The sequence below is a fragment of the uncultured Oceanisphaera sp. genome (genome assembly GCF_947495715.1).
Classification (GTDB): domain Bacteria; phylum Pseudomonadota; class Gammaproteobacteria; order Enterobacterales; family Aeromonadaceae; genus Oceanimonas; species Oceanimonas sediminis.
Map to the genome: position 1 here is coordinate 1 of NZ_CANLZU010000008.1, position 115,343 is coordinate 115,343.

Annotated in this window: 98 protein-coding genes and 1 tRNA gene (1 of these 99 running past the window's edge); 70 read left to right on the forward strand and 29 right to left on the reverse strand. The window is 59.3% G+C overall.

Translation table 11 applies throughout. The annotated features are described in order from the left end of the window. Positions 1-63 precede the first annotated feature (63 nt). The 6 genes from Q0753_RS06305 to Q0753_RS06330 all read left to right on the forward strand — a co-directional run bounded on the left by Q0753_RS06305 (position 64) and on the right by Q0753_RS06330 (position 6,390). Positions 64-555: a hypothetical protein gene (locus Q0753_RS06305; protein ID WP_298718633.1), complete on the forward strand. Its 492-nt coding sequence runs from the start codon at positions 64-66 to the stop codon at positions 553-555. 513 nt (positions 556-1,068) lie between these two features. After that, entirely contained in the window at positions 1,069-1,608 is a 540-nt protein-coding gene (locus Q0753_RS06310; protein ID WP_298718635.1) for a hypothetical protein, read from the forward strand. A gap of 85 nt (positions 1,609-1,693) precedes the next feature. After that, positions 1,694-2,323 (forward strand): type B chloramphenicol O-acetyltransferase, encoded by a 630-nt coding sequence (catB, locus tag Q0753_RS06315; protein WP_298718637.1) that lies wholly within the window; start codon positions 1,694-1,696, stop codon positions 2,321-2,323. Between the two features lie 152 nt (positions 2,324-2,475). After that, the gene (locus Q0753_RS06320; RefSeq protein ID WP_298718638.1) at positions 2,476-5,193 is read left to right on the forward strand and encodes a cation-transporting P-type ATPase; all 2,718 of its coding nucleotides are present in this window, start codon (positions 2,476-2,478) and stop codon (positions 5,191-5,193) included. A gap of 338 nt (positions 5,194-5,531) precedes the next feature. After that, the gene (locus tag Q0753_RS06325) at positions 5,532-5,780 is read left to right on the forward strand and encodes a DUF3297 family protein (protein WP_298718640.1); all 249 of its coding nucleotides are present in this window, start codon (positions 5,532-5,534) and stop codon (positions 5,778-5,780) included. Between the two features lie 265 nt (positions 5,781-6,045). Next, positions 6,046-6,390 (forward strand): DUF4377 domain-containing protein, encoded by a 345-nt coding sequence (locus Q0753_RS06330; protein WP_298718642.1) that lies wholly within the window; start codon positions 6,046-6,048, stop codon positions 6,388-6,390. Between the two features lie 103 nt (positions 6,391-6,493). Here Q0753_RS06330 and Q0753_RS06335 read toward each other — a convergent pair whose 3' ends face one another. Beyond that, a complete protein-coding gene (locus Q0753_RS06335) occupies positions 6,494-7,171 on the reverse strand; it encodes a heavy metal response regulator transcription factor (RefSeq protein WP_298718644.1) in 678 nt (225 codons plus the stop codon). 232 nt (positions 7,172-7,403) lie between these two features. Here Q0753_RS06335 and Q0753_RS06340 point away from each other — a divergent pair, with 232 nt between their 5' ends. Then, positions 7,404-7,898 carry a cupredoxin family protein gene (locus Q0753_RS06340; protein ID WP_298718646.1) on the forward strand — a complete coding sequence of 165 codons (495 nt, stop codon included), beginning with the start codon at positions 7,404-7,406 and terminating at the stop codon, positions 7,896-7,898. A 66-nt stretch (positions 7,899-7,964) separates the two neighbouring features. Next, positions 7,965-8,360, forward strand: coding sequence for a cytochrome c (locus tag Q0753_RS06345; protein ID WP_298718648.1), 396 nt, complete (start codon positions 7,965-7,967; stop codon positions 8,358-8,360). A gap of 51 nt (positions 8,361-8,411) precedes the next feature. On the opposite strand, the gene Q0753_RS06350 is transcribed toward Q0753_RS06345, so the two are convergent. After that, positions 8,412-9,857: a heavy metal sensor histidine kinase gene (locus tag Q0753_RS06350; protein ID WP_298718650.1), complete on the reverse strand. Its 1,446-nt coding sequence runs from the start codon at positions 9,855-9,857 to the stop codon at positions 8,412-8,414. Between the two features lie 184 nt (positions 9,858-10,041). On the opposite strand from Q0753_RS06350, the gene Q0753_RS06355 reads away from it, so the two are divergent. The 3 genes from Q0753_RS06355 to Q0753_RS06365 all read left to right on the forward strand — a co-directional run bounded on the left by Q0753_RS06355 (position 10,042) and on the right by Q0753_RS06365 (position 11,764). After that, positions 10,042-10,380: a zinc ribbon domain-containing protein YjdM gene (locus tag Q0753_RS06355; protein WP_298718652.1), complete on the forward strand. Its 339-nt coding sequence runs from the start codon at positions 10,042-10,044 to the stop codon at positions 10,378-10,380. Between the two features lie 67 nt (positions 10,381-10,447). Next, complete coding sequence (locus Q0753_RS06360) at positions 10,448-11,095, forward strand: LysE family transporter (RefSeq protein WP_298718854.1); 648 nt, start codon at positions 10,448-10,450, stop codon at positions 11,093-11,095. Between the two features lie 132 nt (positions 11,096-11,227). Next, positions 11,228-11,764: a sugar O-acetyltransferase gene (locus tag Q0753_RS06365; RefSeq protein WP_298718654.1), complete on the forward strand. Its 537-nt coding sequence runs from the start codon at positions 11,228-11,230 to the stop codon at positions 11,762-11,764. Between the two features lie 5 nt (positions 11,765-11,769). Here the strand turns inward: Q0753_RS06365 and Q0753_RS06370 are convergent, their stop codons facing one another. Further along, on the reverse strand, positions 11,770-12,612 hold the full coding sequence (locus Q0753_RS06370) for a LysR substrate-binding domain-containing protein (RefSeq protein ID WP_298718656.1): 843 nt from the start codon (positions 12,610-12,612) through the stop codon (positions 11,770-11,772). A 171-nt stretch (positions 12,613-12,783) separates the two neighbouring features. On the opposite strand from Q0753_RS06370, the gene Q0753_RS06375 reads away from it, so the two are divergent. From Q0753_RS06375 to Q0753_RS06390, 4 genes are all read left to right on the forward strand, one after another. Further along, on the forward strand, positions 12,784-14,421 hold the full coding sequence (locus tag Q0753_RS06375) for a BCCT family transporter (RefSeq protein WP_298718658.1): 1,638 nt from the start codon (positions 12,784-12,786) through the stop codon (positions 14,419-14,421). Positions 14,422-14,972: 551 nt separating this feature from the next. Next, a complete protein-coding gene (locus Q0753_RS06380; protein ID WP_298718660.1) occupies positions 14,973-15,659 on the forward strand; it encodes an ABC transporter ATP-binding protein in 687 nt (228 codons plus the stop codon). Further along, a complete protein-coding gene (locus Q0753_RS06385) occupies positions 15,650-18,157 on the forward strand; it encodes an FtsX-like permease family protein (RefSeq protein ID WP_298718662.1) in 2,508 nt (835 codons plus the stop codon). The genes Q0753_RS06380 and Q0753_RS06385 overlap by 10 nt, the downstream gene beginning before the upstream one ends. Before the next feature lie 26 nt (positions 18,158-18,183). Continuing rightward, positions 18,184-19,377: a lipocalin-like domain-containing protein gene (locus Q0753_RS06390; protein ID WP_298718664.1), complete on the forward strand. Its 1,194-nt coding sequence runs from the start codon at positions 18,184-18,186 to the stop codon at positions 19,375-19,377. A 95-nt stretch (positions 19,378-19,472) separates the two neighbouring features. On the opposite strand, the gene Q0753_RS06395 is transcribed toward Q0753_RS06390, so the two are convergent. The 4 genes from Q0753_RS06395 to Q0753_RS06410 form a co-directional block, all read right to left on the reverse strand. After that, a complete protein-coding gene (locus Q0753_RS06395) occupies positions 19,473-20,396 on the reverse strand; it encodes a pirin family protein (protein ID WP_298718666.1) in 924 nt (307 codons plus the stop codon). After that, positions 20,389-20,964, reverse strand: a complete 576-nt coding sequence (locus Q0753_RS06400; protein ID WP_298718668.1) for an NADPH-dependent FMN reductase — start codon at positions 20,962-20,964, stop codon at positions 20,389-20,391. The genes Q0753_RS06395 and Q0753_RS06400 overlap by 8 nt, the downstream gene beginning before the upstream one ends. 275 nt (positions 20,965-21,239) lie before the next feature. Further along, a complete protein-coding gene (ybiO, locus tag Q0753_RS06405) occupies positions 21,240-23,555 on the reverse strand; it encodes a mechanosensitive channel protein (RefSeq protein WP_298718670.1) in 2,316 nt (771 codons plus the stop codon). A 174-nt stretch (positions 23,556-23,729) separates the two neighbouring features. Continuing rightward, positions 23,730-24,230: a lactoylglutathione lyase family protein gene (locus Q0753_RS06410; RefSeq protein ID WP_298718672.1), complete on the reverse strand. Its 501-nt coding sequence runs from the start codon at positions 24,228-24,230 to the stop codon at positions 23,730-23,732. A gap of 91 nt (positions 24,231-24,321) precedes the next feature. Between Q0753_RS06410 and Q0753_RS06415 the strand changes: the two genes are divergently transcribed. The 4 genes from Q0753_RS06415 (at position 24,322) to Q0753_RS06430 (ending at position 27,190) form a co-directional block, all read left to right on the forward strand. Continuing rightward, positions 24,322-25,191: a LysR family transcriptional regulator gene (locus tag Q0753_RS06415; RefSeq protein WP_298718674.1), complete on the forward strand. Its 870-nt coding sequence runs from the start codon at positions 24,322-24,324 to the stop codon at positions 25,189-25,191. A 154-nt stretch (positions 25,192-25,345) separates the two neighbouring features. Next, a complete protein-coding gene (locus tag Q0753_RS06420; RefSeq protein ID WP_298718676.1) occupies positions 25,346-25,780 on the forward strand; it encodes a potassium channel family protein in 435 nt (144 codons plus the stop codon). Positions 25,781-25,849: 69 nt separating this feature from the next. After that, the gene (locus tag Q0753_RS06425; RefSeq protein ID WP_298718678.1) at positions 25,850-26,173 is read left to right on the forward strand and encodes a cupin domain-containing protein; all 324 of its coding nucleotides are present in this window, start codon (positions 25,850-25,852) and stop codon (positions 26,171-26,173) included. An 18-nt stretch (positions 26,174-26,191) separates the two neighbouring features. Beyond that, positions 26,192-27,190 (forward strand): ribonuclease Z, encoded by a 999-nt coding sequence (locus Q0753_RS06430; protein ID WP_298718680.1) that lies wholly within the window; start codon positions 26,192-26,194, stop codon positions 27,188-27,190. A gap of 302 nt (positions 27,191-27,492) precedes the next feature. Here Q0753_RS06430 and katG read toward each other — a convergent pair whose 3' ends face one another. Next, on the reverse strand, positions 27,493-29,724 hold the full coding sequence (katG, locus tag Q0753_RS06435; protein WP_298718683.1) for a catalase/peroxidase HPI: 2,232 nt from the start codon (positions 29,722-29,724) through the stop codon (positions 27,493-27,495). Between the two features lie 216 nt (positions 29,725-29,940). On the opposite strand from katG, the gene Q0753_RS06440 reads away from it, so the two are divergent. Beyond that, complete coding sequence (locus Q0753_RS06440; protein WP_298718685.1) at positions 29,941-30,579, forward strand: 3'-5' exonuclease; 639 nt, start codon at positions 29,941-29,943, stop codon at positions 30,577-30,579. A 64-nt stretch (positions 30,580-30,643) separates the two neighbouring features. On the opposite strand, the gene Q0753_RS06445 is transcribed toward Q0753_RS06440, so the two are convergent. Further along, positions 30,644-31,819, reverse strand: a complete 1,176-nt coding sequence (locus Q0753_RS06445; protein ID WP_298718687.1) for an MFS transporter — start codon at positions 31,817-31,819, stop codon at positions 30,644-30,646. 90 nt (positions 31,820-31,909) lie between these two features. Between Q0753_RS06445 and Q0753_RS06450 the strand changes: the two genes are divergently transcribed. The 12 genes from Q0753_RS06450 to Q0753_RS06505 all read left to right on the forward strand — a co-directional run bounded on the left by Q0753_RS06450 (position 31,910) and on the right by Q0753_RS06505 (position 43,532). Then, positions 31,910-32,797: a LysR family transcriptional regulator gene (locus Q0753_RS06450; RefSeq protein ID WP_298718689.1), complete on the forward strand. Its 888-nt coding sequence runs from the start codon at positions 31,910-31,912 to the stop codon at positions 32,795-32,797. A gap of 211 nt (positions 32,798-33,008) precedes the next feature. Continuing rightward, positions 33,009-33,527, forward strand: coding sequence for a hydrogenase maturation protease (locus Q0753_RS06455; protein ID WP_298718691.1), 519 nt, complete (start codon positions 33,009-33,011; stop codon positions 33,525-33,527). Positions 33,528-33,559: 32 nt separating this feature from the next. After that, positions 33,560-35,863, forward strand: a complete 2,304-nt coding sequence (hypF, locus tag Q0753_RS06460) for a carbamoyltransferase HypF (protein WP_298718693.1) — start codon at positions 33,560-33,562, stop codon at positions 35,861-35,863. A 149-nt stretch (positions 35,864-36,012) separates the two neighbouring features. Continuing rightward, a complete protein-coding gene (locus Q0753_RS06465; protein WP_298718695.1) occupies positions 36,013-36,282 on the forward strand; it encodes a HypC/HybG/HupF family hydrogenase formation chaperone in 270 nt (89 codons plus the stop codon). Continuing rightward, positions 36,279-37,397, forward strand: a complete 1,119-nt coding sequence (hypD, locus tag Q0753_RS06470) for a hydrogenase formation protein HypD (RefSeq protein WP_298718697.1) — start codon at positions 36,279-36,281, stop codon at positions 37,395-37,397. The genes Q0753_RS06465 and hypD overlap by 4 nt, the downstream gene beginning before the upstream one ends. After that, the gene (hypE, locus tag Q0753_RS06475) at positions 37,394-38,428 is read left to right on the forward strand and encodes a hydrogenase expression/formation protein HypE (RefSeq protein WP_298718698.1); all 1,035 of its coding nucleotides are present in this window, start codon (positions 37,394-37,396) and stop codon (positions 38,426-38,428) included. Before hypD ends, hypE begins: the two co-directional genes overlap by 4 nt. Positions 38,429-38,430: 2 nt before the next feature. After that, positions 38,431-38,757, forward strand: a complete 327-nt coding sequence (locus Q0753_RS06480; protein ID WP_298718700.1) for a hydrogenase maturation nickel metallochaperone HypA — start codon at positions 38,431-38,433, stop codon at positions 38,755-38,757. Next, positions 38,754-39,509, forward strand: coding sequence for a hydrogenase nickel incorporation protein HypB (hypB, locus tag Q0753_RS06485; RefSeq protein WP_298718701.1), 756 nt, complete (start codon positions 38,754-38,756; stop codon positions 39,507-39,509). The genes Q0753_RS06480 and hypB overlap by 4 nt, the downstream gene beginning before the upstream one ends. Next, positions 39,502-40,629: a 4Fe-4S dicluster domain-containing protein gene (locus Q0753_RS06490; RefSeq protein WP_298718703.1), complete on the forward strand. Its 1,128-nt coding sequence runs from the start codon at positions 39,502-39,504 to the stop codon at positions 40,627-40,629. Before hypB ends, Q0753_RS06490 begins: the two co-directional genes overlap by 8 nt. Beyond that, positions 40,622-41,440: an FAD/NAD(P)-binding protein gene (locus Q0753_RS06495; protein WP_298718705.1), complete on the forward strand. Its 819-nt coding sequence runs from the start codon at positions 40,622-40,624 to the stop codon at positions 41,438-41,440. Before Q0753_RS06490 ends, Q0753_RS06495 begins: the two co-directional genes overlap by 8 nt. Next, positions 41,437-42,237, forward strand: coding sequence for a sulfhydrogenase subunit delta (locus Q0753_RS06500; protein ID WP_298718707.1), 801 nt, complete (start codon positions 41,437-41,439; stop codon positions 42,235-42,237). The genes Q0753_RS06495 and Q0753_RS06500 overlap by 4 nt, the downstream gene beginning before the upstream one ends. Further along, positions 42,234-43,532, forward strand: a complete 1,299-nt coding sequence (locus Q0753_RS06505; RefSeq protein WP_298718709.1) for a Ni/Fe hydrogenase subunit alpha — start codon at positions 42,234-42,236, stop codon at positions 43,530-43,532. Before Q0753_RS06500 ends, Q0753_RS06505 begins: the two co-directional genes overlap by 4 nt. Here Q0753_RS06505 and ppsA read toward each other — a convergent pair. Next, the gene (gene ppsA / locus Q0753_RS06510; protein ID WP_298718711.1) at positions 43,513-45,927 is read right to left on the reverse strand and encodes a phosphoenolpyruvate synthase; all 2,415 of its coding nucleotides are present in this window, start codon (positions 45,925-45,927) and stop codon (positions 43,513-43,515) included. The two genes, Q0753_RS06505 and ppsA, sit on opposite strands and share 20 nt — an antisense overlap. 149 nt (positions 45,928-46,076) lie before the next feature. Here ppsA and acsA point away from each other — a divergent pair, with 149 nt between their 5' ends. The 5 genes from acsA to Q0753_RS06535 are packed head-to-tail and all read left to right on the forward strand — an operon-like array spanning position 46,077 to position 51,228. Next, entirely contained in the window at positions 46,077-47,849 is a 1,773-nt protein-coding gene (gene acsA, locus Q0753_RS06515; RefSeq protein ID WP_298718713.1) for an acetate--CoA ligase, read from the forward strand. Then, positions 47,839-48,828, forward strand: a complete 990-nt coding sequence (gene pdhA, locus Q0753_RS06520) for a pyruvate dehydrogenase (acetyl-transferring) E1 component subunit alpha (protein ID WP_298718715.1) — start codon at positions 47,839-47,841, stop codon at positions 48,826-48,828. Before acsA ends, pdhA begins: the two co-directional genes overlap by 11 nt. Beyond that, the gene (locus Q0753_RS06525; RefSeq protein WP_298718716.1) at positions 48,825-49,808 is read left to right on the forward strand and encodes an alpha-ketoacid dehydrogenase subunit beta; all 984 of its coding nucleotides are present in this window, start codon (positions 48,825-48,827) and stop codon (positions 49,806-49,808) included. Before pdhA ends, Q0753_RS06525 begins: the two co-directional genes overlap by 4 nt. Then, complete coding sequence (locus Q0753_RS06530; protein ID WP_298718718.1) at positions 49,805-50,974, forward strand: dihydrolipoamide acetyltransferase family protein; 1,170 nt, start codon at positions 49,805-49,807, stop codon at positions 50,972-50,974. Before Q0753_RS06525 ends, Q0753_RS06530 begins: the two co-directional genes overlap by 4 nt. After that, positions 50,971-51,228: an acyl carrier protein gene (locus Q0753_RS06535; RefSeq protein WP_298718720.1), complete on the forward strand. Its 258-nt coding sequence runs from the start codon at positions 50,971-50,973 to the stop codon at positions 51,226-51,228. Before Q0753_RS06530 ends, Q0753_RS06535 begins: the two co-directional genes overlap by 4 nt. 46 nt (positions 51,229-51,274) lie before the next feature. Here the strand turns inward: Q0753_RS06535 and Q0753_RS06540 are convergent, their stop codons facing one another. The 3 genes from Q0753_RS06540 to Q0753_RS06550 all read right to left on the reverse strand — a co-directional run bounded on the left by Q0753_RS06540 (position 51,275) and on the right by Q0753_RS06550 (position 54,205). Continuing rightward, positions 51,275-52,033: an alpha/beta hydrolase gene (locus Q0753_RS06540; protein WP_298718722.1), complete on the reverse strand. Its 759-nt coding sequence runs from the start codon at positions 52,031-52,033 to the stop codon at positions 51,275-51,277. 126 nt (positions 52,034-52,159) lie between these two features. Continuing rightward, positions 52,160-52,999: an S-formylglutathione hydrolase gene (gene fghA / locus Q0753_RS06545; RefSeq protein WP_298718724.1), complete on the reverse strand. Its 840-nt coding sequence runs from the start codon at positions 52,997-52,999 to the stop codon at positions 52,160-52,162. A 120-nt stretch (positions 53,000-53,119) separates the two neighbouring features. Beyond that, a complete protein-coding gene (locus Q0753_RS06550; protein ID WP_298718726.1) occupies positions 53,120-54,205 on the reverse strand; it encodes an endonuclease/exonuclease/phosphatase family protein in 1,086 nt (361 codons plus the stop codon). 254 nt (positions 54,206-54,459) lie between these two features. On the opposite strand from Q0753_RS06550, the gene Q0753_RS06555 reads away from it, so the two are divergent. Beyond that, positions 54,460-55,329 (forward strand): LysR substrate-binding domain-containing protein, encoded by an 870-nt coding sequence (locus tag Q0753_RS06555; protein WP_298718728.1) that lies wholly within the window; start codon positions 54,460-54,462, stop codon positions 55,327-55,329. Between the two features lie 195 nt (positions 55,330-55,524). After that, the gene (locus Q0753_RS06560; RefSeq protein WP_298718729.1) at positions 55,525-55,716 is read left to right on the forward strand and encodes a hypothetical protein; all 192 of its coding nucleotides are present in this window, start codon (positions 55,525-55,527) and stop codon (positions 55,714-55,716) included. A 560-nt stretch (positions 55,717-56,276) separates the two neighbouring features. On the opposite strand, the gene Q0753_RS06565 is transcribed toward Q0753_RS06560, so the two are convergent. Next, the gene (locus Q0753_RS06565) at positions 56,277-58,433 is read right to left on the reverse strand and encodes an FAD-dependent oxidoreductase (protein WP_298718731.1); all 2,157 of its coding nucleotides are present in this window, start codon (positions 58,431-58,433) and stop codon (positions 56,277-56,279) included. A 312-nt stretch (positions 58,434-58,745) separates the two neighbouring features. Here Q0753_RS06565 and Q0753_RS06570 point away from each other — a divergent pair, with 312 nt between their 5' ends. The 10 genes from Q0753_RS06570 to recR all read left to right on the forward strand — a co-directional run bounded on the left by Q0753_RS06570 (position 58,746) and on the right by recR (position 71,250). Next, positions 58,746-59,885, forward strand: a complete 1,140-nt coding sequence (locus Q0753_RS06570) for an efflux RND transporter periplasmic adaptor subunit (protein WP_298718733.1) — start codon at positions 58,746-58,748, stop codon at positions 59,883-59,885. 2 nt (positions 59,886-59,887) lie between these two features. Then, a complete protein-coding gene (locus tag Q0753_RS06575) occupies positions 59,888-62,983 on the forward strand; it encodes an efflux RND transporter permease subunit (protein ID WP_298718735.1) in 3,096 nt (1,031 codons plus the stop codon). A 383-nt stretch (positions 62,984-63,366) separates the two neighbouring features. Further along, a complete protein-coding gene (locus Q0753_RS06580; RefSeq protein WP_298718736.1) occupies positions 63,367-64,284 on the forward strand; it encodes a cytochrome c peroxidase in 918 nt (305 codons plus the stop codon). Positions 64,285-64,292: 8 nt separating this feature from the next. Further along, on the forward strand, positions 64,293-65,033 hold the full coding sequence (locus Q0753_RS06585) for a hypothetical protein (protein WP_298718738.1): 741 nt from the start codon (positions 64,293-64,295) through the stop codon (positions 65,031-65,033). A gap of 66 nt (positions 65,034-65,099) precedes the next feature. Beyond that, the gene (locus Q0753_RS06590) at positions 65,100-66,506 is read left to right on the forward strand and encodes a hypothetical protein (RefSeq protein ID WP_298718740.1); all 1,407 of its coding nucleotides are present in this window, start codon (positions 65,100-65,102) and stop codon (positions 66,504-66,506) included. A 124-nt stretch (positions 66,507-66,630) separates the two neighbouring features. Beyond that, on the forward strand, positions 66,631-67,023 hold the full coding sequence (locus Q0753_RS06595) for a YbaN family protein (RefSeq protein ID WP_298718741.1): 393 nt from the start codon (positions 66,631-66,633) through the stop codon (positions 67,021-67,023). Positions 67,024-67,093: 70 nt separating this feature from the next. Continuing rightward, positions 67,094-67,639, forward strand: coding sequence for an adenine phosphoribosyltransferase (gene apt, locus Q0753_RS06600; protein ID WP_298718742.1), 546 nt, complete (start codon positions 67,094-67,096; stop codon positions 67,637-67,639). Between the two features lie 6 nt (positions 67,640-67,645). Then, positions 67,646-70,135, forward strand: a complete 2,490-nt coding sequence (gene dnaX, locus Q0753_RS06605) for a DNA polymerase III subunit gamma/tau (protein ID WP_298718743.1) — start codon at positions 67,646-67,648, stop codon at positions 70,133-70,135. 40 nt (positions 70,136-70,175) lie between these two features. After that, complete coding sequence (locus Q0753_RS06610; protein ID WP_298718744.1) at positions 70,176-70,505, forward strand: YbaB/EbfC family nucleoid-associated protein; 330 nt, start codon at positions 70,176-70,178, stop codon at positions 70,503-70,505. A 139-nt stretch (positions 70,506-70,644) separates the two neighbouring features. Then, on the forward strand, positions 70,645-71,250 hold the full coding sequence (recR, locus tag Q0753_RS06615; protein ID WP_298718745.1) for a recombination mediator RecR: 606 nt from the start codon (positions 70,645-70,647) through the stop codon (positions 71,248-71,250). Positions 71,251-71,350: 100 nt separating this feature from the next. On the opposite strand, the gene cdd is transcribed toward recR, so the two are convergent. The 7 genes from cdd to Q0753_RS06650 all read right to left on the reverse strand — a co-directional run bounded on the left by cdd (position 71,351) and on the right by Q0753_RS06650 (position 76,549). Continuing rightward, positions 71,351-72,229 (reverse strand): cytidine deaminase, encoded by an 879-nt coding sequence (gene cdd, locus Q0753_RS06620; protein WP_298718746.1) that lies wholly within the window; start codon positions 72,227-72,229, stop codon positions 71,351-71,353. Between the two features lie 20 nt (positions 72,230-72,249). Beyond that, positions 72,250-72,939 (reverse strand): LrgB family protein, encoded by a 690-nt coding sequence (locus Q0753_RS06625; RefSeq protein ID WP_298718747.1) that lies wholly within the window; start codon positions 72,937-72,939, stop codon positions 72,250-72,252. Then, on the reverse strand, positions 72,936-73,274 hold the full coding sequence (locus tag Q0753_RS06630) for a CidA/LrgA family protein (RefSeq protein WP_298718748.1): 339 nt from the start codon (positions 73,272-73,274) through the stop codon (positions 72,936-72,938). The genes Q0753_RS06625 and Q0753_RS06630 overlap by 4 nt, the downstream gene beginning before the upstream one ends. Positions 73,275-73,284: 10 nt before the next feature. Continuing rightward, positions 73,285-74,706, reverse strand: coding sequence for an exodeoxyribonuclease I (gene sbcB, locus Q0753_RS06635; protein ID WP_298718749.1), 1,422 nt, complete (start codon positions 74,704-74,706; stop codon positions 73,285-73,287). Positions 74,707-74,873: 167 nt separating this feature from the next. Further along, entirely contained in the window at positions 74,874-75,215 is a 342-nt protein-coding gene (maoP, locus tag Q0753_RS06640; protein ID WP_298718750.1) for a DUF413 domain-containing protein, read from the reverse strand. A 99-nt stretch (positions 75,216-75,314) separates the two neighbouring features. Beyond that, a complete protein-coding gene (locus Q0753_RS06645) occupies positions 75,315-76,154 on the reverse strand; it encodes a hypothetical protein (protein ID WP_298718751.1) in 840 nt (279 codons plus the stop codon). Between the two features lie 185 nt (positions 76,155-76,339). Next, complete coding sequence (locus Q0753_RS06650; RefSeq protein ID WP_104487633.1) at positions 76,340-76,549, reverse strand: cold-shock protein; 210 nt, start codon at positions 76,547-76,549, stop codon at positions 76,340-76,342. Positions 76,550-76,838: 289 nt separating this feature from the next. Between Q0753_RS06650 and ectA the strand changes: the two genes are divergently transcribed. The 11 genes from ectA (at position 76,839) to rplY (ending at position 91,308) form a co-directional block, all read left to right on the forward strand. Then, the gene (gene ectA, locus Q0753_RS06655; RefSeq protein ID WP_298718752.1) at positions 76,839-77,357 is read left to right on the forward strand and encodes a diaminobutyrate acetyltransferase; all 519 of its coding nucleotides are present in this window, start codon (positions 76,839-76,841) and stop codon (positions 77,355-77,357) included. Positions 77,358-77,431: 74 nt separating this feature from the next. Then, positions 77,432-78,703 (forward strand): diaminobutyrate--2-oxoglutarate transaminase, encoded by a 1,272-nt coding sequence (gene ectB, locus Q0753_RS06660; protein ID WP_298718753.1) that lies wholly within the window; start codon positions 77,432-77,434, stop codon positions 78,701-78,703. Positions 78,704-78,936: 233 nt separating this feature from the next. Then, complete coding sequence (locus Q0753_RS06665; protein WP_298718754.1) at positions 78,937-79,338, forward strand: ectoine synthase; 402 nt, start codon at positions 78,937-78,939, stop codon at positions 79,336-79,338. Between the two features lie 142 nt (positions 79,339-79,480). Then, entirely contained in the window at positions 79,481-80,917 is a 1,437-nt protein-coding gene (locus Q0753_RS06670; protein ID WP_298718755.1) for an aspartate kinase, read from the forward strand. A 312-nt stretch (positions 80,918-81,229) separates the two neighbouring features. Continuing rightward, positions 81,230-81,511 carry a peptidylprolyl isomerase PpiC gene (gene ppiC, locus Q0753_RS06675; RefSeq protein WP_298718757.1) on the forward strand — a complete coding sequence of 94 codons (282 nt, stop codon included), beginning with the start codon at positions 81,230-81,232 and terminating at the stop codon, positions 81,509-81,511. Between the two features lie 46 nt (positions 81,512-81,557). Then, a complete protein-coding gene (locus tag Q0753_RS06680) occupies positions 81,558-83,180 on the forward strand; it encodes a DUF2813 domain-containing protein (RefSeq protein ID WP_298718759.1) in 1,623 nt (540 codons plus the stop codon). A gap of 32 nt (positions 83,181-83,212) precedes the next feature. Further along, complete coding sequence (locus tag Q0753_RS06685; RefSeq protein WP_298718761.1) at positions 83,213-83,956, forward strand: hypothetical protein; 744 nt, start codon at positions 83,213-83,215, stop codon at positions 83,954-83,956. 93 nt (positions 83,957-84,049) lie between these two features. After that, on the forward strand, positions 84,050-85,186 hold the full coding sequence (locus Q0753_RS06690) for an MFS transporter (RefSeq protein ID WP_298718764.1): 1,137 nt from the start codon (positions 84,050-84,052) through the stop codon (positions 85,184-85,186). Positions 85,187-85,635: 449 nt separating this feature from the next. Next, complete coding sequence (locus Q0753_RS06695; RefSeq protein WP_298718766.1) at positions 85,636-86,112, forward strand: glycine zipper 2TM domain-containing protein; 477 nt, start codon at positions 85,636-85,638, stop codon at positions 86,110-86,112. 802 nt (positions 86,113-86,914) lie between these two features. Then, positions 86,915-90,790, forward strand: a complete 3,876-nt coding sequence (hrpA, locus tag Q0753_RS06700; protein ID WP_298718768.1) for an ATP-dependent RNA helicase HrpA — start codon at positions 86,915-86,917, stop codon at positions 90,788-90,790. A 230-nt stretch (positions 90,791-91,020) separates the two neighbouring features. Continuing rightward, complete coding sequence (rplY, locus tag Q0753_RS06705) at positions 91,021-91,308, forward strand: 50S ribosomal protein L25 (protein ID WP_298718770.1); 288 nt, start codon at positions 91,021-91,023, stop codon at positions 91,306-91,308. A gap of 55 nt (positions 91,309-91,363) precedes the next feature. On the opposite strand, the gene Q0753_RS06710 is transcribed toward rplY, so the two are convergent. Beyond that, positions 91,364-91,840 carry an NYN domain-containing protein gene (locus tag Q0753_RS06710; protein WP_298718773.1) on the reverse strand — a complete coding sequence of 159 codons (477 nt, stop codon included), beginning with the start codon at positions 91,838-91,840 and terminating at the stop codon, positions 91,364-91,366. 151 nt (positions 91,841-91,991) lie between these two features. Between Q0753_RS06710 and Q0753_RS06715 the strand changes: the two genes are divergently transcribed. From Q0753_RS06715 to recD, 8 genes are all read left to right on the forward strand, one after another. Next, positions 91,992-92,498 carry a DUF3087 domain-containing protein gene (locus Q0753_RS06715; RefSeq protein WP_298718775.1) on the forward strand — a complete coding sequence of 169 codons (507 nt, stop codon included), beginning with the start codon at positions 91,992-91,994 and terminating at the stop codon, positions 92,496-92,498. A 133-nt stretch (positions 92,499-92,631) separates the two neighbouring features. After that, entirely contained in the window at positions 92,632-92,973 is a 342-nt protein-coding gene (locus Q0753_RS06720) for a PBPRA1643 family SWIM/SEC-C metal-binding motif protein (RefSeq protein ID WP_298718777.1), read from the forward strand. A gap of 131 nt (positions 92,974-93,104) precedes the next feature. Next, positions 93,105-93,314 (forward strand): DUF3565 domain-containing protein, encoded by a 210-nt coding sequence (locus tag Q0753_RS06725; RefSeq protein ID WP_298718779.1) that lies wholly within the window; start codon positions 93,105-93,107, stop codon positions 93,312-93,314. A gap of 116 nt (positions 93,315-93,430) precedes the next feature. Continuing rightward, positions 93,431-94,423: a hypothetical protein gene (locus tag Q0753_RS06730; protein ID WP_298718781.1), complete on the forward strand. Its 993-nt coding sequence runs from the start codon at positions 93,431-93,433 to the stop codon at positions 94,421-94,423. 11 nt (positions 94,424-94,434) lie between these two features. Further along, on the forward strand, positions 94,435-95,250 hold the full coding sequence (locus tag Q0753_RS06735; RefSeq protein WP_298718783.1) for a mechanosensitive ion channel domain-containing protein: 816 nt from the start codon (positions 94,435-94,437) through the stop codon (positions 95,248-95,250). A 216-nt stretch (positions 95,251-95,466) separates the two neighbouring features. Further along, complete coding sequence (gene recC / locus Q0753_RS06740) at positions 95,467-98,901, forward strand: exodeoxyribonuclease V subunit gamma (protein WP_298718785.1); 3,435 nt, start codon at positions 95,467-95,469, stop codon at positions 98,899-98,901. Then, a complete protein-coding gene (gene recB / locus Q0753_RS06745; protein WP_298718787.1) occupies positions 98,898-102,533 on the forward strand; it encodes an exodeoxyribonuclease V subunit beta in 3,636 nt (1,211 codons plus the stop codon). Before recC ends, recB begins: the two co-directional genes overlap by 4 nt. After that, positions 102,530-104,548 (forward strand): exodeoxyribonuclease V subunit alpha, encoded by a 2,019-nt coding sequence (recD, locus tag Q0753_RS06750; protein WP_298718790.1) that lies wholly within the window; start codon positions 102,530-102,532, stop codon positions 104,546-104,548. The genes recB and recD overlap by 4 nt, the downstream gene beginning before the upstream one ends. A 396-nt stretch (positions 104,549-104,944) precedes the next feature. Here recD and Q0753_RS06755 read toward each other — a convergent pair whose 3' ends face one another. The 6 genes from Q0753_RS06755 to Q0753_RS06780 all read right to left on the reverse strand — a co-directional run bounded on the left by Q0753_RS06755 (position 104,945) and on the right by Q0753_RS06780 (position 112,522). After that, entirely contained in the window at positions 104,945-106,273 is a 1,329-nt protein-coding gene (locus tag Q0753_RS06755) for an AarF/ABC1/UbiB kinase family protein (protein WP_298718792.1), read from the reverse strand. Between the two features lie 54 nt (positions 106,274-106,327). Then, entirely contained in the window at positions 106,328-108,874 is a 2,547-nt protein-coding gene (locus tag Q0753_RS06760; protein WP_298718794.1) for an EAL domain-containing protein, read from the reverse strand. Between the two features lie 165 nt (positions 108,875-109,039). Next, positions 109,040-110,704, reverse strand: coding sequence for an asparagine synthase B (asnB, locus tag Q0753_RS06765; RefSeq protein WP_298718795.1), 1,665 nt, complete (start codon positions 110,702-110,704; stop codon positions 109,040-109,042). Positions 110,705-110,894: 190 nt separating this feature from the next. Next, the gene (locus Q0753_RS06770) at positions 110,895-111,533 is read right to left on the reverse strand and encodes a 2OG-Fe(II) oxygenase (protein WP_298718797.1); all 639 of its coding nucleotides are present in this window, start codon (positions 111,531-111,533) and stop codon (positions 110,895-110,897) included. Between the two features lie 189 nt (positions 111,534-111,722). Then, positions 111,723-111,810: transfer RNA gene (locus Q0753_RS06775), tRNA-Ser, on the reverse strand. A 283-nt stretch (positions 111,811-112,093) separates the two neighbouring features. Then, positions 112,094-112,522, reverse strand: a complete 429-nt coding sequence (locus Q0753_RS06780; RefSeq protein WP_298718856.1) for a YbjN domain-containing protein — start codon at positions 112,520-112,522, stop codon at positions 112,094-112,096. Between the two features lie 278 nt (positions 112,523-112,800). Between Q0753_RS06780 and Q0753_RS06785 the strand changes: the two genes are divergently transcribed. After that, positions 112,801-113,661, forward strand: coding sequence for a universal stress protein (locus Q0753_RS06785; protein WP_298718799.1), 861 nt, complete (start codon positions 112,801-112,803; stop codon positions 113,659-113,661). 96 nt (positions 113,662-113,757) lie between these two features. Here the strand turns inward: Q0753_RS06785 and cysQ are convergent, their stop codons facing one another. Then, positions 113,758-114,576, reverse strand: coding sequence for a 3'(2'),5'-bisphosphate nucleotidase CysQ (cysQ, locus tag Q0753_RS06790; RefSeq protein WP_298718801.1), 819 nt, complete (start codon positions 114,574-114,576; stop codon positions 113,758-113,760). Between the two features lie 317 nt (positions 114,577-114,893). On the opposite strand from cysQ, the gene Q0753_RS06795 reads away from it, so the two are divergent. Continuing rightward, positions 114,894-115,343, forward strand: the 5' end (the start) of a protein-coding gene (locus Q0753_RS06795; RefSeq protein ID WP_298718805.1) for an ABC-F family ATPase. 1,143 nt of this gene lie beyond the right edge of the window; the window shows 450 of its 1,593 coding nt (coding positions 1-450); the start codon lies at positions 114,894-114,896; its stop codon lies off the right edge, out of view.

Genomic DNA, 115,343 nt, shown 5'->3' on the forward strand with positions numbered 1-115,343 from the left:
GCTACTGACTGAAGTTTCAATGTTGCTAAAGGGAGTAGGAAGTGAATTCCACATACGTTATACGTGATTGCTTATGTAATAGGGTATGCCGGATACCAGGTGCTCTGTCTAACTGAGGAAGAGAAAGCAGAAGCGTTCTATGCAGACTGTCCTTATATTTCTGGTGAGCTATACAAACATATTGGTAAAGTTGCGGAGCATAATGACGAGCTAGGTGAGTTGAAATGGAAGTATTCAGATATTTCAAATGATGATCTAGTGTCATTTTGTAATACAAGATGTGTTCTGCACCTCTATTATCTAAATGGAATTAATTATGTCCGAGGCGAATTCGATGACTTAGATAAAGAAAAAGATTGGCTGAGACCTTTTATAAAATCTATGCTCATCTGGGATGAAGACCAAGTAAGAGCCAAAATTGGCTTGCCAAGCTTATTGCCGGATAGTCTCGACGCTCTCAAGCACAGTACTTTCATGAACATGGTTACAAATGGGCATAGAAACCCATTTTATGAGTGGGAAAAAAGCTGGGTAGATGACGATGAAATCGCATAACAAGGCGCTGCTGTCGGACAAATTTTCCGCTGCGCTCCAAACCAGCCGCAAATGCGGGCGTTATAAGCCCCACTAGTATATTGTTCCATCAAGAAGGTAGTTAAAATGGTTCTAGATATTCCATGTAAAGATGATTTTTTCAACATGGGTGATTCGTTGTTGAATTCCGCGTGGGATAATTTGATTGCTTTGCTAAAAGATTACAGTGATTACACATCTGTAGGCTGTGAGAATGAGTTTGAAGAAGCCTTCTTTTTACATGCCAAACCTAAGTTAATGTCGTCATTTACGCTAGTATAACAAGCTGTCGAGTTTTACATCAAAGGAAAAATTGCAGAAGTTTCACCTTATATATTGATTTCGAATGATTCTCGAAATTGGCCTAGAAACGCCGATAAATCTGATATTATTTTTTCAGAGTTTCGTACAATAGACGCTCAAGATTTAGTGAAAATACATAATACATATTCAGAGAGCAGGCTAGATGAACCATTCAAAGTATGGTTTAACGAAATGCGAAATATACGTAATAAAATCATGCATTCAGTTAGCTCAAAAGATTTTATTGAGCCTGCTCACTTAGCTGAGGCTATTTTAACTGCTCATGCCCACTTTTTTGGCTCGAATCAATGGATAAGGTCTCGTTTTATCTATCACCTTAACTCCCCGAGTAACCGAATCGACTTTATGACGGAGCATGAAAAGGAAGGTTATAGGTACTTCGAGATTCATGAGGAAATATCAATAGCAGTAAAAGCTTTGAAGCCAAGCCTAGTCAAAAAGCTATTTGGCTTTAACAAAAAATCCAAAGCAATGGAGTGCAATTTTTGTGAGGAACACTTTGAAAATATTGAAGGCTATGATCACGGGCGTTGGAGAACTCACTTAATCGACACTCTGGTGCAATCCGAATTAAGCAATACTTCATATACCTGCTTCATTTGCGAAAACACTCTGAATGTTCTGGATGCACAGTGTGTTGAGTGTAGGAATACAAAAATAAATATTAAGGGTGGTCATTGTGTTTGGTGTAAAAATGACTACTGGGAATAGGCTTATAACAAGTCGCTCAATCCTTGGACGCAGAAAGCTGCGCCGTTTAGCTTAACGTTGTTTTATTAGAGATAAAGTTGGATTTATGAACTATTTTGAGTCTCCTTTTTTGGGTGTTTCGTTGCTTGAACAAGTGACGAACCCAAATATTATCGTTGGTAAACATAGCTACTATTCGGGCTATTATCATGGTCATAGCTTCGACGATTGTGCACGTTATCTGAGTCCTGATAGAAATGACGTAGATAAACTGATAATCGGCAGCTATTGCTCTATAGGTTCAGGTGCCGTATTTATGATGGCTGGCAACCAAGGTCATCGAAATGACTGGATTAGTACGTTTCCGTTTTTCTACCAGAACAATGAAAACTTTGCGGGCGCCGAAGACGGCTTCCAGCGTTCGGGCGACACCATTATTGGAAATGATGTTTGGATTGGCTCTGAAGCCATGATTATGCCTGGTGTGAGAATTGGGGACGGTGCAATTATTGCGAGCTGTGCTGTAGTAACTAAAGATGTAGCGCCATATGAAGTAGTGGGTTCTAATCCGGCGAAGCATATTAAGTTTCGGTTTTCAGAATCCGAAATTTCTATGCTGTTAGAAATGGAATGGTGGACCTGGCCTGAGCTAAAGCTGAAAGATTGTATGAAATACCTTTGTTCATCGGACATTGAAGGTCTATATGGGTATTGGAAAAAAGAAGTCCGCGGATAACAAAGGCCAGTCACGGCGACGCCTAGTAAATTGCGGCTTCGCCTCCATTTCGTAACCGCGCATGCTGGCAGCGTCAGTTTTCCAAATTACCCATAAAAAACAGCCCCTTTCTATAGTCAGCGCTGGCCTTAACATGGAGGTAGATCGCGACAATGCAGACAACAAAGATAAACAAGGCGCAGACAAGCTGGCACAGTATCTCCGCCGAGTCGTCGCTTGAAGCGCTAAACAGCTCCACCTCTGGTTTGAATTCGTCTGAGGCGGCGGCGCGCCTTGCGCAATATGGCGCCAATCGTTTACCGGAGGCGGCCAGGCGCAATGTGCTGATACGCTTTGTGCTGCATTTTCATAATATTCTCATCTATGTACTGCTCGGCTCGGCACTGATTACGGCGGCGCTGGGTCACTGGATCGATACCAGTGTCATTCTGGCCGTGGTGGTTGCCAATGGCATCATCGGCTTTGTTCAGGAGGGCAAGGCGGAAAAGGCAATGGATGCCATTCGCCAGATGCTTGCGCCGCGTGCCCATGTTATTCGTGGCGGCGAGCGTATCAGCATTGATGGCGAGCAACTGATGCCCGGCGATATTGTGCTGCTGGAAGCCGGTGACAAGGTGCCTGCCGATTTGCGCCTGATTACCGCGCACGGCATCTCGGTGCAGGAAGCCATTTTAACCGGCGAGTCGGTCCCCGTCGAAAAACAGACTAAGCCGGTGGCAGCAAACGCCCCGCTGGGCGATCGTTCCTGCCTGTGTTTTTCCGGCACCCTGGTCGTTTCCGGTCAGGGCAGGGGCGTGGTGGTGGCCACGGGCACTAATACCGAAATCGGTCGCATCAGCAGCCTGCTGTCTGAAGTGGAAACACTGACTACACCGCTGGTCAGGCAAATGGGGATCTTTGCCCGCTGGTTGACGGTACTTATTCTGCTGATTGCGGCGCTGTTGTTAACTTATGGCTATTTTGTCGGCCATCACGATTTTGCCGACATGTTCATGTCGGTGGTTGGCCTGTCGGTTGCCGCCATTCCCGAAGGGCTACCCGCCGTGCTCACCATTACCCTTGCGGTGGGCGTACAGGCAATGGCCAGGCGGCACGCCATAGTGCGACGGCTGCCGGCCATTGAAACCCTGGGCTCGGTATCGGTGATCTGTTCCGATAAAACCGGCACCCTGACCCGCAACGAGATGATGGTGGCGTCGGTACTGACCCGGCAGAACCTGTTCACCCTGGGCGGCGAGGGCTATGCGCCCAATGGCGACTTGATGCTGGAAGGCGCGAAGATTCCGCCCTCGGAATATGCGGTGCTGGACGAGCTTGCCCGTGCCGCCACGCTGTGCAATGACGCGGCGTTACATCAAAAAAACGGTGTATGGCATGCAGAAGGTGACCCCATGGAAGGGGCCTTGCTGTCCTTTGCCGCAAAAATGGACGTCGATGCCCGCAGAGAGAGTGCGACTTGGGCGCGCACCGATGCCATACCTTTCGATGCCCGGCACCGTTTTATGGCGACCTTGAATCACGATCATGACAACCATGCCTTTGTTTTTGTAAAGGGGGCGCCGGAGCGGATGTTCGGCATGTGCCACAACCAGCGTGGAGCGGATGGCGAGCAGGAACCGCTGAATAGCGGCTACTGGGAGCAACAAGCCGAAACCATAGCAGCACAGGGGCAGCGTGTGCTGGCCTTTGCCGTTAAAGCGGTGCCGCCGGCACACACTGTGCTGGAAAATGCGGATCTGGAAGGTAGCCTCACTCTGCTGGGCATGGTGGGGATGATGGATCCGCCACGGCCAGAAGCCATTGCCGCAGTGGCGGAATGCCATCACGCCGGTATTCGGGTAAAGATGATTACCGGCGATCATGCCCAAACAGCGGCGGCCATTGGCAGAGAGATCGGACTGCAAAATTCCGGCAAGGTGCTGACCGGCGCCGATTTGGACGGCATGGACGATCGTGAATTGAAAGAGCAGGTGCTTGACTGCGACATCTTTGCCCGCACCAGTCCGGAGCATAAGCTACGCCTGGTCTCTGCCTTGCAGGCACACAACATGACGGTGGCGATGACCGGCGATGGGGTCAACGATGCCCCGGCACTGAAACGGGCCGACGCAGGCATCGCCATGGGGCTGAAAGGATCCGAGGCGGCGAAGGAAGCGGCAGAGCTGGTGCTGGCGGATGATAATTTCGCCTCCATCGCGGCCGCCATACGAGAAGGTCGTACCGTGTACGACAATCTGAAAAAAGTCATCAGCTGGACCCTGCCCACCAATGCCGGTGAAGCCATGACCATAATGGTGGCGCTGTTCTTCGGCATGACGTTGCCTGTTACCCCGGTTCAAATTTTGTGGGTCAACCTCATCACCGCGGTAACGCTGGGCATAGCGCTGGCATTTGAACCAACGGAAGAGCACACGATGCGCCGGCCTCCCCGGCAGCGAGACGAGCCGCTGTTAAGCGGCGAGCTGATATGGCATATCGTTTTTGTGTCTCTGCTTTTCCTGAGCGGCGTTTACGGCATTTTCAACTACGCCATCGAGCGCGGATATTCGGTGGATCTGGCGCGCACCCTGGCCGTGAACACCCTGGTGGCGATGGAGATTTTTCATCTATTCTTTATTCGCAACATCTACGGTACCTCATTGACCTGGCAGGCGGTACGCGGCACAAAAGTGGTATGGATAGTGGTGCTGGTGGTGGTGGCGGCGCAGTTTGCCATTACCTATCTGCCGCCGCTGCAGACAGTGTTTGCCACCGAAGCCATACCGTTTCTCGATGGGGTCTTGATCCTGGCCATTGGCGCTGCCTTATTTGCGCTTATCGAGACCGAGAAGCAGATTCGTCTTGCGTTTCGTCGCGGGCGTAAGGGCTAACTAACACGGCAGCGATAGCCTGCTCATCATTTGAATCAGAGCGGCGGCTTCGGCTGTTAATTGAACCGATATTTAATTGGCGGGGCTGCATGGAGTTGATTTTATGGTTACTTTATATCGGCGTGATTGGTGTTCCATTATTTATCCCTGACCCTTCTGTTTTATTTTTTGTTTCTGATGCTGTAATAAAATAGATTTTTATTGGGGAGCCAGTTACCTTTTTTAAATGAATCAACGAAGTGAATATATACAGCTATTCGGTTTATTTCTGCACTTCTTGAGCGGCAGGCGAGAATTGTATATAATAACGCCCCTTTTATTGCTTGCAGATCACAAACATGACCGACACTAACGCGCAACCCGCACTGCCAGACCGCCTCTCGGGTAATCCTCGCAGCCCACACCATGTGGCAGAGTGCTTTGAGCATAACATTGGCATTCGCCTGAACGGCAAAGAGCGTACCGATGTTGAAGAGTATTGCATCAGTGAAGGTTGGGTTAAAATCCCGTCGCCCAAAGCACTGGATCGTCGCGGCCAGCCGATGCTGATTACGTTAAAAGGCACGGTTGAAGCCTTTTACTGCTGAGTATTTTTATACTGTTCGGCATTATCAATAAACAGGGCCTGAAGCAATTCAGGCCCTGTTTTTTTCGTGCAATAAAAATTATTACCACGTTAAATAATAAAGGCTCTTTTCAATTCGCAGCGTGCTATAGCATCTAATTACCCGGGGCAAGCAAGTCGTGATCGAATCGGTTGTCGGCTTTTTATCTGAACAAAGTTGTGATGCAATAACGCGTAACCATAAAACGTAATTCGCCCAAGTGGCGATGCTGATCAGGAATCTCTCAATGAAAAAACGTATCACGGCATTACTGGCACTGTTGCTGGCGGGGTGTTCAACAGGCGGTGAGCCCACGGTCGGCGGCGATGCCGAAGCAACGGCAGAAGTGATGACCGTTACGGTGGGGCCGCAACGGGTCGACTGTGTTGGGGTTGGCCCCATGCAGTGCCTGGTGGTGGATGGTGGCTTGTTCTATGACCGTATTCAGGGCTTCGAGTTTGAACCGGGCTACCAACAGACGCTACGGATTGAGCGCCGCCAGCGCTTTACGCCGGCCACGGCACCGGCGGATGCCAGCTTGTATCAATACCGCCTGTTGCAGGTGCTGGACAAGCAAAAAGCCCGGCCTTGAGCGCATGGCCAGCCACAAGGCTGGCCGGCACCGTGACCTGTTTGTGATGGCGCAGTAGCAGGGCAGTGATGATGCTGCTGGCAGCCGCCGGAGCAGCGCCGAGTTATTGCGGTACGTCCAGGGTGTAGCCCATGCCTCTGATCGTTTGAATGAGCTTTAGCTCAAAACCGTCGTCTATTTTGGCGCGCAGCCGGCGAATGGCCACGTCAATCACGTTGGTATCGCTGTCGAAGTTCATGTCCCACACCAGAGAAGCGATTAACGAGCGCGGCAATACTTCGCCCTGCCGGCGCACCAGCAGCTCCAGCAGGGTAAATTCCTTGGTGGTGAGGTGTATATGCTCACCGGCGCGAATGGCACTGCGGCGCGCCATATTCAACACCAAATCGGCCACTTCCAGCTGGTTGCTCTGGGGCTGGGGCGTGCCCCGGCGCAGCAGGGTGCGCACTCGGGCCAGCAGTTCGGAAAAGGCGAACGGCTTGACCAGATAATCGTCGGCCCCCAGCTCCAGCCCTCTTACCCTGTCTTCCACGCTGTCTTTGGCGGTTAAAAACAGCAACGGCATTTGCCGGCCCTTGTTGCGCAGCGCCTCTACAATTTTCCAGCCGTCCAGATCCGGCAGCATCACGTCGAGAATAATCAAATCGTAAGGCTCGCTCACCGCCAGATGAAAACCGTCCAGGCCACTGCGCGTGAGATCCACCACAAATCCCGCCTCGCTCAGCCCTTTTTGCAGGTAATCTCCGGTTTTTTGCTCATCTTCAATGATCAAAATCTTCATGGCGCACTCTCTTTGCACTGTCTGTTAGGAGCATGATGACGGCCCCGGGCAGGTGATCCAACCCTTATCGTTACCGCATGATACACAGTGCCCGTGGCGGGGCGCCAAGATGACAATTTTGTAATGTTGGCGTCATGCTGCAGACAGGGTCATCTTTCTATTCTCTGTCCAGTAATTGGCAACGTGCGTAAGCGATTCATCATTGCGCGATTAAACACATCAGGAAACACACATGAAAAAAACACTGTCCGTTTTAATGCTGTCTCTGCTGCCGGGCCTGGCGCTGGCCGCCGGTGAACATGGTGCACACGGTGGCCATGAGGGTCACGACATGGCCGGCATGCAGCAGAACATGCACGGCGTGGGCCGCCCCGGCACCGCAGCCAAGGTGAGCCGTACCGTAGAGGTGGTGATGAGCGACGACATGCGTTTTTCACCGGCTCAAATCGAGGTAAAGGCGGGGGAAACCGTGCGCCTTTTCGTTAAAAACAAGGGCAAGCTGGCGCACGAACTGGTGATTGGCAACCTGGCATCCTTACAGGAGCATGCCGAAATGATGCGCCAAATGCCCGACATGCAGCACGCCGAGTCCAACATGATCAGCCTGCAGCCGGGCCAGGTGGGTGGCTTGATCTGGACCTTCGATCAGGCCGGCTCCGTTGATTTTGCCTGCCTGATCCCCGGCCATATGGAAGCGGGCATGAAAGGCAGCATCAGGGTAGAGTAACCCCCGCGGCATGAGCGCAGGCACATGCCCGCCGTGAGTGACCAGCACAAGAGGATAAACCGTAGCGTGAACAACACATCAAGGGCAAAAAGCCGATGGCCGTGGGCCATTGCGGTGGCGATACTGGCACCGCTTGCCATGGTGGCCAGCCATTTTTTATTGAACGACTCGTCCGCTAAAAGCGAGCAACTGCGCCTGGGCAAGCTGGCGTATCAAGACAACTGTGCCAGCTGCCACGGTGCCGACCTTAACGGTACGCGCCAGGGGCCGCCGTTTATTCACAAGGTGTATGAGCCGTCACATCATGGTGACGAGGCGTTTTACCGGGCGGCCGCCAACGGGGTGCGCGCCCACCACTGGCGCTTTGGTGACATGCCGCCGGTAGACGGCATCAGCCGCAACGAGGTGAGCGACATCATTGCCTATATTCGCGAGCAGCAGCGGCAACAGGGCATTCACTAGGCCGCCGCTGCCCTGTGTTGTCGTTATGACGTTACGGTTATTTCGTGATGGTTAGGTTGTTACAGCACCCGGGCCGGTGGGAAACCAGGCGGTAAAGCAGGTTTCCCGTTCATCGGATTGCACCGACAGGCTGCCGCCGTGGGCGCTGATAATCGCCTTGGCGATGGCCAGGCCCAGCCCGGTGCCCTCGGTGACCGGCTGGCGCGCACTGTCGGCCCGGTAAAAACGGTCGAACAGCCGGGGCCATTGTTCCGGCGGAATGGCCGGACCCGGGTTGGCCACCTGAACCGTGGTGCCCTCAGCGTTGCTGCCGATGCTAATACGCACCTCGCCCTGGGCCGGCGTATAGCGAATGGCGTTGGTCAGAAGATTGCTGAATGCCCGCTGCAGCATCGACTTGTCGCCCAGCAGGCGGCCGTTACCCCGGCGTTGCAACCGCACCTGTTGTTCACTGGCCAGCGGCTCAAAAAACTCCAGCAGTTCATCCAGCTCATCGGCCAGGGCCAGCGGCTGGGGCTGCATGCCCAACTGACCCTGCTCCGACTTGGCCAGAAACAGCATTTCACCAATCATCCTCGCCAACCGCTCGGCGGTTTCCAGGTTGGCATAGAGCACTTCTTTGTATTCTTCGGCATGGCGCGGGTGCGCCAGTGCCACCTGGGTTTGCATCATCAGGCTGTTAACCGGGGTGCGTAGCTCGTGGGCAATGTCGGAAGAAAAGGCCGTTAATCGCTGAAACGAGTCTTCCAGCCGGTCCAGCATGTCATTAAACGCATTAATGGGGCCATGCAGCTCGGCGGGCGCACCAGCTACCGGCAGCCGGTGATCCAGCCGGTTGGCGGTAACCCGCGCCGACAGGCGAGCCAGGCTGTGCAGCGGCGTCAGCCCCATGCGTGAGGCAAACCATCCCAGCAGCACCGACACCAGCGCAATACCCCCGGTCAGCCAGGCCAGCCCGATCTTAATGTCGTCGATAAAGTGCTGGTGATAGCTGGTGTCCAGCGCCACCCGTATTAGCACCGAGTCGGGCAGGCCGGTCGACGCCGAGACAGAGGGCAACCCATTCAGCACAAATTGCTCGGTCATGCTGCGATAACGAATACCGTTTTCGATCCAGCTTTCTGCCAACGGCAATGCCTCGGGCGCGGGCAGAGGTCGACTCAGTCCCGTCTGTGATGGCGTTTGCGAATGCGGCCCCACCGTCACCAGTGTCTTGCCGTTCAAATCCGTCATTTGCAGATAATAACCACCGTGGCCCGAAAGCGCATCGCTCAGGCGCGCCTGCAGCACCGACCAGTCTCGGTTGTTGCTCTGCACATGGGCCGAGAGAAAGTTTTCGGCCAGTATGATGCGGCCCCGAATGTCGGTTTGATCCTGGCGTGCAAAGTGATGATCCAGCGCCTGTATAAGCACCAGGCTCACCACACTCCAGATGGCCAGCATGCTGATGCTGAAAACCAGGCTCAGGCGGGTGGTTAAAGAGAGATGACTGCCCATGATGTTGTTGTTTATCCTGTCAAACTCAACCGGCACCCAAGGTACCATTTTATACCGATACCCGAGCCATAAAGCCGGGCCTGTGTCTTCACGTCAACGTCAACAAAGTGAAGAGGTAGTACTCGCCAAGGCCGCAGAGAGCCATTATCATAGAGGCCAAATTCATCTACAGAAGTCATCATCCATGTCAATCCCTCCGTGCCCCAAGTGCAATTCCGAATACGCATATCAGGATCAAAATAACCTGGTCTGCCCCGAGTGTGCCCATGAATGGAACCCGTCCGAAGTCGTTACCGACGAAGACATTCTGACCGCAAAAGATGCGAATGGAACCTTGCTGGAAGCGGGTGACAAGGTCACCGTAGCCAAAGATCTTAAGGTGAAAGGCAGTTCTCTGGTGATTAAAATCGGTACCAAGGCGCTGATCAGACGCATAGTGGAAGGCAAGGATCACGAACTCGACTGCAAGGTAGACGGCGCCGGTGAAATGATGGTCACCGCGAAGTTTGTGAAAAAAGCCTGAGCGATTCCGGTTGATTAAAAATCAAACCGGCGCATAAACGGCGTTATGCATAATAAAGGAAGTGAGCATGGAATTTAGCATATGGTTGCTTTACATCAGTGTGATCAGCATCCTGATATTCAGCCCGGGCCCTTCTGCTTTATTATGTATATCTGATGGTTTGAAATTTGGTAATAAAAAGGCAATGGCCACCATTCTCGGTGGTGCCATTGCCGCCCTGATGCTGATGACCATTTCAGCCGTGGGGCTGGGCGCTGTGTTGGTGGCGTCGGAAAATCTGTTTTTTGCCATCAAGATTGCAGGTGCCTGCTATCTGATTTATCTGGGTTACAGCGCCTGGAAAGAAGGCAGCATCAACATAGCAAGCAAGGAGTCTGATGAAATTAAATCGGCAAGCCGCTCTTGTTATGCGCTGTTTCGCAAAGGCTTTATGGTCGGCATCAGCAACCCGAAAGACTTGTTGTTTTTTATCGCCTTGTTCCCTGGCTTCATGAATGCACAATTGCCCCAGCTTGAACAATATATGGTGCTGGCATGCACCTGGTTTGTTATCGACTGTAGCTCCATGTTCATGTATGCCGCGCTGGGTTCGAAGGTAAGCCCCTGGCTTTCCAAAGCCGAAAACATGAAACGGGTTAACCGTGGGGTAGGCGGTCTCTTTATGGTGTTAGGCGGTGCGCTGGCTGTCTCTACCGGCATGGATGAAAAAGCATAACCAGGGGGCGGCGATGACACTTGAGCTTGTGCAAACTCCCTTCTCTCAGTTATTACACAGCAAACATTGCATGTAACCGGCAGTGAATCACTCTCCCTCCTTTACCCACTCACCAGGTTTTCAGTCACAACAATGTCAACTCACATCGCATTTAACAGCCTCACGTCCGAGCTGATTGCCGCCCGTAAAAACAGTCATGAAATTTGCCGTACCTTTACCAAAAGCCCGAGCAGAGGGAATTTAAAACGTTTGAAAACCCTTTTCGGCCATTGCGGTGAACAAGTGATGATTGAACCGCCATTTCATTGTGATTACGGCAATCACATCACCATTGGTGAACGCACCTTTATTAATATCAACTGCACCCTGCTCGACTCCCCTGTAAAAGCGGGTGCCATTGTCATTGGCCGCGACTGTTTGATTGGCCCCAACGTACAGTTATTGGCGGTGTCGCATGCGGTTAACCCAACTGCGCGGTTGGAAAAAGGCAACTTTTGTGCCTCGGTGACCATTGGCGATAACGTATGGATTGGCGCCGGGGCAATAGTGCTGGCCGGTGTTTCAATTGGGAATAACAGCGTGGTTGGTGCGGGCAGTGTAGTAACCAAGAATGTGGCAGCCAATAGCGTGGTGGCAGGCAATCCGGCCGTGAAAATAAGGGATATTTAAACGGTTCAGGGGCTGTATCCCTCGATGTGCGCGTGCAGTTGCAGCGCCAGTTGCTCGGTGGCTTCGGTGGCGGCTTTGCTGCTGCGATGCAGGGCGATTTCAATGCTGGGCAGCGCCGGCAGGCCGTCGTCGGTGCCCAGTACGCGCATGTCGGGCCCCAGCATGGACGGGGTCAGCACGGTAATGGCCAGTCCGGCGCGCACGGCGGCCGACAGGCCGGACAGGCTGGCACTGGTGTAGGCGATGCGCCAGTCAATGGCAGCGGCGTCCAGGCTGGCCAGGGTATGCTCTCTGAAGATACAGACTCCCTGTTTGGACACCGCCAACGGCAGGGGCGAGCGCCGGTGCGTGTCGTAACCGGCGGCGCCCACCCACACCATGGGCTCGCGGCGCAGCACCTTGCCGCCCGGGCTGCGGGGCTGGCGGGTGGTAATGGCCAGATCCAGCGCCCCGGTTTTTACCTGTTGAATCAAATCCACACTCAGGCCGCAGTGTACTACCAGCTCTACGTCGGGAAAGCGGGCCGCAAAGTCGGAAAGCGCCCCGGGCAGATAGCTCAGGTAATCTTCGGGAATGCCGAGGCGCACCACGCCGGCCAGACGCTGATCCCGCACATCCTGCCAGGCCTGGGCATTCTGGCGCAGCATCTGGCGGGCGTGGCTCAGCAGGCGTTCACCCGCGGCCGTGGGCACGGCCAGTTGCTGCTTGCGTTGCAGCAGGGATCGTTCCAGCACATTTTCCAGCCGCTTGATGTGCGCGCTTACCGTGGATTGCGCCAGGTGCAGGTGGTTGGCGGCGGCGGTAAAGCCGCCTTTGTCGACCACGGCAACAAAGCTTGTCAGCAGCACGAGGTCAAGAGGGCGACAGGGATCAGACATAGGTATCACGATTCATGATGGGTGTATCGAAACTCTTCGTTTCCATGATGGTGGCTCATTATTCAGAATGCGCGTCTTCAAGACAAGTCTGGCGTAATTTTCTTATCCCGACTCTGAATTCATTCAGCTGACAGGTACATCATGAACGAAGCGTATTACCGACTTGAGGCAGCAGCGCCCAGCGCGGCTGCCGAGAGTATCCCTTCGCCCGATGGGCATTCCAACCTTATCGATACCGATTATGTCATTGGCCAGGACAACATCACCTCCGGCTTTTTCGGACTGAAAATCGACCTGCACAGCACGGTGTTTACCTGGTCCTCGCTGGTCATTCTGGCCTTTGTGGCCGTTACCCTGGCCATGCCCGAGGCGATGGAACCCTTTTTTGGTGGCATTCGCAGCTATCTCACCAGCAATCTGAGCTGGGCATTTATGCTGTCGACCAATCTGTTTGTGATACTGGCCGTTGGGCTGATTTTTTCACCGTTGGGGCGGGTTCGTCTGGGCGGTACCCACGCCAAACCGGACTTCAGTTACCCGGGCTGGTTTGCCATGCTGTTTGCCGCCGGCATGGGCGTAGGGCTGATGTTCTACTGCGTGTCTGAGCCGCTCACCTATTTTGGCGACCTTCGCGCCGGGACTACCGGCCCGCTGGGCGAGCAGCTGGCCTCGGATGGCGCCGCCCAGTCGCTAAGCCTGGCCACCTCGATTTTTCACTGGGGCATGCACCCCTGGGCTACCTACGCCATTATTGCGCTGGCACTGGCGTTGTTTTCGTTCAATAAAGGGTTGCCGCTGACCATTCGCTCGGTGTTTTATCCGGTGCTGGGCGAGCGGGTGTGGGGCTGGCCCGGGCACGTAATTGATGTGTTGGCGGTGTTTGCCACCCTGTTCGGCCTGGCTACCTCGCTGGGCCTGGGAGCATCGCAGGCGGCTGCCGGGCTGCATTCCCTGTTTGGCGTGCCCAACGACACCAGCACCATGGTGCTGCTGGTGCTGGGTATTACCGCCATCACTCTGGTGTCTGTGGTGGCCGGGGTAGACAAGGGCGTACGCCGCATGTCGCAGCTCAACATGGCGCTGGCCATTCTGTTGATGCTGTTTGTGATGGTGGTGGGGCCCACGCTGCTGATTGCCACCGGTGCTGTCAGCAACCTGGTGTCTTACCTGACCGAGCTGCCGTCGCTGGCCAATCCCTTTGGCCGCACCGATGAAGACTTTATTCACGGCTGGACCGCCTTTTACTGGGCCTGGTGGGTAAGCTGGTCGCCGTTTGTGGGCATGTTTATTGCGCGGGTATCCCGCGGGCGTACCGTGCGTGAATTCCTGATTGCCGTGTTGCTGGTGCCCACCATGGTGTCGGTGATCTGGATGACCACCTTTGGTGACACCGCCTTGTGGCAGCTGGGGCAGGGCTATGAAGGCGCGAAGAACGCGGCGCTGGAGCTGCAGTTGTTTGCCATGCTGGAGCAACTGCCGCTGTCGTCCATTACCTCTTTGGTGGGCATTGTGCTGGTGATGGTGTTTTTTATCACCTCGTCGGACTCCGGATCCCTGGTGATCGACTCCATTACCTCGGGGGGCAAGGTGACCTCTCCGCGCATTCAGCGTATTTTCTGGGTCGCGATCGAGGCGGCGATTGCCATCGCACTGCTGCTGGGCGGCGGGTTAACGGCGCTGCAGGCCGCGGTACTGATCACCGGTGTGCCCTTTATGGTGGTGGTGCTGATCTCCGGTTACTCGGTGGTGCAGGGGCTGCGTACCGAACCTCGTATCTGATTTCATGTTGTAAAAGGGGGAGGCGATGCTTCCCCCTTCTTTTCACCCTGTACCCTTGTGCTGGCGTTATACCAAACAGCTTAAATAACTGATCTATTCGGTTACTCTGTAAAGGTCGGACAAAGGGCCCGCTCCTCCGACTCGCCGTGAATCCCTCCCTGGAGGCTCAGCCGCGCCATCCATGGCGCGGATGGTCGGCGGAGCAGATCCCTTTATCCTCCCTGATGCCAGGGAGTGGCTTGTTGGTATCGTCTACAGGCAACTCGGTGCTCGAGAAGAGGCAACAGAGATCGACTGCCACGACCGTGAAATGCCATGACCGGAAAATGCTCCTGCCGTTCCGGCATTCCCGCCCTCCCTGGCGGTCAGACGGCATTTCCCGAGCCCTCAGGGATGAGTTCATGGCGTGTCGTGGGAGGCGACTGTGTTGCCTCTGGCGATCCAATCCAATATCTGATCAGATACTTGATGTGATTGGTATTACTTCACGCAGGCTGTGGCAGGCTGCAAATCTATGCCACTATCTTGGTGTGAAAAACAGGGAGTTTGCCATGCTCGAGTTTCGCCATGTCTACAAGACCTACACCACCCCGCAGGGGCCACTTAGCGTGTTATCGGGGGTAAACCTGCAGCTTGGCGCCGGCGAAAGTCTGGCGTTGATGGGCGAGTCGGGCAGTGGCAAGTCGACGCTGCTGCACCTGGCCGCCGGGCTCGATTTGCCCGACCGGGGCGAGGTTCGCATCGGCAACCAGTCTCTGGCCGGGCTGGATGAAGCCGGTCGGGCGCGGGTGCGGCGCGAAACCATCGGCCTGGTGTTCCAGCAGTTTCATCTGGTTGCCAGCCTCAACGTGGCCGACAACTTGCGGCTGCAGGCCCGGCTGGCGGGGCGTGAAGACCCTGCCTGGTCGGCCCGGCTGCTGGAGCGATTGGGTCTGGCCGGACGCGAGCGCCACTATCCCGAGCAGCTGTCGGGTGGTCAGCAACAGCGTTTGGCCATTGGTCGTGCGCTGGTGTCTCGCCCGGCGTTGTTGCTGGCCGACGAGCCCACCGGTAACCTTGACGAAGCCACCGCCGAAACCGTGCTCGAACTGTTACTGGAGCTGGTTGCCGAAAGCGGCAGCAGCCTGCTGATGGTGACACACAGTCCCAAAGTCGCGGCCCCGCTGGATCGTCGAGTGGTGCTGCACCGGGGTCAACTGCTGGCCGACCCCGCTCAGAGCGGCTTGCCATGCGCCTGATGTGGGTGGCACTGGCGACGTTGTTATCGCACTACCGGCGCCACCCCGGCCAGTTGGCCATGCTGCTGTTGGGGCTCTGGGTGGCAGGGGCGCTATGGAGCGGTGTGCAGGCCATCAATGCCTCGGCGCGAGACAACTATGCACGGGCCGAGGCGCTGCTGGGCAGCGGTTTTGATCGTCTCGAACGTGACAATGGCCAGGCACTGACCCGGGGCGACTTCATTCAACTGCGCCGGGCAGGGGTACTGGTCTCGCCACTGCTTGAGGGCGAGCTGGTGACCGACAGCGGCAACACGCTCACCCTCATCGGAATCGATCCCCTCACGCTGCCCGGCGACAGCACCCTGGCCAGCACGCGAGCGACGGGGACGCTGCAGGACTTTATCATGCCGCCCTGGCAAACCCGGCTGGCGCCCGATACCCGCGTCGAGCTGGGCCCTGATCACACCCTGGCCGGTGGCACGCCGTTGCCACCATTGATCGAGGTGCCCGAACTACCGCCCAATACCCTGGTGATGGATATCGCCATTGCCGCCCGCTTGCTGGGAGTGGGCGAGGGGATCACCGCGCTGGTGAGCGCCGCAAACACCCTGCCTGCGGCCCCCGTCGGATTTACGCTGGTGCGGGCCGATACCCGGGCCAGCCCCGGTGATCTGACCCGAAGCTTTCACCTCAACCTTACGGCTATGGCGCTGCTGGCGCTGGTGGTGGGTTTGTTTATCGTGCAGGCGGCGCTGGGGCTGGCGCTTGAGCAACGCCTTGGGCTGTTGCGCACGCTACGTGCCCTTGGCGTGCCGGGCCGCACCCTGGTTGCTCTGCTGGCGCTGGAGTTGGTGCTGCTTGGGCTGTTGGGTGCGCTGGCCGGGCTGGTGAGCGGGCTGTGGCTGGCCGGCACCCTGCTTCCCGACGTGGCCGCCACCCTGCAAAACCTTTACGGCGCCGATGTTGGCAGCACGCTCAGCCTGCCCTGGCATTACTGGCTGGGCGGTATTGGGGTCACGCTGGGCGGCCTGTTTATTGCCGGCAGCGGCGTGCTGTGGCGGGCAAGCCGCCTCAGTGTGCTGGGGCTGGGGCAGGCGCAAAGCTGGCGCAGCGGTTTTCAGCGCCAACTGCGGCTGCAAACGCGGCTGGGCGGGGTGGCTGCGCTGTTGGCGTTGGCATTCGGGCTTTGGCTTGGCACCCGGCCCGGTGGCGAAGGATTGGGCGCGGGGTTCGGGCTGGTGGCGGCCATTATGTTGGCCGCGGCTCTGTGGTTGCCACCGCTGCTGGGCTGGCTGCTGAACGTGTTGCTTGGCGTACTCACTCGTTTTAATCGCCCGGGGCGAAGCTGGCCGCTTACCCAGTGGGCCCTGGCCGATGTGCAACTGCAGCTACCACGGCTGTCGCTGGCGATGATGGCACTGCTGATTGCGCTGGCTGCCAACCTGGGCGTCGGCAGCATGGTGGGCGGTTTTCGTCTGACCTTTCTCGACTGGCTCGATCAACGGCTGATGGCGGATCTTTACCTCAAGCCGCCGGCGGCCCGTTTTGCCGATATCGACAGCTGGCTTGCCCAGAACGATGCGGTCAAGGAGCGGCTGATCACCGCCGACGCCGAATCCCGGTTGCTCGAGATCACTGCCGACAACAACGCTCGCCGCTTAGGCCTGCCGCTCCCGGTATTCGGCATCACGCCGGGGCAAACGCTGATGGCCGACTGGCCGCTGCTCGCCACCCTTGATGATCGAGACGCCGCCTGGCTGGCGTTTCAGCGGGGCGAGGCCTTTATCAACGAGCAGCTGGCGCTGGGTGAGGGGATTGCGCTGGGCGACCGGCTCAGCCTGGCCACCCCCGGCGGCGTTGAAACGGTGATGGTGGTAGGCATTTACCCGGATTACGGTAACCCGCGGGGCGAGGTGGTGTTGGCTACCCCCCTGGTGCGGCGACTGTTCGGGGTGCCGCCGGCGGCCATCGGCATCGTGCTGCAGCCTGGCGAGAATGCCGGTTTGCTTCGTCGGCAGCTGACGGAGCGTTTCGACCTGACGCTGCAAAGCCTGCGAGATCAGCGCGAGATCAAAGCCACTGCAACCGCCATTTTCGAGCGCACCTTTGCCATTACCCGGGCGTTGAATGCCCTGACGCTGTCGGTGGCGGCCTTGGCGCTGCTGGCGTCTTTGCTGGCGCAAGCCCGGGAGCGGCGTCAACGCGTGGCAACATTGTGGGCGATGGGGGTACCACTGCGTCGGCTGCTGGGCATTCAGTTGGCTCAGCTGGCCGGTGTGTCGCTGGTAACCGGGCTGCTGGCCATTCCTCTGGGCATCGCTATTACCGCCTGCCTGGTGTGGGGCATCAATGTGGCGGCCTTTGGCTGGCGGCTGCCGCTGCATGTTTTTCCGGTTGAGATGAGCCTGACCGTGGCGATTGCCGTGCTGGTGGCCTTGTTGGCGGCGGCGCTGCCGATGTTCAAGCTGTGGCGCACGCCACCCCGGGCACTGCTGGCAGAGGAGGAAAACCCATGAACCCACCGAGCCCACGGCGTCGAGGTATGTTCATTCTGTGCCTGCTATCGCTCGGCGCCTGTGGCCCGGCGCCTGAACCCGGGTCCGAGTCTGGCGATGGTGCGGAGGCGAACAGGAGTAGCGACCGAGCCGGTTTTGCCGATCTGGGCGCAGCAGGCCAGGGCTACGCTCACGCCAGCCCCGCGACCGAACTCGTTTTCCCCGAAGATCACGGCCCGCATCCGGACTTTCGTATCGAGTGGTGGTATCTCACCGCCAACCTGGAAGACGAGAACGGCGAGCCGCTGGGCATGCAGTGGACCTTGTTCCGCCAGGCGCAGCAGCCAAAAGCACCGGCTGCCGGCACCAATACTGTCGGTCAGGCAAACACCGATCCCTGGGCTGCGGATCAACTGTGGATGGCGCACATGGCGCTGTCTCGTGGTGAACGCCATCGTGTGGCCGAACGCTTCGCACGGGGAACTCGAGAGCCTTTACCCGATGCCGCGCAGCAGGCGGGGGTGACGGCCCGGCCCTTTCGTGCCTGGCTGGATGACTGGCGGCTGGAAAGTCTGACCACGGCAGCCGGCGGCGATGCCCTGGACAAGCTTATGCTGACCGCGCAAGCCGAAGACGAAAAGGGCCCCTTTGGTTATCAACTGAAGCTGGAGGCCGACGGGCCGCTGGTGCGCCATGGCATCAATGGCTTTAGCCAGAAGTCGGCCGACGGGCAGGGTTCCATGTATTACAGCCAGCCCTTTTATCGCGTCAGCGGAGAGGTGTGGCTTAACGGCGAGCGGGTGGCGGTGAGCGGACGAGCCTGGCTGGACCGGGAATGGAGCAGCCAGCTATTGAGCGCCGGCCAGACCGGCTGGGACTGGTTTTCTCTGCACCTCGACAGCGGCGCCCGGCTGATGGTCTTTCGCCTGCGCGGCGGGGGTGAAAACCACGATGACTATCTTTCCGGCAGCTGGATCACTCCCGATGGCGAGGTCTCGCCGCTCAATACCGACGCGTTCACCCTGGTGCCGCAGGCGTTTGCCACGGCTTCCGGCCATCGCGTGCCGGTGCGCTGGCGCCTGACGCTACCCGATCAGAACCTTGAGCTCGAGATAACGGCGCGTCACGCCAATCGCTGGATGAACACTTCTGTGCCCTACTGGGAAGGCGCGGTCGGCGTCACCGACGCGGTCAGTGGCGCACCGCGCGGCCAGGGCTATCTGGAGATGACCGGGTATTGATACCAGCAGGCAGTCGGCACGGGGCTGGTAGCTGTTTATAAAAAACCGATGGCGGCGAGTTACCATGCGGGCTCGCTCGCCGTCAGCCCCTGTATTTATCCCTTGCTGGTCGGGTAGGGGATAAACTCGTCGGCATCGTTTTTTATGATGGGGAACCGTCGCGCCTTCCATTGCATTTTTGCCGCCTCAATGCGCTCTTTGCTGCTGGACACGAAGTTCCAGTCCATATATCGACTGCCGATATCATCACCCCCAATCAGCGCTATTTGGGTGTCTTGTTCGGCTTTGATGACGACATCTTCATCATCATTCAGTACCACCATGGTATGCCGAGGCACCCGGGTGTCACGCAGGCTGATGTCGCCGTTCAGCACATACAGGCCTCGCTGGGCCGCATTCGGCAATTCGAGGGTTTGTCCTTCTTTTAACCGGGCCTCGATATAGAGCGTCGGGCTGAATGTCCGCACGGGTGATATTGCACCATAAGCCGCTCCCATCATGATCCGGACCGACACGTCATTCAGGTTCACCCTGGGCAAGTCGTCGGCGGGGTAGTGGTAAAAGGCAGGATCCGTTTCTTCGTCCTTTTCCGGCAGGGCCAGCCAGAGCTGCAGCCCATGCACCGTATGAGGCCTGTTTTTCACCTCCGGCGGCTCCCGTTCGGAATGAACCATGCCCGACCCCGTCACCATCAGGTTGAGATCGCCGGGGCGAATCAGCTGTTCGCTGCCAATGGAGTCCCGGTGCACTATCTCACCCTCGAACAAATAGGTAACGGTGGCAATATTGATGTGGGGGTGAGGCCGTACATCAATGCCGTCTCCGACGGCAAAGGTGGCAGGCCCCATGTGGTCGAAAAACACCCAGGGGCCAATTTGCCTGATGGCCTGATTGGGCAGGGTTCTGCGCACGCAAAACCCGCCGAGATCCTTGTCTCTGGGGTGAATGAGTTGTTGAATGGCACCGCATCCGGCCACCAGATCACACTGCTCTGTTACCGTTTGCCGTGGGTTACTCATGAGTGGTCTCCGAAGGCTTGAGTGTGTGAGTCAGTGTGATCAAGGATGTGATCAACTTACCGATAAAGTCGCGGCTAGTGGGGTCTGCAAGCCGTCCCTGGTCATCGAATTTATCATGAGCGCCGGCGATCATCACTTCGGGTTTGTTCACGAAATGTACGTCGAGACTCACCATGATCTGGCGCAGATGGTATTGCGCTCTGGCACCGCCGAACAAGCTTATGCTTGAACTCATGATGGCGGCGGGCTTGCCGGCAAAGGGCTGTGGCTTCTGTCGGGACAACCAGTCGATGGCATTTTTTAATACGCCGGGCACCGAGTAATTGTACTCGGGCGTAGAGAACAGAATGGCATCGGCGGCCATCACCTTTTCTGCCAGCTGAAGCACGGCCTGCGGTGCCTTGTCGCCATCCAGCTCCTGGTTGTACAGCGGCAGGGTACCGATATCGAGCAGTTCAATGTCACAGTTCTCTGGTGCCATCTCCATGGCCACCCGAATCGCTGCCGTGTTGTATGAGTCCTTACGTAAGCTGCCCGAAAAGGCGACGATGCGAGTTTTATTGCTCATGATTAACCTCCGGATAAAGTGAAGCAGGGTGTGCCTGCGCTCAGCCTGATTGACGTATTTTGCAGACTAAAACGGCGGTGTTCCTGTTACTGCTTCTTGAAAGGGTGGCACACAAGGCTCGGCACACAAGGTGCGGGTGGAACATCGGCTCGTCATGCTGGCCCTGTGATCATGAGTGTCAGCCCGAAACCCCGCCCCGTGCAACCGGCGGTCTGAGCGGCGCTCATATAAAAAAGGCCGGGCATTGCCCGGCCTTGTTGCGTATGGAGTCTGGCTCAGTGGTTGTCGTTGGGCGCATCGTCAGAGACCGCCGGCTTGGCCTTTTCCGCCATCACCTGTTCACCGGATCTGGCATGCCCGCCGGGACGGCCATCGATATCGAAGTCCTGCTGCATCACCCGCAGGTTGGCAGAGGGCGCTTCGCCTTCTTTGCCCACACCAAAATACACTGTGCTGTGGGGGAAGGGGATTTCGATGCCGGCGCTGTCGAAGTACAGCTTCACCAGTCGGTTATAGGCGCGGCCTACTGCCCATTGCATGCCCGGGGTAGTCTTGATACGTACCCGGATGTTGACCGAGCTGTCGGCCAGGGCGATCACACCGGCCACTTCCAGCGGCGCCAGTACCTCGTGCTTGTTGTCTTCGCTGGCGGCCAGTTCGTCGAAGGCGTTCTGTAGCTGCGTGATGGCGTCATCTATATTCTCGCGATACGCCACGCGGTATTCACCCACATGGAAGGCGAACTCGCGCATGTAGTTGGACACCGTATCCACGCTGGAAAACGGAATGATGTGGTAGGTGCCGCTGAGATCACGAATGCCCACCGAGCGAATGCTGAGCTTTTCGGCGGTGCCGGTAATGCCGCCCACCGTCACCACGTCGCCGGTATTCATGGCGTTTTCTATCTGGATGAAGATACCGGTAATGATGTCCTGCACCAGTTTCTGGGCACCAAAGCCGATGGCCAGGCCCAGCACACCGGCACCGGCGATAAGCGGACCTATATTAATGCCGATCTCCGCCAGCGCTATCATGGCGGTCATGGTCACCAGGGTGACCGCCAGCGCACTGCGAAACAGCAACAGCAGGGTTTGCACCCGGGCAGAAGGCTCGCCACCGCCGGTTTCGGGGTTGAGCTTGTGCTCAATCATGCTGGCAAAGGCGACCCAGAGCGCGGCGGCCACAGACAGTATGATGGCAACCCCAATCAACTTGCCCATGAGCTTGCCGCCGGACTCGGAGGCATACCAGGCCGCCAGATCCAATGCCTGCCAGGCATTGAGTACCAGCAGAATGGCGGCAATGACGATCAACAAGCGAAGAAAGCGCAGGGCGTTGGGCACATAGCTGTTGATTCGTGCCTCCAGCAGCGGCAGCTTGCGGCGCAATTCGGCCGAGAGGGTAATGCGTCGGCCTATGGTCTGGCTCAGCAGGCTGGAAAGCAGTATGCCCAGCACCACTATGCCCAGAGTCTTGAGGGTGGCAAACAGCACAAAGGGCAGGGCTTCTGCCGGGCTGAGCAGCGTTAACACCAGCACCACCAGAAAGTAGGTCAGGGCGATAAGATGCCAGGTGCGAGACAGCAGGATCAGACTGAACTGGCCCGCGGCAATGGTGCTTTTTTCGGCTCTGGCACGAATGGCATGGCGCAGTCGCAGACGATTTTTCAGGATCACCGCCACCGCATAGAAGAAGGCACCAAACATGATCAGCGTATTCACGCTCTGGCCCAGGGTGGGCGAGATATTGATGTTGATCAGGGGTTCCAGCACCATAACACCATAGCCGACCAGGCCGATGAGCAGGGCCAGCCAGCGATTCCAGTATTCAGCTTCGCTTGAGTCGACAGGTAACAGCCGCAGCCCTTCATAACGGGAAGAAAACAGCATCCGCAGCCCGGCCTTGAGCAGCTCGATCACCATAAAGGCATTAAGAAACAGCGACGCCTGGGTGGTCAGCTCGCCGATTTCTCCCACCATAAAGGCCGCCACCAGGTTACCGCCCACATAGGCCAGCGCCACGGCCAGTACATCGACGGCACTGGCCAGCGCCACACATACCACCAGCCGCAGTACCGGCGTTTTACCTTCTCCGTGACGTGACCAGTGAGCGAGGCGTCTGAACAAGGGGCCGGCCAGTCGGCGTAGCAGCCAGAACAGCACCAGGGTGGCCAGTATCACCAGCCCCAGATTGATGCTGGCGCTCATGAAGGCGGCCGTATCGAAACGGCCATTGTCACCTGCTACATTGCCGTCCAACAGGTTCGTCGTCACTTCGATCAGGTTATTGAGCTGATCGCCGAGACCGCCGGCAATCTGGCTGGTGGTTTCAGCCAACTGGCTGGGCAGGGTGGGCTCGGCCGGTTCGGCAGCGTCACTGGCCGCTGCCTTGGTCGAAGGGGCCTGTTGTTCGGCCATGCTGCGTAGTTCATCGATCAGTTTTTGGCGGGATTGCTCGTTTTCCAGTATCTCGGCCAGGGCATCGTAAGGCGGAGCCGTGGTGGTATCCTGGGTTTGGGCATGCGCCATACTCGAGAAGGGAGCACAGAGCAGCCACAGGGTCAGCAGAGTGAGTCTTGAAAACAGGTTCACCAGTGGCCTCCGGTTGGCGGTCAGCGTGTGGGTTTATTTCATTGCTTATATAAATATTCACGAATAAACAAGGCGATTGGGCAGGGTAACACATAGAAAATGACGTGTTAAATTTCAATCACTTGCAAAGCCGCGGCGCAAAGAAAAGCCACCCACACGCTTGCTGTCACCGCCTCAGTAGGCGCCCTCGCTGTAAATCAGCTCGTAGCTGTGGCTGTAAATCTCCAGAATATTGCCGAACGGGTCTTCCATGTAGATCATGCGGTAGGGCTTTTTGCCGGGATAGTAATAGCGCGGCTTTTCCATCCGTTTTTTGCCGCCGGCGGCCACAATGCGCTCGGCCAGCTCTTCTAGGTTCGGGTCTTGCACGCAAAAGTGGAAGATGCCGGTTTTCCAGTACTCGAAATTGTCTTCCGGGTTGACCTGATTGTTGAACTGAAACAGTTCTACGCCAATGCGGTCGCCGGTGGACAGGTGAGCGATTTTAAAGCTTTTCCATTGTGCGCCGAATACCTCGGTACACATTTCGCCGATGGCGCTGTCATCTTCGGTGATCTCGGTAGGCGCCATGATCAGGTACCAGCCCATCACCTCGGTATAGAAGGTAACGGCGGCGTCCAGGTCGGGTACCGAAATGCCGATGTGTGAGAAGTTTCTCGGGTATACGTTAGCCATGGTTTGTTCTCCTGATTGGTTGGTATCAGATTACAAAGGCCTGATGATTACGTAAAATTATCATCTGTCATGAAGATGAGTATGTTTGGTTATGATTAATCCGGTCTGGCTACGAAGCTTTTGCACCCTGGTCGAAGTGGGGCATTTCACCCGCACCGCAGAGCGGCTGCACATGACGCAATCCGGCGTGAGCCAGCATGTAAAAAAGCTTGAAGAGCAGCTGGCGCGACCCCTGCTGATCCGGCAAGGCAAGCAGTTCACGCTGACCGAGGCGGGCGAGCGCTTGTATCGTGAGGCGCGTGCGATTATTCGCTCGCTGACCAACCTTGAGCAGTTGGTGGGGGAAGACCCTCCCTATGAGGGCCTGGTGCGGCTGATGTCGCCGGGCAGTGTGGGCCTCAAGTTGTATCCTCATCTGCTGGAGCTGCAATGCCGGCACTCGGGGTTGATTATCGATTATCGCTTTGCACCCAACGCCGACGTAGAAAAAGCCATCGCGAGCGATGGCGTGGACGTCGGCTTTATGACCCGCCTCGCCACGCTGGATGAGGTACGTTGCCAGCCCATTGCCGAAGAATCCCTGCTGCTGGTCACGCCGGCGACGGTGAAGGACCCCAGCTGGTCCACCTTGCTGCAGCTGGGTTTTATCGATCATCCCGACGGGGCCCACCATGCCGGCCTGCTGCTGGGGGCCAACTACCCCGAGTTTCAACACAGCAATCTGTTTGAAAAAAAGGGATTTTCCAACCAGATCAACCTGATTCTGGAGCCGGTGAGCAGGGGGCTGGGGTTTACCGTCTTGCCGGCCCATGCGGTGGCCGCGTTTCAACAACCACAGCGGGTGAACAGCCATCCATTGAGTCATCCGGTGAGTGAGATCCTCTATCTCGGGGTCAACCGCAACCGTGCCTTGCCCAACCGGGTACACAGCGTGATGGCCGAGGCGAGAAAATGGCTGTAATACCAAACAGACCCTGCATAACGTATCTATTTGGTTGCGTGACAAAGATAGGGGAGCACGACGGCGGTGCAACTTCATGGATTACATCTTATGCCTTTCGTTTTTCATCGCGTAGTATGATGAAACAGGCAACATCAAGGGCGAGCGAGGCTGGATGATCTCTGTATTTCTGATCAATACCCTGGTGGTGGCGGTATCCGTGATGGTGCATTACGAATTTCTTTACCGTATCACCCTGTTCATTCCCAGCATGAAGATAAACCATCGCTATCGCATCGTGTTTGGGGTTTGCGGCTCGTTAATCGCCCACGCCTTCGAAATCTGGATATTTGCCATTGCCTATTACTTAATGAATAGAAGCGATGGCTGGGGGAATTTGAGCGGAAGCTTCGATGGCAGCCTGATGGACTGCGCCTACTTTTCATTCACGGTGTTCACCACCCTGGGCTTTGGTGACATTGAGCCCAATGGCGAGCTGAGGTATTTAACGGGCATAGAGTCGTTGACCGGCCTGGTACTCATTACCTGGACGGCCTCATTTTTGTACTTTGAAATGCAACGGCACTGGGGCGTTGGCAAAGACACCTAACCGGTTCATTCAACACGATTCAATATCGCAGAGTAGTCCGTATCCAAGAGAGACACGAAAGAGAGTGCCATGAAAAACATCGCTGAAAACATGCCTGCGGATCTGTCGAGGGAGCATTTTCTTGACCTGCTCAACACGCCGAATGTTCGCATAGAGCGCATCGTGTCCAGGGGGCACAGTTCACCCGAGACGGGTTGGTACGATCAGGATGAAGACGAGTGGGTCATGGTGCTGCAAGGCGAGGGCACCCTGGCGTTTGCAGATGGCCGGGTTGTTACCCTCAACAACGGCGATTTCATTCATATTCCCGCCCATTGCCGGCATAAGGTCAGCCATACCCGCCCAAACGACATGACCGTGTGGTTGGCGATCTTTTTCAGCCCGGCAGAGTAAGACCGAGGCCAGCAAAACATGGAACTCATCTTTTTAGGCACCTCGTCGGGATCGCCGACCAAGAGCCGCAACGTCTCGGGGCTGGCGCTGAAAAAGGTTGGTGCCAGGCCCTGGATTCTGATCGACTGTGGCGAGGGGACCCAGCACCGGCTATTGCATACTCCCTTGTCGCTGAATAATTTGCAGGCCATCTGCATCACCCATATGCATGGCGATCACTGCTACGGGCTGCCGGGTCTGCTGGCCAGCGCGGCCATGTCGGGGCGCACTGCGCCGCTCACCATCATCGGGCCCGCCGCCCTGCAGGGCTGGATAGCGGCCACTCAGCAGGCCACGCACCTGACCTTGCCTTATTCGCTACATTTTATCGACGTCGCGGCCCTGACCGGAGTCGTGGCGATGAAGGGGTTTGATATTTCGGCGTTGCCCTTGTCGCACCGGGTACCGTCGTTTGGTTATGAATTTGTCGAGACCGGATTGCCCCGTAAGCTGGATGTGGCAAAGCTGAAAGCAGACGGTATTGCATCCGGGCCCGAGTGGGGGCGGCTGCAGCGGGGCGAGCGGGTCACGCTGGCGGATGGTCGGGTGCTTGACGGCCATGACTACCAGCTGGCTATGAGAGTACCGCGCAAGGTGATTATCGGTGGTGATAACGACAATCCGGCCCTGCTTGCCGAGTGTGTTCATTCGGCCAATGTGCTGGTGCACGAGGCGACCTTTACCCAGGCCATCGCCAGCAAGGTGGGGCCCGGGCCGCAGCACAGCTCGGCCATGGCCATCGCGCAATTTGCCGCCGAGGCCTCGGTGCCAAACCTGATCCTGACCCATTTCAGCCCGCGTTATAAAGATGGCGGTCCGGGAATCAGCATCCGGGATATCGAGCAGGAGGCGAGGGCGCATTACGGCGGCAAGCTGTTTCTGGCCCGGGATCTGGAGGTGTTTCATCTGAATCGTGAAGGGGAGCTGAGTCGTATGCAGGATGGAGCTCCTGCCTTCGCGGGGATGACGGCGAGATAAATGTGCCGATTGGTGCCGCAGTATTGACTGTCGTAGGGTCGAATTTATTCGACCAATGGTGTTGTCAGATGGTCTGCTGGTCGATTGAAATCTACCCTACGAGGCACTGTACGCTGCATAAGCGGGCAACCGTTTCGTGTAGGGTCGCCTTATTTCGATAGAGAGTATTCGACCAATGGCGTTGCCTGTCGACAGGGTAGTCCAATACATCGGACCTACGAGAGCGGTGATCATGAGCGAAGCCCGGGTACGAAAAAGGCCCCACCGAAGTAGGGCCTGCATCACTCGAGCGTTGCTCTACATCAGGTCAGATCGAATCGGTCTGAATGCATCACCTTGTTCCAGGCGGAAACAAAGTCACACACAAACCGCTCCTTGGCGTCGGCCTGGGCATACACTTCTGCCACCGCCCGCAACTGGGAGTTGGAGCCGAAGATCAGATCGACCCGGGTGGCGGTCCACTTCACGTTGCCGGTCTTTCTGTCACGTCCCTCAAACAGATCCTCTTCACCGGCGGCGGGCTGCCACACCGTGTTCATGTCGAGCAGATTCACGAAGAAGTCGTTGCTCAGGGTTTGTGGGTGTCGGGTAAAGACGCCGTGTTGCGACTGGCGATAATTGGCATCCAGCACCCGCATGCCGCCCACCAGCGCCGTCATTTGTGGCGCCGTCAGTTGCAGCAGCTGCGCCTTGTCGATCAGCATTTCTTCATCCGACACCGTGAATTTGGTGCGGCGATAGTTACGAAAGCCGTCTGCTTGTGGCTTGAGCGGCGCAAAGGCGTCTACGTCGGTTTGCTCTTGTGAAGCATCGGTGCGCCCGGGTATAAAAGGCACATCAACGGGGCAGCCGGCATCCTTGGCGGCCTGCTCGATGGCGGCGGCGCCACCCAGTACGATGAGATCCGCCAGCGATACCCGCTTGTTGCCGATTTGCGCCTTATTGAAGTCGCTGCGTATGCCTTCCAGTACCTTCAACACTTTGGCCAGTTGCTCGGGCTGGTTCGCTTCCCAGTCTTTCTGCGGGGCCAGGCGCAGGCGGGCACCATTGGCACCGCCGCGTTTGTCGGAGCCACGGAAGGTGGAGGCCGATGCCCAGGCGGTGGCCACCAGCTCGGAGATCGACAGCCCGGATGCCAACAGCGTGCTTTTCAGGTCGGCGATGTCCTGCTCGTTCACCAGCTCGTGCTCGACCACCGGCACCGGATCTTGCCAGATCAGTTCTTCTGCCGGTACCTCGGGGCCCAGGTAGCGCGAAATGGGGCCCATATCGCGGTGGGTCAGTTTGTACCAGGCGCGGGCAAAGGCGTCGGCGAACTCGTCCGGGTTGGCATGAAAGTGCTCTGAAATGCGGCGATACTCCGGATCCTCCCGCATCGCCATGTCGGCCGTCGACATCATGGGCGCGTGGCGTTTTCCTGGGTGGTGAGCATCCGGTACCGTGTCTTTGGCAGACGCATCTTTCGGTGTCCACTGGTGGGCGCCGGCCGGGCTCTTGGTCAGCTCCCACTCGTAGCCGAACAGGGTGTCGAAGTAGCTCATGTCCCACTGGGTTGGGGTAGAGGTCCAGGCGCCTTCCAGACCGCTGGTAATGGTGTCTTCGCCTTTGCCGCTGCCCAGGTTGTTGATCCAGCCCAAGCCCATTTCTTCCATGGGGGCGGCTTCCGGTTCCGGACCTACATGCGCGGGATCGCCGGCGCCGTGGGTTTTACCGAAGGTGTGGCCACCGGCGGTGAGGGCGACCGTTTCATAGTCGTCCATCGCCATGCGGGCGAAGGTTTCTCGAATGTCGCGGGCAGAGGCGAGCGGATCCGGGTTGCCATCCGGGCCCTCGGGGTTGACGTAAATCAGGCCCATCTGCACCGCGGCGAGCGGATTTTCGAGTTGGCGATCGCCCGAGTAGCGGCTGTTGGCCTTGTCGCTGGTGGCCAGCCACTCTTCTTCTGCGCCCCAGTAAATGTCTTCTTCCGGCTCCCAGATGTCTTCACGGCCACCGGCAAAGCCGAAGGTCTTGAAGCCCATGGACTCCAGCGCCACGTTGCCGGTCAGGATCATCAGGTCGGCCCACGACAGCTTGTTGCCGTACTTTTGCTTGATGGGCCACAGCAGACGGCGGGCTTTGTCCAGGTTGCCGTTGTCGGGCCAGCTGTTGAGCGGGGCAAAGCGTTGCGAGCCGCTGCCGGCACCGCCACGGCCATCGCCGATGCGATAGGTGCCGGCGCTGTGCCAGGCCATGCGAATGAAGAAGGGGCCGTAATGGCCGTAGTCGGCCGGCCACCAGTCCTGCGAGTCGGTCATCAGGGTATGCAGGTCTTGTTTGACTGCCGCCAGATCGAGCGTTTTAAACGCCTCGGCGTAGTTGAAGTGCTCGCCCAGGGGGCTCATGTTGGCGGGGTTTTGGTGCAGTACCTTGAGGTTTAGCTGGTTTGGCCACCAGTGACGATTGGCCGAGGCCTTGTCACCCAAGCTGGTGTGAGATCCGTGCATGACCGGGCATTTTCCGGCGTTGCCTGCGTCGTGTTTATTTTCGCTCATCAATTATTTCTCCAGAGTTGGTGATACTAATTGAACTGCTCATTAAAACCGATGATTTGTCACCGCCGGTGTTTACACCGGCTTGTCGCCGTCTTGTTCTGATAGGTATAACATTCCTGTGCCGGTAACTTAAATTGCTTGTCCTTATCAATGCGATAGTTTCTGTGTATCGTCCGCTGCGGCACCGACATTTTCAACCCCATCACATGAGGCCACATGGACGAACGTCAGTTTTTAGAAAGACCCACCAAACAGGCCATGCGCGCACTCCCCGAGTTTAGCGGCCTGTCACTGGATCATATTCATCTGGTTGAGACGGAGAAAGACGCGCGTTTTGCGCGAGAGCAGCTGAATAAATACAGCCACCTCGGTTTTGATACCGAGAGCAAGCCGACCTTTATGGTGGGTGAGGCCAGCACCGGCCCGCATCTGGTACAGCTGGCGACGCCCGAACACGGTTTTTTGTTTGCGGCACGCCACCTGGCGGACAATGAAGCAGGCCGGGAACTGCTGGCCGACATCATGCAGTCGCAACACATCATCAAGGTCGGATTCGGGCTCAAGTCGGATCGGGGGCCGGTGCAGCGCCTGCTGGGGGTGGAGCTGCACGCCACCATTGAGCTGTCGGGAGCGGTCAAGCGGTTGGGGTATCGCCAGCAAGTGGGGTTGCAGGCTGCGGTGGCCATTGTGCTGGGCGAGTATCTGCCAAAGTCCAGAAAGGTGACGCTGTCGAACTGGGCGGCAGAGTCGTTATCTGCCGCCCAGCAGCGTTATGCCGCCAACGATGCTTATGCCGGCCTGCGGGTGTATCAGGTCCTGGCCCACAGGTCACCGCAGCTGCTGCCGCCGATCTGAAACCGGTACGGGTCTGTTGCGGTATGCGTCACATGATTTGCGAACCGGGTAGGCCCCGCATATTTTAAAGGGTCTGAAGCTGCTCCCGCTTATCCAGAGCACCGGACCAAAGAGTCAGCAACAGGGCCAGCACCACGATCAAGGCTCCAACCCAGGGCGTATCTGTCAATGACATACGCTCTATGATGACGCCACCCATAACAGAGCCAAATGCGATCCCGACATTGAACGCGGCGATGTTGAGCCCCGACGCCACGTCTACCGAATGTGGCGTATGTTTCTCGGCCAGTTGAACCACATAAACCTGCAAACCGGGCACGTTACCGAAGGCAAAAGCGCCCCAGATTAACACGGTCAGCACGGCGGCGAGCTGATGACCGGCAGTGAAGGTGAACACCAGTAACACCAGCGCCAGCGCAGAAAAGATAATGTACAGCGCCTTGATCGGGCCGAGCCGGTCGGCCAGACGTCCACCCCAGATATTTCCGACGGCTACGGATACGCCGTATACCAGCATGATGAGGCCGATGGCGGCGGACTCGAAGCCGGCTACCTGTTCCAGTATCGGCGCCAGGTAGGTGAAGGCCACGAAAGTGCCGCCATAGCCCACCGCCGTCATGGCATATACCAGCAGCAGTCGTGGCTGGGTCAGCACGCCGAGCTGTTGCGAGAGACGAACCGGGGCTGACTGCTTCAGGTTGGTCGGTATCAGCAGTGCGCTGCCGAGCAGAGCGATCAGCCCCAGCACCGAAACGGCCAGAAAGGTGGCCTGCCAGCCGGCATTCTGGCCAATCCAGGTACCGAGAGGCACGCCGGTCACCAGCGCGACCGTCAGTCCGGTAAACATGATGGCGATGGCACTGGCTTTCTTTTCTTTGCTGACCAGTCCGGTGGCAATGGTCGAGCCTATCGAGAAGAATACCCCATGCGCCAGCCCGGTTAGAATGCGGGCGGTGATCAGCAATGAGTAGCTGGGGGCCATCCAGGCCAACAGGTTGCCTGCTACAAACAACGCCATGACCGACAGCAGCACCGTTTTTCGGTTCCAGCGCCCGGTCAAGGCTGTCAGCACCGGGGCGCCGATGGCCACGCCCAGCGCATACAGGCTGACCAGCAAGCCGGCCGAAGGAAGGGTGACGCCCAGATCCTGGGCGATAGTGGGTACCAGACCGACAATAACAAACTCGGTGGTACCGATGGCAAATGCACTGAGCGTCAGAGCAAAAAGCGCGAGAGGCATAATGGTTTCCGCGTGATTGAAGTTGCGGCGCAGTATGCCGCCTGGTATTTATTACAAAAACAGCACCAACCACAAAAGACTATATCAATTATGGCAATAATATCGCGCACCGAAGATCTGGAGATCCTGATGGCCATTATCGACAGTGGCGGCTTCTCGGCGGCGGCCAGGGTGCTGGACATACAGACGGCCCGGGTTTCGCGGGCGGTCGCCCGGCTGGAAACCGAGCTGGACTGCACGCTGCTTAATCGTACGACCCGGCGGGTGGAGCTGACCGAAGAGGGGCGGCTGTTTGTGGCACAGGTAAGAGGCGGGCTGAACCAGCTGGCCGAGGCGGAAGAACACCTCCGGTCGCTAAAAGGTTCTCCTGCCGGACGACTGCGAATTGATGCAGCAACGCCTTTTATTCTGCATCAGCTGGTGCCGCTCATCGGTGGATTCCGGCAGGCCTATCCGCAGATACAGCTGGAACTGGTGGCTAATGAGAACATCATTGATCTGATCGAGAAGCGAACCGATGTGGCGATCAGGATCGGCAGGTTGGAAGACTCTAACCTGCATGCCCGCCTGCTGGGCAGAAGCCCCCTGCATCTGGTTGCCAGCCCCGAGTATCTGGCCAGGGCCGGAATACCGGAAACCACGGCGGCACTGAAACACCACGATATTATTGGGTTTACCGATGCTGCCCACCTTAATCGCTGGCCACTGCTGGTACCGCCGGAAATCCGTCCTGCCATCGTTGCCAGCAGTGGTGAAACCATACGCCAGCTCTGTCTGGCGGGGCAGGGCATTGCGCTGTTATCCCGGTTCATGATTGCTGAAGATCTGAAACAGCAACGGCTGGTTCATTTTCTGGAGACGGATCTCATCAACCCCAATCCGCGAGAGCGGGTACAGGCGGTGTATTACCGTAATACGGCGTTGTCATCACGGATATCGGCCTTTCTCGACTATATAGAGCCTCGGCTTGAGTTATAAATCCCGGGGGACTGCGCCTGGCGAGCATGTTTAGTCGCCATACTCGTGCCATATTTGAACGAGTCGCCGGTGGTCCTTGAATATCGGGCCGACCGGTCGACACTTGTCGGCACAAGGAGGCCATCATGAAGGTAGGTACGAAGAGGGGGCCGCAGTTAACAGGTCATCGCCAGGTTTTTGTGCTGCTTGAAAGGCGTCTGACGTGCCCGGTGTGAGCGGGCACGATCGCCAGCGAAGGTCGCCTGATGCGCGAGTACGAATCCTGTTTGTCGGTAATCTGCTGCAGGCAGATGACGGGGCCGGTATGCACGCTTTTGCCTTGTGCAAGTCGCTTTGCTGGCCCGCCGGTGTAGAGCTGGTAGACGCAGGCACCGGGGGCGTAAGCCTGCTGCCGCTGTTCAAGCAGTGCCAGCGCATCATACTGGTGGATGCTTTTCTGAGTCCGGGTCACGAGGGCGAGATACGCCAGCAGTGCAATGTGACGGCAGACTCGCTGGCGGGAAGCGACGATCTGGCTCATGGCGGTGGCATCAAGGGCTTGCTGGCGCTGGTACCGCTGCTGGTGTCGCCGGTGCCCATTATCGATCTGTTTGCGATTGGCGGGGGCCATTTTACGTCCTGTAGCCCGACACTGAGTGACGGGGTGGCGCGGGCCTTGCCAACCTTGTGCCGGCGTTTGCATGGTTATGTGACCGAGGATCTGATGCCTTCGGGCTCAGGCTGCCGATGAGCGGCGCGTCCCACACGGCAACAGGAAGCCTGTTGCGAATAACCGGCTGTGTGCAGGGGGTCGGCTTTCGGCCCCTGGTCTATCGGTTGGCGACCGAGCTCGGTTTATCGGGCGAGGTTTGCAATGTTGGCACCGGCGTCGAGATTCGGCTGGCCGCCGAGGCCGATGCCGTGGCGCATTTTTGCCGTCGGCTGCGAGCGGACTGTCCGACTCATGCCCGCATAGAGAGCCTGATGGTTCAGCCGTTCAGCTTTGCTGCCGCTCCCGCGGGCTTTAATGTTGTGAACAGCCAGGCCGTGGGCCAGGGAGCCGGATTTCCGCCGGATCTGGCGATGTGCCCTCGGTGTCTGGCCGAGCTGACTGACCCGGATGATCGGCGCTACGGCTATCCCTTTATCAACTGCACCGACTGTGGCCCGCGCTACAGCATTATCAAGAGCCTGCCTTATGACAGGGCCAGTACCAGCATGGCCGGTTTTCCGCTGTGCGCCACCTGTCGCCATGAGTATGAAGATCCGGCGAACCGTCGCTTTCATGCCGAGCCCGTTGCCTGTGCCGAATGCGGCCCGCGTATCTGGCTGCAAGGCGCCGCAGGTCAAGTACAGGAGGGAGCGACGGCGGCTTTGCTGGCCCAATGTCGCCTCTGGCTGAAGCAGGGCCGGGTGCTGGCGCTCAAGGGAATCGGCGGCTTTCAGCTGGCTTGCGATGCGGGTTCGGCAGTGGCCATCGCGCGACTGCGCCAACGCAAGCACAGGCCCGCCAAGCCCTTTGCCGTTATGTTGCGGGACCTGCCCGCAGTGGAGGCCTGTTTCGCGTTGAACGAGGCCGAGCGGAAGTTGCTGGCCAGTCCGGCGGCGCCCATCCTGCTGTTGCCCAAGGCTCGGCTCAAGCAGTCGCTGCAGGGGATGGTGCCCGAGGCCTTGGCGCCCGGCATGGCCTGCATCGGCGTCATGCTTGCCTGTTCGCCACTGCACTGGCTGTTACTTCACGAGGTCGGTGGCCCCCTGGTGATGACCTCGGGCAATGCCGGCGGCGAACCCATCTGTACCGACAACCGGCAAGCCACCTTGGCGCTGGCCAATGTGGCCGACGCCTTTCTGCTGCACAACCGACCCATACTGCACCGTTGCGACGACTCGGTACAGGTCTGGCTGGCCGACCGGCCCCGGCTGATCCGCCGGGCCCGGGGTTATGCGCCCAGCCCTATCCCGTTGCCGGACGGATGGAATGGCTCGGTACTGGCGTTGGGGGCAGATCTGAAAAGCAGCATCTGTCTTGCCGGTGACGGAAAAGCCATCTTGTCGGCCCATATCGGCGATCTGAGCAGCCCGGCCTGCGTCGATGCCCTGCTGCAGGAGTGCGACCGCCTACCAACCCTGCTTGGCCTGGCCCCCCAGGCTGTCGCCGTCGATCTGCATCCCGACTATGCATCCAGTCGTCTGGGGGCCCGGCTGGCGCAAATGCGCGGGCTGCCGCTGGTTCGGGTACAACATCATCATGCCCACCTGGTGTCTTGCCTGGTGGAGAACGGGCAGCCGCCCGATGAACCGGTATTGGGCATAGTGCTGGACGGATTGGGACTTGGCTGTGATGGCGGCGTCTGGGGCGGGGAATTTCTGCTGGCCGATTACCGTCGCTACCGGCGGCTGGCGCGGTTGCGGCCCTTCCCGTTGCTGGGAAATGACAAGGCCAACCGCCAGCCATGGCGCAACCTGCTGGCCCAGCTGGCGCAGGCCAGACAGCTGTCGTGTCGGTCTGCACTGGTTGCCACTCAGCCGGGCCTGGCCTGGCTGATGCACGCCGAGGCCGACGTATTGTTGAACATGGCCGACCGTTTCCCGCTGACCTCATCGGCGGGGCGCTTGTTCGATGCCGCCGCGGCGCTGCTGGGTGTGGCGCCGCCAGAACTCGGCTTTGAAGGCGAGGCGGCCATGAAGCTGGAAGCGCTGGCCCTGGGGGCTCGGGCAAACGCCTGTTATGAGCTTGGGCTGAGCCGCGAGGGGGAACTCTGGCAGCTGGATGCGGCGCCGCTGTGGCCGGCGATGGTCGAGGCCCTGCTGGCGGGGCAGGATAAAGCGGTGCTGGCTGCCAATTTTCACCTAAGTTTAGTGAGGGGGCTGTGCCACATGGTGCGGCGGTTGCGTCGGCAGAAGGGCGTGACCTTTACCAGCGTGGCCCTGAGCGGCGGCGTGATGCAAAACCGGCTGATCCTGGAGCCGTTGGTAGGAGAGCTGGACGCCATGGGTCTGACCGTGCTGACCCAGAGTCGGGTTCCCGGCAACGACGGCGGTATCGCCCTGGGTCAGGCGGCCATTGCACTGGCTCAATGGCAGTAAGGCGGATGACCGATAAGTCGCCGGTCACGTAGGGTCGAATTTATTCGACCAATAGCGTTATCCGTCATTCTCGCGGTCCAATAAATTGGACCCTACCGATGCCATTTATACGGCGAACATTGGCAGTTAGCGACCAGGGAGCACGGCTTATGTGTTTGGGGATACCGGCCAGAATCGTCGCCATTGTGGATGCCGAAGCCGGGTTGGCCTTGGCGGATACCGCCGGGGTGCGCCGCCAGATCAATATCGGCCTGCTGGTGGCCGATGGTGGCGACCCCTCGGCGCTGGTGGGGGAATGGGTGTTGCTGCATGTGGGCTTTGCCATGGCGGTGATCGACCAGGCCGAAGCCAGCCGTTCCCTGGCCCTGCTGGCACAAATAGACTCGTTGGCGCAAATGGAAGAAGGAGGCGAGCCATGAGCCTGACCCATGACTTTCGTGATGCCGGCCGGGTCAAAATCCTGCTGAAGGCCATTACCGCTGCGGCCGATCCGGTGGCGGCGCGCCTCGGGCGGCCCTTGCAGATCATGGAGGTGTGCGGCGGCCATACCCATGCCATTTTTCGCTTCGGGCTGAACCAGTTGCTGCCTTCCTCCATCGAATTTATCCACGGCCCCGGCTGCCCCGTTTGCGTGCTGCCGGTAGAGGCGGTTGATCAGGCCGTCAGTCTGGCGCGGCGAGAAGATGTGATTCTGGCGAGCTTCGGTGATCCGCTGCGGGTACCCGGTACGCGAGGCAGCCTGCTGCAGGCCAAAGCCGAGGGGGCCGAGGTAAAGGTACTTTATTCTCCCTTCGATGCCCTGGCGCTGGCCCGAGCCAACCCTAACAAGCTGGTGGTGTTTTTCGCCATCGGTTTCGACACCACCATGCCCGGTACCGCCTATTCCCTGCTGGCCGCCGAGCGGGCGGGACTCACCAACCTGCGCTTTCTCTGCCATCACATTCGGCTGATGCCGACCCTGACCGCGCTGCTGGAAGCCGATGATATTCGGCTCGACGGTTTTGTGGGGCCGGGACACGTCAGCATGGTGATCGGCAGCCGGGTTTATGAACCCATCGCCAGCCAGTACCACAAGCCGCTGGTAATCGCCGGTTTCGAGCCGGTGGACTTTTTGCAGGCGTTGTATCAATTGGTGCTGCAACTGGCCGAGGGGCGCTGTGCCATCGAAAACGCCTACGCCCGGGTGGTGGCTCCCGACGGTAACCCGAGTGCACTCAAGGTGATTGCCGAGGCCTTCGAGCAGGGCATCGACAGCCACTGGCGAGGGCTCGGTCTGGTGACGGGCTCGGGCGTACGGGTGCGGGAACCATATCGGCATCTGGATGCGGCCGAGCTTCTGATATCAATACCGCAAATAAAAACCGCGACCGAGCCCGCGTATTGCAATGCCGTGCTTACTGGTCGAATCAAACCGCATCAATGCCCCTTGTTTCGTCGCCACTGTACCCCGCAAAATCCGGTCGGCGCCCTCATGGTATCCAGTGAAGGGGCCTGCGCCGCCTATTATCAATACCGACCCGAGGAGCTGAGGTGAGCCGCAAAGAGCAAGCCATTACCCTGGCCCACGGTGCCGGCGGCGGGGCCATGCATGCCCTGATTGACGAGATTTTTCTTACCGCCTTCGGTGATGCCCCGCTGCTGCAAAAGGAAGATCAGGCCCGGCTGCCGCTGGCCGATCTGCTCGCCCGGGGCGATCGGCTGGCGCTGACTACCGACAGCTTTGTGGTCAGCCCGCTTGAGTTTCCCGGTGGCGACATCGGCAAGCTGGCAGTGTGCGGCACCCTCAACGATCTCGCCGTGGGCGGCGCCACTCCTCTGTATCTGACCGCCGCCTTCATCATCGAAGAAGGGCTGCCGCTGGCGCTGCTTGAGCGATTGGTCGGCTCCATGGCCGAAGCGGCCCGTGAGGCCGGAGTGAACATAGTAACCGGCGATACCAAGGTGGTGGAGCGGGGCATGGCCGACAAGCTGTTTATCAACACCACCGGCGTGGGGGTGATACCGGCGGGGCTGAGTCTTTCCATCGGCTCGGCCCGGCCTGGCGACCAGGTGTTGGTGAACGGCCATGTGGGCGACCATGGTGCGGCGGTGATGCTGGCCCGGGAAGATCTGGGACTGGTGGGGGAGCTGGCCAGCGATTGTGCCGCCCTGCATGAGCTGATTCAGCCGGTGCTGGCGCACTGTTCGGGGGTGCGCTGCCTGCGTGATGCGACCCGGGGTGGCCTGGGTGGCGTGCTGAGCGAAATGGCCGGAGCGTCGGAAGTTGCTATCCGGCTGATTGAGCGCGAGCTGCCGATCCGCCCCCAGACACAGGCCCTGTGCGAACTGCTGGGGCTGGAGCCGCTGTTTCTCGCCAACGAGGGGATGGCCGCCATGGTGATTTGCCCCGAGCAGGCCGAGCAGGCGCTGGCATTGTGGCGTGCTCATCCCCTGGGCCGGCATGCCCGCATCATCGGCGAGGTGTTAGCTCCGTCGTCACCTGGGCGCTTGAGTCTGCTGACCCCTTACGGCGGCGAGCGGCTGCTGGAGGTGCCTCATGGCCTGCAATTACCGCGGATCTGCTGAATATGCATGAGCTGTCGGTGGTCCGGGCCCTGCTGACTCAGCTTGAACCCTATGCACACAGAAAGTTGACTCGCATCCGTATCGAGGTGGGTGGCATGAGCTGTGTCGATGGCGAGCGGCTGCAGTTCTGTTTCGACATGGTGAAGGAAGAGGCCGGGCTGAGTGGTGTGATACTGGACATCGACGCGGTGCCGGCACAGGCAGAGTGCCGCGATTGCGGCCGGCACTTTGCCCCGAGTGGCCCGGGGGACGCCTGCTCCTGTGGCAGCTATGATTATATTCTGACCTCTGGACGGCAACTGCTGTTGACGGAAATAGGATTTGAATGATGTGTGGACATTGTGGGTGTTCCAGCGAGAAAGCCCGGCTGTCGGAGCCGGGAGTCGAGGCGCATAGTCATCTGCATCAGGACGGTGACAGCTTGCACCTGCAGCAGGCGTTACTGGCCGGTAACGATGAACTGGCGTTGCACAACCGGCAGTGGCTGACGGCCAACCAGATCACCTGCATCAACCTGATGGGCACGCCGGGCGCCGGCAAAACCCAGCTGCTGGAAGCCACCTTTGCTTATGCCCATACTCAGAGCGGCACCGGCTGGCCACCGATGGCGGTACTGGAAGGCGATCAGCAAACCCAGAATGATGCCCGCCGAATTCAGGCTTGCGGCGGTCGGGCCGTGCAGATCAACACCGGCACCGGCTGCCACCTGGATGCCCAGATGATACAGGCGGGTCTGGCCAGCCTGGCACCGCGGCCCGGATCTCTGGTGCTGGTCGAGAACGTGGGTAATCTGGTGTGCCCGGCGTTGTTCGATCTGGGTGAGCAGCACCGGGTGGCCATGATGGCGGTGACCGATGGCGAAGACAAACCGGAAAAATACCCGCATCTGTTTGCCGGCTGCGAGCTGGTGGTGATCAATAAAATCGATCTGCAGCCTTATCTCAATGTCGATTTGAAAAAGACCAAAGCATCGTTACGACGGCTGAATCCCCGGGTCGAAATACTGGAACTGTCGGCCAGTACCGGTGAGGGGCTGGAGTCCTGGCGTGACTGGCTGCTGACCCGAGCCCACCATGACTAGGCGCTTGTTGGCGCATCGGCATCTGCAGCGGCTGCATCAGGCGCTGGTGCAGGCCGGTTTTGAGGTGATAGGCCCCCGGGTAAAAGACGATGCCATTCTGTTTGCTCCCTTGCACAGTGTCGACCAGCTGCCCTGGGGCTGGCAGGAGCAGGCCGACGCCGGCAGTTATCGCCTGCAGCATACCGCCGGTCGGCGCGCCTTTGCCTGGAATACCGGTCCCCAGGGACTCAAACCCTGGCTGTTTCAACCCGAGCAAGTGCTGTGGCGGGCCGACAATACCGATCAGGGTCTGCACTTTCGTGCCGTGAAGCCAAAGCCCAGACGGCTTGCTTTTATCGGCCTGCGCGGGTGTGATTTGGCGGCGCTGGCCATTCAGGATCGGCATTTTCTGGAAGGGCCTCATGCCGACCCCTTCTATCAGGCCCAGCGCCAACAACTGCTGATTGTGGCGGTTAATTGTGGCCGCAGTGCCAGTACCTGTTTTTGCGTGTCGACCGGCGACGGCCCCGAGGCGAGGTCCGGCTTCGATCTGCTGCTCGACGAACTGGATGAAGGCTATCTGCTGCAGAGTGGCAGTGAACGGGGCGCGGTCATAGCAGCGCAGCTACCGCTGAAAAACGCCAGCGGCACGCAGGTGTCCGAGGCCAAAGCTTGGCTTGCGGGCGCCCGCCGGCAGCAGCGGGTTATGCCGAGCGAGGCCGAGCTGGTGCAACTGGTAGACCGGCTCGATCATCCGCGCTGGCAGCAGGTGGCCGAGCGTTGCCTGGCCTGCGGCAACTGTACCTCGGTGTGTCCCACCTGCTTTTGTTCGAAACAGGAAGCCGAGGGCGATATTCGAGGGCGGCAGGCCGAGCAGGTACAGCGGTGGGATTCCTGCTTCAGCGAGCAGCACAGCTACATTACCGGCAAGGTGGTGCGTGCCGACATCCGCCACCGCTATCGGCAGTGGCTGGTGCACAAGCTGGCCACCTGGCAGCAGCAATTCGGCCGCAGCGGCTGCGTGGGATGCGGCCGCTGCATTGCCTGGTGTCCGGTGGCCATCGATCTGGTGGAAGAAGCCCAGGCCCTGCTGGCAGACAAACCACTGGCAGACAAATCGCAGGAGGACGAGCATGGCTGATTTTCTGCCCATGACCGCCACCCTGGCGGCGAAGCAAATGGAGTTGCCGGGGGTTTACACCCTAAGCCTGGCCCTGGACACCCGGGGGCCGTTCAATTTTGATTTTGGCCAGTTCAACATGCTTTATCTGTTTGGCGCCGGCGAGGTGGCCATCTCCATCATGGGCTGGGATCAGGGGCTGTTACAGCACACCATTCGCGCCGTCGGTCGGGTTACTCGCCCCTTGGTGGAGCTGGAGGTTGGCCAGCAGCTGGGGCTGCGCGGCCCTTTTGGTCGGGGTTGGCCGCTGGCGCAACTGCAGGGGCGAGATCTGGTGTTCATCACCGCCGGGCTGGGTTGTGCACCTGTGGTGGCGGCGATTCATCATGCGGTTGCCAACCGGGATCAATATGGTCGCATCGTGATACTGCAGGGGGTTAAACACCATGCGGATCTACTCTGGCAGGATCAATACCAGCGTTGGCAAACGCTGGGCAAGTGTCAGGTGTTGCTGGCCGCCAGTGAAGAGCACCGACATCGGCACCGCTGGCGCCTGGGACTGGTCACCGAATTGCTTGAGCTGGCCGAGTTTGATCCAGACCATTGCGCGGTCTTGATGTGCGGTCCCGAGATCATGATGCTGGCGGCGCTCAAGCAGCTGGCGCAGCAGCAGGTGAATGACGACGCCGTCTATATGAGCCTGGAGCGCAATTTTCAGTGCGGTCAGGGACTGTGCGGCCATTGCCAGCTGGGCCCGTATTTCGTTTGCAAGGACGGCCCGGTTTTTCACTATCCGGTGATCAAGTCCTGGTTGGGGCGGGAGGGGCTATGACGGCCAAGCGCAAACTGACCCTGGCGGTGCACAAGCTGACCTCCTGCTCCGGCTGTCAGCTGGCCTTTCTCAATCAGGGGCCGGCGCTGCTGGACCTGCTGGAAGAGGTGGAATTTCTGCATTTTATCGAGGCCGGTATCGAGGGACCTGAGCTGCCGGTCGATGTGGCCTTTGTGGAAGGCAGCGTTTCCACCCCCGCAGATCTCGAGCGGGCCCGGGCGCTGCGGCAAAACAGCAAGCTGGTGGTCAGTATCGGCGCCTGTGCCACCAGCGGCGGGATTCAGGCCTTGCGCAACATGGCCGATGGCTCGACTTGGAAGGCGGCGGTGTATGCTCATCCCGATTTCATCGCCACCCTGAATACCTCGACCGGCGTGGCCGAGCACATCAAGGTGGACTTCGAACTCTGGGGTTGCCCCATTACCGTCGAGCAGATGCGGCATTTTTTGCGCCAGTTGCGGTTGGGAGCCATGCCCCGGCCGGAGGCTGAAAAACTGTGCATGGAGTGCAAGCGTCGGCAGCAGGTGTGCGTCATGGTGACCCGGGGCGCCCCCTGCCTGGGCCCGGTAGTGCGCACCGGCTGTGGGGCCCTGTGTCCTGCCTTCGGCCGGGCCTGCTACGGCTGTTTTGGCCCGTCGGAGCAACCCAACTGCGACAGCCTGGCCAACCGCTTTGCCGGTCTGGGGCTGGTGCCCGACGAGATTGCCCGGCGCTTCGCCGCCATTCACAGCCACAGCACGCCATTTCGCGAGCAAAGCCGGCGCTGGCAGCATATCGATATCAAGGAGGTGGAATGACCGGCAAACGGCGCATTTCGCTGAAAGTCCCTTTCATTACCCGGCTGGAAGGCGAGGGCACCCTGGAGCTGAGCGCCCGGGGCGATTGCATCGAACGGTTGCATCTGGCCATTTTCGAGCCGCCACGGTTGTTCGAGAAGTTTCTGGAAGGGCGTGACTATCGGGAGGTGCCGGATCTCAACGCCCGTATCTGCGGTATCTGCCCCATGGCTTACCAGCTTACTTCCATTCAGGCCATGGAGCGCCTGTTCGGCATCAATCTGCCCGCGCCGCTGGTACGGCTTAGAAAACTGATGAACCTGGGGGAGTGGGTGCAGAGCCATGCGCTGCATATTCATTTTTTGGCCGCACCGGACTTTCTTGGTTTCGATCATGCCCTGGCCATGGCCAAACAGCATCCGGAGGTATTGCGACGGGGCATGCAACTGCAGGAAGCCGGCAATGCGTTGATGGCCCTGCTGGGCGGTCGTTCGGTGCATCCGGTGGGATTACAGGTGGGCGGCTTTGGTCGCCTGCCCGATGCCGAACGCTGGGATTCGGTGCGCCAGCGGGTGGAACAAGCATTGCCCGCCGCCGGGGAGCTGGTTCGCTGGACGGCCGGGCTGGCGCTGCCCGACTATTCGCATGACTTTATCTGGGTCAGCCTGACCGAGCCGGACAGCTATGCCATCAACGGCGGCCTTATTACCAGTAGCAAGGGGTTGAGCCTGAGTCATGACGAATATGCCGGTCATTTTGCCGAGCACCAGGAACCCCATTCCACCGCCCTGTATTCACTGCTCGACGGCAAGGATTATCTGGTGGGCCCGCTGGCCCGTATGAATAACAGTTTTTCGCAGCTGCCCGACGAGGTCAAAACCTTGGCCCGGGAATGCGGGCTCGACTTTCCCAGTCGCAACATGTTCACCAGCATTCAGGCCCGGGCGCTGGAGATATACTGGGCCTTGTTCGAGGCACGTCGGCTGCTGGCCATGGGCTGCCCGAGTGGAGAGGCCTGCCTGCCGGTAACGCCGAGGGCCGGTGAGTGCTGCTTTTGTACCGAGGCGCCGCGGGGTCTTATCTATCACCATTACCGGCTGGACGAGCAGGGCAGGGTGCTGTCGTGCACCATAATACCGCCCACCAGTCAGAATCAGGCGCGCATCGAGCAGGATCTGAAAACCTCGGTGCCACGCTTTGGACTGGGCCGCAGCGACCGGGAACTCAAGTTGTTTTGCGAGCGGCTGATCCGCAATTACGACCCCTGTATTTCCTGCTCCACCCACTTCCTGCAGTTCAGGATGCAGCGCCGTTAGCCTTCTGTTCCAGCTTCAGTACCAGTTCGGTCATTTCAATCACGCTGTCGGGGTTGAGCGAAATGGAACTGATGCCCTGTTCTACCAGCCACTGGGTGATTTCGGGAAAATCGGACGGGGCCTGACCGCAGATCCCCACGTATTTGTTTGATGCCAGGCAGGCGTCGATGGCCAGTTTGATCATGCGTTTAACCGCCTCGTTGCGCTCGTCGTAGCGACTGAGCAGGGCGGAATCTCGATCGACCCCCAGCGTCAACTGGGTCAGGTCGTTGGAGCCGATGGAAAAACCGTCACAACGTGCCAGAAATTGCTCCGCCAGAATGACGTTGGCGGGAATTTCACACATGGTGTAGAGCTTGAGCTGGTGTTCACCCAGCACCAGACCGTGGCTGGCGATCAGACTCTTGACCGTATCCAGATCGTCGGGAGTGCGAACAAAAGGCACCATCACCGCCAGGTTGGTGAGCCCCATGCGCTCGCGCACCTGCTTGACGGCGGCGCACTCTAGGGCGAAGCAGGGAGCAAAGCTGTCGTCCAGATAGCGGGTGGCGCCGCGAAAGCCGAGCATGGGGTTCTCTTCTTCGGGTTCATATTCTTCGCCGCCGAGCAGGCTGCGGTATTCGTTGGTCTTGAAGTCGCTGAAGCGGATGATCACCGGTTTGGGATAGAAGGCGGCACAGATGGCGCCGACACCTTCGGCCATACGATCCACATAAAAGTCGACCGCGCCGGGGTAGCCCGCCGTGATACGGTTGATTTGGCTGCGAATCGTCTCGGACTGCTGCTCCAGCTTGAGCACGGCTTGAGGGTGGATGCCAATCAGGTTGTTGATGATGAATTCAAGCCGGGCCAGGCCCACCCCTTCGTTGGGCAGTTGCGCGAACTCGAAGGCTTTTTGCGGGTCGGCCACGTTCATCATGATGTGGGTCTTGGGCCGGTGACCGAGATCGATGCGATGCTCCGTTACCTCGAAGGGCAACAGGCCGGGGTAGACGTAGCCGGCGTCCCCTTCGGCGCAGGACACGGTCAGTTCGGCGCCGTCGCTGATTTTCTCAAGCCCGTTACCGGTCACCACCACCGCCGGTATGCCCAGCTCTCGCGCCACAATGGCGGCATGACACACCCGGCCGCCGCGATTGGTCACGATGGCGGCGGCTTTTTTCATTACCGGCTCCCAGTCGGGGTCGGTAATGTCGGTAACCAGCACTTCGCCCTGCTGCAGCGACGCCATGTCGGCCGCATGCAGAATGATTCTGGCCCGCCCCGAGGCAATTTTCTTGCCCACGCTCTTGCCGGTCACCAGTGGGACGGCTTTCTCTTTAAGCCGGTAGTGGTGCACCACACTGGTATCGGCCCGGGAATGAACCGTCTCCGGCCGGGCCTGCAGAATGAACAGCCGGCCGGTGTTGCCGTCTTTGGCCCATTCAATGTCCATGGGCATAGGGTGGCCGGCCCGTGTTGAATAATGGCGTTCGATGGCGCAGGCCGAGGTGGCCAGCGCCAGCACCTCGTCATCGTCGATACAAAAGCGGTATCGATCCTGCTCCGGTACCGGAACATCCCGGGTGGCGACGCTGTGTTCGTCTTTGCTCATGTAGATCATCTTGCTGGCTTTTTCGCCCAGCTGTCGTTTCACTATGGGTCTGTGCGTTCCATCCAGCAGGGGTTTGAATACCAGAAACTCGTCTGGCGATACCGTGCCCTGCACCACGCTTTCTCCCAGTCCATAGGCGGCATTAAGCAGCACCAGATCGCGAAAACCGGACTCGGTATCCAGGGTGAACATGACGCCCGAGGCCGCCAGATCGGAACGTACCATGCGCTGCACACCGATGGACAAGGCCACTTTTCGGTGGTCAAAGCCCTGATCGACCCGATAGCTGATTGCCCGGTCGGTAAAGAGGGAAGCGAACACCTGTTTGCAGCTGTGCAGCAGACTGGCACTGCCCCTGATGTTGAGAAAGGTGTCCTGCTGGCCGGCAAAGGAAGCGCCGGGCAGATCTTCGGCGGTGGCGGAGCTGCGTACGGCCACATCGGTGTCTTCGCCGTACTGATCGCACAGCTTCTGGTAGGCGGCGGTGACCTGCTGTTCTACCTCGGCGGGCAGGGTGGCGGTCAGGATCAGCTGACGTACTCGGTCGGCGCTTTGATGAAGACTGGCCAGGTCGGTTTTATCCAGTTTGTCCAGCAGCGGAAAGATGCGCTCGTTCAGCTGGTTGGCGTCGAGAAAGGCCCGGTAGGCGGACGCGGTCAGGGCAAAGCCGTCGGGCAGGGTAGTCTCGGAGTTGGCAAGCAGGCGGTACAGTTCGCCAAGAGAAGCATTCTTGCCGCCGACCAGCGGCAGATCGGTCATGTCGATGTCGCTGAACCAGCGAATATATTGTGGACTGTTCATGAGCCTGTTCCGAATATGAATGTCTTGATTAAGACTAGACTTCATTGAAGAGCCTTGGCCAGTGACCTCCTTCGAGTCATTCTTTGCATGTTTTGAGGGGCTGACCGTGGCGTTGTTACCTTCAAACAGACCCTCATCACGGAGCTCTCATGGGCTTTAGCATCATTACCAAAGTGGTTGGCCGGCATGCGCCGCCCCCCAACCAGACGGACTATTGGCAGCGTTATCGCGACTTTGACTGGCAGCAGGCCAGACTCGGCATCAAGGGCCATGACGGTGTTATCAATATTGCCCATGAGGCGGTTGATCGTCATGTGCAGGAAGGCAATGGCGATCAGCTGGCGCTGATCTGGCTGGGCAGGCAGGGGGAGCGAAAAACCTTCAGCTATCGCCAGTTACAGAAGCTGACTAATCGCTTTGCCAACCTGCTGACCGCACTGGGTGTGGCTCATGGCGCCACCGTGTTCAGTCTGTGCGGGCGCACGCCGCAGCTGTATGCGGCGCTGCTCGGCAGCTTGAAAGCAGGCAACCTGTTCTGCCCGCTGTTTTCCGCCTTTGGCCCGGAGCCGGTTCGCGCGCGAATGGGGATTGGCGATGCGCGAGTATTGGTCAGCAGCGCCCGGCTCTATCTGAAAAAAGTGGCCCCCTGGCGCCACGAATTGCCGGGCCTCGAGCAGGTACTGCTGTATGACTGCCACGGTGACTGCCCCGCCGATTGCCTGGATCTGGATTCTACCCTGGCCGAGGCCAGCGAGACATTTACGGTGTGCCCGACCACGGCCGAAGACCCGGCCCTGCTGCATTTTACCAGCGGCACCACCGGCCTGCCCAAGGGGGTGGTGCATGTGCATGAGGCGGTCGTGCATCACCGCTACTCCGCCTGGTGCGCCCTGGACTTGCACCCCGGCGATGTGTACTGGTGTACCGCCGATCCGGGCTGGGTCACGGGCACCAGTTACGGGGTTATCGCCCCGCTGTGCAATCGGGTCACCCTGGTGGTGGATGAGGCGGAATTCGATCTTGAACGCTGGTATCGAATTTTGAGCGATGAAAAGGTCAATGTCTGGTATACGGCGCCGACCGCCATTCGCATGCTGATGAAAGCCGGCGATGCGCTGGTGGCAAAGCAGGATCTGAGCGCGCTGCGCTTTATGGCAAGCGTAGGCGAACCGCTCAATCCCGAGGCGGTGGTATGGGGCCAGCGCGTGTTCGGCATGCCGTTTCATGACAACTGGTGGCAAACCGAGACCGGCGGCATCATGCTCGCCAACTTTGCCGCCGAGCCGGTCAAGCCGGGCTCCATGGGCCGGCCGCTGCCCGGTATTACGGCGGGCATAGTGCAGGTAGACGAGCAGGGGCAAGTGACCGAGCTGACCGAACCCGGCCAGGTGGGCGAGCTGGCGCTGAGGCCGGGCTGGCCTTCGATGTTTAGGGGCTACCTGCACGAAGAAGAGCGTTACCGACACTGCTTCAAGGACAACTGGTATCTCAGCGGCGACCTCGCCTGGCGGGATAACGATGGTTACTACTGGTTTGTTGGCCGCATCAAGGAATTGATCAAGTCTGCCGGTCATCTTATCGGCCCCTTCGAGGTAGAAAGCGCCCTGCTCGAACACCCGGCGGTGGCCGAAGCCGGGGTCATCGGCATTCCGGATGAGATGGCGGGTGAAGTGGTCAAGGCCTTTGTGGCGCTCAAACCCGGCTATGAACCCGGTGACGTGCTGCTTAAAAGCCTGATGGCCCACGCTCGAAAAACACTGGGTCCGGCAGTCGCTCCCCGGGAGATTGTCATCAAAGACAACCTGCCCAAGACCCGCAGCGGCAAAATCATGCGCCGTCTGCTCAGGGCGCGCGAGCTGGGGCTGCCGCCGGGCGATATTTCCACCCTGGAAAGCGATGAGGGCAGCCGCCATGAAAAATAAATCCGACGCCAAACAGGACGACAGCCATCTGCAGATGTTGCTGAAAGAAATGCTGCGCATTCGGCGTTTCGAGGAACGCTGTGCCGAACTTTATACGGAAGAAAAAATCCGCGGTTTTCTGCATCTGTACATTGGTGAAGAAGCGGTGGCGGTGGGCGTGATGCAGGCGCTGACGGCGGAAGATGCGGTGGTGTCTACCTACCGGGAGCACGGCCATGCCCTGGCCCGAGGGCTGGACATGAAGGCGGTGATGGCGGAAATGTACGGCAAGGTCGGCGGCAGCAGCCGGGGGCGAGGTGGCTCCATGCATATTTTTGATGCCACCAAACGTTTTTACGGTGGCAATGCCATCGTCGCCGGTGCGCTGCCGATGGCCGTCGGACTGGCCCTGGCCGACAAGCTGCAAGGGCGGCCAAGAGTCACCTGCTGCTTCTTCGGTGAAGGAGCGGCGGCAGAAGGCGAGTTTCACGAAAGCCTTAACCTGGCGCAACTTTGGCAGTTGCCGGTGCTGTTTGTGTGCGAAAACAACCGTTATGCCATGGGCACGGCACTGACCATTTCGGAATCGGAGCAACATATCTTCAAAAAGGCCGCCAGCTACGGTTTGCCGGCCGAGGCGGTGGACGGAATGCAGGTGAGTGCCGTGGAGGCGGCGGCCCGAGCCGGCTCCACGGCCATTCGCGCGGAAGGCGGACCGCGATTTCTGGAATGCCTGACCTATCGTTTTCGCGGCCACTCCATGTTTGATACCCAGCTTTATCGTACGCCGGACGAAGTAGAGCAATGGCAGCATAAAGGCCCCATAGTGCAGCTCAGGCATGAACTGGAACAGAGCGGTGGCCTGGACGAGGCCTACTTACAACAGCTGGAGCAGGACGTCAGGCAGGAGGTGAATGCCGCCGTTGCGTTTGCCGAACAATCTGAGTTCGAGCCCGAATCGGCGTTGTGTTGGGGTGTTTACCAGGAGCCGGGCGTATGAAAGAGCCGACCATCAGTTATCGGGAAGCGGTACGGGAAGCCATTCGGGAAGCCATTGTTCAGGACTCGCGGGTGTTCGTGATGGGCGAGGACGTGGGCCATTACGGCGGCTGTTATGCGGTGACCAAGGGCCTGCTGCAGGAGTTTGGCGAGCAGCGGGTGCGCGATACCCCCTTGTCCGAGTCCGGCTTCGTCGGTGCAGGTATCGGTGCGGCCCTCGGTGGCATGCGGCCGATAGTGGAGGTGATGACCGTCAACTTCAGCCTGCTGGCGCTGGATCAAATCGTCAATAACGCGGCGACGCTGCGGCATATGTCCGGCGGTCAGCTGGGAGTACCGTTGGTGATCCGCATGGCCTGCGGTGCCGGCAAGCAGCTGGCGGCGCAGCATTCTCACAGCCTGGAAAACTGGTACGCCCATGTGCCCGGTCTCAAGGTGCTGGCGCCGGCCACGCTGGCCGATGCCCGCTACATGCTGGCCATGGCGCTGGCGGACCCGGATCCGGTGCTGCTGTTCGAGCATGTGCTGCTGTACAACCAGTCGGGGCCGGTGCCGACGCCGGAGCAATGCCCGGACATGCATAAAGCGCTGGTGCGCAGTGAAGGGGTCGATCTCAGCCTGGTCAGCTACGGCGGTTCTCTGTCCAAGGCACTTGAGGCGGCCGAGCTGTTGCAGCAACAGGGCATTAGCGCCGAGGTGGTGGATCTGCGTTGCCTGCGGCCGCTGGATACCGAGACCCTCTTTGCCTCGATTAACAAGACCCGACGGCTGCTGGTGGTGGACGAGGGCTGGCGCACCGGCAGTCTGGCCGGTGAAATCTGCGCTCAGGTGGCAGAGCACTGCTTCTGGTCACTGGATGCGCCGCCGCAACGGCTGTGCAGTGCCGAAGTCCCCATTCCCTATCCCAGCCATCTGGAGCGGGCGGCGACGCCTCAGGTTGAACAGATTGTCGCGCTGGCGGCCAGGGTGGTGGGCAAATGATAAAAACCATCAAGATGCCGTCTTTCGGTTCCGACATGGCCAAGGGCATGGTGGCCGAGTGGAAGATACAACCGGGTGATACGGTGCACAGAGGTGAGGTCATCGCCACCATTGAAACCATGAAGGGCCTGATCGACATGGAAGTGTTCGACGACGGCGTGGTCGAACAACTGCTGGCGCCGGTCGGCCAGCAGTTGCAGGTGGGCGAGCCGATTGCCCGTCTGCAACTGACCGGTGTGGCAGATGAGGGCGTCGAGGCAGAGACGGAAGAGCATGCGGTGGCTGCCGAGCCCCAGCCCGCACCGATTGAGCCAAAGACAGAGGCGGCCGTGTCACCATCGAATATCGTCGACCAGCGGCCCTTGATCTCGCCGGCGGCCCGCAAGCAAGCCGAAAAATTGGGGATAGACTGGCGCCTGCTGGGGCCGGGCAGCGGACCGAATGGCGCCCTGGTGCTGGCGGATATCGAATCCCGGGGAGTCACGCCGTCGGCAGATTCCGGGCAACAAATGCGTCAGGCCATTGCCGCCGTGGTGAGTCGCTCCAAGCGCGATATTCCTCATTATTATCTGGAGCTGGATATTCCCCTGGCGGCCGCTCATACCTGGTGCTCGGAATACAATAAGGGAAAACCGGCAGCGGAACTGGTGTTGATCAATGCGCTGATTTACTGCGCTCTGGCCAGGGCCCTGGCCGAATTCCCCCAGTTTAACGGCTTTTATCGGGAGGGTGGCTATCAGGCACAATCTGGTGTGCATCTGGGCAATATTATCAAGCTGCGCTCGGGGGGGATGGTCGTGGCGGCCCTTCATGACGCCCAGTTATTGGGGGCCGTGGGAATGATGGCCCGGCTCAAGGATCAGGTGATTCGGGCCCGGGGTGGGGGCTTGCGCGGGTCGGAAGTTCAGGATGCCACCGTAACGGTATCCAATCTGGGGGAGCGGGGAGTGGATCGTATTCAGGGCGTGATCTTTCCGCCTCAGGTTGCCTTGCTGGGCATAGGACGGGTGCGCACAGCACCCTGGGTGCAGGAACAGAAAATAGTGCCGATGACTCTGGCCAGTTTCAGTCTGGCCGCCGATCACCGGGTAAGCGACGGCCATGACGGTGCGCGCCTGCTTAACCGGATAGCGGCGCTGTTACAACAACCGGAGCAACTGGCATGAAAGACAAGAAGGCATTGGCCGAATTGGTCTGTCGCCAGATTCGGGATATCGCCCCGGATGCCGACACCGAACAGTTAGATCCGAATGAAGATATGCGCGAGGCGCTGGATCTGGACTCGATGGATTTTTTGCGGCTGATTGAGGCACTGAGCCGGAAGTTGGAAGTGACCATTCCCGAAGTTGATTTTTCCCACATTACTCAGCTATCAAAAATGGTGGACTACCTGAGCGCTCGGCTGTCGGCAGACGCATGAGTGAATGATCGGGTCACTATCGGCTTAGAACGCGTGATGCTGGTCATCAGGTTAGTTCTGGCAGCCACGCCCGTATCTGCTCACAGACCCAGTCCGGCGCATCCAGGGGCAGGTCGTGGCCGGCATCGGGATGGCGGCGCAGGGGGAGTTGCCAGTGCTCGGCAATGGCCTGGCTGCAGCGGGGGCTGACCAGATCGTCACCCAGACTGTTCAGCACCAGTATGGGCACTTGAGGGCGGGTGGATGGTGCTCGATAGCGAAGGGCGGCCAGCAACTGGCGCAAGGTATTGCGGCGTGATGGCGGATATTGCCGGGCATAGGCAGCCCATCGGGTCAGAATATCAGCGTCATGGTCAAAAAAACGGCTGGTCAGCTGCAGTATGGCCGCTTCCTGCAGCAGGGGATCCCGCTGCCACAGACACCATTTCAACAGTGGCCAGTATACCCTTGGTCTCAACCGGTGATAAAAGGGGCTGACGCCCGCCAGGCTGCTGTTGATCAGCACCACGGCGCTCAGCTCGGTCGGGTAACGGCTGGCCCAGTCTAGCGCCACCATACCGCCCAGCGACAAGGCGAGCAGCTTCAGCGGGCCCTTTGCTCGCTCCGCCTGCCAACGCGCCCTCAACCAGTCGGTGATGTCCGGAATGCGGTTCGGGCTCGTTTGATGAACTTCACGGCCAAAGCCGGGCAAGTCCACCGGTATCACCCGGTCATCGGGAAAGCCGTGTTGCAGCCGCGCGGGAAATCCTTCCCAGTGACGTTGCTCGCGCATCAGCCCCCGTAGCAATAGCCAGCCTGTGCTCATTCTTGTTCCCGATAGGCGCGGCTTTGCCGCCGCTGTGTTCGCAGCGTGGCATACCTACAGGAAATCATTCAAGTGTAGTCGGAGGGGCTAATAGCCCCGAAGGCAGATGTCCTCCGGGGCCGGATATTAGCGGGTCAGGTGTTCGGCATGAAAGCGCAGGTGCTGTTCGATGAAACTGGCAATAAAGTAATAGCTGTGATCATAGCCTTCCCGCCGGTTCAGTTCGAGCGGATAGCCGCTGTGCTGGGCGGCGGCTTCCAGCGTCTCGGGTTTAAGTTGCTCGGTGAGAAAGTCATCCGCCTCGCCCTGATCCACCAGCGCCGGCACAAATTGACTGGTCTGGCGCATCAGCAGGCTGGCGTCGTAATCTGCCCAGGCGGCGGTATCTTTGCCCAGGTAAGCCTTGAAGGCTTTCTTGCCCCAGGGGCAATTAACCGGGTTGCCGATAGGGCTGAAGGCCGACACAGAGCGATAACGCTCGGGATTGCGCATGGCCAGCACCAGGGCGCCGTGGCCACCCATGGAATGACCGGCGATGGAACGCTGCTCGCTGACCGGGAACATGGACTCGACAAGCGTCGGCAGTTCGTTCAGCACATAGTCGTACATACGGTAATGTCGATTCCAGGGCGCCTGGGTGGCATTGACATAGAAGCCCGCACCCTTGCCGAGATCGTAGCCGTCGTCATCCGCTACGTCATCGCCGCGGGGGCTGGTGTCCGGCGCAATAATGGCCATGCCGAGTTCGGCGGCGATGCGCTGGGCACCGGCTTTTTGCATGAAATTTTCATCGGTGCAGGTCAGGCCGGACAGCCAGTACAGGGCCGGTACCTTATCACCGCTGGAAACCTGCGGCGGCAGATAAATAGCAAACCGCATGGTGCAATTCAGTGTTTCAGAATAATGGCTGTACTGTTTGTGCCAGCCATCGAAGCTCTTGTTACAGCTCAGGTTTTCAATACTCATCTGTATCTCCCAGAAAACGGGTGCCGTGATGGCAATGGCGATATTATATTCCCATTCCGTCTGGTGATAATGGCCGAGCCTGTTAAATAACCTTTACCAGTGAGTAATAGTCGAAGGCCGTTATTTCACCGGTACGGGCACATCGTTTTTCTTGACGTTTTTATGCTCCATCTTGTCATCAGCCAGCTCTTTGTCTTCGGCATCGGCGTGCAGCATGCGCTGGCCGTTATTGTGACCGGCCCGAAAGTCCAGGCTGGTAAGCAGGGCGAAGTGATCCGAGCCTTGCAGCTTCAAACGTTGCAGCCGGATCACCCGAAAATGATGGCTGTGGAACAGGTGATCCAGCGGCCAGCGGATAAAGCAGTGCTCGGCATGGAAGGTATTGAACATGCCTCGTCCTATACGGGGGTCGAGCAGGCCGCTTATCTTTCTGAACAGGCGGGTGGTGGTGGACCAGGCGACATCGTTCAGATCTCCGGTGACCACCACCGGCAAGGTGGCGGCGGCCACACTCCGGGCCACGGCCAGCAGTTCGGCATCACGCTCGGCGGACTCTTCATTCTCGGTCGGGCTGGGTGGTGCGGGGTGAACAAAATGCGCCCGCACCCTGGCGCCGCAAGGCAGCAGGATCCGGGTGTGCATGGAGGGGACATCCGGCTCGACCAGATATTCGATGGTGCTGTTTTCCAGCGGCAGACGCGAATAGACATGCATGCCATACAGGTTATCCAGCGGGCATTTAATGGTGTAGGGATAGTCCGTTTCCAGCGCCTCCAGCTGCTGTTGCCACCAGCTGTCGGACTCCAGTGTCACCAGAATATCGGGCTTGTGTTGTCTGACGAGATCAATCAGGCAGTCGGCATGGCGATTGCTGGCCAGCACATTGGCGGTGAGGACGGTAAAGGGATGCAGGGCCTTGCCTGCAGGGACGGACTTTACCTCCACCGGGTGCAATCGGGTATAGGGCATTATCCACCAGCAGTGATAGAGCAGGCAGGCGACATTGATGCCGAAGAGCGCCAGGTTGCCTGAATGGGACCACTCCGGCAGCCAGCATGCGAGCAGCAGGGTGAAGAGGATAAGGGTTATCAGTTGCACGCGGGGAAAGTCGAGCCCACGAACCCACCAGATTTCGTAACGCGACATCGGCAACAGCGTCATTGCCGCATTCATGATGGTGGCCAGCAGAAAAAGGGTAAATGTCATTTACAATGTCACCGTTTGTAAATTCATGGAGTCGGGTGCTGACAGGGCAATACCACCCTCGCCGACAGCGCTGTGGTCAGGATAAAGGGCTTTGCGGGTGAAACCAATGATCGATACTTGTCGGTGCCGGTTTTGCCTGGTCTTTTTGTCCATGAGTATCGATAATGTTCGAGAGTTCAGGATTACTTTTACCATAAAGTAACAATATAATCGGCGTTATCGATGTTTTCGGCGGCAGGCGTAAGGGTGTAGGCATGTTTATCTGGGAAGGGGTGAGTGAGTTTGTGGCGGTGGCCGAGATGGAAAGCTTTACCGGCGCGGCCAAAAGGCTGGGTATTTCTACCGCTCAGGTCAGCCGTCAGATCAGTGCCCTAGAAACCCGGCTGTCGACCAAGCTGTTTTATCGCACTACCCGCAAGGTGTCGGTAACCGAAGCCGGACAGATTTATTATCAGCACTGCCGACAGGTGCTGGACGGGCTGGAAGAGGCCGAGCGCACCATCACCAACCTGCAGCTGGCCCCCAAAGGCAAGTTGCGGCTGACGGCGCCGGTGACCTATGGCGAGAAGACCATAGCGCCTTTGGTGAACGACTTCGTGTTGCGCTATCCGGAACTGGAGGTGCAGATGAAACTGACCAACCAGAAGCTGGATTTGGTGGCCGAAGGGTACGATCTGGCAATACGGCTGGGCAAGCTGGAAGACTCCAGCATGATGGCCAGGCGGCTGGCTTCCCGTACCCAGTATGTGTGCGCCTCGCCTCACTATCTGTCGACCTATGGTGTGCCCCATACGCTTTCGGAGCTGGATCTGCATAACTGCCTGCAGGGCAACCTGGACTACTGGCGCTTTCAGGAGCAGGGCAAGGCGCGCAATGTGCGGGTAAAGGGCAATATTCGCTGCGACAGCGGCTGGGCGCTGCTGGATGCGGCACAGAAAGGCATCGGTATCGTGCAACTGCCGGACTACTATGTGCAGCCGGCACTGGACTCGGGCCGGTTGATCTCCCTGCTGGAGCATTATCAGGAGCCGGACGACGGCATCTGGGCGCTGTATCCGCACAACCGTCATTTATCGCCCAAGGTGCGGATGTTGCTGGATTTTTTGAGCGAAGCGCTGGGCTGAACGCTACTTTTTCGCTTGCAAAATGAACGAAAAGTGTTCTTTTTTTGTAAGAAAGTTGGGCCTTGTTGCGTCTTTATGAGTAACCGTTAGACAGCGTTGCCGTGACGGAAGGGCATAAGCCCTGTTGATTGATTCAGGTCTTGCTGGCAACGGGGATGATCACAAGGCCATTCACTTAGGCGAGAGGGAAGCATTATGAAAGCCATGATTGCTCTTATGCTGACGGCAGTATTTACCATAGCGATGGTGCCTGCTCAGGCAGCGACAGTATCGGCTAACACGGGCATTATTACCCAAACCTTGTCGATGGGTGATGGGGTAGATAGTCGTCATTGTATGCTGATGAAAAAACGGGGCATGAAAGCCCCCGGTTATTGCAGACCTTAAAGGCTAACAGCCAGGCTGCAGCACACGGGCCGGGATGCGAAACGCATCCCGGCCCGTTTTTGTGGTTATACCAATCCCACTAAACAAATGATCTATTTCATTTTTGTATAAAAGTCGAACAAAGGGCCCGCTCCGCCGACTCGCCGTAAATACATCCGTGTAGGCTCAGCCGCGCCATCCGTGGCGCGGATGGTCGGCTGAGCAGATCCCTTTGCTCTCCTTGATGCACCGGAGTTGCCTGTTAGCGTCGTCTACAGACAACTCGATGCTCGAGAAGAGGCAACAGAGATCGACTCCCACGACCGTGAAATGCCATGGCTGGAAAATGCTCCTGCCATTCCAGCATTCCCGCCCTCCATGGCGGTCAGACAGCATTTCCGAGCCCTCAGGGGGCGAGCTTGTCTCGCCGTGACGAACGGTTGCAGCCTGACCGAACATCCAGTGAATGTTCGCAGTAGGCTGCAACGGTGAGTGTCATTTACCTATGGCGTGTCGTGGGAGGCGACTGTGTTGCCTCTGATCCCGGGGTTAAAATGATCAGATGTTTATTCAAATTGGTATTACCCCTTACCCAGCCGCCATTGGTGGTAGCGGCCCAGCCAGGTCAGTACTCGTTCGGGCGCATGGGCGCGCTTCCATTCTCCGGCCACGTACTTGTTGGCTTCCGCCAGGGTCGGGTAGACATGAATGGTGCCCAGTATCTTGTTCAGGCCAAGCCCGTGCTTCATGGCCAGCACGTATTCGGCCAGCAGGTCGCCGGCGTGCTCGCCGACGATGGTCACCCCCAGAATCCGGTCTTTGCCGGGCTCGGTCAGCACCTTGATAAAGCCCTGATCCGAGCCATCGGTAATGGCCCTGTCCAGCTCGTCCAACTCGAACCGCGTCACCTCATAGGCGATGTCCTGCGTTTTGGCTTCCTGTTCGCTCAGGCCCACCCGGGCCACCTCGGGATCGACGAAGGTACACCAGGGCACCACCGAATAGTCGACCCGGAAGCGTTTTAGGTGGCCGAACAGGGCATTCACGCAGGCATACCAGGCCATGTGGGCGGCGGTGTGGGTAAACTGATAGGGGCCGGCCACATCGCCGGCGGCGTAAATATTGGGATACAGGGTTTCGAGATACTCGTTGGTGGTGACGGTGCGATTTGTGGGGATGCCCAGGGCTTCCAGCCCGTAACCTTGCAGCCGCGCCCGGCGGCCGAGCGCCAGCAGCAGATCGTCGCACTCCAGTATGACTTCCCGGTCTTGATGCGTGGCGATGACCCGGATGCCATCGGCGCCTCGCTCTACCCGAAGCGGGCTATGTTCGGTCAGCACCCGCACCCCGTCATTGCTGAGGGCATTTTTGACCCAGTCACCGACTTCCGGATCTTCTTTGGGCATCAGACGCGGGTTGCGCTGCAGCAGGGTGACCTCGGATCCCAGACGGGCGAAGGTTTGTGCCAGCTCGCAACCGATGGGGCCGGCGCCCATCACCAGCAGCCGTTTGGGCGGCGTATCCCGCTCGGCCAGGGTGTCCCACAGGGTGTCGCTGGTCAGGTAATCCACCTCATCCAGCCCGGGTATCGGCGGCACGGCCGCGCGGGCACCGGCGGCGATGATGATGCTGCGGGCGGTCAAGCGTTGCGTGGTGCCGTCTGTCAGTGTCACTTCTACCGTCCAGGGATCGAGCAGTTTGCCGTAACCCTGCAACACTTCTACCCCAAGCCGGGTATAGCGTTCGACACTGTCGTGAGGCTCGACCTTCTGAATAATGGCCTGCACCCGTTGCATCACCTGTTTGAAGCTGAACTCGGGCGTGGTGCCGGTCAGACCGTACTGCTCGGCGTGGCGCATCTGATGGGCCAGCTTGGCGCTGCGGATCAAGGCCTTGCTCGGTACGCAGCCGGTGTTGAGGCAATCGCCGCCCATCTTGTCGGCTTCAATCAGGGTGACGTTCGCCTTGACCGCCGCCGCTATGTAGGCGCTGACCAGACCGGCGGCCCCGGCGCCAATCACCACCAGGTTGCGGTCGAAGTGGCGGGGTTTTTCGAAGTCGCCATAGACCCGGCGGCGCTGTACCAGGCGCAGCACGGCGCGGGCCAGCAGCGGAAAGATGCCGAGCAGGGCGAAGGAAGCCAGCAGCGTCGGCGACAGTATGCCGCCCAGGCTGTCGATGGCGGCCAGCTGGGTACCGGCGTTCACATAAACCAGGGTACCGGGCAGCATGCCGAGCTGGCTCACCCAGTAAAAGGTGCGGGCGGGCAGGGTGGTCAGCCCCAGCAGCAGGTTGATGACGAAGAACGGAAATACCGGTACCAGTCGCAGGGTAAACAGATAGAAGGCGCCGTCCCGGCCGATGCCCCTGTTAACCGCCTTGAGCCGGTCACCGAAGCGCTGCTGTACCTGATCCCGCAGCAGAAAACGGGACACCAGAAAAGCCAGGGTGGCACCGATGCTCGAGGCAAAGGACACCAGCACCAGCCCCTGCCAGATGCCGAAGAAGGCCCCGGCGGCCAGGGTCATGATGGCGGCGCCGGGCAAAGACAGCGCCGCCATCAGCACATAGAGCACGAAAAAGCCGGAAGCCATCAACCAGGGGGACGCGGCCCGTAACTCGGCAATATAAGCCTGTTGTTGTTTCAGGCTTTCAAGCGTGAACCAGTCGCCCAGATCGAAGATGAAAAACAGGGCGACCAGCAGCAACAGCAGGGTAAGCAGCAGGGGTTTGCGCATAAAAATGTCCTTTTTGGGCGAGGAGGCGGGGTCTGCGCCGATGATCATGATGAAGGTTCTGCACAAAGTCGCAAGAGGGCGGCCCATTATTACAGCGATACTTCTTCCTGAGGACCGAATGGCCCTATGTCCGGAATAAATCAATGACCTTCAAGCAGTACGACATTACAGGTGTGGTGCTGTCGTCATTCCCGCGCCCTCTCACTTGTACCAGGCAAACCAGTAGCCCGGCTGATTACGCCGAGCAGCCGCTTCTGAGGCGACTAGACTTCAATCTGAGACAAGCCATCAAGCCACAGATCCGGGGGACAGATGCCAGGAAGATTGCTTTGGGCCGGTGTGGGCCTGCTTGTCGTGCTGCCCATGGTCGCCCTGCTGGTGATTATCAAGCTGAGCCAGTTCGATACCATGGCCACGGCGGGCGAGCAGATGCAGATGCCACCGGAGCCGGTGAACGTGATGAAGGTGCGCGAAGCACGCTGGCAGCCGAAGGTGGCGGCGGTCGGCTCCGTGGTGGCGGTGCAGGGTGCCTTGCTGCGTATCGAGGCCGAAGGCATAGTGAACAGCATCGGTTTCGAGGCGGGGGCCCGGGTCGAGGCCGGTGATGTCTTGTTGCGGCTCGACGCCGAGCTGGAACAGGCCCAGTTGCGCGAGGCCGAGTCTGGCGCCGCCCTGGCGCGGCTTTCCTTCCGGCGGGCGCAGCAACTGCGCAGGAGCCAGAGTATTTCCCAGAGCGAGCTGGATCAGGTGTCTGCCAACCTGAAGCAGAGTCAGGCCCGGGTCGACTTTTTTCGCGCCCTGATCAACAGGAAAACCCTGCGTGCCCCCTTCGCCGGGCAAGTCGGCATTCGTCAGATAAGTCAGGGTCAGTTTCTCGACAAGGGCAGCGCCGTGGTGTCGTTGCAATCGCTCGACCCCGTCTATGTGGACTTTTCCCTGCCTCAGCAACGGCTGGCCGATCTGCAGCAGGGGCTGGCGGTCACGATTACCTCCGACAGCTACCCCGAACAGGCGTTTGCAGGCAAGGTCTCCGGTTTTAACCCGGAGATAGACACCGTCACCCGCAGCGTGCGTGCCCAGGCGACCCTGGCCAACCCGGACGGCCGCCTGCGGCCCGGCATGTTTGTGGCGGTGCACATGCAGCTGGCGCGTTCGAACACCGTCTTGCTGATCCCCCAGACGGCGGTGGTGCACGGCCCCTATGGTGATGCGGTTTTCGTGCTGGAAGAGGGAGAGCAGGCGGCGGATGGCGCCTCGTCACTGGTGGTGCAGTCGCGGCCGGTCCGCCTCGGCGTTCGGCGTGGCGACTTCGTGGCGGTCACCCAAGGACTGGCGGTGGACGAGCGGGTGGTGTCGACCGGCGTATTCAAGTTGCGCCCGGGCATGGTGGTGGTGGTCGACAATAGCCTGGCGCCGGACTTCAAACTCGATCCCCGGCCGGGTAACAGCTGATCATGGTCGCCTTCACCGATATCTTCGTCCGTCGCCCCGTGCTGGCGCTGGTAGTCAGCATCGTGATTGTGATCGCCGGTCTGCAGGCCTGGTGGTCCCTTAGCGTGCGCCAGTATCCCCAAAGCGAGAACGCCTCGGTGATCGTGGCCACCCCCTATATCGGCGCCAGTGCCGAGGTGGTGCGCGGCTTCGTTACCACCGCCATCGAGGGCGCCATCGCCTCCGCCGACGGCATCGATTATGTGGAGTCCAAGAGCCTGCTCGGCCTGTCGCTGGTGACCGCCCGGCTCAAGCTCAACTACGAGCCGACCCGGGCGCTGGCCGACATTACCGCCAAGGTCAATCAGGTGCGCAACGAACTGCCGGCGGAGGCGGAAGTGCCGGCGATCAGCGTGCAGTCGGCGGACTCGGAATTTGCCGCCGCCTATCTCAGCTTTTCGTCCGAGCGGCTGTCCCAGAGCGAGATCACCGATTATCTGGTGCGGGTAGTCCAGCCCCGGCTGGCGGCGCTGCCGGGAGTGCAGCGGGCCGAGATTTTCGGCGCCCGTACCTTTGCCATGCGGGTCTGGCTCAAGCCGGATCGCATGGCGGCGCTCGATATCAGCCCGTCCCAGGTGAATGCGGCCCTGGCCGCCAACAACTTTCTGTCGGCGGTGGGCAGCACCAAGGGGGCCCAGGTGCAGGTGTATCTGACCGCCAATACCGACCTGCATACCGCCGGGCAGTTCCGGCAACTGGTGGTGCGCCAACAGGGCGATACCCTGGTGCGACTGCAGGACGTGGCCGAGGTGGAGCTGGGCGCCGAGGACTATGATACCGAGGTCAGCTTCAACGGCCAGACGGCGGTGTTCATGGGGATTTTTCCGCTGCCCAACACCAATACCATAGAGGTGATTCAGGGGGTGCGCGTGGACCTGGACGCCCTGGGCCGGGACTTGCCCGCCGGGCTGAGCGCCCAGATAGGCTATGACGCCTCCGAATATATCGACAACGCCATTCACGAGGTGGTCGGCACCCTGATGGATACCCTGCTTATCGTTATCGTGGTGATCTTTCTGTTTCTCGGCTCCTGGCGCTCCGTGCTGGTGCCGGTGGTGGCCATACCGGTGTCGCTGATCGGCGCCATCTTCCTGATGCAGGCCTTCGGCTTCACCCTCAACCTCTTGACCCTGCTGGCCATCGTGTTGTCGGTGGGTCTGGTGGTGGACGATGCCATCGTGGTGGTGGAAAACGTCGAGCGGCACCTGCGCGAGGGGCGCACGCCGGTGGAGGCGGCGCTGATCGGCGCCCGAGAGCTGATTGGCCCCGTGATTGCCATGACCATCACCCTGGCCGCCGTTTATACTCCCATCGGCCTGCAGGGCGGCCTGACCGGCTCGCTGTTTCGCGAGTTTGCCCTCACCCTGGCCGGGGCCGTGACCATTTCCGGCGTGGTGGCGCTGACCCTGTCGCCCATGATGAGTGCCAGCCTGTTGCGCAGCGCCGAGCGGGAAGAGCGCGGCTTTACCGGCTGGATCAACCACAGATTCGACCGCTTTCGTCTGGCCTACGGCCGGGTGCTGGCGCGAGTGATCACTAAACGGCCGGCGGTCTATGTCTTCTGGGCCGTGCTGACCCTGCTGGTGGGACCCATGTATCTGTTTTCGCCCAAGGAGCTGGCGCCGCTCGAGGATCAGGGGTTCATGTTCGGCATCATCAACAACGCGGCCAACGCCTCGGCAGATCAGAAAATTCATTTCGGGCGGGCGGCGGAGCAGGTGTTTCTGAATGCACCCGAGCGTGAGCTGACCTTCCAGATTTTGCTGTCGCCTTCGGATCCGTTCTCGGCGGCCCTGGGCATCGGCGGTTTCAGCGGCATGGTGGTCAAGCCCTGGGAGCAGCGCAGCCGCTCCATTCGGGAAATCGTGCCCGAGATGCAGGCCGGCCTGTCTGCCATTCCCGGCCTGCAGGTGTTCGCCAGTCAGCCGGCGGCACTGCCCGGGGGCAGTAATTTCCCGGTGGAATTCATTATTTCCTCCACCGACGAGCCGGAGCAGATGCTGGCGTATGCCGAGCAGCTGCAGCTGAAGGCGATGGAAAGCGGAATCTTCTATTTTCCGCCGGTGATCGATCTCAAGATTGACCAGCCCCAGTCGGAAATCGTGCTCGACTACCAGAAGCTGGCCGCCCTCGGCCTGACCCAGCGGCAGGTGGGGGCGGATCTGGGGGCGGCGCTGGGGGGCAACTATGTCAATCGCTTCAACATAGCGGGTAGGGCCTACAAGGTGATCCCCCAGCTGGAGCGGGGCGAGCGGCTCAACCCGGATCAGCTGACCGACATCTATATCGGCGGGCCGGGTGGGCAATTGATCCCGCTCGGCGCCATCGCTACCCTGCGCGACAGCACGGTGCCGCGCTCCCTCAACCGGTTTCAGCAGCTCAATGCGGTCAAGCTGTCGGGCATCACGCCCCGGCTGGACGAAGGACTGAGGGTGCTGGAAGACGCGGCGCAAGAACTGTTGCCGGCGAACTATACCGTCAACTACACCGGCGAGTCGCGCCAGTTGCGTACCGAAGGGGGCAAGTTTCTGCCGGCGCTGGGGCTGGCGATACTGATGATCTTTCTGGTGCTGGCGGTGCAGTTCAATTCCTTTCGCGACCCGCTGGTGATTTTGCTGGGCTCGGTGCCGCTGGCCATGTTCGGTGCGCTGATCTTCACCGTGCTGAAGATGCCCAATCCTGACTTGCCTTACTGGACCGACGGCTGGACCACCACCCTGAATATTTACGCCCAGGTCGGGCTGGTGACCCTGGTGGGGCTGATCGCCAAGAACGGCATCCTGATCGTCGAGTTTGCCAACAAGCTGCAGCAGCAGGGTAAAGACAAGCTGGCGGCGATTGAAGAGGCGGCCATGACCCGCTTTCGCCCGGTGTTGATGACCTCGGTCGCTACCGTGGCGGGGCACTTTCCGCTGACTCTGGTGGAGGGGCCGGGGGCGGCGGCGCGTAACTCCATCGGCCTGGTGCTGGTGGGCGGCATGGCCATCGGCACCCTGTTCACCCTGTTCGTGGTGCCTTCGCTCTATATGCTGATCGCCCGGCAGCACGATAAGTCATGAGTGGAGCCAAGCCTCTGCTCTGCGTTGTACCAATCTTGGTAAATTTGTGATCATATTTTTCAATCGGAAATCAGAGGCAACACAGCCGCCTCCCTCGACACGCCATGAACCCATCCGTGGGGGCTCGGAAATGCCGTCCATGGCATTTCACGGTCGTGGGAGCCGTTCTCTGTTGCCTCCTCTTAAGCACCGCGTTGCCTGCAGACCCCACCACAGGCGACTCCGCAGCCTAGGGACGGATGAAGGAGTCTATTCCGGGGTGATGATATGAAAATAATGTTATCGATATGTAATAACCGGTGAGCCTGTTACGACAGTATTTACCGGTAAGGCTGATTTATCCCGAGCCTTTCATGGATGATTTTATCTTGAGGAGCATGATCATGCGTCTATGTCATATTCAGTCCGAGACTCACTTTCGTATTACCCCCGTGGCCGCCCTGGTGTCGGCCTCTTTGCTGGCTCTGGCGTTGTCGGGCCCGGTGCAGGCCATTGAGACGGGAGCCAGTGGCAGCCAGCTGATTGCCTTCAGCAAGAAACCCTGTGCGGCCAATCCCTGCGCCGCCAAGAATCCCTGTGCGGTGAAGAGCCCCTGCGCAGCCAACCCCTGCGCCGCCAAGAATCCCTGTGCGGTGAAGAGCCCCTGTGCCGCCAACCCCTGCGCCGCCAAGAATCCCTGCGCAGTAAAGAGTCCTTGTGCGGCTAATCCGTGCTCGGCCAACCCTTGCGCGAGCAAGAACCCGTGCGCTGCCAAACCGGCGGCGGTCAATCCCTGTGCTGCCAAGGCCGTGCAGCGCCCGGACGGCTATCAGCCCTATCAGGGCGACCAGGCCGAGCTGGTGACTCTGGGCCAGGCGCTGTTCAACGACACCAGCCTGAGCAGCAACGGTCTTTCTTGCGGCAGTTGCCATCAGGGTCAGCAGATGTATCAGGGCAGTTTTGCCATGGCCTATCCGCATCCGGTGGCGATGGCGAAGAACCAGTTTGGCCTGAGCCAGGTGCATCTGGATGAGATGATCCAGATTTGCATGGTGGCTCCCATGGCGTCTCAGCCTCTGGCCTGGGATTCGAAAGAGCTGGCGGCTCTGGTGGCTTACGTACAAACGGAGCAGACCGGTTTTAATCCCTGTGCCGCCAAGAACCCTTGTGCGGTGAAGAGTCCGTGTGCGGCCAACCCGTGTGCCGCCAAGAATCCTTGTGCGGTGAAGAGTCCTCGTGCGGCTAATCCCTGCGCGGTGAAAAGCCCGTGTGCGGCCAACCCTTGTGCGGCGAAGAATCCCTGCGCCGTCAAGTCACAGTAAGGGCGATTATGACTGCACTCACACTCCAACCTTTGCATGAACTGGTGCCGCCGGTGGCGGCCCGGCTCAGGCCTGAAGACATAAGCCGGATGCGCGAGGCCGGTGCCCGCATTCGGGAGTGCTATCGGGTAATGACCCGGGGCGGGATCAATATCGTCGGGGAAGTACTCAAGGGGCAGGGTACCTTCTATGAAATGACGCATTATCCGCTCGACGATGTCATCGATAACGACAGCCACAGCCAGTATTACTATCATGCCCATCGCGGCGGCGAGCTGGAGCATGGTCACTTTCATACCTTTTTGCGCGGGGCAGGCATACCTGCTGAGCTGAGCATGCTGGAGTATCCCCAGGCCAGTGCGCCCTGGCCGCAGGGCGACAAGGCCATTGCTCATCTCGTCGCCATTTCCATGGATGCCTGGGGGTATCCCACCGGCCTGTTTGCCTGCAATCGCTGGGTGACCGATGAAAGCTGGTACCCGGCCGAGGCGGTGATGTCGATGCTGGATAAGTTCGTTATCGATCATGCCAGTCCGTCCTGGCCGGTGAATATCTGGCTGAGCAACATGCTGGTGCTGTTCCGACCTCATATAGAGGCGCTGCTGATACACAGGGATAGGGTGATCGAACATTGGCAGGCGCTGAATCCCGATCAGGACATATTCGAGAATCGGCAGTTGGAAATCACCGGCCAGCTGGCGATTTCGGTGGATGACTGGCTGGCCGAGCTCGAGGCGTTGCCGGGCTAAAGAGACGTGAAAGGCTTTATCCATCAACACCGTTCAGACGACTGACCAGATGATAAGGAGATCTGCATGGCCGACTTTCCCGTGTCCATACTCATCGTGATGCTTGCGGGCGTGGGCCTGCTGAGCCTGTTGCTGGCGCCGCGGGTACGTACCGCAGAAGGATTTTTCTCCGGGCGAGACGAGCAGGGCGCACAACCCGGGCTGCTGACCCTGATCTTTTCCCAGGTCACCACCTGGATTTTTGCCCGCTCGTTGCTCAATGCCGCCATTCTTGGCTACTTCTATGGTATCGCCGGGGCGCTGGCTTATACGGCCTATTATGGCTCTTTTCTCACCGGCTGGCTGATCGTCGACCGGCTGCGTTATCGATATGGCGTGCATAATATTCAGACGTTTCTGGTGGCCCGTTTCGGCCGGGTGGGCAGCAGTTGTTTCAATCTGCTGATTTCATTGCGGCTGTTGACCGAGGTGTTTGCCAATCTGCTGGTGGTGGGCATGGTGTTCGGGGTGGCGGGCTCCGGCGCCTACACCGGGGCTATTCTGGCGGTGTCGGCGCTGACGTTGGTCTATTCCATGACCGGCGGCCTGCGGGCCTCGCTGCGCACCGATGTGCTGCAAATGGGGCTGCTGATCGTGCTCATCGTGCTGCTGTTCACCATGGCACTGCTGCACCCGCTGTTCGACTGGCCAAGCGTGCTGGCCAGCAGCCCCGAATGGAATAGCCCGGGCTGGATATTATTGGGGGTGGCGCTGCTGCAGGTGCTGAGTTACCCGCTGCACGACCCCGTGATGATGGACAGGGGCTTTATCGCCGATCGGGGCACCACCAAACGCAGCTTTTTGCATGCCTTTTGGCTGTCGGCGCTGCTGATCCTGGCCTTCGGCCTGCTCGGGGTGTTTGCCGGCCTGCAGGGCGGGGAAGACAAAGAGGTGTTGCTTACCCTGCAACGGCTGCTCGGCACCCCGGCCATGCTGGTGTTGGGGCTGGCGTTGGTGATTTCTGCTGCCTCCACCCTGGACTCGACCCTGTCCAGCGCGTCCAAGCTGCTGGTGGTGGACATGGGTTTGGGACGGCCCTCTGCCAGCAGCGGTCGGCTGGCCATGGCGCTGTTTGCCCTGGGTGGCCTGATACTGGTGTTTGTCGGCAGCAAAGACTTGTTTGATGCGGTCGCGGTCAGCGGCACCGCCTCGCTGGCGCTGACGCCGGTGATATTGTTCAGCATTTTCGCCAATCGCCAGGTAGCGCGCTGGAGCTTCGTGACCAACTTTGCCGTTGCCCTGGCCGGTGCCGGGCTGTATTTCCTCGAAAAAGGCGGCCGGCTCGACCTGATAGGCCCGCTGTTCGGCGTGGAGCACAGCTACAGCAAGCTGCTGGTGATCACGGTGGGCATACTGCTCTCTGGCATGGTGCTGTTTGCCCTGGGACTCAAACCGAAGATGGTTGAGCAAAACCGGGTACACAACCCGGATTGACCCTGACCCGGAGTGATGGGGAATAGTGTGACGTTGGTCGATTCTTTGGTGGCGCTCCTTGCGCTTCGGCTCCCTGTGGGGGCCGCTTGCTGCTATGATCGGCAAAGAATTAATGGAGGGCGTTATGCGGATATTATTTGCCCTGCTTGGCAGTATGTCGTTGGGGTTGGGTGTGCTGGGGGCCTTTTTGCCGGTGCTGCCGACGACTCCTTTCGTGTTGTTGTCGGCATTTCTGTTCGGCAAGTCATCACCCCGGGTGCACGGCTGGCTGGTGAATCACCCCTGGTTTGGCGGCATGATCCGCGACTGGCAGGCCCATCGGGGTCTGCGCGCTCATGTGCGGCGCCGGGCCCTGTGGATGATGGCCTTAAGCTTCGGTTTTTCCATTTACATAGTGCCTTTGTGGCCGGTCAAAGTAGGGCTGGCGTTGACCTTTATTGCGCTGCTGGTATGGTTTTTGCGCTTACCTCTGGTGCCGGACTCCCCGGCGGTTGCATTGAAGCAGACTAGGCCCTAAGCTAGCCGCCATTCAACCTTATATGCCATGCCCGTGCCGTGTCCGGGCCTAACAAGGCTGCCTGTCTATTATGAAACAAGAAACCCTGAAACTGATTGCCGACAGCATCACCTCTATTCCCGATTATCCCAAAGAAGGCATCGTTTTTCGCGATATCACCAGCCTGGTAGAGAATGCCGAGGCATTCAAGGCGACCATCGATGCCCTGGTGGAGTTGTATCGCCATTCCGGCATCAACAAGGTGCTGGGCACCGAAGCCCGCGGTTTTATCTTCGGCGCCCCGGTGGCGGCGGCATTGGGGGTAGGGTTTATTCCGGCCCGCAAACCGTCCAAGCTGCCCCGTGAGGTGATTGAAGTGCCGTATGATCTGGAATACGGTCAGGATCGGCTGCAGATACACGTGGACTCTATTGCACCCGGCGAAAAGGTGCTGATCATCGACGATCTGCTGGCCACCGGCGGCACCGTGGAAGCGGCGGTCAAGCTGGTACGCCGCTGTGGCGGCGAAGTGCAGGAAGCGGCCTTCGTGATTGCCCTGCCGGCCCTGGGTGGCCTGCAGCGACTGAACAAGATGGGCATTCGGGTGAACAGCCTGGTCCAGTTTGACGGTCATTAACCGACCATGAGCTATCAGGTTCTCGCCAGAAAATGGCGCCCCCGGCGTTTTGCCGATGTGGTGGGCCAGCAACATGTGCTGACCGCCCTGATCAACGCCCTGTCACAGGGGCGGCTGCATCATGCCTATCTGTTCAGCGGCACCCGGGGGGTAGGCAAGACCTCCATCGCCCGGCTGCTGGCCAAGGCGTTGAACTGCGACACCGGCATCACTCCCGATCCTTGTGGTGAATGCACCAGCTGCCTGGAAATAGAGCAGGGCCGTTTTGTCGATCTGCTGGAGATAGATGCGGCCAGCCGCACCAAGGTGGAAGATACTCGCGAACTGCTCGACAACGTGCAGTATCAGCCGGCCCGGGGCCGGTTCAAGGTGTATCTGATTGATGAAGTACACATGCTGTCGCGGCACAGCTTCAATGCCTTGCTGAAAACCCTGGAAGAGCCGCCGCCGCACGTCAAGTTTCTGCTGGCCACCACGGATCCGCAGAAGCTGCCAATCACCATTCTGTCTCGCTGCCTGCAGTTTCATCTCAAGAGTCTGGAGCCGGGGCTGATCGACGGCCAGCTGCATCATATTCTGCAGCAGGAGCAACTGCCGTTTGAACCGGAAGCAACCGCCGCCCTGGCGCGCGCCGCCGATGGCAGCCTGCGTGATGCCCTGAGCCTGACCGATCAGGCACTGGCCTTCGGCAATGGTGAGATCAAGCTGGCGCTGGTCGAGTCCATGCTGGGCAACCTTAACCGCAGTCAGCTGTTGGCGCTGGTTGAGGCGGTGCTGGCCGGGGATGGAGAGGCTCTGCTGGCGCGGGTGGCCCAACTGGCGAGCATGGGCCCGGATTACGATCAAATTCATAAAGAGCTGATAGGTTTCTGGCATCAACTGGCGCTGGCCCAGGTGGTACCGGCGCCGCCGTCGCCGTATGCCGCCGAGCTCAATCGGCTGGCCCCGTTGGTGTCTGCCGAGCAAATTCAGCTCTATTACCAGATTTGTCTGCAGGGCCGAAAGGATTTGCCTTTTGCGCCCGATGGCCGCTCGGCGCTGGAAATGACGTTGTTGCGTACCCTGGCATTTCGGCCCGAGGCGCCGGTTGCCACCCATTCTAGTGCGACTGCACCGAAAGCGTTGCCCGTTGCCGGAGCCGCTCCGGTAAAAAAGCCTGAGCCGCCACCATCCGATGCCGCGTTGCACCACGTGGATGAAGATGATGCCATGGCGGCCAAACTGCGGCAGGAGCAGGACGAAATACTGAACGAAGCGGGGCGTCTGGGTCATGCTTCGCAGCCGCAAGAGCAACCGCAGCTACCGGAGCAGGCACGGCCGCAAGAGCAGATACCTGCTCCGCAGGCACCGGCGGCAGACCAAGCAGCCTTGCCTTCGCCGAGGCCATTACCGCTGGCATCGAACTCGGCAGCGCCTGAAACCGAGGCACAAACCACGGCGACAGTGTCTTCGACCGAGCCGTCCCCAGTGCCTGTTGATACGTCACCGGTAACGCAAAACGTAGCCCCTGTCGCACCGGCACCCGCAGTCGATGCAGTGGTTGATGAGGCGGCGGCCGACGTCGCCCGTATTCGGCGTTTGCTGCAAACCCGTAACCGGTTGCGCAGCCAGACTCCGGACAAAACCCAGGGCCCGGAAAAAACCGCAGCCGAGCCGGACAAGCCGACAGCCAGAACCCTGTCTGCGGTGCCACCGACCAGAACGGCGGCTGCTGCCAAGCCTGATCATACTCAGGTTCGGCGGTCTGATTCGCCGCCGTCTATGGCAGGGCAGGAACGTGATCGCCCTGATGTTGGGGCTATGCGCGGGGCAGACGAATTGCCGCCGCTCGATGCCTATGACGACATGCCCTGGGATGACGAGGATACGCCGCCCTGGCAGGATGAGCCGGCCGCTTCCCGGTCAACGGCGGCACCCATCGTCAAGCCGTTGCCACCGGTAAGCAAGCCGGCCAGCTCATTGCCTCAGCCGGCGGTCACGCCGGCCAAGGCCGCCAGCACAGCGGGCAAGCCGGTAGCGGATCTCCCCAGGCCCGGCTCTTCCCGGATTCGGGCAACGGCAGCCTCGTCTCAGCCTGGCCCCGAGCCCCTGAAGGCGGCAAGCCTGCTGCCCGAGGCCGAGGATGAGTGGACCCGGTTGATGGCACAGCTGCCGTTGGGCGGTTTGCTGCGCCAGCTGGCGATGCACAGCACCCTGGAGCGCGACCAAAACCGATGGCGGCTCTGGTTGCGCCCGGCACACCGTCATCTGCTGAACGACAAGACCCGTCAGGAGCTGGAGGCGGCCATTAACGGCCAGCAGCCGACGCCGGTCAGTTTGCAGGTAGACATCGGCGAGCAGGGCGGTGAAACCCCGTTCGAGATCGAACAATTGCTGTTTCAGGCGGCGACGGCACGCGCCAAAGATGAAATCGAGGCCGATGATGCGGTACAATTTTTCATATCGCGCTTCGCGGCGGTGCTCGACACCGACAGTATCGAGCCCATGGCGCAGTAGCGCCGGGTTTTATTTATCCATTAATCAAGAGTGAGCATGTATGTTTGGTAAAGGTGGAATGGGCAATATCATGAAGCAGGCCCAGCAGATGCAGGAAAAAATGCAGAAGCTGCAAGAAGAACTGGCCCAGCTGGAAGTTGTGGGTGAAGCCGGTGCCGGCATGGTAAAAGTGACCATGGCAGGCAGCCACTCGGTACGCCGTGTCGAGCTGGACGACAGCCTGCTGCAGGATGACAAGGAGCTGCTCGAAGACTTGCTGGCCGCCGCGGTTAACGATGCCGTGCGCCGGGTTGAAGAGCAGAACAAGAGCCGCATGGGCGAACTGACCGGCGGCATGCAACTGCCCCCGGGCTTCAAGATGCCCTTCTAAATCAAGCTTTAAGTATTAAGCTGGAAGCTGGAAGAAAAACACTGGTGGCTGAGCACGCTGTTGCTTATCTTTCAGCTTCTAGCTTCTAGCTTCTAGCTTCTAGCTTCTAGCGTTCAGCTTTACCCCCAAGAGTGACCTCATGCGTTTTAGCCCCCTGTTGGATGAATTGATCAAGAGCCTGCAAGTGCTGCCCGGGGTCGGGCCCAAGTCGGCGCAGCGAATGGCCTTTGCCCTGCTGGAGCGTCAGCGCGCCGGTGGCCGCCGTCTGGCCCATGTGCTGGATCAGGCGCTGGAGAAGATTGGCCATTGCCGTCAGTGTCGCACCTTCACCGAAGAAGAGACGTGTCCGATTTGTGCCAATCCCAAGCGGGCGGTCAGCGGTCAGCTCTGTATCGTCGAAAGCCCGGCCGATGTGGTGGCCATCGAGCAGACAGGTCAGTATCAGGGACGTTACTTCGTGCTGATGGGGCATCTGTCGCCGCTTGACGGGGTAGGGCCGGAAGAGTTGGGACTGGATAACCTGGCCGACTGGCTGGCAGCCGAATCGTTTGAAGAGCTGATCCTGGCGACCAACCCGACGGTAGAAGGAGAGGCGACCGCCTATTTCATCGCCGATATCGCCCGCAGCCATGGCGTCGGCGTCAGCCGTATCGCCCACGGCGTGCCCATCGGCGGCGAGCTGGACCTGGTGGACGGCAACACTCTCAGCCACTCCTTCATGGGGCGCAAGACCTTCGCCGATTGATATTGTCGTGAGGGGTGGTATGCATGATCTCGGTTTGGCGCCGTTTCCCCCTCACCCCTCACCCCTCACCCCTCACCCCTCACCCCTCACCCCTCACTCATCACCCCTCACCCCGCACTGTGTCCAGAACCAGTCGCTCGAGCGTGACCGCACTCAGCCGGCTCAGCAGTTGGGCGGCGGCATCATATTGCTGTACCTTCGCTTTGGCTTCCACAATAAAGGCGCGGCGGATGTTGTCGGCGGTATAGCCCTGTAAAAACAGCTGGCTCAGGGCAAGCTGCATGGGGCCCAGGCCGGGATTAAAGGCCGCGTTCTCAAGGTAACGACCGCGACAGAGCTGACCGTCGTCCAGCAATAACGCCACCCCCGCGCGATTATGGCTATAAGGGGCGTAACTGGCGTTGGCTTCGTCCTGGGCGGCCAGACAAGCCAGGTTTTGCTCTGTTTGTGGTGGCTTTTGTTGTTGCCCAAGCGCGCCGGCCGGTCCGTTGAGCATGCCGTAAGTCTGCCCCAGATCCGCCGGGCCAAAGGCATGGGGCAGCAGCTCGGCCAGCATGAAGTGATCGTCGGGCAATACCAGCATCAGACTGGTTTGATTGAGCTCGTGCATAAACTGGCGACAGTGGCCGCAGGGGCTGGCGCTGACAATCACTTTCTCGATGTGATGCTCATCAAAAAGCGCCGCATGGCCAATGGCCGCCTGCTCTGCATGTAGTGCGCTGCTCAAGGGCAGGCCGGCGGTTTCCATGTTGGCGCCCAGATACCAGTGACCGGAGCCGCCAATGGCGATGGCACCCACCCGAAAGCCGGAGACCGGAACCTGTGATTTTTGCCGGGCCAGCGGCAACAGGGCCAGTGCCAGCGTATCTTCTCCCAGTTGCGTTTCTTGTAGCAGCGTGGTGATTTGCTCCGGGCTGAAGCGACACAGATGTTCGAGCCGGTGCTGCTGTAGTGATGATTTGAGTGCCTCATGGGTCATCGGTCAGCGCCTTCTGCGATTTAAGCAATACACCAAAGATACAGATGAAACAGTGGCGGGGCCAGTACGGCGGTGGCGATGCCGCATACCACCATGGCCAGCGAGGAAAAGGCGCCCTGTACGTTTCCGACCTCGGCGGCGGCACCGGTGCCGATGGCGTGAGCGCCGGCGCCCATGGCCAGGCCCTGGGCTTCGGGGTGGTGAATGCCGGCAAGCCGCATCAGCGGAAAGCCGATGATGGCGCCCATCATGCCGACAATGATCACCAGCCCGGCGGCGATGGCGGGAATGCCGCCCATGCTCTGGCTAACGCTCATGGCCAGCGGCGTGGTAATCGATTTGGTGGCGATGGAAGCCAGCAGCTGGGGTTGTGCCTGCATCAGGCCGCCGATCAGCAGGGTAGTGCCTACCGAAATCAACACCGACAGGCAGCAGCACAACAGGATGGGCCCCAGCTGGCGGCGGATTTTGGCGGCCTGCTGGTACAGTGGCAGGGCAAAGGCGACCACCGCCAGCTCCAGCAGCAGGCTAAGTGGTCTCACGCCGGTCTGGTAATCGGCCGGATCTTGTCCTGTCAGTAACAACAGGGCGATGATGGCCAGCGCCGGCAGCATGATGGTATTTACCAGCGGGCTTTTTACCTTGCGGGCCAGTTTCCTGGTCAGCAGATAGAAAAGGGCAGTGAGTGGAATCGCGAGCCAGGCCATCATGACAGCATCCTCTGATAGAGACGCCCTACCACCAGCAGGATCAGCACCAGGCCGCTGAGAGCGGAGCTGATAATCAACCCCAGGCCGTCGCTCAGCAAGTCGGTATAGCCGAGCAGACCCACGGCGACAGGAATAAACAGCAAGGCCATATGGCGCAGGATCAGCTGACCGCCGTCATGGATCCAGCTCAGGGGAAGCAACTGGGTGCTTAGCAGAAAAAACAGCAGTAACAAACCGAGAATGCTGCCCGGAAAGGCAAAGGGCAACAGTGTCGCCATGCCCTTGCCCACCATCAGGCAGGACAGTAACACCACAAAGTCGCGGATCAGTTTCATGTGACGGCTCTTAAAGGGATTGAACATAACGGGCCACCGCCTGCAGCAGTGCCAGCTTGTTTTCATCTTCCTGATGCTCAATCACCAATTGTTCCAGTCGGTGCATGTAGGGCTCGGCCAGGGCCGACAGCCGATCCTGACAATGCAGTTGCCAGCGCTGCCATTCCTGCTCATTCAGCGTATGCGGGTAGTTGCGAGCCCGGTAGCGAAACAGCAGCTCGGGCAGGCGGTCATCGTTGAACTGCAATGGCAGATCAGTGAGGGCATCCGGCGTGCTGTTGCGCACCATGGCCATGGCGGCCTTGTCGGCCTCGCCGAAGAAACCACCCTGATAGAGCGCCGCATCCACATCGGTGATGGGGGGGAAATCCCGCTGTAGCTGATAAAGCGCCACTACCTTTTCGCGAATTTCCGGATGCCGGCGCAACAGATCCAGGCTGTGCCGGCACCGGTTTCTGTCGATACCCAGTTCGTCGGCCCTTTGCTCGGACAGTGCCGCCGCCTTGGCCAGAGCCGGACACTTGTTGATATGCACCAGTTTCACCGGCACCGGCGGCAACTCGCCCAGATCGGCCCGTTTGGTATAAAGCCGTTCGTGTAGCTGCTCCGGTGTCAGTTCGACCAGGGGTGTCAGATCCATGGCCAGATTGACGCAAATCACCGCGTTGGCGTTGTCCGGATGCCAGGCCAGCGGCGCAACCCAGCTGGCGCAGCCCTGCCAGGCAGAAAACATGCCGGACACATGCACCAGCGGCTTGTTGTTGATGACGTCAATCAGCGCCTTTACCTTGTGCTTGCTGCGCAGCTCGAACAGATAGTCGAACAGCTTGGGCTGAGCCTGGCGCAGCAAGCGGGCCAGACTGATGGTGGCGCGCACATCGGCCAGGGCGTCGTGGGCATTGCCGTGATCGATACCGTTGGCTTCGGTCAGCCGTTCCAGCCGGAAGCTGGGTTTGCCGTCTTCGTCTTCCGGCCAGTGGATGCCGTCGGGGCGCAGGGCATAGAAGGTGCGCACCACATCCAGCAGATCCCAGCGTGAGTTGCCCTGTTGCCAGCTGTAGGCATAGGGATCGTAGAAGTTGCGATACAGGGTATAGCGGGTGACTTCATCGTCAAAGCGAATGTTGTTGTAGCCAAGAATACAGGTGCCGGCCTGGCTGAATTGCTCGTGAATGCGTTGGATAAACTCGGCTTCGCACACCCCTTCCTGCTGGGCTTTTTGCGGCGTAATGCCGGTGATCAGTGTTGCCTCGGGCGAGGGGAGATAGTCGACCGGCAAGCGGCAATAGAACATCAGCGGCTCGCCAATTTCGTTCAGCTCGGCATCGGTACGAATGGCGGCAAACTGCACCGGCCTGTCTTGCGCCGGATTGATGCCTGCGGTCTCGTAGTCGTGGAACAAAAAAGTGGGCTGTGCTGCGTGATTGCTCATGATGTGATGTCTTTATCGCTGTGGGTCATGCTTGACGCTAGAGTACCATCTTGTGGCGATGGCGGGCAAAGCGTGGTGAGGATTCGGACGGAGCATAGGCAACAAAAAGGCCGGAGCGGTTCCGGCCTTTTTGACGACATTATGCGGGCGACCCGATACGAAGGGGGTTATTCGGCACTGTCTTCAGCCGGTTCGTAGTCGTCGTCGCTGCCACTACCTGCGGTCATGGGGGAGCACAGGCGGTGCACACGTTTTGGACCGATGACTTTCAGGTATTTCAACCAGACCTTGGCATGGCGGCTTTCGGTGGCGGCACCTTGCTGTACCTGTTCGAAAAAACGCTGCTCGTCATCGCAATTCGGTGCCCGTTGTCCGGTATACAACGCCAGCATGGCATGGCCGGACTGCTCAAGCAGTTGTGCTTCCGCGACGGTAAACTCGCCACAACGACGCAGACCGCGAGGAAAATGGGCGAAGTCCTGAAACGGCTTGGTTGACTCAAAGCTCATGTTCATTCTCACTCTATGTGGCTCTATGATTCGCGCAAAGTATGGCAGCTGATCCCGGTATGCAAAATCAATTTTTTTCACGTGTTATTAAAAATATTTTCATGCCTGTTTTTTGGCTTCCGAGTCACTATCTCCACCACTGTGATCGGAGCTGTCACTGGTCAGTTCGATAAAGCGGGGGTGCTGACGCAGCGGGTCGAATTCTTCGTCATCGGCCGCCACACTGCGCAGGTGTACGTTGCTCTGCACCGCCAGCTCCAGATCGGACAATGCCTGATCTTCATTACCCACCCCCGCATGGGCACAGGCACGCTGATACAGGGCGTGCGCGTTTTGCTGATCTACCTGCAGTACCCGGTTGCACAGGCTCAGTGCCCACTGGCGCTCGTTCATCATCAGGGCGGCGTCGGCCTTGTGAGTCAGGGCGTCCAGATCGCCGGGTTTGATGTCCAGGATCTGATCGTAGATATCAATTTTAGCCTGGGGACTCTGCTCCTGACTGGCGCGCAGCCACAGGCCGTGAATTTCCTGGAAACGTTCAATTTCCCGATAGTTTTCCGCAATAACCTTGGTTTTTCGCTGCAATTCGCGCTCTATCTGCTTCAGCTTGTGTTCGTAGGTACTGGTGATTTTTTTCATCTCGGTTTCGGCATATTCACGAGCGGTTTTTTTCAGTTCCCGTAATGATTGCCAGCCCACGATGGCCAGCACCGAGGCGGCGCCCGCCAGCAGGTAGAAAAAATAAGTCACGGTGACGTTGGCGTAGCTGATGGCCTTGTCGGCCACCGCCAGTTCTTTTTGAACGACGTCTTCGGTGACGCTGACCTGAAAACGGGCCATTTCGGTACGCACGGCCTTCAGCTCATCCAGTATATAGCGCTCCATGAAGGGCGTAAGCGGAATGCGCGTTTCGGCGGCTGTCTCCGGTTCGGCGGGCACGGCAGGCTTTTCCTGAGCGAACAGAGGTATGGATACAATCAAGAAGCAAAGGGATATAAATAATTTGGTCATGGGATACCGACTGGAGGTGAAAGACTCGAAAACCTGGTCGGTGCAGGATAACCCGATGATGTCTGGTGTTCAAACAATGACTAGGCGGCACCAGGGTGCCGCCTGATACGAGATCAAGCCAGTTCTACTTCTTCGGCTTGTGGCCCTTTCTTGCCCTGGGTGACGACAAAGGTGACCGGCTGACCTTCTTGCAGGGTTTTGAAACCATCGCCCTGTATGGAGGAGAAATGTACAAACAGATCCGGCCCGGAAGCCCGGGTGATGAATCCAAAGCCTTTTTCCTCGTTGAACCATTTTACGGTTCCTGTTTCTTTCGTACTCATAGTGTGTATCCGATTTAGTCTGACAAGGTGGCGATAACAGCATCGCCACTGCATAGATAGTAGCAGCTCGTTATGGACTGAGCCTGAAAGGCCGGCAATCGCCCGTGATGACTGGGCTGGGAAAGTTCCGTTTGTGACTGTTTTTTGGGTTTTTTGGTCACATCACAATGATAAAATGCATGCTGTTCAAATTAATTTAACAGAGATAAGGTTGCAATTTATCAACGGTTTGTTAGGTTAATAAAGGATTTTTACTTAGCCCACTAACTAAAACAGTTTAGGACTATAAATGATTGCTACCGACACGGATACGACCATTGATTTGCAACTGTTGTTGCGCCATCCCAAGTCTACCGATGGTCATGAGGTGAATAGCCTGATTGCCCGCTGTAAACCCCTGGATACCAATTCAACCTACTGTAATCTGCTGCAATGCCTGCATTTTGCCGACACCTGTATGTTGGCCGAAGATGAAGACGGCACACTGCTGGGGTTTATCTCTGCCTACCGTAAACCTGCCGAGCCAAACACTCTGTTTGTCTGGCAGGTAGCCATAGATAAACGCGCCCGTGGTGAAGGATTGGGTCGCACTTTGCTCGATACCCTGCTGGGATCGGAAGCCTGTGCCGGTGTTACCCACATTGAAACCACCATCACCGCCGACAATGCTCCTTCCTGGGGACTGTTTGAAAGCCTGGCCCGTAGCCAGGCCACCGGCCCGGGCGTACGCCACGTCTTGTTTGACCAGCAGCGTCACTTCAACGGTGGCAGCAGCAGCGAAATCCTCTATCGCATTGCGCTTGGCTGATCCTTCCGGCCGACCCTCAGCATTTTTTCGAATTTAATGTTTTTAGATTTAACTCAGGACTTTAAGGAGTCGAGATGAGTATTTTTGATGTAATGGAATCCAGTGTACAAACTTACGCCCGTTCTTTTCCGGTGACCTTCAACAAGGCTCAGGGTGTATGGCTGCACGATCAGACAGGCAAGCGCTATTTGGACTTTCTTGCCGGTGCCGGTACCCTCAATTACGGCCATAATCACCCGATACTGAAAGAAGCGCTGATTGAATATATTCAGGCCGATGGTATTGCTCACGGCCTGGACATGCATACCTCTGCCAAGGCGTCGTTTCTGACCGCGTTGCAGCAAATCATTCTCAAGCCGCGTGGCCTGGATCATGTGGCCCAGTTTACCGGCCCTACCGGCACCAATGCGGTAGAAGCGGCAATGAAGCTGGCCCGTAAAGTCACCGGTCGCAGCAATATTGTGGCCTTTACCAACGGTTTCCATGGCGTGAGCCTGGGGGCGCTGGCCGCCACCGGTAACCAGCATCACCGAGGCGGCGCGGGCACATCAATGGCCGATATCAGCCGTTTGCCCTACGACGGTTACCCGGGCGCCGGTGAAGACAGCCTGCTGCTGTTTGAAACCATGCTCAACGACAATTCCAGTGGCCTCGACAAGCCCGCCGCCGTGCTGTTTGAAGTGGTGCAGGGCGAGGGGGGGCTGAACGCCTCATCGGTTAAATGGTTGCAGCGACTGGAAAAAATCTGCCGTGCCCACGACATTCTGCTGATTGCCGATGATATTCAGGCCGGTTGTGGTCGTACCGGTACCTTCTTCAGCTTCGAGCCGGCCGGTATCAAGCCGGACATCATCACCCTGTCCAAGTCGCTGAGCGGCATGGGTCTGCCTTTTGCGTTGGTGCTGCTGCGTCCCGAGCTGGACCAGTGGTCACCGGGTGAGCACAACGGTACCTTCCGCGGTAACAACCATGCCTTTATTACCGCGCGCAAGGCGCTGGAAACCTTCTGGCAGGATGATGCCTTTGCCGCCGACGTGCGTGCCAAGGGTGAACTGGTCACCAAGCGTCTGCAAGCCATGGCCGATCGCTTCCCGCAGTTGTTCGACAAGGTGAAGGGGCGTGGTCTGATGCAGGGCATTGCCTGTCGCGATGGCGACATTGCCGATGTGATTACCTCCAAGTGTTTCGAGCGTGGTCTTATCATCGAGACGGCCGGCCCCAACGACGAGGTGGTGAAGTGTCTGTGCCCGCTGATCATCACCGAGGCCGAACTGACTCAGGGTCTGGACTGGTTGGAAGACGCCATCGTGGAAACTGCCAGCGAACGCCTGAAGAAGGCGTCTTAAGCTCGGTTTGTGCCAGTCATGGCCCTTTATCCTCCCTGATGCCAGAGAGTGGCCTGTTGGCGTGGTCTACAGGCAACTCGGTACTCAAAAAGAGGCAACAGAGATCGACGGCCACGACCGTGAAATGCCAGGGACGGCATTTCCCGAGCCCTCAGGGATGAGTTTATGGCGTGTCGTGGGAGGCGGCTGTGTTGCCTCTTTATCTGCAAACAGAATAAAAGAAAGGAAACAGCATGATAGTACGTACTCTTGCCGAATGTGAACAAAGCGAACGCCGTGTCCAGTCCGAAACCGGCACCTGGGAAAGCACCCGCATGCTGCTGAAAGACGACAACATGGGTTTTTCGTTTCACATCACCACCATCTATGCCGACACCGAAACCCATATCCATTACCAGAACCATCTGGAGTCGGTGTACTGCATGAGCGGCAACGGTGAAATAGAAGATCTGGCCGATGGCAAAATCTATCCCATTCAGCCCGGTACCCTCTATATCCTCGACAAGCACGACAATCACCTGCTGCGCGGTGGCAGCGAAGACATGAAGCTGGCTTGTGTATTCAATCCGCCGCTGACCGGCAAGGAAGTACACGACGCCGACGGTGTCTATGCGCTCGACACCGACGAAGCCTGAAGATAAAGCACACTGCGTCGGGGGAGTATCCCCCGACCACGGGCATTTTCACTGGGCAGGGCGTCATATAAAGACGGATCCCAGGCCCACTGAAAATGTGCGACCACGGTAATGAACCAATAAAAATTAAGGGAATAATATAGTGTCACACACAGTAGAAAAAATTGGCGGCACCTCGATGAGCCAGTATCAGGCGGTGCGGGACAACATAGTGCTGCACAAGCGCAAGCCCGGCGAATACTATCAGCGCATGCTGGTGGTCTCGGCCTTCGGCGGCATAACCGACGGCCTGCTGGAATGCAAACGCACCGGCGCCCCCGGCGTGTATGCCACCTTTGCCGACGCGGAAGACGACAGCGCCTGGGAACAGACGCTGGATAACGTCAGTAACCGCATGGCCCAGATCAACAAGGAGATGTTCGGCCTGAGCCCCGAGCGCGCCCTGGCCGACTCGTTTCTGAATGACCGCATCGCCGGCATTCGTGACTGTCTGCATCATCTGCGTCAGGTTTGTGCCTTCGGTCAGTTTCAGCTGGAAGAGCAGTTGCTGACCATCCGCGAACTGCTGGCCGCCATGGGCGAGGCCCACAGTGCCCATAACATGGTGTTGTATCTGCGCCAGAGCGGTGTTAATGCGGTATTGATGGATCTGACCGGCTGGCGCACCGACGATGCACTGCCGCTGGATCAGGTGCTGGAGCAGGCGCTCGAGCGATTCGACCTGTCCACCCAGTTGCCGGTAGTGACCGGTTACGCTCACTGTAAAGAAGGGCTGATGAGCCGGTTCGACCGGGGTTACAGCGAAATGACCTTCAGCCGGCTGGCGGTGCTGAGCGGCGCTCGCGAGGCCATCATTCACAAGGAATACCATCTGAGCAGTGCCGATCCGCGGCTGGCGGGCGAAGATCAGGTCATTCCCATCGGTCGCACCAACTACGACGTGACCGATCAGTTGTCCAACCTGGGCATGGAAGCCATTCATCCCCAGGCGGCCAAGGGACTGCGTCAGCAGGATATTCCCTTGCGGATACGCAACACCTTCGAACCGGATCACGAAGGCACCCTGATCACCACCGACTATCGCAGTCCTTCTCCCTGTGTAGAGATGGTGGCGGGTCGCCGTAATCTGTTTGCGGTGGAGCTGTTCGATCAGGACATGGTGGGCCGGGTCTCGCACTATGCCGAGTGCTTTACCGACGAACTGGATCGCATGAAGCTGAACCTGGTGGCCAAGGACATGAACGCCAATACCCTGACCTATTATGTGTCCGGCAACCGCAAGAAGGTACGCCGTCTGGTCAGTGCCCTGCAGCACCGATTCGACAATGCCGACGTGAATACCCACAAGGTATCACTGGTGTCGGCGGTGGGCAGCGACATGAGCATCCCGGGTCTGCTGGCCCGCTCGGTCGGCGCCCTGAACAAGGCCAAGGTGCCGGTTCGCGCGGTACACCAGTCGCTGCGCGCGGTGGAAATGCAGTTTATCGTCGATGATGAATACTACGAGCAAGCCGTGGTTTCCCTGCATGACGAGCTGGTGCAGACCCACGCCGAAACGGTGGCGCTGGCGGTAGCCTGATGTTGTTTTTGTGAGGGGTGAGGGGGGAGGGGGGAAGAGTTAGTCGAGTCGATTGATTCCTTGTCGATCCCCTCCTTCTGCAGGGCCTGCAACGCAGGCCGTTAACACTGACTCTTTATGCGCCTGGTCGCTTGCGGGCTTGCGACGACTGAAGCGGCGACTATAATCCTGGCCTCACGCCTCACGCCTCACGCCTCACGCCTCACGCCTCACGCCTCACGCCTCACGCCTCACGCCTCACGCCTCACGCTTCCCTGTATCCCCACTTTTTGGCACACTGAACCCTTGTTTTCTGACATCTGGACTCTTTCCATGGCAAAACGTGCCTGTGCCCTGCATATATTGGTAAAAACCGAAGCCGAATGCCTGGCGATAAAACAGCAGCTGGATAAAGGCGGTGATTTTCACAAACTCGCCAAAAAACACTCCACCTGTCCTTCCGGCAAGCGTGGCGGCGATCTGGGCGAGTTCAACAAGGGGGATATGGTCGGCCCCTTCGACAAGGCGGTGTTCAGCGGCCCCGAACTGGTCATTCAGGGGCCGGTGAAAACCCGCTTCGGCTATCATCTGATCAAGGTGCTGTATCGCACGTGACCGATCTTCCGTCGGTTGACCAGGCAGACCTCACCAAGGACAGCGCATGTTTCTCGAGCATATTCAGATCCGCAACTTCATGGGCCTCAATCAGCTGTCGCTGACCCTTAATCAGAGCACGGCGTTGATGGGCGAGAATGCCTGGGGTAAAACCAGTCTGTTTCGCGCGCTGTGGCGACTGATGGGGCAGGGCGGCTGCTGCTACCATTTTGTGGACGAGGATTTTTACCGGCCCGAGCCGGACGAAATGATCGACGAACTGCAAATCGTGCTCAGTTACCGCGAGCACAGACCCGGCATCAGCGAGCATTCGGCCCGGCTGGCGCGACTGGAGCCGGTGTGGATCAAGCACAAGGACAGTTTTCATCGGGTACATTACCGGGCGCGGGCGAAGCGCACGGCCGAGGGCATTGTCAGCGAACACGACTTTGTGGACGGCGCCGGCCTGCCCATCGAGCTGGATGACGCCCACAAGCTGGTGCACTACCTGATTGAAATGAACCCGATATTCCGCCTGCGTGACTCGCGCGGCACGCCGCAGGATCTGCCTATCGTCAATCTGAACGGCGATTACGAGCAACTGCTGACCCGGCTGAGTGAGCAACTGGCGGAAGAAGAAGAGCTGAGCCAGCGGGACATCAAGGCCGGTCTGGATGCGGTGCGTCAGCTGTTTGAACATTATTTCACGCCCCAGGGTGCCACCAGCCGAGCGCCCCGGCGGGCGCGGGATATTGCCATTCACCCGGTCACGTTAAGCCAGTTGGGCAAGCTGAACGACTGGCAGCCGATGGGCGAAGAAAGCGGCCTGTCGCTGGCGCTGTCGGCGGTGGCCCGCACCATACTGCAGGCGCGGGGGGGGAGGCCCATCGAGGTGGGGTCCCGGCCCATGTTGCTGATTGAAGATCCGGAGAGTCGGCTGCATCCCACCATGCTGGCGGTGACCTGGGGCATTCTGGAGCGTTTTCCCGGGCAGAAGCTGGTCACCACCAACTCCGGCGACCTGTTGTCGGCTTTTCCGCTCAATCACCTGCGCCGGCTGGTACGCATGGAGCACGAAACCAGGAGCTTTCGGATTGGCAACGAAAAATACAGCGGCGAAGACATGCGCCGCATCGCCTTTCATGTGCGTATCAACCGCCCCATGTCGCTGTTTGCCCGTTACTGGTTGCTGGTGGAAGGCGAAACCGAGATCTGGCTGCTGAACGAACTGGCCCGTATCTGCGGGTATGTCTTGCCCGCCGAGGGTATTCGCATCATCGAGTTTGCCCAGTGTGGTCACAGCCCGCTTATCAAGGTGGCGCGGGATTTCGGCATCGGCTGGCACCTGCTGACCGATGGTGACGAAGCGGGACAGAAATACGCCCAGGGGGTGCGCAGCATGTTGCGCGGCGAGCGGGAAGAGGACCATCTGACCGTGTTGCCACGGCTCGATATCGAACATTATCTGTTCGATAACGGCCTGGAGTCGGTGTTTCGCGATCAGGCGCAAATTTACGACAAGCATACGCCGACCACCCGCATTATCGAGCGGGCCCTCAATCGGCGCAGCAAGCCGGGCATGGCGCTGGCGGTGGTCGAAGCCATCGAGCTGCAGGGCGTGCAGCTGGTGCCGCGGGAATTACGGCGCATGTTTGCCCGTATGGTCGCGAATGCCCGTCGACAGAGGTAGAATGCCCGGGTGTCTATTTTGGAGAATCACCGATGACAGATCTGTTGCCGGCGCGGTTGTTTGCGCCACTGGCATTAACCGCCATTACGGCCCTTGGCCTGCTGCTGTGGGTACTACGTAACGGCGATCTCTGCCCCGGTCAGCGCCGGCGCATCAGTGACGGCCTGCTGTCGGCCTGGGCGGTATTCGGTCTGGCGTTGATGCTGGGCGTGGAGGCCGCCATGCCGACACTTCTGTTGTGGCTGGGGGGTGCGGCCCTGGTGGCCGGCCTGGGGGCTGTGCTGTATCAGGCGCGGCTGCAGGGCAAGCGCAGCCTGCCGTTAAGCTGGCACACCCCGGCGCTGGGTCTGGCGGGGCTTTATGGTCTCTGGATTATGTTCATGATGGGACCGGCGGCATTGCTGGCGGCCGGTGCCGGTGGCTGTGTGTTTGCGCACCTGATCATGGTACGGGCCAAGCATCGTTTGCAGGCATTCAATACGCTATTGCCGCTGGCGGGCATCGCTTCTGCTATCGGTTGGTTACTGGCATTGCTGGTGCAGACGCTGCTGGCGGAAAGTTCGGCGCAGGCCGCTCAGCCGGACATGAGCCACTTGATTGTTCCGTTCGCCCAGATGAGCGCGGCAATATTGCTCGGTGCCATCATCTGGTTGCTGCCCTTGCTGCGAAAAGAACAGACCCGTCCGCCGGTGATCGCGGTTGCGGCCTTGTTAATTCTGGGTGCCCTGACCACGGGACAGGGCATTATCTGGCAGTTGAGCGTTAACATCGGTTAAACAGTAAAAAAATTGCAGTAAAACCCAAATTTTTCTCGTTGTACTTGCCTATTCGCCCTACCTAGAATGCGCGCCTCAAAAACCGGAGGCGCCATGTACTTAATACCCCTTTATCTGCATTTGACACTGCTTACCCTGGGTAATGCTTTTTTGCTGACCCTGGTGGCGGTGTACCTGAATAATCAGGGGGCAGCGGCGGCACAAATCGGTCTGGTGGGCTCGGCGTTTTATCTGGGCATGCTGGGTGCGAGCTTCTTCGCCGATAAGCTGATCCAGCAGCTGGGTCACGTACGCTCGCTGGTATTGTGCTGTCTGGTGCTGGCCCTGGCCGCCATGGCACTGACCTGGACCAGTCTGTTACCGGTGTGGTTGATATTGCGCATGCTGGCGGGTATTGCCGCGGCGGTGGGCTTCGTGGCAGTAGAAAGCTGGGTACTGGGCGTGGCGCCCCTGCATCGTCGTTCCAGCGCCATGGCGCGTTATATGCTTATCTATTATTTCAGCTACGGTATCAGTCAGCTGTTCATCGACTGGGTTCCCACCACCGGCATGGCCGGCTTCTGGCTGGCTTCCGGCCTTTGTATGCTGTCGGTAGTGCCTTTGTGGTGGGCCAGCCGCCCGAACTTGAATGCCGAGGGATGTGTTAATGCCAACAGCGGCAAGCCCCCTCGTGCAGATCGGGCGTTGGGCCTGGCCGGTTGTCTGGTGGCGGGCATGCTGCTCGGCGCCCTCTATGCGCTGATGCCGATTCAGCTGGAGCAGATGGCGCTGGGGGATGAAATCGGCCTGTACATGGCCTGGCTGATCTTGTGTGGTATGGCGTTTCAGCTGCCCAACGGCAGTCTGGCCGACAAATTCGGCAAGCGCACCCTGATGGGGGTGCAAACCCTGATGATTGGCGCGGGCTGTCTGTTGTTATGGGAATTCGATGGCAAGGGCGCCATGCTCATGGCGTTTGCGCTGCTGGGCGCGGGGGGCTTTACCCTGTATCCCACCACCATGTCTTATGCCTGTGGCAAGATGCATGGCCGGGCGCTGGTGAGAATGACCCAGAAGCTGATGTTTACCTACAGCATCGGCTCGCTGACCGGCCCCATGATAGCGGGCATGATGCTGGAAAAATATCACTCCGGCCTGTTCCTGTTTGTCATTCTGCTGGTGGCCGGCTGGGCGCTGTGGCTGCTGCTGATGCGTCTGCTGACCGACAAGCCGGTGGGCACCACCATTTAAGTTTGTGCGTTCATCTTCTTTCTGCGGCAACGGCCGGCCCCAGGACCGGCCGTTGTGGTTTTATACGCAAGTAATACCGTTCACATTAAACAAGTGGTCTATTTAATTTCTGTATCAATGTCGGACAAAGGGTCTGCTCTACCGACCCGCTTCAAGCACATCCATGTGACGCTCAGCACATGACGTCCCTGTTATGTGATGGTCGGCTGAACAGATCCCTTTGTCCTCCTTGGTGTATCGGCGTCGTCTTTTGATGTGCTGCCTCTGAACTCTATGGCGCTGTGGTTTCCGGGCTTATTTATGGGCTAAATGAGGGTAAACTGGTACTAACCAATCAGAGACAGTCTGTACCGGTCGATGAATACCGCAATAAAGGCCATTACGGTCGGGTCTGTATTCTCGGCGACAATAACAACGAGAATGACTGTATCGCTTTCCATAGGGGGTTCATGATGAAAATGAAAACATTGTCAGCGGTTGCCGTGGTGGCCGCGCTCGGCCTGGCGGGCTGTGCCAACCCGGATGTGTATTCCGGTGATGTCTACAGCAGCAGCGCGGCCAAGCAGGCGCAAACGGTCACCTACGGCACCGTGGTGTCGGTGCGTCCGGTGACCATTCAGGCCGGGGATCAGAACCCGAATCTGATCGGTACCCTCGGCGGTGGTGTGGTGGGTGGCATTCTGGGTAACCAGGTTGGGGGCGGCTCGGGCCAGGCCTTGGCCACGGCAGTGGGGGCCATTGCCGGCACCATGGTGGGCTCGCGGGCCGAAGACAAGATCAATCAGGTCAAGGCAGTGGAGCTGGAAGTGCGTACCGACCGGGGCGACAGCCTGATTGTGGTGCAAAAGGCCGATCGCAGCTGGCAAGCAGGCCAGCGGGTACGACTGGTGGGGTCGGGCAGCACCATGAGTGTGGCCCCCTATTAAACCGGACCGTTAACTCAAATCGAGAAACAAACTTCAGATAATACAAAGGCGCCCCTTGAGGCGCCTTTGTGTTATCTGAAAAACTTTTTATTTTTTAGTATTTTACAGTCCTGTCTTCCCGGGCTCATTTACATCTGTGCCAAGGAAGGTGCAGAAACGGCGACTAAAGCGGCGCCAACTGTAAAAATGACGGTGATAATCAACTCTTTCATTTTTAACCTTCCTCAACGATGGGCTGTGCAGCCAATATACGGAGATGTTGCCGTCATTTCAATCGGTATCTTGTTATTTATTTTAATTATGTGGCCTTATCCGTCGCTAGCTTCCGTTTTTGTATGTTGCTCTTATCTATAACGGGTATTTATCTCGTGAAACGACATGCGACTTTGAAGGTTTTAAATTTTAAAACAATATTAAATCAATAGTTTACTGTTTTACTTGGCTTCCGGAAGATGCTTGGGGGGGGAAGTGTGTCTTCCTCCCGGTTGTCGACTTATCCAGGCGGTTAGGCAGGCTTTTATTCGCGGCGGGTCTCGGTATTCGGTTTGCAAGGCTAAAAAATCATCGCCAACATTTGTGCAAGGGCATGCAAAAGGTGATGCCTGCACCCTGAGGCCATCGAACAGCCAAATTGACGATGAGGATACCTGGCATGGTAGTAACCTGCTTCTCTGTGTATATCGAGGTTGGCACCTGGTGATGTCTGTACGTGTATAGACAGGCCATGCCCATCCTGGCTCCCTTCGCGGCTCATTTCTGCTAGACTGCGCGCCAGTTTTTCATCGAGTAAATGGGGTTGGGTTTGACGCAGTCCGTTGAACAGTGGCAGGCAAAGCTGAAAGAGTGCCGGGGTGCCGTGCGCGGCCGTTTTCGTCGTCGGTTGCAGGGGCTGGCCAAGCTGTCCCAGGCTAAACAGGAAAAAGTGCTGGCAAACATCGCCGCCGAGATGACCGCCTCGAGCGCCGAGCGCCGCCGTCGGCAGGCACTGCTGAACCATCCCATTCATTACCCGCCGCAGCTGCCGGTCAGCGAAAAGCGTGACACCATCAAGGCCGCCATTCGCGACCATCAGGTGGTGATCATCGCCGGCGAAACCGGCTCCGGTAAAACCACCCAGATCCCCAAGATGTGTCTGGAGCTGGGACTGGGGATCGATGGCACCATAGGCCACACTCAGCCACGGCGGCTGGCGGCGCGCAGCGTGGCCACCCGCCTGGCGCAAGAGCTGGAATGCGATCTGGGCCAGCGGGTCGGCTACAAGGTGCGCTTTAACGATCAGATAAGCGAAGGCACCCAGGTCAAGCTGATGACCGACGGCATACTGCTGGCCGAAATTCAGCAAGATCGCATGTTGCGCCAGTACGACACCATCATCATCGATGAAGCCCACGAGCGCAGTCTTAATATCGACTTCATCATGGGGTATCTGAAACAGCTGTTGCCGAAAAGACCCGATCTCAAGGTGATCATCACCTCGGCCACCATAGATCCGGAGCGGTTTTCCCGTCACTTCAATCAGGCACCCATCATCTCGGTGTCGGGCCGAACCTATCCGGTGGAGTTACGCTATCGACCGCTGGTAGACGACAACCGGGAGCGGGATCAACTGCAGGGGATTTTCGATGCGGTGACCGAGCTCACCCAGGAAGGTCCGGGTGACATTCTGATCTTCATGAACGGCGAGCGGGAAATTCGCGATACCGCCGATGCGTTGAACAAGCTGGAGCTGCGCCACACCGAAGTGGTGCCGCTGTATTCCCGGCTGTCCAACGCCGAGCAGAATAAAATATTCGAGTCTCACCGCGGGCGGCGCATCGTGCTGGCCACCAACGTGGCCGAAACCTCGCTCACCGTGCCCGGCATTCGTTATGTGATCGATCCCGGTACCGCGCGCATCAGCCGTTACTCCTATCGCACCAAGGTGCAACGGCTGCCGATTGAGCCTATCTCCCAGGCCAGTGCCAACCAGCGTATGGGCCGCTGCGGCCGGGTAGAGGCGGGCATCTGTATTCGTCTGTACGGCGAAGACGACTTCATGAATCGGCCCGAATTTACCGACCCCGAAATTCTGCGCACCAACCTGGCCTCGGTCATCCTGCAGATGCTGTCGCTGGGCCTGGGCGACATTTCCGCCTTTCCGTTCGTGGAAGCGCCGGATCGCAAGAACATCAGTGACGGCATTCGACTGCTGGAAGAGCTGGGCGCGGTATTGGGTGATCAGGGCGACTTGAAACTGACGCCACTGGGGCGCGATCTGGCCCGGCTGCCGGTGGATCCGCGACTGGCCCGCATGGTGCTGGCCGCACGCGAGCACGGCTGTGTGACCGAGGTGATGGTGATTGCCGCCGCGCTCAGTATTCAGGATCCCCGTGAGCGACCGCAAGACAAGCAACAGGCTGCCGCCGAGATGCACCGCCGTTTTGCCGATAAAGACTCGGACTTCATGGCCTACATCAACCTGTGGAACTACCTGAAAGAGCAGCAAAAAAGCTTAAGCGGCAATCAGTTTCGCAAGCAGTGCATCAAGGAGTTTCTCAACTACCTGCGGGTGCGCGAATGGCAGGACATCTATAGCCAGCTCAGGCTGGTGGTCCGTGAATTGGGCTTTGCGCTCAACAGCGAGCCTGCGGATTACAACAGCCTGCACCAGGCCCTGCTGACCGGCATGCTCAGTCAGGTCGGCATGCGCGATGGCGACAAAAAAGAAATCATCGGCGCCCGTAATGCGCGCTTCGTGCTGGTGCCCGGCTCCAGTCTTGCCAAAAAGCCGCCTCGGTGGCTAATGGTGGCCGAACTGACCGAAACCCATCGTCTTTACGGTCGTACCGCCGCCCGGCTGGAGCCGGACTGGCTGGAGCGGGCGGGCGCTCACCTGCTGAAGTCCAGTTACAGCGAACCCTACTGGTCGAAGAAGCAGGGCGCGGTCATGGGCTACCTGAGCCAGAGTCTATTTGGTTTGCCGGTGGTGATACGCCGTCGGGTCAACTACAGCCAGGTCGATCCCAAACTATGCCGCGAGCTGTTTATCCGCCAGGCGCTGGTGGAAGGCGAGCTCAACACTCGCCACGAGTTCTTTCACCACAATCGGGCCCTGCTGGAGCAGGCCGAAGCGCTGGAGCACAAGTCGCGCCGTCGGGATCTGGTGATTGACGACGAAACCCTGTTCCGCTTTTACGACGAGCGGTTGCCCGCCGACATGGTGTCGATTCGCCATTTCGATGACTGGTGGAAGCAGGCGCGTAAAGACACCCCCGAATTGCTGCATTTTACCGAGGAGATGCTGCTCAACGAGCGGGCCGCCCGGGTCACCACGCTGGATTATCCCGATGCCTGGCAGCACGACGGCCTGAATCTGGTGCTGGATTACCAATTCGAGCCGGGGCGGGAGGAAGACGGGGTCACGGTGCGTATTCCGCTGCCGTTGCTCAATCAGGTGCATCCGGCGCCGTTTCGCTGGCAGGTGCCCGGCCTGCGCCGGGAACTGTTGATTGGCTTGATCAAGTCTTTGCCCAAGCCGATGCGCAAACACTTTGTGCCGGCACCCAACTTTGCCGAGGCGCTGCTGGCGGCCATGACCCCATTGGAAGGCGAGCTGCTCGATCAGATGGAAAAGCATCTGCGTCGCATGACCGGGGTGACGGTACCGCGAGAAGACTGGGACTGGCAGGCGCTGCCGGTGCATTTGATCATGCGTTTTTGCGTGCTGGACGCCGACGGCAAGGTATTGGCGGCGGGCCGGGATCTGGAAGCCATCAAATTGTCGCTGCAGGGGCAGGTGCAGACCGCGCTGACCCAGGCGGTGGATGACGATCGCTTCGAGCAGGAAGGGCTGCTGGCCTTTCCCGAGCGCACCATTCCCAAGACCTATGCCGCCAAGCGCGCCGGTTTCGAGGTGAAGGCCTATCCGGCCATTGCCGATCAGGGCGACAGCGTGGCGCTGACCCTGTGCGAAGACGAAATCAGCCAGGCCCAGACCATGTGGAACGGCCAGAGCCGTCTCTTGCTGCTGCAATTGCCGTCGCCCATCAAGTACCTGCACGCAAAACTGCCCAACAAGGCCAAGCTGGGGCTGTATTTCAACCCCTACGGCAAGGTGCTGGATTTGGTGGACGACTGCATTCGTGCCGGTGTGTATCAGCTGATGCGCAAGCACGGCGCGCCGGCCTGGACGCCCGAGGCCTTTGCCGTGCTGAAAGACAAGGTGGCCGGCGAGCTGAATCAGGTCGTGGCCGATATTGCACTGCAGGTGGAAGAGGTGCTGAGCCTGGCCCACGCCGTGAAGAAACGGCTCAAGGGCAAGATCGATCTGGCGATGGCGATGGCCATGTCGGACATTCAGGCCCAGCTGGACGGCTTGATTTTCCGCGGTTTTGTCACCGAGACGGGGGCCGAGCGGCTGACCGATCTCGGTCGTTATCTGGAGGCCCTGTCGCGCCGGCTGGACAAACTGGCGATCGATCCGCACCGGGATCGGGCGCACCTGCTGAAAATTCAGCAGGTGCAGCAGGCTTACCGCTCCTTGCTGAACAAGCAGCCCAGGGGCAAACCGCTGGCGCCCGAGGTGGCGGACATCCGCTGGATGCTGGAAGAGCTAAGGGTGTCTTATTTCGCCCAGACCCTGGGTACGCCGTATCCCATCTCCGACAAGCGCATTCTGCAGCAGATAAATACTCTGTAAGGAGTGAGGAGTGAGGTGAAGTGTGAGGAGTGAGGAGTGAGGCGTGAGGGGGCGAAGAGTGAGGAGTAAAACATGGGTGTTGTTCCTGTTTCCTCCTCACGCCTCACCCTTAACACCTCACGGCCTTTGCTTTACCTTGTCGCCGGGGCCGGTACATGTTAACATCCGCGCGCTTTTTACAGGCGAATGCCGGTCGCAGCGTTCGCCACTAACCTTTAAGAGAGAAAATTATGTCATTCGTATTTGAAGCTGAAGTTCGTTCAGACCTGGGGAAAGGTGCGAGCCGCCGCCTGCGTCATGAAGACAAAGTACCTGCCATCGTTTACGGTGCAGGCCAGGAGCCGGTAGCCATCGCTCTGGATCACAAAAAAGCCAACCTCGCCCAGGCCGAAGACGCTTTTTACAGCGAAGTGCTGACTCTGGTTATCGACGGTCAGGAAGTAAAAGTGAAGGTTCAGGACATTCAACGTCACCCCTTCAAGCCCAAGCTGACCCACCTGGATTTCGTTCGCGCTTAATTGCGAATGTCATTCTGAAAAAACCGCCGCAAGGCGGTTTTTTTGTGCCTGCAGTTTACAGCAGCAGCGTGTTATCGATGGCAATAAAGTCGCTGGCCGAGTCCATCAGCGCCTTGGCGGTCAGGCCGGGGGCACCATAGACTTCGACCCGTTTGCCGTAATGCCGGCGTAATTTATCGGCCAGAATGGCAAAATCCCCGTCGCCGGACACCAGCACCAGGGTATCGGCCATGGCCGCCGACTCCAGCATGTCGATGGTAATGCCCACGTCCCAGTCGCCCTTGGCCGAGCCGTCTGCCCGCTGAATAAAGGATTTGAGTTTCACCTCGAAGCCGATGGCCCGCAAAATATTCTGAAACTGACGCTGCTTCTCGTCACCCCGGTCGATGGCATAGGCATAGGCGGCCACCACCTCTCGGCCGTCGGCCACTTGAGCCCAGAAGGCGTTGTAGTCGAAATTGCCGCGCAGCGCCTGCCGGCAGGTGTAGTACACATTCTGTACATCTACAAAAATCGCAACGTTTTCTGGCATCGTGGGCTCGGGGTTGTTCCGCTCTGCTTCCATCAGGCGTCTAGGGTAGCAGTATTCCACCTTCGATGGCCCGCCTTTGCGTTCAATGGTAGTGAGCGAGGTGCTTTCTGGTTTATAATGCGACCACTTTTTACTTTTCTTTCAGGTTGTTATGAAGTTAATCGACATCGATAAAACCCGCTATCGTCGCCATTTAAATCGCGTGCTCATTGGCAGTGGCCTGGCGTTGGCGGCGGGCAGCCTGCTGATTTCGCAAACCCTGATCGCCTTGTTTCCCGACCCCAGCGGTAGCCATTTTCACTGGAATGCACTGGGGGTAGTGGTGACGGCGGCGGCCATCGGCCTGGGCCTGAGTAAATATCGTCATCATGATTATTTGACCGAAGTGCTGTATGTGTGGGAGCTGAAGCAGTCGTTGAACAAGATCACCCGCAAGATGCGCAAGCTGGAAGCCGCAGCGCAACAAGGTGACGCCGATGCGCTGCTGGCGCTGCAATACAGTTATGCCGGTTCGAGGCAGCTTTGGAAACTGGACGATAACGTCATCATCATGGATGAACTGAACACCAAACAGGCGCAGCTCGACACACTGGCAGCAAAGTTCAACGTCACGCTGCATGTTGATGATTACGAGGACAGTATTCTGAAGCGGTTTTAACGGTGCTCGCGTACAATGCCTCTTCTTTTATGAGCCATGACATGGGGATTGCACGCCAGTCCCTTTGATTTCAGCAGCGATCATCGCATAAACGGGGTTCGCCTCTGTCCTTTCAAGCAGTAGGGATGACAAGATGTCAGACAAGTTTTTCTTCAAGGGCCGCCAGGATGCGCGCCAAAGCCACATCAGCTATGGCTATAACACCAAGGCCAGCCACAAGCTCGGCAGCAAGAAGCATCCGCTGACGCTGGTGGTGACCAGCGAGGCTCGCAAGCTGGAAATCGAAGCTCAAGCCGCCGAGGCACGGTTGTTCGCCGAGGTAACGGTCGACAGCAATGAGGGCGCGGTGGAGTCCATCACCGAGCTGACCACGCTGCTCAACAAGGCAAGTACCGTCACGCAGGACAAGACGCCCGAGCGCAATGAGCCCTGTAGCTGCGGCAGCGGTAAAAAATACAAGAAGTGCTGCGGTTAAGAGATACTCGATCCGGCTGGCTATTTGCGCCATGAAGCAGCAAGAACGAGAGAGGCGGACGAGTTGTCCGCCTTTTTTATTGGTTTGCTGGCGGCAAGGTAATAATGAGTTCAGTAAAGAGAGTCATAAAGATGAAACAAGCCATTGTCGGTTATCACCGGGATGAAGAGCATGACTGGGTGGCAGAATTGCAATGCGGTCATTTTCAGCATGTGCGTCATCAACCGCCTTTTATCAATCGACCCTGGGTCACGACCGTCTCCGGCAGAGAAAGCATGCTGGGCCATTTGTTATCGTGCAAAAAATGCGACCGGGGAGAACCAAAAGACGTGTCGGTATGATCACAGTTCGCTATGTAGTCGTTTGGTTCGCGTACCGGAGCTGGGCACAGTACCGGCTACACTGACGGTACAGATGACTGCTGTTGTCATCGTGCGGGCATGAGAAGGAGAGTTCGGTGACCGACCACAACCACTGGCAGCTGATTCGGGCGGCAGACTATTGTTGCCCGGCGCCACCCACGGTAACGCGCTTGCAGCATGGCTGGCGGTGGACGCTCCGTATTCTCGGGTTGCGCGGCAAGGACAGGGTCGAAGTGGGGGATAATACCGCGCTGCCGGGCTATCGGGAGTTTGAGCGTGAGGGCGCGGTCAATGTCCTTCGAGAGTCGGTTGCCGACTGGCTGGAGGAGACCGATAACGGCGTCAGTTTTTTGCTGGATCCGCCGTTCAGCGGCACCGCCGCCATTGCCCGTGATTGTGCCTGGAAGCAGGGCTGGATGATACTGACACCACCGGATATCGACTTGATACGAGAAGTACAGGTTGATAAATGGTGGCAGCAGCAACAGCTGTACAGCGGCCCCTGGCTGATTGATAACCTGGCCCGTTACCTGCTGCGCAGCACCGAGGGGTTGCGTTTCATCCGGGCACTGCTGCCCAGGCTGTTGCAGGGAGAGTTTGGCAGGGGGCTGGTGGTGTGCGATAGCTGGGCATTTGCTTTTCTGCAGCGGGCCTGGCCGCTTGAACCGCCCCGGGTCTATTGCTTTGCTCCGGCCGGGCAGGCGCTGTTACGTCAGCTTGGCCTCAAGGGGTCGGATAGGCAACTTGGCCGCCTTGCTGCCCGGGCCCGGGGCAATGTGGGGGTGGCACTGGCGTTGTGGGCCTGTCATCTGGATCAGAACCGGCAGTTGCCTGAATTGCCGGTAGACGAGGAAGAAAGCGTCGCCTTCGTACTGTTTGCGTTGTTATTGCATCGGGGCCTGAATGGAGAAGCGCTGCAGCAGGTGTTGCCGATCATGGCACCGGATCAGCTGAATATACAGCTGTTCCGGCTGGCGAAGCTCGGTATTGTCGAACGTAATAAAGAATACTGGCGGCTCAGCGTGCATGGCTACCTGGCGGTACGCGATTTTCTGGGCAGTCGGGATTATCTGCTGGACGGTTTTTAACGGGGGCGGTGATGGAGACAGAGCAGGTTGTCGGCTTATTCAGGAATATCACCACCCGGACCCTGATTGAAGCCCTGGTGGTGATCGTCATCGCCATACTGCTGGTATGGTTTAGCCAGAAGCTGTTGCCCTGGCTGGCGAATCGATTGCACAGCAGCCGGCGGTTGCTGGTACTGGCGTTTATCCCCACCACTCGCATGCTGGTAATTGTGGCAGCGGTGATATGGATAGTGCCCTTGTTCATCGAGCCGACAGTACAGAATACGGTGGTGATATTAAGCGTGACCGGCCTGGCTGTCGGTTTTGCGCTCAAGGATTACGTCAGCAGCCTTATCGCCGGCATAGTGGCCGCTTATGAGCTGCCTTATCGCCCCGGCGACTGGATAGAAGTGGACGGCTGCTACGGCGAAGTCAGGCACGTGGGCATGCGGGCGGTGGAAATCGTCACCCCGGATGATACCGTAGTGTTTATTCCTCACCAGAAGCTGTGGACCGGGTTGATTCATAACGCCAACAACGGTGGCGCCAGCCTGATGTGCGTGGTGAACTTTTATCTGGAGCCGGATCACGATGCCCATGAAGTGCGTCGGGTGCTGCAGGACGTAGCCCTGACCAGCCCCTATCTCAAGTTGCAGCAGCCGGTGCTGGTCGTGCTGGAAGAGCAACCCTGGGGCACTCATTATCGCATCAAGGCCTATCCGATGGATCCGCGCCAACAGTTTCAGTTCATGTCCGATTTAACCGCCCGTGGCAAGACAAGCCTGCGCAGCATGCCGGTGCGCTTTGCCCGCATTCCTCCGGAGCAGGCGATGGAGCCGGGCGCCTGATCCGGCTCGTACCCGACAGCCCCAGTATCTCCAGTATCGTCACCTTTATTCGGTTTTGGCCTCGGGATAAATCCCGGGCCTGGCTGTGGACGACTCGAAAATCTCACACCAGGGGTGCCTCAAACTATCCGGAGATATTTCAGTCGAAAGGCGGGATCCCAATCGGGGACTTTGGCATTATCATGAGCCGGTGCGGGATAATAACAAGGAATTCAAATGCAGAACAACGAGGCGCTCACGCCGGGGCTGATGGTGGTGCACGGTAACCACCTGGAGGAGCTGCGGGAGCTGGCGGTGGCCTGGATGCGGGGCAACCCGCTGGCCCCGTTGGAAAACGAGGTAATACTGGTGCAGAGCAACGGTATCGCCCAGTGGCTGAAGCTGGCGCTGGCCGAGCACCGCAGTGGCGGCATTGCGGCGGCCATGCAGGTGGACCTGCCGGCCCGTTTTTTGTGGCAAAGCTATCGTTCGGTGCTGGGCAGCCACACCATTCCCCGGCTATCGCCACTCGACAAGGCGCCGCTGACCTGGCGGCTGATGCGATTGCTGCCGAGCCTGCTGGCCGATGCGGTATTCGCGCCGCTCGGTCGTTTTCTGCAGGACGATGCCGATTATCGCAAACGCTATCAACTGGCCGAGCGACTGGCGGACTTGTTCGACCAATATCAGGTGTATCGGGCCGACTGGCTGGCAGGCTGGGCCGAAGGGCGGGATGAGCTCATCAGTTTGCGCCGGGGGCCGGTGCCGCTGGATGACGCCGTGCGCTGGCAACCGGCCCTGTGGCGAGCCCTGCTCGCCGACGTGGGCGAGCAGGAACTGGCCGGCAGCCGGGCCGGGGTGCACCCACGTTTTGTCGAGCACCTGCGCCAATGCGAACATCGCCCGGCCGGGCTGCCGCGCCGGGTAGTGGTGTTCGGTATTTCCTCGCTGCCGGCCCAGACCCTGGAGGCGCTGTCGGCTATGGCCCGTTTCAGCCAGGTGCTGCTGTGCGTACACAACCCCTGCCAGTACCACTGGGGCGACATAGTGCCGGATCAGGACTTGCTCAGGCATCAATACCGCCGTCATGCCCGCAAGGCTGGTCAGTCTCCGGGGCTGAACGAGGTGGAGCTGCACCAGCACGCCCATCCCCTGCTGGCCGCCTGGGGCAAGCAGGGGCGGGACTACATCAACCTGCTCGACAGCGTCGACGATCCCGAACACTACAAAGCCCGGTTCGATGCCATCGGCAGCCGCATCGATCTGTTCGGCGCCGGCAACACCGAGCATCTGCTGGGCCAGTTGCAGGACGACATTCTCAATCTGCGGCCGCCGGCAGAAAGCCGGGCGCACTGGCCGGCGCTGACCGACCGGCAGTTGAGCGTGCGCTTTCATGTGGCGCACAGCGCCCAGCGGGAAGTGGAGATACTACACGACCAGCTGCTGGCGCGCTTTTCGCAGGACGACACCCTGCGCCCGCGCGACATCATTGTCATGGTGCCCGACATCAGCGTGTATGCGCCGCATATTCAGGCGGTGTTCGGCCAGTATGCGCGCGACGATGACCGTTTTATTCCCTTTACCCTGGCGGATCAGGGCAGCCGGGGCAGTGAGCCGCTGCTGATCGCCCTCGAACATTTGCTGCATCTGCCCGACAGCCGGCTGCCGGTAAGCGAGGTGCTGGATCTGCTGGATGTGGCTGCCCTGCGGGAGCGCTTTGGCATTCGCGAGGCCGATCTGCCGGTGCTGCGCCGCTGGATTGAAGGCGCCGGCATTCGCTGGGGGCTGGACGCGCGGCGTCGGGCCGGGCTGGGCCTGCCCGCGCAACTGGAGCAAAACACCTGGCGTTTTGGCCTGCGGCGCATGCTGCTCGGTTATGCGGTGGGTGCCGGAGAAGCCTGCCAGGGCATTGAGCCCTATGATGAAATCGGCGGCCTGGACGCGGCCATGATTGGCCCGCTGGTGAGCCTGCTGGACGCCATCGATCAACTGCATACCACCCTGGCCGAACGGGTCGGTGCCACCGAGTGGACGGTACGGCTGCAGGCCTTGCTGGCGCGGTTTTTTCTGCCCGACAGCGAGCAGGAGCAAACCCTGCTGTCCGGACTGACCGAGGCACTGGAGCAGTGGCAGGCGCTGTGCGTCGGGGTGAACCTCGACGAGCCGCTGCCGCTCACCGTGGTGCGCGAAGCCTGGCTGGGGGCGGTGGATCAGGGGCGGCTCAGTCAGCGCTTTCTGGCCGGTGCGGTGAACTTCTGTACCCTGATGCCGATGCGGGCCATTCCGTTTCGACAGGTGTGTCTGCTCGGCATGAGCGACGGCGATTATCCGCGCAGCGTCACCCCGCTCGACTTCGATTTGATGGCCGGCGATTACCGGCCCGGCGATCGTTCCCGACGGGAAGACGACCGTTATCTGATGCTGGAGGCGCTGCTGTCGGCCCGGGATCAGTTTTACATCAGCTGGGTGGGGCGCAGCATTCGCGACAACAGCGAGCGCCCGCCCTCGGTGCTGGTGGGCCAGTTGCGAGATCACCTGAGTGGCTGGCAACGGGCCGATGGCGGCGAGCTGCTGGAGGGGATCACCACCGAGCATCCGTTGCAGCCGTTCAGTCGGCGTTACTTTACGCCAATCAAGGGGCCCGAAGTGAACGTGTTGTTCAGCTATGCCCGGGAGTGGGCCGGTCGTTACGGCGGCGGCATGCAGGCAGCGGAAACCCCGCTGCCGCCGTGGCAGCCGGAAGAGCCGGTCACCCTGGAGCAGTTGCAGCAGTTTTTGCGCCAGCCCGTGGCCACCTTTTTCAATCGCCGGCTCAAGGTGATGCTGGACGATGAGACCACGGCCGAACTGGACGAAGAGCCCTTCGCCCTGAACGGGCTGGAGCGCTATGTGCTCAAGCAGCGTCTGCTGGCCGAAGCGGCCGATGCCGAACAGCCGGATGCGGCGCTGGCTCAGTCGGCGCGGCGCGCCCAGGGCCAGGGCGTGTTGCCGCTGGTCGGTTTTGGCGAACGCCTGCGCATGCAGATACAGGCCCAGTTGCCGGATCAACTGGCCCGCTATCAGACCCTGTGCCAGATCTTGCCCGAGCGGCTGGAGTCGCCCTTGCCGTTGCAGGCCGCCCATCAGGGGCTGGAGCTGGAAGGCTGGCTGGGGGGCATTCGCCGAAGCCGGCAACGACTGGCGCTGATCGAGCTGCAGCCCGGCGAGCTGATGAACAAAAAAGCGCCCAAATGGCACCGGGTGTTGCGGGCCTTTGTCAGTCAGGTCGTCGCCTGTGCCTCGGGCATTGAGCTGACGCTGTATCTGGTGGGCGAAGACGCCACCCTGCACGGCAAGCCGCTGCCCGCCGTTGAGGCGACGGCGATACTGGCCGGCTGGCTGGACGCGCTGCAGGCCGGCATGACGGCCCCGTTGCCGGTGGCCCTTAAAACCGCCATGGCCTGGCTGGAGCAGGAAGACGAGCAAAAAGCCCTGGCCGCCAGCCGACGCAGCTACGATGGCGATGACTTCAATTACGCCGGTGAACGCAGCGAAAGCGGCGCCCTGGCGCGTCAGTTTCCGGAGTTTGACGCCCTGCTGGCCGACGACAGCTTTTTTGACTGGTGCAAACAACTCTATGCCCCACTGAAAGATCTGGGCCCGCAACGGCTCGCACAGGAGGATCACCCATGAGCCCATCGGCGCGCCCGCTGGCGCTGGCCTTTCCGCTGCACGGCAGCCGCCTGATTGAAGCCAGTGCCGGTACCGGTAAAACCTTTACCATTTCGGCCCTTTATCTGCGGCTGGTGATCGGCCACGGCGACGAGCTGGGCTTTGTGCGTGAGCTGCTGCCGCCCGAGATCCTGGTGGTGACCTTTACCGATGCGGCCACCCGTGAGCTGCGCGACCGCATTCGTGTTCGGCTGGTGCAGGCGGCGGCGGTGTTTCGCGGTGAGGCACAGGGCGATTCACTGCTTGACGCGCTCAAGGCCGATTTTGCCTCCGAGCAATGGCCGGCCTGTGCCCACCGGCTCGATATTGCCGCCCAGTGGATGGACGAAGCGGCGGTATCCACCATTCATGGCTGGTGCCAGCGCATGTTGCGCGAGCACGCCTTCGACAGCGGCAGCCTGTTTACCCAGACCCTGGAAACCGATCACGGCGAGCTGCTGGCCGAGGTGGCGCGCGATTACTGGCGTCGCCAGTGTTATCCGCTGAGCGAGGCGCCGCTCGACTGGGTGATTGATCAGTGGCAAACCCCGGGCGTGCTGCTCAAGAAGCTGCGCCCGTTATTGGGCGAGCAGGGCGAGGCCGGCGGAGAGCTTGCCGACTTGCTCCAGCAGGCGCTGAGCGAGCGGGAGCAGGCGTTGGCGAAGCTCAAGGCGCCCTGGTCGCGCTGGGCCGACGAGCTGGAGCTGCTGCTCGACAAGGCGGTGGCCGACAAGGTAGTGGACGGGCGCAAGTTGCAGGCGCGTTTCTACCAAGCGTGGCTGGCGAAGCTCAGGGCCTGGGCGGGGTCGCTGGACGCCGAGCTGGAGCTGGGCACCGGCTTTGTTCGGCTCACGCCCGCGGGCATGGCCGAGGCCTGGAAAAAAGGCGAGCCACCGGTGCATGTGGCGCTGGAGGCCATGGCGGAGCTGGAACAACAGCTGGCGGCCTTGCCCGATCCGGCCGAGCCGGCGCTGCGCCATGCTGCCGCCTGGGTACGGTGCCGGTTTGAGGCGGAAAAACGCCGCCGGGCCGAAATGGGCTTTGACGACATGCTTACCCGGCTGGACGAGGCGCTGCAGGGAGAAAACGGTGCCCATCTGGCCGAGGTGATTCGGCGTCAGTTTCCGGTGGCGATGATCGATGAATTTCAGGATACCGATCCGCTGCAATATGGCATCTTCGACGCCATCTACCGGGTGGCGGACAATCACCCCGACAGCGGCCTGTTCATGATTGGTGATCCCAAGCAGGCGATTTACGCCTTTCGCGGTGCCGATATTCACACCTATCTGGCGGCGAGGGAGGCCACCGACGGCCGGCACTACACCCTGGACACCAATTTTCGTTCTTCCACCGCCATGGTGGCGGCGGTCAACCGGGTGTTCGAGCGGGCCGAGCAGTACCCCGAGGGCGCCTTTCTGTTTCGTCACGACCAGCACAACCCGCTGCCTTTTGTGTCGGTGGCCGCCAGGGGGCGGGAGGAGCAATGGCAATGCGACGGCGAGACACAGCCGGCCTTGACCCTGTGGCAGCTGGACAACGAAAAAGGCCTGCCGCTTGCCGCCACACCTTATGTGCAGCAAATGGCATCGAGCTGTGCCGGCCATATCACTCACCTGCTCAATCAGGGCAGGCAGGGCAAGGCCGGCTTTGCCAAAGACGGCGAGCTGACCCCGGTGCGGCCCAGTGATATAGCGGTACTGGTGCGCAGCTTCAAGGAGGCGCAGGCCATTCGCCACGCGCTGGCGGCAAAAGGGGTACGCAGCGTCTATCTGTCCGACAAGGACTCCATTTTTGCCAGCGCCGAGGCGAATGATGTGTTGCTGTGGCTGCGCGCCTGCGCCGAGCCGGAGCAGGACGCAAAACTCAGGGCGGCGCTGGCCACCGCCACCCTGGGCCAGACCCTGGCCGAGCTGGAGCGGCTCAATCAGGATGAACGTCACTGGGAGCGGCGGGTGATGCAGTTTCGGGAATACCGGCGCTGCTGGCAACGCCAGGGAATCTTGCCCATGGTGCACCGACTGCTGCACGACTTCAGGCTGCCGGCGCGGCTGGCCGACCGCGCCGACGGCGAGCGCTGCCTGACCAATATTCTGCATCTGGCCGAGTTGATGCAGCAGGCCGCCGCCGGGCTGGATGGCGAGCAGGCGTTGATCCGCCATCTGGCCGAGTGCCTGGAGGGGCAGGCCGAGGCCGCCGACGAGCAGGTGCTGCGCCTGGAAAGTGACGCCGCCCTGGTGCGGGTGGTCACCATTCACAAGTCGAAGGGGCTGGAGTATCCGCTGGTGTTTCTGCCGTTCATTTGCTCGTTTCGCGGCGTCGGCAAGGGGGCGGTGCGGGTGCAGGATGCGCAGGGGCGCCGGCTGGTGCTGAATCCGTCTGAAGACGAGCTGGAACGGGCCGAGCGCGAGCGGCTGGGGGAAGACTTGCGTCTGCTGTATGTGGCATTGACCCGGGCGCGCCATGCCTGCTGGCTGGGGCTGTCCGACATCAAGGTCGGCAATGCCAAAGCCTCGCGGCTGCACGACGCGGCCATGGGCTATGTGCTGGGTGGCGGCGCCGAGCTGGCCGGCAGTCTGGCCGACTGGCTCACGCCATTGGTGGCGCCGGACACCGCCCTGTGTTCGGCCCCCGAGCCGGATGAACAGCAGTGGAGTCCGACCGATGAGACCCTGACCGAGCCGGTGTGGGCCACGCCCACCCGAACGGCTGCCGAGCATTGGTGGATTGCCTCCTACAGTGCGCTGCGCACCCAGGAAACGGCGGGCCGGCGTTTTGACGACGCCTCGCCCGAACGACCCGAGGCGGGCAAGGCCGGTGACGACGAGCTGGAGCTGCCCTTTGTGCCGTTGCGCCCGGGCGATACGCCGAGTCTGCACCGCTTTGAACGCGGGCCGGCGGCGGGCACTTTTTTGCACGGCCTGCTGGAGCTGGCGCTGGACCAGGAGGTGGCCGGCGACCCCGGCGAGCTGAAAAACCAGCTGGCCCGACGTTGCCAGCTGCGGGGCATGACCGAATGGACAGAGCCGCTCACCGACTGGCTGCAGGGGCTGCTGGCCACGCCCTTGTTTGAGCAGGGGCCTGCACTGGGCGAGCTTGGCCAATATCAGACCGAGATGGAGTTCTGGCTGGAGGCCTGCCGGGTGGATGTGGAGCAGCTGGATGCGCAGGTGCAGCACCAGGTACTACCGGGTCAGCCCAGAAATGCGCTGGCGCCCGATACCCTGAACGGCATGCTCAAGGGCTTTATCGATTTGGTGTTCGAGCATGAGGGGCGTTATTACGTGGTGGATTACAAGTCGAACTGGCTGGGTCAGGAAGACGCCGACTACACCCTGGCGGCGATGCAGGGCCAGGTGCTCAAGCACCGGTACGATCTGCAATATGTGCTCTACCTGCTGGCGCTGCATCGCCAGCTGATGCTGCGCCTGCCCGACTACGACTACGACACCCACCTGGGCGGCGCGCTTTATCTGTTTGTGCGCCGTCCCGGTGCGGCCTGGTTCGACAAGCCGCCCAGAGCATTGATTGAAAGCCTGGATGCCATGTTTAGAAACGAACAGTTTCGAAACGAACCGCCCAGCCCCGAACAACACGAGGAGTTCTACCCATGACGGCCACGATCATCACGGCACCGCTTACCAGTCAGAGCCGCCTGCTTGAATTGCTGGATCAATGGGTCGCTCTGGGCTGGTTACGTCCGCTCGACCGGGCGCTGGCCGGCTTTTTTGTGGATCTGGACGCCAGCGCCGACGCATCGGTGCTGCTGGCGGCGGCGCTGGCGAGCCACCAGCTGGGCCATGGTCATGTGTGTCTGGATCTGGCGGCCACGCTCGCCGAGCCGGACTTTGCCCTGTCGCTGCCGCCGGAAGGGGAAGAAAGCCTGTCCGACATGCTGCTGCCGTCGCGCATGCTGGCCGGACTGGCGCTGGCCGACTGGGTACAGGCGCTGGCACTAAGTCCGCTGGTGGCGGGCGCGCACGGCGAGTCCGATCGCCCGCTGGTGCTGCACGCCGAGCGACTGTATCTGCGGCGCTACTGGAACTATGAGCAAAGCGTGGCGCGGGCCTTGGCGGTGCGCATCAGGGACGACAGAGTTGTGCCCGACAGTCTGCCCGACTGGCTGAACCGGCTGTTTCCCGAGCCGTTGGTGCTGGACGGCGAACGCCAGACCGACTGGCAGAAGCTGGCCTGTGCGCTGGCGGCCGGCAGCGGCTTTACCCTGATCACCGGCGGTCCCGGCACCGGTAAAACCACCACCGTAGTGCGGCTGCTGGCTCTGCTGCAGGGCACCGCCGACAAGCCGCTGCGCATTCGGCTGGCCGCGCCCACCGGCAAGGCGGCGGCGCGGCTTACCGAGTCCATCGGCGCTCAGGTAGCCTCGCTGCCGGTCGACAATGCGGTGCGTGAGCGAATTCCCACCGAGGTAAGCACTCTGCACCGGCTGCTGGGCAGCCTGCCCAACAGCCGGCACTTTCGCCACCATGCCGGCAACCCGCTGGCACTGGACGTGCTGGTGGTGGACGAGGCCTCGATGATCGATCTCGAAATGATGGCCTGCCTGTTGTCGGCGCTGCCACCCCATGCCCGGTTGCTGTTGCTGGGCGACAAGGATCAGCTGGCCTCGGTAGAGGCGGGGGCCTTGCTGGGGGATCTGTGCCGGGATGCGGATCAGGGCCATTATCAGCCAGAGCGGGTGGCCTGGCTGGAGCGGGTCAGTGGCGAACGGCTCGAACATCCGGCCCTGCAGGCAGGCGAGGCGGGCCGTTATCCGTTGGCGCAGCGTATTCTGATGCTGCGTTATTCCCGTCGTTTTGCCGGTGGCTCCGGCATCGGCCGCCTGGCGGAGGCGGTCAACCGGCAGCAAGCCGGTCTGTCGCGCCAGCAGTTTGGCCGGGACGATGTGGCGACCTTGCGCCTCAAGGGCGAGCAGGATGCGGCGCTGAACCGGCTGTTGCACGGCGGTCGCGGGCAGGCGGTGGGATACGGTCATTATCTCGAGCGGCTTAACACCGGCCGGCCGGCGGCCGACACCGCCCATGACGACCCGGCCTGGACGAATTGGGCGGGGCAGGTGCTGGCCGCCTTTGACGAATTTCGCCTGCTTTGCACCGTGCGCAAGGGCCCCTGGGGCGTGGCAGGACTCAACCAGCGCATTGCCGCTTTGCTGCATCGACGGGGCTTGCTGGAAGCGGAAGAAGGCTGGTATGAAGGTCGGCCCGTGCTGGTGACCCGCAACGATTATGGTCTGGGGCTGATGAACGGCGATATCGGCATTGCCCTGCGCCTGCCGGAAGAAGATGGCCGCCGGGTACTGCGGGTGGTGTTTGCCCGCAACGATGGCGGTGGTGGGCTGCGCTTGGTGCTGCCCAGCCGCTTGTCGGAGGTGGAGACGGTGTTCGCCATGACAGTGCACAAGTCCCAAGGCTCGGAATTTGCACACACCGCGCTGATCCTGCCGGACGCGCTGAACCCGGTGCTGACCAAGGAGCTGCTGTATACCGCCATTACCCGGGCCCGGCGCTGGTTTACCCTGCTGGAGCCGCGCGCCGGTGTATTCGAGCAGGCCATCGGTCGCCGGGTAGAGCGGCGCAGCGGCCTGCTGGCCGGATTGCAGGAGGAGCACTAATCGTCATTTGGCGCCTGGATAATTATACCAATCTAAGTAAAAATGTGATCTGTTTCAAAGCTGGGCACGAGAGGAAACAGAATCACCTCCCGCGACACGCCATAAACCCATCCATGGGGGCTCGGAAATACCGTCCCTGGCATTTCACGGTCGTGGGAGCCGATCTCTGTTACCTCTCCGTAACTACCGCGTTGTCTGCAGGGCGCCCCCACAGGCGGCGCCGCAGCACAGGGGTGGATGAAGGGTTCTACTCCAGCGACCATCACATGACAGGACGTCATGTGCTGAGCGTCGCAGGGATGCGGTTCAGCGTGTCGGTGGAGTAGCCCCTTCGTTCGACCTTTTCGGGACAGCTAAACAGATCAGTTAGTTTTCCAGATTGGTATTAGCCGTCTGTCAGACTTGAGATCCCAGGTGGGGCTGCAATAGCCGGTGCAGGTTGATGTTGGCCTTGAGCCGGGACGCGAGCAAATAGAGGCCGCCAATCTTGCGATGCAGAAACAGCGCGTCTGCCGGTGGCGTGTGCCAGTAGTCCTGCTCCATGCTGAGCCGGGTACCGGCGTCGCGCAGGCGACCCGCCAGATCGCTGTTGCCAAAGTCGTAGTGTGCATCGTTGCGCACCGGCTCGCAGGCCAGTTGCACCATGTTTACCACCGCCTGGCGCTGGGCAGGAATAATATCCCGGCTGAAAAAGCCGATTTGGCTCAGCGCCTGCTCGATACCGGCGGTGTCCTGCTGCAGGGCGGCGGTAAACAGCCGGCGGTAGCCGTCGCTGATCGTGGCGGGGTAGGCGCGGGTGGCGCCGAAGTCGAGCAGCACCAGGCGGCCGCTCTGCGGCTGATACAGATAATTGGCAAAGTTGGGATCGGTCTGCACCAGACGAAATTCAAACAGCTCCCGAAACAGCAGTGCGAACAGCAGGCCGACGGCGCGGTCGCGCACTTCCTGGGGATGATCTTCCAGTTGTTCGATGGGGCAACCTTCCATGTAGCTCATGGTCAGCAGGCGCGGAGTGCTGAGCCGGGCATCGACCTGCGGCAAGGCAAAGTCGTTATCGTCGGCCAGCAGGTTGGCAAAGGTGCCGAGCTGGCGGGCTTCCAGTTCATAGTCGGCTTCGGCGTGCAGCTGGCGCTTGGCTTCGAACAGCAGTTCGCGATAATCCACCGAGGCCGGGATCAGCCCGCTGATATTGAGCAGGGTCACCACGTTGTCTACATCGCTGTCGATGCTGGCACCGATGCCCGGATACTGTATTTTTACCGCCAGCGGGCGGCCATCGTCGGCGTGGGCTCTATGTACCTGGCCAATGGAGGCTGCGGCCATAGAGTTAAAGCCGAATTGCGCGAAATGTTGCTGCCAGTCCGGTCCCAGCTCCTGCTCCAGCACCTTGACCAGCTGGCGTGGCGGCATGGGGCTGGCATCGGCGCGCAGGCGGGCCAGAATGGCGGCGAGCTCCGGCGGCAGTAAATCGCCGGCATCCATCGACAGTAACTGACCGACCTTCATCGCCGCTCCGCGCAGTTGCGCCAGCTGCCCGGTAATGCGCCGGGCATTGTCCGGCGTCAACAGCAAGTCTTTCGCCTTGGGGCGGTTACCCTGAGCCAGTTGGCGCGCGCCTTCGGTCAGCATGCCCCCGGCCACTCGGGTGGCCAGCGAAGCCAGACTGGCCATGCGCGAAAAACGGTGCCGCCTTACCGCTGATCCTTTCTTGTTGTCGGTGGTCATCGGCCTTCCTTTGTGGTGGTTTGGCTATCAGACCCTGACAACACCCTTCTTCATTCACGACAAGACGTTATTGGTAGCGGATTCGCGCGCCACGGCCAGATAGCGTTCGGTGATCTGCTCGGCCGGCATCGGCCGGCCGGTCAGGTAGCCCTGGATCAGATTGACGTGATACCGGCGCAATGTGTTCAGCTGCTCCTCGGTTTCCACGCCCTCGGCCACCACCGTCAGTTTCAGCCCCTGGGCCATGCCGGTAATGGCGGCCAGTATGGTCTCGCTGCCCTGGTTTTCACCCAGTTGCTGAATAAAGGATCTGTCGACTTTGAGGGTGGTAATCGGCAGCTGGTGCAAATAGCTCAGCGAGGAATAGCCGGTGCCGAAGTCGTCCATCGCCACCCGGCATCCCAGCTGGCGCAGTTGCTGTAATACCCGTACCGCCTGTTGCTGCTTGTCGAGCAGCATGCTTTCGGTCAGCTCGAAGTTGATCAGCCCCGCTGGCAGCTGATATTCATCATAGAGGGCCCGAATCTGTTCAATCAGATCCTGTTGCCAGAACTGCTGGGCCGACAGATTGACGGCCACCGGCACCGGCGTTAACCCCGCATCCAGCCAGGTACGCAACCGGGCGGCAACCTGTTGCATCAGATAACGGCTCAGGGGCAGTATCAGCCCGGAGCGCTCGGCCAGGGGAATAAAGTCACCGGGAGAGACCTGACCAAACTCCGGGTGATACCAGCGGGCCAGCGCTTCCAGGCTGCAAAGCCGTTGGCTGTCCCGGTCGACCAGGGGCTGATAATGCAGGCTCAGTCCTTCGCCGTTGTCGATGGCATTACGCAGCGCCGTTTCCATCGCCAGCCAGCGGTGTTCGCGTATGTCCATGTGGGTGCTGTACAGTCGAAAGGTGTTGCGTCCTTCCTGTTTGGCGCGGTACATGGCGGCGTCGGCATGGTGCAACAGCTGCTCGGCATCGGCGGCATCGTCCGGGTAGAGGCTGACGCCCAGGCTGCAGCCGATGCGAAAGGTCTGATCCTTGAGCCGAAACGGCTCGGCAATGGCGTCGAGCAGACGGCGGGCGATGCGAATCACTTCATCCGGTTCGCTCAAGTCCGGCAGCAGGACAATAAACTCATCCCCGCCCAGGCGGGCCAGGGTATCGTCTTCCCGCAGCCGGGCGTTCATGCGGCGCGAGACATCGAGCAGCAGCTCGTCGCCGGCCGCATGCCCCAGGCTGTCGTTGACCCGCTTGAAGTGATCGAGGTCGATAAACACGACCGCCAGTCGTTGTTGGTGACGATGGGCGTGACGAATGGCCAGATCCAGCCGGTCTTCGAGCAGGCGGCGGTTGGGCAGCTTGGTCAGGGCATCGTAATAGGCCAGCTTGCGGATCTGATCCTCGTTTTCCCGAATATGGGTGATGTCGCTGAACAGGGCCGCGTAATTACTGGTGTTGCCGTCCGAGTCATGAATGGCGGTGATGGTCAGCAGTTCGAGATAAAGCTGGCCACTCTTGCGCCGGTTCCAGATCTCGCCGCGCCAGTAGCCTTTTTGTTGCAGTGTTTTCCACATGCTGTCGTAGAAGCTCGCATCGTGTCGGCCGGAAGACAGGATGGCGGGCGTCTTGCCCAGCACTTCTTCCAGCGAGTAACCGGTGGTATGGGTAAAGGCCGGATTGACGAATTCGATGTGTCCGCGGGCATCGGTGATCACCACGCCTTCCAGCGATGCCTCTATGACCCGTTCGGCCAGTTGCAGGTTGAGGCGGGAACGGCTCAGAGCCTGATCACGCTGGCTCAGGGCCTGCTTCAACTCCAGCCGGTAATCCTGCTCGGCGCCCTCCAGAATATGACGAAAGCCGAGCAGACCGGTTATTTGCCGGTTGTGCTTGTCCTGCACCGCCAGGTGGCGCAACTGGTGGTCGAGCAGCATGTCTCTGGCCCGCAGCAGCGAGTCTTCGGGGGCTATGGTCAACAGCGGGCGGCTGGCCAGTTTGCTCAGTGGCGTATCGCCCGGGTGGCGAGCGGCAAAACGCACCATGTCACGCTCGGTAATAATACCGAACTCCCCGCCGCCACAGTCGACCACGGCGGCATCCTGCCGTTGTGCCAGCATCAGGGGGGCGGTCTGGCCGAGGGCCATGGTGCCCGGCAGCACCAGCGGCTGGCTGTCCATCGCCTCGTGTACCTCGCGCAGGCTGAGGTATAGCTCCAGCCCCTGTTTCAGCGCGATGTCGGTCTGGGACACTATGCCCCTTGGCTGGTCGTTATCGTCCACCACCAGAAAATGCCGCCGTTGCTCTTCGTGAAAACGCCGGGCGACCTCCGAGACGGGAGTGTTCAGATGCAGGCTGCTGACCGGGCTGCTCATGACGTCCCCGATGGGCGTGCGCAGCGAGTCCGGGTCGTTGAAGTCGAGTCGCAGGCTGTCGTGTTCGGTCCAGATCCCCACGGCCGCGCCGTGGTCCATGATCAGCACGGAACTGCATCGGCGGTGGGCCATGCGTTCAGCGGCTTCATGTACGGGCGTATCGGGGCTGCAGCTGAGCAGGCCACTGTGCATCAGGCGTTCGACGGGCAGATCTGGGGTACTGGAATCGAGGTGTATCACGCTAACTCGGACTGAACAGGTTTGCGGCTACATTAGCATATTCGGTAACGGTAACAGAAATACCGGATGCATAATGACAGGGGATGAATGAGGCCGGATCCGCGCCAACAAAAAAAAAGCGGATGGCACCGTAAAGGCGCCATCCGCTGCGGGCCTGGATGTGGCTCAGTAAGACTGGCTATGCACCCCTTTTATCGCCCGGCCGGACGGATCGGCCATGTTCTTCCATTGTTCGTCCCATTCCAGCGCCGTGGGGGTGGAGCAGGCCACGGACGGGCCGCAGGGCACGCAGTGGGCGGCGGACTCCTGCGGGAAGTGACCTTCAAAGATGGCCCTGTAGTAATAGGCTTCCTTGTTGGTCGGGGTGTTGAGCGGAAAGCGGAACGCCGCCGCCGCCATCATCTGATCGGTGACTTCGGCTTCCACCATTTCTTTCAGGCTGTCGATCCAGGAATAACCCACACCGTCGGAGAACTGTTCCTTCTGGCGCCAGACCACCTCATCGGGCAGCAGATCACTGAAGGCTTCGCGCAGTATGTGTTTTTCCATCTTGCCGTTGCCGCACATCTTGTCGGCCGGGTTCAGGCGCATGGCCACGTCCATGAATTCCTTGTCGAGGAAGGGCACCCGGGCTTCCACCCCCCAGGCGGCCATCGACTTGTTGGCGCGCAGGCAGTCGAACTGGTGCAGTGCCTGCAGTTTGCGCACGGTTTCTTCATGAAACTCTTTGGCATTGGGTGCCTTGTGAAAATACAGGTAGCCGCCGAACAGCTCGTCGGAGCCTTCGCCGGACAGCACCATCTTGATGCCCATGGCCTTGATGCGCCGCGCCATCAGATACATGGGGGTCGAGGCGCGAATGGTGGTGACATCGAAGGTTTCCAGGTGATAGATCACCTCGCGCAGGGCGTCCAGACCTTCCTGTACCGTGTAGTGCAGCTCGTGATGCACGGTACCCAGGTGATCGGCCACCTTGCGGGCGGCAATCAGATCCGGTGCGCCTTCCAGGCCGACGGCAAAGGAGTGCAGTCGGGGCCACCAGGCCTCGCTGTTGTCGCCGTCTTCTACCCGGCGATCCGCATAAATTTTGGCGATGGCGGAGATAACAGACGAGTCCAGACCACCGGACAGTAGCACGCCATAGGGCACGTCGCACATCAGCTGGCGCTTGACCGCCGCCATCAGTGCCTCGCGCAGCTCGCTCACGCTGGAGCCGTTGCCCTTGACCGCCGGGTACTGTTCCCAGTCGCGTTGATAATAGCGGCGCAACTGACCTTCCTTGCTGTACAGCAAGTGGCCGGGGGGAAACTCCGTGATGGTTTTGCACACCGGGGTGAGCGCCTTCATCTCGGAGGCGACATAGAAGTTGCCCTGTTCGTCGTGGCCGGTGTAGAGCGGAATAATGCCCATGTGATCGCGACCGATCAGGTAGGCGTCCTGCTCTTCGTCGTAGAGCACGAAGGCGAAGATGCCGTTGAGATCATCGAGAAACTCGGGCCCCTTTTCCTGATACAACGCCAGTATGATCTCGCAGTCGGACTGGGTCTGAAATTCGAAGTCACCGGTGAGGGTGGCTTCCAGCTCCTTGTGGTTGTAGATCTCGCCGTTCACCGCCAGAGCGTGGGTTTTGGCCGGGTTCAACAGTGGCTGGGCACCGCTGTCGAGGCCGACGATGGCCAGTCGCTCATGGACCAGAATGGCGTTGTCGCTGCTGTAAACGCCCGACCAGTCGGGGCCACGGTGGCGCAACAGCTTGGACAGCTCAAGCGCGCGGCTGCGCAGGGCGGCGGCGTCGGATTTGAGTTCGAGAATACCGAAGATAGAACACATGGGATCGTCCTTAATGTCTTGCTCTATGAGACTGAACTCAGGTTGGCAGAGTGACACCCGGATGAAAAGCAAAAATATTGAAATGTGATAAATAAAGCCATCTTGAATGTAAATCGTCATTTAAGATGGCTTTATTTTTTAAATAATCAAAATTTTACGTAATATTTTGATGTTTATTTGATGGCGCGCTTTATAAGTGAATGGCCGGAGCGACCGGGTCGTCGATACGAAACCAGCCGGCAATGCTCAGCCTGTTCCGGGTGGCCGGCAACACCTCGTGCGGGAAGTCTTCCGACAGAAAGCACACCAGGGTGCCGGCCTGTGGCAAGACCCGATGCATGACGGCTTTTCCGTGCGCGGTATAAACCAGTAACTCGCCGCCATCGGCTGCCTGCCAGTCGTCGTTGAGGTACAGCACGGTAGTGAGGCGGCGGTTGCCCTTACCACGAAAGGCATCCAGGTGCTTCTTGTAAAAGTCCCCGGCCTGATAAAGCGCATAGTGGCATTCGTAGTCTTTCAGCCCCATGAACAGCTGGCGGTTCAGCTGCAGTTGCAGATCGGCCATTTGCGCCAGATAGCAGCGCTGTATCGGGGTGTCACCTTCCAGCCAGCGGGTCTTGTCGGTACGAATTTGCTCATTGGTCTGTTGCAGCCGTGCCCGGCCGATAGCGGCAGGGGTCAACTCCCAGGGGGGAAGGGTCGCCAGGTCGTGGCGCAGGGCGGCCACCATATCGGCATTGATAAAGCCGGGAAAGATACCGATACCGGGGCCGGCAATGGCATCCACTATCGCGGTAAAATCATGTTCAAGCCGTACAATTGCATTCACGTCGAACCCTCCATCAGGAGCGCCTATGTACACCCTTTACGACTCGGGTAGCCAGAGAGAAAAACTGCATGTGAAAAACGAGAGTACTGTTTGAAGCCGGGCTTGTCATGCCATTACCCGAAAGAGAGGGGAGGACAGGGTTATTCAGACATGAAAAAACCCCGAGCATTGCTGCTCGGGGTTTTAATGTGGCGGTGAGGGAGGGATTCGAACCCTCGATACGTTGCCGTATACACACTTTCCAGGCGTGCTCCTTCAGCCACTCGGACACCTCACCGTATTTTTTCATTCAATTTTATTAAAGAGTGTTGTTTTCACTCCGTGTTTGCTGATGACTCATGTCCTCGGACTGACGGAGCACGCTCCGTGGCTTTTTACCTTTTTCAGGCTTCGCCTTGGGCAGCCACTCGGACACATCATCAAATTTCAGCATTTTGTTACGGTCTTGCCTGACCGGCCCCGCTTGGGAACGGAGCGTAATCTAACGACTTGCCGGTGCTTGTTCAAGGCTTTTCCGTAAAAAAAGGTGCGACTGGCTTAACCCTGAACAAGTTGCGGGCTTAATGCACAGCAGAGGGGGTTTTCTGCGGTTCGTCGTCCTGCATCAGGAAACCGAGTTCGCCGATCTCCAGCAATAACTGCTGGGTCGCCATCATGGTTTGCTGCACTATCCACAGAAACTGGCGCTGATCCATGCCGGCCTGGGTGTGCAGGTAGTCGGCCACGATCAGGCGGGGCAGGTTGTCGTCAACGATATCGACAAACACCTTGAGACTGGGATAGTTCATGTTCAGCCGGCCCAGATCGGCCACCAGCGCCAGCAGGGCGGTGGGGCGCACCTCGATTTCGGTGGTAAGAATGGCGTCTTCATGTTCTACGAACAGTCGGCTTTCCAGTACGCCGTCCTGCCCCTGCAGCTCGGAAAGGTGGATGCCGTGACAGTTTTCACAGATGTAGTGGTCGATGTAACCGGCGGTGAGCCAGCGCATGGCGATTTCTGCTGTTAACACTGAGATTCCTGAAAAAGTGGGGCTTGAAGGGGCGCTAGTGTAAACCAAAGGCCGAAGGAGGAAAATCAAAAGCCGGTGCCGGCGGGCGCGACCGGTAATAAAGCCTGCTTTGATTTGATTTTGTTTCCAAAAGCGGGAATGCTCATTATATGTTCATCGAGGAGTCACTTTGCTCCCCTGTTTGCCGCTACAAGCTACTGTCACAGGTTGCTATCTGTCTGTTACCGCTACCAGTTGCTACTAGAAGGAAAGTCGAGATGAAAATACTGCTTGCTGCTATCGATCTGGAACAGGAGTCCATGCTGGTGGTGAAAAGGGCGGTCGAGCTGGCGGTTCGGCTAAAGGCCAGCCTGCATCTGGTACATGTGGTGGATGATGCGCTCACCCTTTATGAGCCGATGGTGGAAATTTCGGTGCGCCACCGTCTGAAAAAGGCGGCAGAAATGGCGCTGCAAGGTTTCTTTGATCTGGTCCCCGATGAGGTCAAGGCGCACGGAGGCTGTCATGTGGTGCTGGGCAAGCCTTATCAGGCGCTGGGTAAAAAGGCCGAGGAGTTGACGGCCGATCTGCTGATTGTGGGGCGGCATCATGTCGAGCCGCTACGGGATCTTTTTGTGGGCACCACCGCCGAGCGATTGTTGCGCCACTGCGATATTCCCTTGCTGATGGTCAGAGAAGACTCTAGCGAGGCTTATGCACGGGTGCTGGCGGCCACCGATTTTTCTCGCAGCTCGCACCATGCGTTACAGGCGGCCTTGTGGTTGGCCCCGCAGGCCGACATTCGGCTGGTACATGTATTCGAACCGCCTTTTACCGGTTTCATGCACCACGACCAGCAGGACATGGATAACATGATCAGGGAGCAGAAGAAGCGCATCCGCAAGGAAATCAAAACCGAGATGACGCATTTTCTGGCCGAAGACGATCAGAGTCGAATTCGGTCCGATATCATGGCCGGCGGCGTACAGACGTGTCTGAACGATGCGGTGGCGCTGCACGATCCACAATTGCTGGTGCTGGGAACACACGGACGACAGGGCATCAGCCGGCTGCTGATTGGCAGCGTGGCCACCAGCTTTTTGAGCACGCTGCCCTGTGATGTGCTGGTGGCAAGATAAATACGTGAGGGGTGAGGCGATAGGAGTGAGGGGAAAACAAGTACCCGAACAAGCCGGGTTGCCTGTTTGGCTTTTGTTTTCCTCCCCCCTTACTCTTCACCCCTCACTTCTGTAAAGCAACGCCGGCCAGTCCTGGTCGCTGTTGCCCAGTACCAGAAAATAGGGGTTGAGCAACTGTTGCGGGTTGCCGTAATCGAGCGGCTGGCCGTCGAGCCGGATCACCCGGCCGCCGGCCTGTTCGGCCACACAATGGGCGGCAGCGGTGTCCCACAGCGAGGTGGGGCCCAGCCTGGGGTATACATCGGCGGCGCCTTCGGCCACCAGGCACAGCTTGAGCGAGCTGCCCATGGCCACCAGCTCGTGTTCACCCAGTTGCTCGAGCAACCGCGGCATGGCTTCTCCGGCGTGTGAGCGGCTGCCCACCACCCGCCAGGGGGTGCCGGGCTCATGGGTGGCGACGGTAATAGAGCTTGTATTGCCGTCGGCGTCGGTCTTGCTGGCGCCAACACCCCGGGCGGCGGTATAGCACAATGACAGTGCCGGGGCGTAGACCACGCCCAGTACCGGTTTGCCCTGTTCGATCAGCGCGATATTGACGGTGAACTCGCCGTTGCGCTTGATGAATTCCTTGGTGCCGTCGAGCGGGTCGACCAGCCAGTAACGGCCCTGACTGTCGGCACCGCCGAATTGTTCGGTGTCTTCTTCCGACAGCACCGGCAGGCTAAGCTCCAGCTGTTTCAGGCGCGCGTCAATCAGTCGATGGGCGGCGGCGTCGGCCTCGGTCAGCGGCGACTGATCGGCTTTTTGCTCGATGGAAAAGTCCCGGCCATAAATGTCCATGATGGCGGCACCGGCATCCCGGGCGATGGTTTCCACCTCGTTAATCAGGGCGGTAGTAAGGTAATCTGAGTGCACCGTGCTCTCCATAGGGTGACCTTGAAATGAGCCGATATGATATAAAAAAACGCGGCTTATTCCTATTTATGCAGTCAGACCCGGCTCATCAAGCGGTCAACCCAGTCGATGAGCATCTCGATCCCGACCAAAGAACTCGCTTCCTTTATTCTCCTCAATGCTGCGGTATCGCCGGATACCGCAGAAAAACTAGCCATATGGCACCCTCACAGGCATAAATATTGCGCATTCTTTGAACTTTAGTCCGACTGTCGGTATCCTTGGCGACCTTCGGCAATAGCGCCTTTCCTTCGTTTCGTTAACTGTGAGTCTGCTTCTTGATTTCGACCAATAACATCACCATGCAATTCGGCGCCAAGCCGCTGTTTGAAAATATCTCCGTCAAGTTCGGCGACGGCAACCGTTATGGCCTTATCGGTGCCAACGGCTGCGGCAAGTCTACCTTCATGAAAATCATGGGGGGAGATCTGGAACCCAGTGCCGGCAATGTCAGCCTGGACGCCAACGAGCGCCTGGGCAAGCTGCGTCAGGATCAGTTCGCCTACGAAGATGTGCGCGTGCTGGACGTGGTGATGATGGGTCATACCGAGCTGTGGGCCGCCATTCAGGAGCGTGACGCCATTTATGCCAACCTGGAAGCCAGCGACGATGATTACATGCGCGCCGCCGAGCTGGAAGGCAAGGTCGCGGAATACGACGGCTACACCGCCGAGTCTCGTGCCGGCGAACTGTTACTGGGCGTGGGCATTGCGGTCGAGCAGCATTTT

Coding starts and splice junctions, on each gene's coding strand:
- Q0753_RS06395 (WP_298718666.1), bottom strand. CDS start 20,396: ATGAGTAACCCACGGCAAACGGTAACAGAGCAGTGTGATCTGGTGGCC.
- Q0753_RS06310 (WP_298718635.1), top strand. CDS start 1,069: ATGCGAAATATACGTAATAAAATCATGCATTCAGTTAGCTCAAAAGAT.
- Q0753_RS06665 (WP_298718754.1), top strand. CDS start 78,937: ATGATAGTACGTACTCTTGCCGAATGTGAACAAAGCGAACGCCGTGTC.
- Q0753_RS06505 (WP_298718709.1), top strand. CDS start 42,234: ATGACCGGCAAACGGCGCATTTCGCTGAAAGTCCCTTTCATTACCCGG.
- Q0753_RS06320 (WP_298718638.1), top strand. CDS start 2,476: ATGCAGACAACAAAGATAAACAAGGCGCAGACAAGCTGGCACAGTATC.
- ppsA (WP_298718711.1), bottom strand. CDS start 45,927: ATGAACAGTCCACAATATATTCGCTGGTTCAGCGACATCGACATGACC.
- Q0753_RS06690 (WP_298718764.1), top strand. CDS start 84,050: ATGTACTTAATACCCCTTTATCTGCATTTGACACTGCTTACCCTGGGT.
- Q0753_RS06530 (WP_298718718.1), top strand. CDS start 49,805: ATGATAAAAACCATCAAGATGCCGTCTTTCGGTTCCGACATGGCCAAG.
- Q0753_RS06695 (WP_298718766.1), top strand. CDS start 85,636: ATGATGAAAATGAAAACATTGTCAGCGGTTGCCGTGGTGGCCGCGCTC.
- Q0753_RS06440 (WP_298718685.1), top strand. CDS start 29,941: ATGGACGAACGTCAGTTTTTAGAAAGACCCACCAAACAGGCCATGCGC.
- Q0753_RS06610 (WP_298718744.1), top strand. CDS start 70,176: ATGTTTGGTAAAGGTGGAATGGGCAATATCATGAAGCAGGCCCAGCAG.
- Q0753_RS06780 (WP_298718856.1), bottom strand. CDS start 112,522: ATGCGCTGGCTCACCGCCGGTTACATCGACCACTACATCTGTGAAAAC.
- recR (WP_298718745.1), top strand. CDS start 70,645: ATGCGTTTTAGCCCCCTGTTGGATGAATTGATCAAGAGCCTGCAAGTG.
- Q0753_RS06525 (WP_298718716.1), top strand. CDS start 48,825: ATGAAAGAGCCGACCATCAGTTATCGGGAAGCGGTACGGGAAGCCATT.
- Q0753_RS06465 (WP_298718695.1), top strand. CDS start 36,013: ATGTGTTTGGGGATACCGGCCAGAATCGTCGCCATTGTGGATGCCGAA.
- Q0753_RS06380 (WP_298718660.1), top strand. CDS start 14,973: ATGCTCGAGTTTCGCCATGTCTACAAGACCTACACCACCCCGCAGGGG.
- Q0753_RS06480 (WP_298718700.1), top strand. CDS start 38,431: ATGCATGAGCTGTCGGTGGTCCGGGCCCTGCTGACTCAGCTTGAACCC.
- Q0753_RS06720 (WP_298718777.1), top strand. CDS start 92,632: ATGTCAGACAAGTTTTTCTTCAAGGGCCGCCAGGATGCGCGCCAAAGC.
- Q0753_RS06590 (WP_298718740.1), top strand. CDS start 65,100: ATGGCCGACTTTCCCGTGTCCATACTCATCGTGATGCTTGCGGGCGTG.
- Q0753_RS06565 (WP_298718731.1), bottom strand. CDS start 58,433: ATGCGCAAACCCCTGCTGCTTACCCTGCTGTTGCTGCTGGTCGCCCTG.
- Q0753_RS06725 (WP_298718779.1), top strand. CDS start 93,105: ATGAAACAAGCCATTGTCGGTTATCACCGGGATGAAGAGCATGACTGG.
- Q0753_RS06595 (WP_298718741.1), top strand. CDS start 66,631: ATGCGGATATTATTTGCCCTGCTTGGCAGTATGTCGTTGGGGTTGGGT.
- acsA (WP_298718713.1), top strand. CDS start 46,077: ATGGGCTTTAGCATCATTACCAAAGTGGTTGGCCGGCATGCGCCGCCC.
- Q0753_RS06560 (WP_298718729.1), top strand. CDS start 55,525: ATGAAAGCCATGATTGCTCTTATGCTGACGGCAGTATTTACCATAGCG.
- Q0753_RS06575 (WP_298718735.1), top strand. CDS start 59,888: ATGGTCGCCTTCACCGATATCTTCGTCCGTCGCCCCGTGCTGGCGCTG.
- Q0753_RS06365 (WP_298718654.1), top strand. CDS start 11,228: ATGTCAACTCACATCGCATTTAACAGCCTCACGTCCGAGCTGATTGCC.
- katG (WP_298718683.1), bottom strand. CDS start 29,724: ATGAGCGAAAATAAACACGACGCAGGCAACGCCGGAAAATGCCCGGTC.
- Q0753_RS06350 (WP_298718650.1), bottom strand. CDS start 9,857: ATGGGCAGTCATCTCTCTTTAACCACCCGCCTGAGCCTGGTTTTCAGC.
- Q0753_RS06580 (WP_298718736.1), top strand. CDS start 63,367: ATGCGTCTATGTCATATTCAGTCCGAGACTCACTTTCGTATTACCCCC.
- catB (WP_298718637.1), top strand. CDS start 1,694: ATGAACTATTTTGAGTCTCCTTTTTTGGGTGTTTCGTTGCTTGAACAA.
- Q0753_RS06400 (WP_298718668.1), bottom strand. CDS start 20,964: ATGAGCAATAAAACTCGCATCGTCGCCTTTTCGGGCAGCTTACGTAAG.
- sbcB (WP_298718749.1), bottom strand. CDS start 74,706: ATGAGCAATCACGCAGCACAGCCCACTTTTTTGTTCCACGACTACGAG.
- Q0753_RS06630 (WP_298718748.1), bottom strand. CDS start 73,274: ATGAAACTGATCCGCGACTTTGTGGTGTTACTGTCCTGCCTGATGGTG.
- maoP (WP_298718750.1), bottom strand. CDS start 75,215: ATGAGCTTTGAGTCAACCAAGCCGTTTCAGGACTTCGCCCATTTTCCT.
- ppiC (WP_298718757.1), top strand. CDS start 81,230: ATGGCAAAACGTGCCTGTGCCCTGCATATATTGGTAAAAACCGAAGCC.
- recC (WP_298718785.1), top strand. CDS start 95,467: ATGCAGAACAACGAGGCGCTCACGCCGGGGCTGATGGTGGTGCACGGT.
- recB (WP_298718787.1), top strand. CDS start 98,898: ATGAGCCCATCGGCGCGCCCGCTGGCGCTGGCCTTTCCGCTGCACGGC.
- Q0753_RS06755 (WP_298718792.1), bottom strand. CDS start 106,273: ATGACCACCGACAACAAGAAAGGATCAGCGGTAAGGCGGCACCGTTTT.
- Q0753_RS06570 (WP_298718733.1), top strand. CDS start 58,746: ATGCCAGGAAGATTGCTTTGGGCCGGTGTGGGCCTGCTTGTCGTGCTG.
- Q0753_RS06420 (WP_298718676.1), top strand. CDS start 25,346: ATGATCTCTGTATTTCTGATCAATACCCTGGTGGTGGCGGTATCCGTG.
- pdhA (WP_298718715.1), top strand. CDS start 47,839: ATGAAAAATAAATCCGACGCCAAACAGGACGACAGCCATCTGCAGATG.
- Q0753_RS06360 (WP_298718854.1), top strand. CDS start 10,448: ATGGAATTTAGCATATGGTTGCTTTACATCAGTGTGATCAGCATCCTG.
- ectB (WP_298718753.1), top strand. CDS start 77,432: ATGAGTATTTTTGATGTAATGGAATCCAGTGTACAAACTTACGCCCGT.
- Q0753_RS06390 (WP_298718664.1), top strand. CDS start 18,184: ATGTTCATTCTGTGCCTGCTATCGCTCGGCGCCTGTGGCCCGGCGCCT.
- dnaX (WP_298718743.1), top strand. CDS start 67,646: ATGAGCTATCAGGTTCTCGCCAGAAAATGGCGCCCCCGGCGTTTTGCC.
- Q0753_RS06490 (WP_298718703.1), top strand. CDS start 39,502: ATGACTAGGCGCTTGTTGGCGCATCGGCATCTGCAGCGGCTGCATCAG.
- cdd (WP_298718746.1), bottom strand. CDS start 72,229: ATGACCCATGAGGCACTCAAATCATCACTACAGCAGCACCGGCTCGAA.
- Q0753_RS06445 (WP_298718687.1), bottom strand. CDS start 31,819: ATGCCTCTCGCGCTTTTTGCTCTGACGCTCAGTGCATTTGCCATCGGT.
- Q0753_RS06335 (WP_298718644.1), bottom strand. CDS start 7,171: ATGAAGATTTTGATCATTGAAGATGAGCAAAAAACCGGAGATTACCTG.
- Q0753_RS06375 (WP_298718658.1), top strand. CDS start 12,784: ATGAACGAAGCGTATTACCGACTTGAGGCAGCAGCGCCCAGCGCGGCT.
- Q0753_RS06330 (WP_298718642.1), top strand. CDS start 6,046: ATGAAAAAACGTATCACGGCATTACTGGCACTGTTGCTGGCGGGGTGT.
- ectA (WP_298718752.1), top strand. CDS start 76,839: ATGATTGCTACCGACACGGATACGACCATTGATTTGCAACTGTTGTTG.
- Q0753_RS06450 (WP_298718689.1), top strand. CDS start 31,910: ATGGCAATAATATCGCGCACCGAAGATCTGGAGATCCTGATGGCCATT.
- Q0753_RS06535 (WP_298718720.1), top strand. CDS start 50,971: ATGAAAGACAAGAAGGCATTGGCCGAATTGGTCTGTCGCCAGATTCGG.
- Q0753_RS06710 (WP_298718773.1), bottom strand. CDS start 91,840: ATGCCAGAAAACGTTGCGATTTTTGTAGATGTACAGAATGTGTACTAC.
- Q0753_RS06715 (WP_298718775.1), top strand. CDS start 91,992: ATGAAGTTAATCGACATCGATAAAACCCGCTATCGTCGCCATTTAAAT.
- Q0753_RS06355 (WP_298718652.1), top strand. CDS start 10,042: ATGTCAATCCCTCCGTGCCCCAAGTGCAATTCCGAATACGCATATCAG.
- Q0753_RS06410 (WP_298718672.1), bottom strand. CDS start 24,230: ATGGCTAACGTATACCCGAGAAACTTCTCACACATCGGCATTTCGGTA.
- hypD (WP_298718697.1), top strand. CDS start 36,279: ATGAGCCTGACCCATGACTTTCGTGATGCCGGCCGGGTCAAAATCCTG.
- Q0753_RS06495 (WP_298718705.1), top strand. CDS start 40,622: ATGGCTGATTTTCTGCCCATGACCGCCACCCTGGCGGCGAAGCAAATG.
- recD (WP_298718790.1), top strand. CDS start 102,530: ATGACGGCCACGATCATCACGGCACCGCTTACCAGTCAGAGCCGCCTG.
- Q0753_RS06385 (WP_298718662.1), top strand. CDS start 15,650: ATGCGCCTGATGTGGGTGGCACTGGCGACGTTGTTATCGCACTACCGG.
- Q0753_RS06500 (WP_298718707.1), top strand. CDS start 41,437: ATGACGGCCAAGCGCAAACTGACCCTGGCGGTGCACAAGCTGACCTCC.
- Q0753_RS06625 (WP_298718747.1), bottom strand. CDS start 72,939: ATGATGGCCTGGCTCGCGATTCCACTCACTGCCCTTTTCTATCTGCTG.
- Q0753_RS06550 (WP_298718726.1), bottom strand. CDS start 54,205: ATGACATTTACCCTTTTTCTGCTGGCCACCATCATGAATGCGGCAATG.
- Q0753_RS06340 (WP_298718646.1), top strand. CDS start 7,404: ATGAAAAAAACACTGTCCGTTTTAATGCTGTCTCTGCTGCCGGGCCTG.
- Q0753_RS06325 (WP_298718640.1), top strand. CDS start 5,532: ATGACCGACACTAACGCGCAACCCGCACTGCCAGACCGCCTCTCGGGT.
- rplY (WP_298718770.1), top strand. CDS start 91,021: ATGTCATTCGTATTTGAAGCTGAAGTTCGTTCAGACCTGGGGAAAGGT.
- Q0753_RS06680 (WP_298718759.1), top strand. CDS start 81,558: ATGTTTCTCGAGCATATTCAGATCCGCAACTTCATGGGCCTCAATCAG.
- asnB (WP_298718795.1), bottom strand. CDS start 110,704: ATGTGTTCTATCTTCGGTATTCTCGAACTCAAATCCGACGCCGCCGCC.
- Q0753_RS06540 (WP_298718722.1), bottom strand. CDS start 52,033: ATGAGCACAGGCTGGCTATTGCTACGGGGGCTGATGCGCGAGCAACGT.
- Q0753_RS06415 (WP_298718674.1), top strand. CDS start 24,322: ATGATTAATCCGGTCTGGCTACGAAGCTTTTGCACCCTGGTCGAAGTG.
- Q0753_RS06650 (WP_104487633.1), bottom strand. CDS start 76,549: ATGAGTACGAAAGAAACAGGAACCGTAAAATGGTTCAACGAGGAAAAA.
- Q0753_RS06735 (WP_298718783.1), top strand. CDS start 94,435: ATGGAGACAGAGCAGGTTGTCGGCTTATTCAGGAATATCACCACCCGG.
- Q0753_RS06785 (WP_298718799.1), top strand. CDS start 112,801: ATGAAAATACTGCTTGCTGCTATCGATCTGGAACAGGAGTCCATGCTG.
- Q0753_RS06585 (WP_298718738.1), top strand. CDS start 64,293: ATGACTGCACTCACACTCCAACCTTTGCATGAACTGGTGCCGCCGGTG.
- Q0753_RS06685 (WP_298718761.1), top strand. CDS start 83,213: ATGACAGATCTGTTGCCGGCGCGGTTGTTTGCGCCACTGGCATTAACC.
- fghA (WP_298718724.1), bottom strand. CDS start 52,999: ATGAGTATTGAAAACCTGAGCTGTAACAAGAGCTTCGATGGCTGGCAC.
- apt (WP_298718742.1), top strand. CDS start 67,094: ATGAAACAAGAAACCCTGAAACTGATTGCCGACAGCATCACCTCTATT.
- Q0753_RS06555 (WP_298718728.1), top strand. CDS start 54,460: ATGTTTATCTGGGAAGGGGTGAGTGAGTTTGTGGCGGTGGCCGAGATG.
- hypB (WP_298718701.1), top strand. CDS start 38,754: ATGATGTGTGGACATTGTGGGTGTTCCAGCGAGAAAGCCCGGCTGTCG.
- Q0753_RS06430 (WP_298718680.1), top strand. CDS start 26,192: ATGGAACTCATCTTTTTAGGCACCTCGTCGGGATCGCCGACCAAGAGC.
- Q0753_RS06425 (WP_298718678.1), top strand. CDS start 25,850: ATGAAAAACATCGCTGAAAACATGCCTGCGGATCTGTCGAGGGAGCAT.